This is a genomic window from Streptomyces sp. NPDC021224, assembly GCF_044332905.1.
Lineage (GTDB): Bacteria > Actinomycetota > Actinomycetes > Streptomycetales > Streptomycetaceae > Actinacidiphila.
Genome location: NZ_JBIRPW010000003.1, coordinates 288,358 through 402,789 on the forward strand (window position 1 = coordinate 288,358; position 114,432 = coordinate 402,789).

General features: G+C 74.6%; 94 protein-coding genes and 2 pseudogenes (2 of these 96 cut by a window edge). 36 read left to right on the forward strand and 60 right to left on the reverse strand.

Annotated features, from left to right (window positions below; all coding sequences use genetic code 11):
* Nucleotides 1-214, reverse strand: partial view of a peptidyl-tRNA hydrolase gene (locus ACH4PY_RS09745; RefSeq protein WP_398178202.1) — the beginning only. Its footprint begins 494 nt before the window's first position; the window shows 214 of its 708 coding nt (coding positions 1-214); its start codon is at nt 212-214; the stop codon falls past the left edge of the window.
* A gap of 57 nt (nt 215-271) precedes the next feature.
* Here ACH4PY_RS09745 and ACH4PY_RS09750 point away from each other — a divergent pair, with 57 nt between their 5' ends.
* The gene (locus ACH4PY_RS09750) at nt 272-2,044 is read left to right on the forward strand and encodes an ATP-binding cassette domain-containing protein (protein ID WP_398178205.1); all 1,773 of its coding nucleotides are present in this window, start codon (nt 272-274) and stop codon (nt 2,042-2,044) included.
* Between the two features lie 564 nt (nt 2,045-2,608).
* Nucleotides 2,609-3,691, forward strand: a complete 1,083-nt coding sequence (locus ACH4PY_RS09755) for a glycoside hydrolase family 11 protein (protein WP_398178208.1) — start codon at nt 2,609-2,611, stop codon at nt 3,689-3,691.
* Between the two features lie 58 nt (nt 3,692-3,749).
* Here the strand turns inward: ACH4PY_RS09755 and msrB are convergent, their stop codons facing one another.
* From msrB to ACH4PY_RS09775, 4 genes are all read right to left on the reverse strand, one after another.
* On the reverse strand, nt 3,750-4,157 hold the full coding sequence (msrB, locus tag ACH4PY_RS09760; RefSeq protein WP_398178211.1) for a peptide-methionine (R)-S-oxide reductase MsrB: 408 nt from the start codon (nt 4,155-4,157) through the stop codon (nt 3,750-3,752).
* A gap of 10 nt (nt 4,158-4,167) precedes the next feature.
* Nucleotides 4,168-5,565 (reverse strand): UDP-N-acetylmuramate--L-alanine ligase, encoded by a 1,398-nt coding sequence (gene murC / locus ACH4PY_RS09765; RefSeq protein WP_398178215.1) that lies wholly within the window; start codon nt 5,563-5,565, stop codon nt 4,168-4,170.
* A 174-nt stretch (nt 5,566-5,739) separates the two neighbouring features.
* Nucleotides 5,740-6,213 carry an indole-3-glycerol phosphate synthase gene (locus tag ACH4PY_RS09770; protein WP_398178218.1) on the reverse strand — a complete coding sequence of 158 codons (474 nt, stop codon included), beginning with the start codon at nt 6,211-6,213 and terminating at the stop codon, nt 5,740-5,742.
* Between the two features lie 266 nt (nt 6,214-6,479).
* Nucleotides 6,480-7,286: a pyrimidine reductase family protein gene (locus ACH4PY_RS09775; RefSeq protein WP_398178221.1), complete on the reverse strand. Its 807-nt coding sequence runs from the start codon at nt 7,284-7,286 to the stop codon at nt 6,480-6,482.
* A gap of 87 nt (nt 7,287-7,373) precedes the next feature.
* Between ACH4PY_RS09775 and zapE the strand changes: the two genes are divergently transcribed.
* Both zapE and ACH4PY_RS09785 read left to right on the forward strand, forming a co-directional pair.
* Nucleotides 7,374-8,456: a cell division protein ZapE gene (gene zapE / locus ACH4PY_RS09780; protein ID WP_398178224.1), complete on the forward strand. Its 1,083-nt coding sequence runs from the start codon at nt 7,374-7,376 to the stop codon at nt 8,454-8,456.
* Nucleotides 8,457-8,508: 52 nt separating this feature from the next.
* On the forward strand, nt 8,509-9,366 hold the full coding sequence (locus tag ACH4PY_RS09785) for a PPK2 family polyphosphate kinase (protein ID WP_398178227.1): 858 nt from the start codon (nt 8,509-8,511) through the stop codon (nt 9,364-9,366).
* A gap of 34 nt (nt 9,367-9,400) precedes the next feature.
* On the opposite strand, the gene ACH4PY_RS09790 is transcribed toward ACH4PY_RS09785, so the two are convergent.
* Entirely contained in the window at nt 9,401-9,853 is a 453-nt protein-coding gene (locus ACH4PY_RS09790; protein WP_398178231.1) for an iron chaperone, read from the reverse strand.
* Nucleotides 9,854-9,998: 145 nt separating this feature from the next.
* On the opposite strand from ACH4PY_RS09790, the gene ACH4PY_RS09795 reads away from it, so the two are divergent.
* Nucleotides 9,999-10,589, forward strand: a complete 591-nt coding sequence (locus ACH4PY_RS09795) for a TetR/AcrR family transcriptional regulator (protein ID WP_398178234.1) — start codon at nt 9,999-10,001, stop codon at nt 10,587-10,589.
* Nucleotides 10,590-10,652: 63 nt separating this feature from the next.
* Here ACH4PY_RS09795 and ACH4PY_RS09800 read toward each other — a convergent pair whose 3' ends face one another.
* The 3 genes from ACH4PY_RS09800 to ACH4PY_RS09810 form a co-directional block, all read right to left on the reverse strand.
* Nucleotides 10,653-10,820 carry a hypothetical protein gene (locus ACH4PY_RS09800; RefSeq protein ID WP_398178237.1) on the reverse strand — a complete coding sequence of 56 codons (168 nt, stop codon included), beginning with the start codon at nt 10,818-10,820 and terminating at the stop codon, nt 10,653-10,655.
* A complete protein-coding gene (treZ, locus tag ACH4PY_RS09805) occupies nt 10,817-12,556 on the reverse strand; it encodes a malto-oligosyltrehalose trehalohydrolase (RefSeq protein WP_398178240.1) in 1,740 nt (579 codons plus the stop codon). The genes ACH4PY_RS09800 and treZ overlap by 4 nt, the downstream gene beginning before the upstream one ends.
* A gap of 106 nt (nt 12,557-12,662) precedes the next feature.
* Nucleotides 12,663-14,096 (reverse strand): FAD-dependent oxidoreductase, encoded by a 1,434-nt coding sequence (locus tag ACH4PY_RS09810; RefSeq protein ID WP_398178244.1) that lies wholly within the window; start codon nt 14,094-14,096, stop codon nt 12,663-12,665.
* 86 nt (nt 14,097-14,182) lie between these two features.
* Here ACH4PY_RS09810 and ACH4PY_RS09815 point away from each other — a divergent pair, with 86 nt between their 5' ends.
* Nucleotides 14,183-15,061: a LysR family transcriptional regulator gene (locus ACH4PY_RS09815; protein ID WP_398178247.1), complete on the forward strand. Its 879-nt coding sequence runs from the start codon at nt 14,183-14,185 to the stop codon at nt 15,059-15,061.
* Between the two features lie 101 nt (nt 15,062-15,162).
* On the opposite strand, the gene ACH4PY_RS09820 is transcribed toward ACH4PY_RS09815, so the two are convergent.
* Complete coding sequence (locus ACH4PY_RS09820; protein ID WP_398178250.1) at nt 15,163-16,002, reverse strand: helix-turn-helix transcriptional regulator; 840 nt, start codon at nt 16,000-16,002, stop codon at nt 15,163-15,165.
* Nucleotides 16,003-16,156: 154 nt separating this feature from the next.
* Between ACH4PY_RS09820 and ACH4PY_RS09825 the strand changes: the two genes are divergently transcribed.
* Nucleotides 16,157-16,930, forward strand: coding sequence for an SDR family oxidoreductase (locus tag ACH4PY_RS09825; protein WP_398178253.1), 774 nt, complete (start codon nt 16,157-16,159; stop codon nt 16,928-16,930).
* 7 nt (nt 16,931-16,937) lie between these two features.
* Here ACH4PY_RS09825 and treY read toward each other — a convergent pair whose 3' ends face one another.
* Nucleotides 16,938-19,391, reverse strand: coding sequence for a malto-oligosyltrehalose synthase (gene treY, locus ACH4PY_RS09830; RefSeq protein ID WP_398178256.1), 2,454 nt, complete (start codon nt 19,389-19,391; stop codon nt 16,938-16,940).
* Between the two features lie 71 nt (nt 19,392-19,462).
* Nucleotides 19,463-21,601, reverse strand: coding sequence for a glycogen debranching protein GlgX (gene glgX, locus ACH4PY_RS09835; protein WP_398178258.1), 2,139 nt, complete (start codon nt 21,599-21,601; stop codon nt 19,463-19,465).
* A gap of 315 nt (nt 21,602-21,916) precedes the next feature.
* Here glgX and ACH4PY_RS09840 point away from each other — a divergent pair, with 315 nt between their 5' ends.
* Both ACH4PY_RS09840 and ACH4PY_RS09845 read left to right on the forward strand, forming a co-directional pair.
* Nucleotides 21,917-23,158 (forward strand): SAV2148 family HEPN domain-containing protein, encoded by a 1,242-nt coding sequence (locus ACH4PY_RS09840; protein WP_398178261.1) that lies wholly within the window; start codon nt 21,917-21,919, stop codon nt 23,156-23,158.
* 135 nt (nt 23,159-23,293) lie between these two features.
* Nucleotides 23,294-23,998 (forward strand): exonuclease domain-containing protein, encoded by a 705-nt coding sequence (locus ACH4PY_RS09845; RefSeq protein WP_398178264.1) that lies wholly within the window; start codon nt 23,294-23,296, stop codon nt 23,996-23,998.
* Between the two features lie 110 nt (nt 23,999-24,108).
* On the opposite strand, the gene ACH4PY_RS09850 is transcribed toward ACH4PY_RS09845, so the two are convergent.
* The 17 genes from ACH4PY_RS09850 to ACH4PY_RS09930 form a co-directional block, all read right to left on the reverse strand.
* The gene (locus ACH4PY_RS09850) at nt 24,109-25,614 is read right to left on the reverse strand and encodes an MFS transporter (RefSeq protein ID WP_398178267.1); all 1,506 of its coding nucleotides are present in this window, start codon (nt 25,612-25,614) and stop codon (nt 24,109-24,111) included.
* 294 nt (nt 25,615-25,908) lie between these two features.
* The gene (locus ACH4PY_RS09855; RefSeq protein ID WP_398178270.1) at nt 25,909-26,772 is read right to left on the reverse strand and encodes an aminoglycoside phosphotransferase family protein; all 864 of its coding nucleotides are present in this window, start codon (nt 26,770-26,772) and stop codon (nt 25,909-25,911) included.
* Nucleotides 26,773-26,959: 187 nt separating this feature from the next.
* Nucleotides 26,960-28,000 (reverse strand): sigma-70 family RNA polymerase sigma factor, encoded by a 1,041-nt coding sequence (locus tag ACH4PY_RS09860; protein WP_398178273.1) that lies wholly within the window; start codon nt 27,998-28,000, stop codon nt 26,960-26,962.
* A gap of 113 nt (nt 28,001-28,113) precedes the next feature.
* Nucleotides 28,114-30,369 (reverse strand): MMPL family transporter, encoded by a 2,256-nt coding sequence (locus tag ACH4PY_RS09865; protein ID WP_398179287.1) that lies wholly within the window; start codon nt 30,367-30,369, stop codon nt 28,114-28,116.
* Nucleotides 30,370-30,610: 241 nt separating this feature from the next.
* Entirely contained in the window at nt 30,611-31,390 is a 780-nt protein-coding gene (locus tag ACH4PY_RS09870) for a sirohydrochlorin chelatase (protein WP_398178276.1), read from the reverse strand.
* Nucleotides 31,387-32,346, reverse strand: coding sequence for an ABC transporter permease (locus ACH4PY_RS09875; protein WP_398178279.1), 960 nt, complete (start codon nt 32,344-32,346; stop codon nt 31,387-31,389). The genes ACH4PY_RS09870 and ACH4PY_RS09875 overlap by 4 nt, the downstream gene beginning before the upstream one ends.
* Nucleotides 32,333-33,127, reverse strand: coding sequence for an ABC transporter ATP-binding protein (locus ACH4PY_RS09880; RefSeq protein WP_398178282.1), 795 nt, complete (start codon nt 33,125-33,127; stop codon nt 32,333-32,335). The genes ACH4PY_RS09875 and ACH4PY_RS09880 overlap by 14 nt, the downstream gene beginning before the upstream one ends.
* A 49-nt stretch (nt 33,128-33,176) precedes the next feature.
* Entirely contained in the window at nt 33,177-34,331 is a 1,155-nt protein-coding gene (locus tag ACH4PY_RS09885) for an aliphatic sulfonate ABC transporter substrate-binding protein (protein ID WP_398178284.1), read from the reverse strand.
* A 256-nt stretch (nt 34,332-34,587) separates the two neighbouring features.
* A complete protein-coding gene (locus ACH4PY_RS09890; protein WP_398178287.1) occupies nt 34,588-35,937 on the reverse strand; it encodes a sulfate adenylyltransferase subunit 1 in 1,350 nt (449 codons plus the stop codon).
* Between the two features lie 2 nt (nt 35,938-35,939).
* Nucleotides 35,940-36,875 carry a sulfate adenylyltransferase subunit CysD gene (gene cysD / locus ACH4PY_RS09895; protein ID WP_398178290.1) on the reverse strand — a complete coding sequence of 312 codons (936 nt, stop codon included), beginning with the start codon at nt 36,873-36,875 and terminating at the stop codon, nt 35,940-35,942.
* Nucleotides 36,872-37,411 carry an adenylyl-sulfate kinase gene (gene cysC / locus ACH4PY_RS09900; protein ID WP_398178293.1) on the reverse strand — a complete coding sequence of 180 codons (540 nt, stop codon included), beginning with the start codon at nt 37,409-37,411 and terminating at the stop codon, nt 36,872-36,874. Before cysC ends, cysD begins: the two co-directional genes overlap by 4 nt.
* A 26-nt stretch (nt 37,412-37,437) precedes the next feature.
* Nucleotides 37,438-38,145 carry a phosphoadenylyl-sulfate reductase gene (locus ACH4PY_RS09905; protein ID WP_398178296.1) on the reverse strand — a complete coding sequence of 236 codons (708 nt, stop codon included), beginning with the start codon at nt 38,143-38,145 and terminating at the stop codon, nt 37,438-37,440.
* Nucleotides 38,142-38,324 (reverse strand): hypothetical protein, encoded by a 183-nt coding sequence (locus tag ACH4PY_RS09910; protein ID WP_398178299.1) that lies wholly within the window; start codon nt 38,322-38,324, stop codon nt 38,142-38,144. The genes ACH4PY_RS09905 and ACH4PY_RS09910 overlap by 4 nt, the downstream gene beginning before the upstream one ends.
* Nucleotides 38,321-40,045 (reverse strand): nitrite/sulfite reductase, encoded by a 1,725-nt coding sequence (locus tag ACH4PY_RS09915; RefSeq protein WP_398178301.1) that lies wholly within the window; start codon nt 40,043-40,045, stop codon nt 38,321-38,323. Before ACH4PY_RS09915 ends, ACH4PY_RS09910 begins: the two co-directional genes overlap by 4 nt.
* A 159-nt stretch (nt 40,046-40,204) precedes the next feature.
* Complete coding sequence (locus ACH4PY_RS09920; protein ID WP_322899662.1) at nt 40,205-40,288, reverse strand: putative leader peptide; 84 nt, start codon at nt 40,286-40,288, stop codon at nt 40,205-40,207.
* A 182-nt stretch (nt 40,289-40,470) separates the two neighbouring features.
* Entirely contained in the window at nt 40,471-41,754 is a 1,284-nt protein-coding gene (locus ACH4PY_RS09925; RefSeq protein WP_398178304.1) for a GAF domain-containing protein, read from the reverse strand.
* 266 nt (nt 41,755-42,020) lie between these two features.
* Nucleotides 42,021-42,938 carry an alpha/beta hydrolase gene (locus tag ACH4PY_RS09930; RefSeq protein WP_398178307.1) on the reverse strand — a complete coding sequence of 306 codons (918 nt, stop codon included), beginning with the start codon at nt 42,936-42,938 and terminating at the stop codon, nt 42,021-42,023.
* 112 nt (nt 42,939-43,050) lie between these two features.
* On the opposite strand from ACH4PY_RS09930, the gene ACH4PY_RS09935 reads away from it, so the two are divergent.
* Entirely contained in the window at nt 43,051-43,932 is an 882-nt protein-coding gene (locus ACH4PY_RS09935; RefSeq protein WP_398178310.1) for a helix-turn-helix transcriptional regulator, read from the forward strand.
* Nucleotides 43,933-44,152: 220 nt separating this feature from the next.
* Here the strand turns inward: ACH4PY_RS09935 and ACH4PY_RS09940 are convergent, their stop codons facing one another.
* Nucleotides 44,153-45,790 (reverse strand): acyl-CoA dehydrogenase family protein, encoded by a 1,638-nt coding sequence (locus ACH4PY_RS09940; protein WP_398178313.1) that lies wholly within the window; start codon nt 45,788-45,790, stop codon nt 44,153-44,155.
* Nucleotides 45,791-45,808: 18 nt separating this feature from the next.
* Here ACH4PY_RS09940 and ACH4PY_RS09945 point away from each other — a divergent pair, with 18 nt between their 5' ends.
* From ACH4PY_RS09945 to ACH4PY_RS09955, 3 genes are read left to right on the forward strand one after another with little or no spacing between them, the layout of a single operon-like run.
* Nucleotides 45,809-47,080 (forward strand): YihY/virulence factor BrkB family protein, encoded by a 1,272-nt coding sequence (locus ACH4PY_RS09945; protein ID WP_398178316.1) that lies wholly within the window; start codon nt 45,809-45,811, stop codon nt 47,078-47,080.
* A 36-nt stretch (nt 47,081-47,116) separates the two neighbouring features.
* Nucleotides 47,117-47,824, forward strand: coding sequence for a helix-turn-helix domain-containing protein (locus ACH4PY_RS09950; RefSeq protein ID WP_398178318.1), 708 nt, complete (start codon nt 47,117-47,119; stop codon nt 47,822-47,824).
* 9 nt (nt 47,825-47,833) lie between these two features.
* The gene (locus ACH4PY_RS09955; protein WP_398178321.1) at nt 47,834-48,373 is read left to right on the forward strand and encodes a GNAT family N-acetyltransferase; all 540 of its coding nucleotides are present in this window, start codon (nt 47,834-47,836) and stop codon (nt 48,371-48,373) included.
* A gap of 7 nt (nt 48,374-48,380) precedes the next feature.
* Here the strand turns inward: ACH4PY_RS09955 and ACH4PY_RS09960 are convergent, their stop codons facing one another.
* The 4 genes and pseudogenes from ACH4PY_RS09960 to ACH4PY_RS09975 all read right to left on the reverse strand — a co-directional run.
* Entirely contained in the window at nt 48,381-48,947 is a 567-nt protein-coding gene (locus ACH4PY_RS09960) for a class I SAM-dependent methyltransferase (RefSeq protein WP_398178325.1), read from the reverse strand.
* Between the two features lie 46 nt (nt 48,948-48,993).
* A complete protein-coding gene (locus tag ACH4PY_RS09965; protein WP_398178328.1) occupies nt 48,994-49,395 on the reverse strand; it encodes a VOC family protein in 402 nt (133 codons plus the stop codon).
* A gap of 123 nt (nt 49,396-49,518) precedes the next feature.
* Nucleotides 49,519-49,965: a ricin-type beta-trefoil lectin domain protein gene (locus tag ACH4PY_RS09970; protein ID WP_398179291.1), complete on the reverse strand. Its 447-nt coding sequence runs from the start codon at nt 49,963-49,965 to the stop codon at nt 49,519-49,521.
* Nucleotides 49,942-51,222: pseudogene (locus tag ACH4PY_RS09975) on the reverse strand (alginate lyase family protein); the annotation flags it as partial. The gene ACH4PY_RS09970 and the pseudogene ACH4PY_RS09975, both read right to left, overlap by 24 nt.
* Before the next feature lie 141 nt (nt 51,223-51,363).
* On the opposite strand from ACH4PY_RS09975, the gene ACH4PY_RS09980 reads away from it, so the two are divergent.
* Both ACH4PY_RS09980 and ACH4PY_RS09985 read left to right on the forward strand, forming a co-directional pair.
* On the forward strand, nt 51,364-52,611 hold the full coding sequence (locus tag ACH4PY_RS09980) for a ThuA domain-containing protein (protein ID WP_398178331.1): 1,248 nt from the start codon (nt 51,364-51,366) through the stop codon (nt 52,609-52,611).
* 315 nt (nt 52,612-52,926) lie between these two features.
* Nucleotides 52,927-53,192: pseudogene (locus ACH4PY_RS09985) on the forward strand (hypothetical protein); the annotation flags it as partial.
* Nucleotides 53,193-53,201: 9 nt separating this feature from the next.
* Here the strand turns inward: ACH4PY_RS09985 and ACH4PY_RS09990 are convergent.
* Entirely contained in the window at nt 53,202-53,948 is a 747-nt protein-coding gene (locus tag ACH4PY_RS09990) for a maleylpyruvate isomerase family mycothiol-dependent enzyme (protein ID WP_398178334.1), read from the reverse strand.
* A gap of 139 nt (nt 53,949-54,087) precedes the next feature.
* Here ACH4PY_RS09990 and ACH4PY_RS09995 point away from each other — a divergent pair, with 139 nt between their 5' ends.
* The gene (locus ACH4PY_RS09995; protein ID WP_398178337.1) at nt 54,088-54,585 is read left to right on the forward strand and encodes a GNAT family N-acetyltransferase; all 498 of its coding nucleotides are present in this window, start codon (nt 54,088-54,090) and stop codon (nt 54,583-54,585) included.
* A 144-nt stretch (nt 54,586-54,729) separates the two neighbouring features.
* Here the strand turns inward: ACH4PY_RS09995 and ACH4PY_RS10000 are convergent, their stop codons facing one another.
* Nucleotides 54,730-55,449, reverse strand: a complete 720-nt coding sequence (locus ACH4PY_RS10000; protein WP_398178340.1) for a dienelactone hydrolase family protein — start codon at nt 55,447-55,449, stop codon at nt 54,730-54,732.
* A 314-nt stretch (nt 55,450-55,763) separates the two neighbouring features.
* Here ACH4PY_RS10000 and ACH4PY_RS10005 point away from each other — a divergent pair, with 314 nt between their 5' ends.
* Nucleotides 55,764-56,288 (forward strand): hypothetical protein, encoded by a 525-nt coding sequence (locus ACH4PY_RS10005; protein ID WP_398178343.1) that lies wholly within the window; start codon nt 55,764-55,766, stop codon nt 56,286-56,288.
* Between the two features lie 9 nt (nt 56,289-56,297).
* Here the strand turns inward: ACH4PY_RS10005 and ACH4PY_RS10010 are convergent, their stop codons facing one another.
* From ACH4PY_RS10010 to ACH4PY_RS10065, 12 genes are all read right to left on the reverse strand, one after another.
* Nucleotides 56,298-57,392, reverse strand: coding sequence for an ABC transporter ATP-binding protein (locus ACH4PY_RS10010; protein WP_398178346.1), 1,095 nt, complete (start codon nt 57,390-57,392; stop codon nt 56,298-56,300).
* 28 nt (nt 57,393-57,420) lie between these two features.
* On the reverse strand, nt 57,421-58,278 hold the full coding sequence (locus ACH4PY_RS10015) for an ABC transporter permease (RefSeq protein WP_398179294.1): 858 nt from the start codon (nt 58,276-58,278) through the stop codon (nt 57,421-57,423).
* A 53-nt stretch (nt 58,279-58,331) separates the two neighbouring features.
* Entirely contained in the window at nt 58,332-59,168 is an 837-nt protein-coding gene (gene modA, locus ACH4PY_RS10020) for a molybdate ABC transporter substrate-binding protein (protein ID WP_398178349.1), read from the reverse strand.
* 261 nt (nt 59,169-59,429) lie between these two features.
* The gene (locus ACH4PY_RS10025; RefSeq protein WP_398178352.1) at nt 59,430-62,915 is read right to left on the reverse strand and encodes a discoidin domain-containing protein; all 3,486 of its coding nucleotides are present in this window, start codon (nt 62,913-62,915) and stop codon (nt 59,430-59,432) included.
* A 235-nt stretch (nt 62,916-63,150) separates the two neighbouring features.
* The gene (locus ACH4PY_RS10030) at nt 63,151-63,648 is read right to left on the reverse strand and encodes a hypothetical protein (protein WP_398178355.1); all 498 of its coding nucleotides are present in this window, start codon (nt 63,646-63,648) and stop codon (nt 63,151-63,153) included.
* Nucleotides 63,645-66,803: a hypothetical protein gene (locus ACH4PY_RS10035; RefSeq protein ID WP_398178358.1), complete on the reverse strand. Its 3,159-nt coding sequence runs from the start codon at nt 66,801-66,803 to the stop codon at nt 63,645-63,647. The genes ACH4PY_RS10030 and ACH4PY_RS10035 overlap by 4 nt, the downstream gene beginning before the upstream one ends.
* Nucleotides 66,793-68,832, reverse strand: a complete 2,040-nt coding sequence (locus tag ACH4PY_RS10040) for a hypothetical protein (RefSeq protein ID WP_398178361.1) — start codon at nt 68,830-68,832, stop codon at nt 66,793-66,795. Before ACH4PY_RS10040 ends, ACH4PY_RS10035 begins: the two co-directional genes overlap by 11 nt.
* A gap of 13 nt (nt 68,833-68,845) precedes the next feature.
* A complete protein-coding gene (locus ACH4PY_RS10045; RefSeq protein ID WP_398178364.1) occupies nt 68,846-70,744 on the reverse strand; it encodes a dynamin family protein in 1,899 nt (632 codons plus the stop codon).
* Between the two features lie 157 nt (nt 70,745-70,901).
* Nucleotides 70,902-72,116 (reverse strand): hypothetical protein, encoded by a 1,215-nt coding sequence (locus tag ACH4PY_RS10050; protein WP_398178367.1) that lies wholly within the window; start codon nt 72,114-72,116, stop codon nt 70,902-70,904.
* 302 nt (nt 72,117-72,418) lie between these two features.
* Nucleotides 72,419-72,898, reverse strand: coding sequence for a hypothetical protein (locus ACH4PY_RS10055; protein ID WP_398178370.1), 480 nt, complete (start codon nt 72,896-72,898; stop codon nt 72,419-72,421).
* Between the two features lie 79 nt (nt 72,899-72,977).
* The gene (locus ACH4PY_RS10060; protein ID WP_398178373.1) at nt 72,978-74,501 is read right to left on the reverse strand and encodes a DUF4157 domain-containing protein; all 1,524 of its coding nucleotides are present in this window, start codon (nt 74,499-74,501) and stop codon (nt 72,978-72,980) included.
* A gap of 192 nt (nt 74,502-74,693) precedes the next feature.
* Nucleotides 74,694-76,757, reverse strand: a complete 2,064-nt coding sequence (locus tag ACH4PY_RS10065) for a glycosyl hydrolase family 8 (protein ID WP_398178376.1) — start codon at nt 76,755-76,757, stop codon at nt 74,694-74,696.
* A 412-nt stretch (nt 76,758-77,169) separates the two neighbouring features.
* Between ACH4PY_RS10065 and rsgA the strand changes: the two genes are divergently transcribed.
* Nucleotides 77,170-78,279, forward strand: coding sequence for a ribosome small subunit-dependent GTPase A (gene rsgA, locus ACH4PY_RS10070; RefSeq protein ID WP_398178380.1), 1,110 nt, complete (start codon nt 77,170-77,172; stop codon nt 78,277-78,279).
* A gap of 82 nt (nt 78,280-78,361) precedes the next feature.
* On the opposite strand, the gene ACH4PY_RS10075 is transcribed toward rsgA, so the two are convergent.
* From ACH4PY_RS10075 to ACH4PY_RS10090, 4 genes are all read right to left on the reverse strand, one after another.
* Nucleotides 78,362-78,493, reverse strand: coding sequence for a hypothetical protein (locus ACH4PY_RS10075; protein ID WP_398178383.1), 132 nt, complete (start codon nt 78,491-78,493; stop codon nt 78,362-78,364).
* A gap of 232 nt (nt 78,494-78,725) precedes the next feature.
* Complete coding sequence (locus ACH4PY_RS10080) at nt 78,726-79,775, reverse strand: LacI family DNA-binding transcriptional regulator (RefSeq protein ID WP_398178386.1); 1,050 nt, start codon at nt 79,773-79,775, stop codon at nt 78,726-78,728.
* Nucleotides 79,776-79,960: 185 nt separating this feature from the next.
* Nucleotides 79,961-80,347: a PPOX class F420-dependent oxidoreductase gene (locus ACH4PY_RS10085; protein ID WP_398178389.1), complete on the reverse strand. Its 387-nt coding sequence runs from the start codon at nt 80,345-80,347 to the stop codon at nt 79,961-79,963.
* A 233-nt stretch (nt 80,348-80,580) separates the two neighbouring features.
* Complete coding sequence (locus tag ACH4PY_RS10090; protein ID WP_398178392.1) at nt 80,581-81,762, reverse strand: glutamate--cysteine ligase; 1,182 nt, start codon at nt 81,760-81,762, stop codon at nt 80,581-80,583.
* 124 nt (nt 81,763-81,886) lie between these two features.
* Here ACH4PY_RS10090 and ACH4PY_RS10095 point away from each other — a divergent pair, with 124 nt between their 5' ends.
* Complete coding sequence (locus ACH4PY_RS10095) at nt 81,887-82,234, forward strand: VOC family protein (RefSeq protein ID WP_398178395.1); 348 nt, start codon at nt 81,887-81,889, stop codon at nt 82,232-82,234.
* An 18-nt stretch (nt 82,235-82,252) separates the two neighbouring features.
* Here ACH4PY_RS10095 and ACH4PY_RS10100 read toward each other — a convergent pair whose 3' ends face one another.
* A complete protein-coding gene (locus ACH4PY_RS10100; RefSeq protein WP_398178398.1) occupies nt 82,253-82,738 on the reverse strand; it encodes a DUF456 domain-containing protein in 486 nt (161 codons plus the stop codon).
* Nucleotides 82,739-84,639: 1,901 nt separating this feature from the next.
* Here ACH4PY_RS10100 and ACH4PY_RS10105 point away from each other — a divergent pair.
* Nucleotides 84,640-85,740 (forward strand): protein phosphatase 2C domain-containing protein, encoded by a 1,101-nt coding sequence (locus ACH4PY_RS10105; RefSeq protein WP_398178401.1) that lies wholly within the window; start codon nt 84,640-84,642, stop codon nt 85,738-85,740.
* Between the two features lie 86 nt (nt 85,741-85,826).
* Complete coding sequence (locus ACH4PY_RS10110) at nt 85,827-87,569, forward strand: pyruvate dehydrogenase (RefSeq protein ID WP_398178404.1); 1,743 nt, start codon at nt 85,827-85,829, stop codon at nt 87,567-87,569.
* A 43-nt stretch (nt 87,570-87,612) separates the two neighbouring features.
* Here the strand turns inward: ACH4PY_RS10110 and ACH4PY_RS10115 are convergent, their stop codons facing one another.
* Entirely contained in the window at nt 87,613-90,444 is a 2,832-nt protein-coding gene (locus ACH4PY_RS10115; protein WP_398178407.1) for a fascin domain-containing protein, read from the reverse strand.
* A gap of 244 nt (nt 90,445-90,688) precedes the next feature.
* Here ACH4PY_RS10115 and ACH4PY_RS10120 point away from each other — a divergent pair, with 244 nt between their 5' ends.
* The gene (locus tag ACH4PY_RS10120; RefSeq protein WP_398178411.1) at nt 90,689-91,192 is read left to right on the forward strand and encodes an ATP-binding protein; all 504 of its coding nucleotides are present in this window, start codon (nt 90,689-90,691) and stop codon (nt 91,190-91,192) included.
* Between the two features lie 70 nt (nt 91,193-91,262).
* On the opposite strand, the gene ACH4PY_RS10125 is transcribed toward ACH4PY_RS10120, so the two are convergent.
* The 3 genes from ACH4PY_RS10125 to ACH4PY_RS10135 form a co-directional block, all read right to left on the reverse strand.
* The gene (locus tag ACH4PY_RS10125; protein ID WP_398178414.1) at nt 91,263-92,009 is read right to left on the reverse strand and encodes an SDR family oxidoreductase; all 747 of its coding nucleotides are present in this window, start codon (nt 92,007-92,009) and stop codon (nt 91,263-91,265) included.
* Nucleotides 92,010-92,182: 173 nt separating this feature from the next.
* On the reverse strand, nt 92,183-93,268 hold the full coding sequence (locus ACH4PY_RS10130; RefSeq protein ID WP_398178417.1) for a DUF2637 domain-containing protein: 1,086 nt from the start codon (nt 93,266-93,268) through the stop codon (nt 92,183-92,185).
* Nucleotides 93,269-93,458: 190 nt separating this feature from the next.
* The gene (locus ACH4PY_RS10135; RefSeq protein ID WP_398178420.1) at nt 93,459-94,274 is read right to left on the reverse strand and encodes an iron-sulfur protein; all 816 of its coding nucleotides are present in this window, start codon (nt 94,272-94,274) and stop codon (nt 93,459-93,461) included.
* A 169-nt stretch (nt 94,275-94,443) separates the two neighbouring features.
* On the opposite strand from ACH4PY_RS10135, the gene ACH4PY_RS10140 reads away from it, so the two are divergent.
* From ACH4PY_RS10140 to ACH4PY_RS10170, 7 genes are all read left to right on the forward strand, one after another.
* Nucleotides 94,444-95,112, forward strand: coding sequence for a GntR family transcriptional regulator (locus tag ACH4PY_RS10140; RefSeq protein WP_398178423.1), 669 nt, complete (start codon nt 94,444-94,446; stop codon nt 95,110-95,112).
* Between the two features lie 254 nt (nt 95,113-95,366).
* Nucleotides 95,367-97,088, forward strand: a complete 1,722-nt coding sequence (locus ACH4PY_RS10145; protein ID WP_398178426.1) for a protein kinase — start codon at nt 95,367-95,369, stop codon at nt 97,086-97,088.
* 127 nt (nt 97,089-97,215) lie between these two features.
* Nucleotides 97,216-98,265, forward strand: coding sequence for a 3-oxoacyl-ACP synthase III family protein (locus ACH4PY_RS10150; RefSeq protein ID WP_398178429.1), 1,050 nt, complete (start codon nt 97,216-97,218; stop codon nt 98,263-98,265).
* A complete protein-coding gene (locus ACH4PY_RS10155) occupies nt 98,262-99,002 on the forward strand; it encodes a glycosyltransferase family A protein (RefSeq protein ID WP_398178432.1) in 741 nt (246 codons plus the stop codon). The genes ACH4PY_RS10150 and ACH4PY_RS10155 overlap by 4 nt, the downstream gene beginning before the upstream one ends.
* A 320-nt stretch (nt 99,003-99,322) precedes the next feature.
* Nucleotides 99,323-100,792, forward strand: coding sequence for an AMP-binding protein (locus ACH4PY_RS10160; protein ID WP_398178435.1), 1,470 nt, complete (start codon nt 99,323-99,325; stop codon nt 100,790-100,792).
* Complete coding sequence (locus ACH4PY_RS10165) at nt 100,785-101,858, forward strand: cytochrome P450 (protein WP_398178438.1); 1,074 nt, start codon at nt 100,785-100,787, stop codon at nt 101,856-101,858. Before ACH4PY_RS10160 ends, ACH4PY_RS10165 begins: the two co-directional genes overlap by 8 nt.
* Entirely contained in the window at nt 101,855-102,754 is a 900-nt protein-coding gene (locus tag ACH4PY_RS10170) for an NAD-dependent epimerase/dehydratase family protein (protein WP_398178440.1), read from the forward strand. Before ACH4PY_RS10165 ends, ACH4PY_RS10170 begins: the two co-directional genes overlap by 4 nt.
* Before the next feature lie 235 nt (nt 102,755-102,989).
* On the opposite strand, the gene ACH4PY_RS10175 is transcribed toward ACH4PY_RS10170, so the two are convergent.
* Entirely contained in the window at nt 102,990-103,736 is a 747-nt protein-coding gene (locus ACH4PY_RS10175; protein WP_398178443.1) for a hypothetical protein, read from the reverse strand.
* A gap of 207 nt (nt 103,737-103,943) precedes the next feature.
* Entirely contained in the window at nt 103,944-105,596 is a 1,653-nt protein-coding gene (locus ACH4PY_RS10180) for a PucR family transcriptional regulator (RefSeq protein ID WP_398178446.1), read from the reverse strand.
* 276 nt (nt 105,597-105,872) lie between these two features.
* Here ACH4PY_RS10180 and ACH4PY_RS10185 point away from each other — a divergent pair, with 276 nt between their 5' ends.
* The 7 genes from ACH4PY_RS10185 to ACH4PY_RS10215 all read left to right on the forward strand — a co-directional run bounded on the left by ACH4PY_RS10185 (nt 105,873) and on the right by ACH4PY_RS10215 (nt 114,050).
* Entirely contained in the window at nt 105,873-106,760 is an 888-nt protein-coding gene (locus ACH4PY_RS10185; RefSeq protein ID WP_398178449.1) for an FAD binding domain-containing protein, read from the forward strand.
* A complete protein-coding gene (locus ACH4PY_RS10190; protein WP_398178452.1) occupies nt 106,751-107,227 on the forward strand; it encodes a (2Fe-2S)-binding protein in 477 nt (158 codons plus the stop codon). Before ACH4PY_RS10185 ends, ACH4PY_RS10190 begins: the two co-directional genes overlap by 10 nt.
* Before the next feature lie 5 nt (nt 107,228-107,232).
* Nucleotides 107,233-109,629 (forward strand): xanthine dehydrogenase family protein molybdopterin-binding subunit, encoded by a 2,397-nt coding sequence (locus tag ACH4PY_RS10195; protein ID WP_398178454.1) that lies wholly within the window; start codon nt 107,233-107,235, stop codon nt 109,627-109,629.
* An 83-nt stretch (nt 109,630-109,712) separates the two neighbouring features.
* Nucleotides 109,713-110,843, forward strand: coding sequence for an XdhC family protein (locus tag ACH4PY_RS10200; RefSeq protein WP_398178457.1), 1,131 nt, complete (start codon nt 109,713-109,715; stop codon nt 110,841-110,843).
* 103 nt (nt 110,844-110,946) lie between these two features.
* On the forward strand, nt 110,947-111,555 hold the full coding sequence (locus ACH4PY_RS10205; RefSeq protein ID WP_398178460.1) for an ArsR/SmtB family transcription factor: 609 nt from the start codon (nt 110,947-110,949) through the stop codon (nt 111,553-111,555).
* Nucleotides 111,552-112,850, forward strand: a complete 1,299-nt coding sequence (locus tag ACH4PY_RS10210) for an MFS transporter (protein WP_398178463.1) — start codon at nt 111,552-111,554, stop codon at nt 112,848-112,850. Before ACH4PY_RS10205 ends, ACH4PY_RS10210 begins: the two co-directional genes overlap by 4 nt.
* Before the next feature lie 102 nt (nt 112,851-112,952).
* Entirely contained in the window at nt 112,953-114,050 is a 1,098-nt protein-coding gene (locus ACH4PY_RS10215) for a winged helix DNA-binding domain-containing protein (protein WP_398178466.1), read from the forward strand.
* Nucleotides 114,051-114,073: 23 nt separating this feature from the next.
* Here the strand turns inward: ACH4PY_RS10215 and ACH4PY_RS10220 are convergent, their stop codons facing one another.
* Nucleotides 114,074-114,432 carry the 3' portion of a sigma-70 family RNA polymerase sigma factor gene (locus ACH4PY_RS10220; RefSeq protein WP_398178469.1) on the reverse strand. 1,627 nt of this gene lie beyond the right edge of the window, so the window shows 359 of its 1,986 coding nt (coding positions 1,628-1,986); its start codon lies off the right edge, out of view; its stop codon occupies nt 114,074-114,076.

Consider the following 114,432-nt stretch of genomic DNA (forward strand, 5'->3'; position numbering starts at 1 on the left):
GCGCGTCCTGCCAGTCGCGGACGGCCTGCGCCCACTCCCCGTCCTCGGCCGTGGCGCGCTCGTCGGACAGCAGGGTCAGGACGGCGCGGGCGGCGGTCTCCAGCGCGTCGGTGCGCTCCGGCGGGGCGTCCCGCTCGATGCGTACGACGAGCGGCAGGACGTACTGCGGCGCCGCGTCCCGCTCGGCGGCGCTGTGTTGGAAGGGGCTGGTCACGGGCCCAGTCTGCCACCGCCGCTTGGTGCTCCGCGGCGGGTGGTCCAGGATGGGCCCGTGCACGCGACGCTGCTGCGACTCGACGGTGTGGGGCGGCGCTACGGGCTGCGTGGTCCGTGGGTGCTGCGGGACGTCGCGCTGGAGCTGCCGCCCGGTGCGCTGGTGCGGGTCGAGGGCGTGAACGGCAGCGGCAAGTCGACGCTGCTGCGGCTGCTCGCCGGGGTGGATCGTCCGACCGCGGGCCGGATCACCGGCCGTCCCGCCGCCTGCACCGCGTACGTCCCGGAGCGTTTTCCGGCCGCGCTGCCCTTCCCCGCCCTGCGTTACCTGACGCATCTCGGGGCCGTCCGCGGGCTGCCCTCCGCGACCGCCCGGGAGCGGGCGGCGCACTGGCTGGAAAGCTTCGGTGTCGCCGGGTACGCGGGCACCCCGCTCGACGAGCTGTCCAAGGGCACCTGCCAGAAGGTCGCGGTCGTCCAGGCGCTGCTCGCCGACCCCGAACTGCTGGTGCTCGACGAGGCGTGGACGGGCCTGGACACCGCGGCCCGCGCCACGCTGGACGCGGCGGTGCGGGCGAGGACGGCCGCGGGCGGCACGGTGGTCTTCGTCGACCACGACCCGCGCCGGCTGGCCGGGGAACAGGACGTCACGGTGACGGTCGACGCGGCGGCGGGCCGGGTCGCCGCCCGGGTGCGTGTTCCGGCGGCCGCCGCACCGCGGGGCCGCGTGCTGATCGAGGCCGATGGCACCGGCGAACTCCCCGCGGGTGTGCGCCCGTACGCGCTTCCCGGTGCGCGCCCGCCCCGCCTCGTCCTTCCCGCGGCATCCTCCGACGCGGCCCTGCGCGTCCTGCTGTCCGCGGATCCGCCCTGGCACATCACCGCCGTCCGTCCCGCGCCGCCGACCGACGACACCCGCGCCCCGGCGCCGCCGGACGGCGCGGCGGCCGGTCCGGCCGAGCCGCCGCGCGTGGCGGCGGCCGTGCGGAACGCGCACCCGGGCGCGGCCGGGCCGGTCCCGGCGTCGCCGGAGGGCTCCGCCGTGCCGCGTGCCGCCGGGGTCGCGGGGGAGCAGGAGGCCGTTCCGGGCCCGCCCGTGGACGGGGCCGCGACCGTGCCGGTCGTGCCGCGCGCCGCCGTGGGCCGGTGGCGGCGCGCGGGGGCGCTGCTGCGCTACCAGGCCGCGCTGCTGGCGCGCTCGCACCGGTGGCTGCCGCCGTTGCTGGGGTACGGCGCGGTCATGGCGGTCGGGGTCGGCGGCGGGGAGCCGGTGCTCGGGTCGATGGGGTACGCGGCCGCGCTGCTGCTGCCGGTGACCGCGTGGCTGGTGCGGGTGTGCGTGCGCAACGAGCCCGCCGCCGCGCGGGCCTGCACCGCCTCCGCGGTCGGTCCCGGCCGGGCGCACGCGGCGGCGCTGGCGGTCGGGGCGGGCGCCGCCGCGCTGCTGGGCGTCGCGGGGACGGTGCTGGTCGCCGCCGTGAGCGGGGCGCACTCCGACGATCTGCGCACCGCCGTCGCGGTGGGCCCGGCCGCGCTCGCCGGGCTGCTGGCCGCGGCGGTGGCGGTGCTGCTCGGCGGCGCCGTGGGGGCGCTGACCAATCCGCCGCTGGTGCGCGGCGCGGGCTGGTCGCTGCTGGTGACGGCGCTGGGCGCGGGCGCGGTGCTGCTGGTGTCCGGCTCGCCCGCGCAGGCGGCGGTCACCGGCCTGGTGACCGGCTCGCGCACGGGCGCGGTGCACTACCCGGTGCTGCCGTTCGTGCTCGCCGCGGTGCTCGCGGCCGTCGCGGGCGCGCTGTCCTGCGCGGCCGTCTCCCGCCTCGGCGCGCAGTGACCGGCCCGGGGCCGTACCGCCCGCGCGGCGCGTAGCCAGGCACCGGGCGCCGCGTCCGTACGCGCCGTGCCGCGTCCCCCGGGCCGATCGTTTTCGGCCAAGATCGACAGCGCGGCCCTTCTTCGCCAAAAACGGCTCTCGAAACTTTCGAAGCGGTGCCCGCTGTTCCGATCGTCATGCGGCCTGCCCATTGCGGGAGTTGACTGTTCGAGCGCACCGGATCTCCGCAAGTGGCCGCCGACCAGCGGATATTGCCTGTCTATGACATCCCTGCGGACAGAAAGATTTCGAAATATCTACCGAAAGTGTTGACACCCGGAGGGTGCGGTCCAGACTGTTCCGCGTCACCGGTGACGATTTGCCGGCGATCCGGGCCGCATCCGGTCGGGCCCGGGACTCCGGCCGCGGCACGCTCGGCGGTCGGGGTGCGTGTCATGCCCCTGTCGTGTCGGTCCACCGGCCCGCGGCGGCCGGGGCGACGGCACGCAACCGCCCCCCACATCCGTGCTAGGAGGAACCCCAGTGAGTCTGCTGACCCGTGTGATGCACCCCAGACGCCCCGTCATGGCGGCCGTCCGAGGTCTCGTCGCCGTCGCGGCGTCGGTCGTGGTCGCCTTCGCGCTCCCCGGCGCGGCCCACGCCGACACGACCGTGAACACCAACAGCACCGGCACCAACAACGGGTACTTCTACTCGTTCTGGAGCCAGAACAGCGGCCAGGCCTCGATGACGATGGGCTCCGGCGGCCAGTACAGCACCACGTGGAACAACGTGACCAACTTCGTCGCCGGCAAGGGCTGGAACCCGGGCACCACCTCCCCGGTGACGTACTCGGGCACGTGGAACTGCAACGGCAACTGCTACCTGTCGCTGTACGGCTGGACGACCAACCCGCTCATCGAGTACTACATCGTCGACAACTACGGGAACTACAACCCGAGTTCGGGCGCCACCAAGCTGGGTTCGGTCACCAGTGACGGCAGCACGTACGACCTGTACCGCACGCAGCGGGTGAACCAGCCGTCCATCGAGGGCACCGCGACCTTCTACCAGTACTGGGCGATCCGCCAGGCCAAGCGCACCGGCGGCACCATCACGGTGGCGAACTTCTTCAACGCGTGGGCGACGGCGGGCCTGAACCTCGGCACCCCGAACTACGAGATCCTCGCCACCGAGGGCTACGGCTCCTCCGGCAGCTCCAACATCACCGTCAGCAGCGGCGGCGGCAGCACGGGCGGCACCACGGGCGGCACGACCGGTGGGACCACGGGCGGCACGACCGGGGGCACCACCGGCGGTACGACGGGCGGCACCACCGGCGGCTCGACCGGCGGCACGGGCGGCAGCGGCTGCTCGGCGGCCTTCACCAACTCCTCCGACTGGGGCGCGGGCTTCACCGGAGCGGTGAGCGTCAAGAACGACGGCTCCTCGGCCATCAACGGCTGGACGGTGAAGCTGACCTTCCCGGGCAACCAGACCGTCACCAACCTGTGGAGCGGCAGCTACACCCAGTCCGGCAACACGGTCACCGTGACCAACGCCAGTTACAACGGCAACCTGGGCGGCGGCGCGAGCACGTCCTTCGGCTTCAACGCCAACTACTCGGGCAGCAACGGCGCCCCGACCGTCTCCTGCAGCACGAGCTGATCACCGGCACGGACAAGGGGCGGGCACCGGACTCCTCCGGTGCCCGCCCCCTCGCCCGTCACTCCCCGGCGGGGGCCAGCCGCAGCGAGATCGAGTTGATGCAGTAGCGCTGGTCGGTCGGCGTGGGGTAGCCCTCGCCCGCGAAAACATGGCCCAGGTGCGATCCGCAGCGCGCACAGCGCACCTCGGTGCGCATCATGCCCATGGTGCGGTCCTCGATCAGCTCGACCGCGTCGCTGTCGGCCGGGTCGTAGAACGACGGCCATCCGCAGTGCGACTCGAACTTCGTGCCGGAGCGGAAGAGCTCGGCGCCGCACGCGCGGCACTCGTACACGCCCTCGGTCTTGGTGTCGGTGTACTCACCGGTGAAGGGACGCTCGGTGCCGGCCTGCCGCAGAACCGCGTACTCCTGCGGGGACAGCTCCTCGCGCCACTGCTCGTCGGACTTGTTCACTTCGTACGGCATGGAGGTCCTCTCAGCTGCCGAGGCGGGCCAGAATCCGCGGTCCGAGGTCGGTCACGTCGCCCGCCCCCATGGTGAGAACGAGATCGCCGGGCTTCGCCATTCCTGCCACCAGCTCCGCGACCGCCTCGCGGTCCGGTTCCGGGGTCACGTCGGCGCCCGCGGCGCGCGCGGCGTCGACGATGAGTGCGCTGGTCACACCGGGGATCGGGTCCTCGCGCGCCGGGTAGATGTCCAGCACCACCGAGGCGTCGGCGAGCGCGAGCGCACCGCCCATCTCCTTGCCCAGCTCACGGGTGCGGCTGAACAGGTGCGGCTGGAAGACCACGAGCACCCGGCCGTCGTCCGCGGCGGCGCGGATCGCCTCCAGGTCGGCGGTCATCTCGGTCGGGTGGTGCGCGTAGGAGTCGATGACCTGCACGCCCGCCGCCTCGCCCTTGAGCTGGAGGCGGCGCTTGACCCCGGTGTACGAGGCCAGCGCGGGCGCCAGCTCCTCGGCGGGCACCCCGAGGGCGGTGCCGGCGGCGAGCGCGGCGGCGGCGTTGAGCGCGTAGTGCCGGCCGGGCACCGAGACGGTGAAGGCCAGCTCCCGGCCGTCCGCGAGGACCACGGTGACCTCGCTGGTCAGGCCGCGCGGGGTGACGGACGTGACGCGCAGGTCCGCGGTCGGCGCCTCGCCGACGGTGAGGACGCGCAGCCCTTCGCGGCCGGCCACCCGCCGGGTCAGCTCCACGGCGCCCGCCTGGTCGGCGGAGACGACCAGGGTGCCACCGGGGCGGATCTTGCCGACGAAGGTCACGAAGGAGTCGTAGATCTCCTCCATCGACGCGTAGTTCGCGTGGTGGTCCAGCTCCACGTTGAGCACCACCGCGACCTCGGGGGCGTAGGCGTGGAAGCTGCGGTCGCTCTCGTCGGCCTCGGCCACGAAGAGGTCGCCGGTGCCGTGGTGGGCGTTGGAGCCGGGGGCGTCCAGGTCGCCGCCGATCGCGTAGGACGGGGCGAGGCCGAGGGTGCCGAGGGCGACGGCCAGCATCGAGGTGGTCGTCGTCTTGCCGTGCGTGCCGGCCACCGCGATCGGCCGGGTGCCGGTCATGAGCGCGGCGAGCGCGTCGCTGCGGTGCACGACCGGGATGCCGCGCTCGCGGGCGGCCGCCAGCTCCGGGTTCTCCGCGCGGATCGCGCTGGAGACGACCACCGCGCTGGTGTCCGGCGCGAGGTTGGCCGCGGTGTGCCCGATGTGCACGGTCGCGCCGAGCGCCCGCAGCGCGGCCGCCGTCTCCGACTCGCGCGCGTCGCTGCCCGCCACCGCCGCGCCGCGCTGCGCGAGGATCTTCGCGATGCCCGACATCCCTGCGCCGCCGATCCCGATGAAGTGCGGTCGGTCCAGGGTGGGCGGAACGGTCGGGCTCATACGCGCATCTCCAAGGGGTGGCCGGGTCGTCCACGGGACGGGTGAGCCGATTCTCGCACTGCCGGGCCCGCGGCTTCGCGCACCCGCGGGCGGCGCCGTCCGCGGCCCGCCCCGGGTCCGCCGCCCGAGGGCCCGGCGGCGGGCGCGGGGTGGGGGCGGTGCGTCACCCGGCCGTCATTCGTCGTCCTGCTGGGCGAAGAGCTTGAGCACCGGCACGCCCACCTTGTGGCGGGCCCTGGAGGTCCAGTCGCGGTGGAAGAACTCCTCGACGAAGTGCGGTGCGGTCAGCACGATCACCTCGTCGGCGTGCGTGCGCTCCACCACGGTCCTGAGAACGTCCAGCGGGTGCTTCTGGATGATCTCGCCGATCGCTTCGGCCCCGGCGGTGTGCAGCTGGTCGACGGAGGCGGCGAGTGCCAGTTCGGCGGGCCCGTTCGCCTGCTCGCCCTCCGGGACGTCGTTCTCCCGCGCGGCCTCCTCCAGGTGGCCGAGCGCCACGTCGTCCACCGCCCGCAGCAGCCGGTCCTGGTCGCCGCGGGGCTGCATCAGCACCACGAAGGAGACCGGCTCCTCGCCGTGCAGGGTGGTGACGAGCTCCACGTCGGCGGGGGCGAGCGCCTTCTCGATCATGAGTACGGTCGTGAACACGGACGCGTCCTTCTTTCTCAGGGGCCCCTCGGCCGCCCTGCAAACCATCCTGCCCCGATCTTCACAGGGCACCGCTATGAGTCTTCCCGAGCGACACCAAGCGGAACGTGCGAATCCGCTTTTTACGGCTCACCCTTGCCCCGGGGGGCGTACGACGCGGCGCGGGGTTTACGCGCTCCGCACGGCGGACCGCCCGGCGCGCGGCGCGCGGGACGGCGTCCGGGGCGGCGGGCGGACGGACGGAGCCGGGACGGGACGGACGCGTGCTACGCGCGGACGTACCGGGTGAAGAGGAAGCCGTCCTCCTCCAGGACCGACCGCGGCTCGTACCGGGCCGGGCCCGGGACGGCCGGGCCGTTCATGATGCGCGGCGCCCCGCCGCCCGTGAGCAGCGGCGCGACCGTCAGGCACAGCTCGTCGACCGTACCGGCCGCCGCGAACTGCGCCAGCAGCCGCGGCCCGCCCTCGTGCAGCAGCCGCGGGTAGCCGCGCGCGGCCAGCTCGGCGACCGCGCGGACCGGATCGACCCCGGCCCCGTCGCCGCCCTCCACCGCCGCGACCACCACCTCGGCGCCGGCCGCCCGCGCCGCCACCAGCCGCTCCCGGGGCGCCGCCGCCCCGGTCACGACCAGCGTCGGGACGACGGGCTCGCGGAAGAGCGGGCTGTCGAAGTCCAGGTCCAGGCCGCGGGTGACGACCGCGATCGCCGGCGCGGGCGCCTGGCCCGCGTCCGCCCGCCGCCCGGCGAACTCCTTGCGCGCCCGGCCCGGCCGGTAGCCCTCGCGGCGCGCGGTCTCGGCGCCCACCACAACCACGTCGGCGAGCGCCCGCAGCACCCCGAAGATCCGCATGTCGGCAGGGGAGGACAGCGGCGCGGACTTGCCGTCGGCGACCGCGGCGCCGTCCAGCGAGCCGACCATGTTCGCCCGCAGCCAGGGGCGCCCCCGCGCCACCCCGTCCGGGTACGCGTAAACCTCCGCGAGACCGCCGGGAGTGTCGAGATCCGGCTGCCCGAGCGCGTCCGGTGAGCCGGCGGGCCCCGCCGCCCCGGCGGGTGGGTACAGACGCCGCATACCCGCGATCCTCCCACGTCCCGAAGTGGCGCGCCCCACGGTGTCCCGGGACGTGGCGGCCCCCCGGAGGGACTACGCTGGACAGTCGTGACAGCTCTGCCGTCGTACGAATACGCCCTGCTCAGCCCGGTGGCCCTGAGCGGCCGCACGCCGCATGTCGAGACGGGGCGGCTGGTGGCCGAAATGGTGCCCCCGCCGCGCTTCGACGGTGTCCGCTTCGAGACGTACGTCTCGGATCCCGCCCAGCCGAGCCAGGCCGCCGCCGTCGCGAAGCTCCGCGCGTTCGCCGGGCAGGACGCCCCGCGGGCGCGCCGCCGCTGGTTCCGCTCCGCGCCGCCCGCACCCGCCGCGGGCGGGGTGTACCTCGACGGCGGCTACGGCGTCGGCAAGACCCATCTGCTCGCCTCGCTGTGGCACGCCGACCCGGCGCCCCGCGAGCGCAAGGCCTTCGGCACCTTCGTCGAGCTGACCAACCTGGTCGGCGCGCTCGGCTTCCAGCCCGCCGTGCGCGCCCTGGGGGAGCACCGGCTGCTGTGCATCGACGAGTTCGAGCTCGACGACCCCGGCGACACCGTGCTGGTCTCCACCCTGCTCGGCAAGCTCGCGGACGCCGGGGTACGGCTCGCCGCGACGTCCAACACGCTGCCGGGGCGGCTCGGCGAGGGGCGCTTCGCCGCGGCCGACTTCATGCGCGAGATACAGGGTCTGTCCGCGCGCTTCAGCAGCATCAGGATCGACGGCGAGGACTACCGGCACCGCGGTCTGCCGCAGGCGCCCGAGCCCTACGCCGACGAGCAGGTGACGCGCGCCGCCCTCGGCACCCCGGGTGCGGCCCTCGACGACTTCGCCGAACTGTCCGCGCACCTCGCGACCGTCCACCCGAGCCGCTACGGGGCGCTGTGCGACGGTGTGGACGCGGTCTTCCTGCGCGGGGTCACCGAGATCACCGACCAGGCGGCGGCGCTGCGTCTGGTGGTGCTCGCCGACCGGCTCTACGACCGCGAGATCCCGGTCATGGCCTCCGGCGTGCCCTTCGACCGGCTGTTCTCGGCGGAGCTGCTGTCCGGCGGCTACCGCAAGAAGTACTTCCGGGCCGTCTCCCGGCTCACCGCGCTGGCCCGCGACGCGGCCGCCCGCGCCGAGCGCGCGGCGGGCGGCCGCGCGGACTGAGCCCCCGGTCCCCCCACTGGCGGGACCGGGCGGCCGGGCGCACGATCGGTGCATGCCTGCGCACACAGCCGGTCCCGATCTGCGGTCACTGCTGCGGGTGCCGCCCGGCCCGGTCGATCTGGCCGGATACGGCACCCGGGACACTCCGGGCGCGCCCGCGGGCGGCAAGGCGGGCGCGCGGGCCGAGACCGAACGCGTCCGCACGCTCCTCGCGCGGTGGCAGGACCGGCTCTTCGCGCAGAGCACCGCGGGCGACCCGCGGTGCCTGCTGCTGGTCCTCCAGGGCATGGACACCTCCGGCAAGGGCGGCACCGTCAAGCACGTCGCCTCCGGGCTGAACCCCGCGGGCGTCCGCGTCACCGCCTTCAAGGCGCCGACCCCCGAGGAGAGCCGGCACCCGTTCCTGTGGCGCGTCCGCCGCGCGGTGCCGGGCCCCGGCGAGATCGGCGTCTTCGACCGCTCGCACTACGAGGACGTGCTCGTCGCCCGGGTCCGCGGCCTCGTCCCACGGGCCACCTGGGCCCGCCGCTACGGCGTCATCAACCGCTTCGAGCAGTCGCTCGCCGACGACGGCGTCACCGTGCTGAAGGTCTTTCTGCACATCGGCCGCCGTGAGCAGCGCGACCGGCTGCTCGCCCGCCTCGACGACCCGGCCAAGCACTGGAAGTTCGCCCCGGGCGACATCGCCGACCGGGCCCTGTGGCCCGCCTACCGGGAGGCGTACGAGGCGGCGCTGGAACGCTGCGGCACCGAGGCCGCGCCCTGGTACCTGGTGCCCGCCGACCGCAAGTGGTACCGCAACTGGGCCGTCGCCCAACTCCTGCTGGAGCACCTGGAGCTGATGGACCCGCGCTACCCGCCCGCCGCCTTCGACGTCACCGCGGCCCGCACGGCGCTGCTGGGGACATAGCCGCCGGGCCCGGCCGGTTCGGAGGGGGTGCGGCTCAGCCCACCGCCCGCTTCACCAGCTCCGCGATCCGTGCCTCCGTCTCCGGCGTCACCTCGGTGAGGGCGAACCCGGCCGCCCACATCGTGCCGTCGTCCAGCTTCGCCTGGTCGCTGAACCCGAGGGTCGCGTAGCGGGCCTTGAACTTCTCCGCGCTCTGGAAGAAGCAGACGATCTTCCCGTCGAGCGCGTAGGCGGGCATCCCGTACCAGAGCTTCGGGGCGAGGGCCGGGGCGGCGGCCGTGACCACGGCATGGACACGCTCGGCCATGATCCGGTCCGAGTCCCGCATCCCGGCGATCTTCGCGAGCACGTCCTGCCGCGCCTGCGCCGCCTTGTCCGCCGCCGAGCCGGAGCGCCCGGCCGCCTTCAGCTCCTGGGCGTGGTCCTTCATCGCGGCCCGTTCCTCGGCCGTGAATCCCTCGTGGGTGCTGTTCTTGCCGGTGGCCATGCGGATCTTCCCCCGTGCGGAGCTGGACGGTCCGGGTCGGATGTCGCCGACCCGGCAACGACACGACGCGTGCCGATCGACTCGCATACTGCGCGCTCACCCCGTCGGCTGTCAACGGCACGCCCTGTGCCGTTAGGGTGGTGCCATGACCGACACGCCCGCCACGCCGAGGCGCCGGGGCGCGGCTCGCACCGAGGAGCTGCTGCAGGCGACCCTCGACCTGGCCGCGGAAGCCGGCTACGCGGGGCTGAGCATCGAGGCGGTCGGCCGGCGGGCCGGAGTCGGGAAGCACACGATCTACCGGCGCTGGCCGTCCATGCCGGCGCTGCTGCTCGACGCGCTCAACCGCGCGTGGACCAGCGACCTGGACTACCGCGACACCGGCGACGTCCGCGCGGACCTGCGCGAGCAGTTCCTGCGCTCGGGCCGGGCGCTGTCCGCCCCGCCGATCGGCCCCGTCTACCGGGCGGTCATCGCCGAGGCGCAGGCCGACGCCGCGCTGCGGGCGACCCTGCACGAACGCTTCCTGGCCACCGTCGAGCAGAGCACCCTCGAACGGATCACCCGCGCCCAGCGCGACGGCGAACTGGTCGCGGACGCGGATCTGGAATTCGCCGCCGAAGTGCTGTCCGGCGCGCTCTACTACCGCGCCCTGCTGTCGAACCGGCCGGTCGACGAGGCCGCCGTCGACGGCCTGCTCGACATGTTCATGGCCGCCTACGGAACGGGCGGCTAGGGTCTGTCGTTCGGATCTCCGCGGAGATCCGAACGACAGACCCTAGCCGCCCGGGAGCGCCGGTCAGCCCGAGCAGGCGGTGCGCTGCGCCTCCTGCCACTCGCACACCGGGCAGTACGTGGCGCCGCGGGTGCTCGCGGGGTGCTCGGTCGGGTCGCCGCACAGCACGCAGTCCGCGCGCGGCTCGTCGGCCGTGTCGTCCTGGGGGCGGTCCTGCCGGTCGTGGGTCATACGTTCACGGTAGCGTCCACCGTCCGCAGCACCGCCGCCCCCCGGGCGGGCAGTTGCACGGCGGGCCCCGGCAGCAGCTTGCACGCCGGGCGGGACAGCACCACCTCGCAGGGCGCGTTCAGCGGGACCCGCGCGGGCGCGTCGGAGAAGTTGACGAGGACACGGAAGGGGCCGCGCGCGACCCGCAGCGTCCGGCCGCCCGCCGTCGCGGTGACGGTGTCCAGCTGCGGGTCGGTCAGGGCGGGTTCGGAGCGGCGCAGCGCGATCAGCGCCCGGTACCACTCCAGCAGTTCGCGGTGCCCCTCCTTCTCCGGCTCCGCCCAGTCCAGGCACGAGCGGTCGCGGGTGGCCGGGTCCTGCGGGTCGGGCACGTCCTGCTCGGCCCAGCCGTGCGCGGCGAACTCGCGCCGCCGCCCCGCGGTGATGGCCGCGCCCAGCTCCGCGTCGTGGTGGTCGGTGAAGAACTGCCACGGGGTGCTCGCGCCCCACTCCTCGCCCATGAAGAGCATCGGGGTGAAGGGCGAGGTCAGCACGAGCGCCGCGGCGACACCGAGCGCCTGCGGCGAAAGCCGGTCGCCGGTCGCGCGGTTGCCGATCTGGTCGTGCGTCTGCGCGTAGCCGAGCAGCCGGTGGCCCGGCAGGGTCGTCGGGTCGATCGGGCGGCCGTGGTGGCGGCCGCGGAAGGAGGACCAGGTGCCGTCGTGGAAGAAGCCGTGGGTCAGCGTCCTGGCCACGGCGGCGGGACCCGCGGCGGCGAAGTCGGCGTAGTAGCCCTGCGCCTCGCCCGTCACCGCGGTGTGCAGGGCGTGGTGGAAGTCGTCGTTCCACTGCGCGTGCAGGCCCTGGCCGCCCGCCTCGCGCGGGGCGGTGGTGCGCGGGTCGTTCAGGTCGGACTCGGCGATCAGGAAGAGCGGGCGGCCGAGCGCCGCCGACAGCCCGTCCACGGCGGTGGACAGCTCCTCCAGGAAGTGCAGCGCGCGGGTGTCGACGAGCGCGTGCACCGCGTCCAGCCGCAGCCCGTCCAGGCGGTAGTCGCGCAGCCAGGCCAGGGCGCTGCCGACGAGGAAGGCGCGCACCTCGTCCGAGCCGGGCGCGTCCAGGTTCACCGCGTCGCCCCACGGGGTGTGGTGGCGGTCGGTGAAGTACGGGCCGAAGGCGGGCAGGTAGTTGCCGGACGGGCCGAGGTGGTTGTGCACCACGTCCAGGACGACGCCGAGGCCGTGCCGGTGCGCCGCGTCGACAAAGCGCTTCATCGCCTCGGGTCCGCCGTAGGGCTCGTGCACCGACCACAGCGACACCCCCTCGTAGCCCCAGCCGTTGGTGCCGGGGAAGGAGCACACCGGCATCAGCTGGACGTGCGTGACGCCGAGCCGGGCCAGGTGCGGCAGCCGCTCCACCGCCGCGTCGAAGGTCCCGGCGGGGGTGAAGGTGCCGACGTGCAACTCGTAGAGCACCGCGCCGGGCAGGCCGCGTCCGGGCCAGGGCGCCGACCAGGCGAAGGCGTCGTGGTCGACGACCGCGCTCGGCCCGTCGGGCCCGTCCGGCTGCCGCCGCGACCGCGGGTCGGGCAGTGGAGGGCCGCCGTCCAGGACGTACGCGTAGCGGGTGCCCGCCGGGGCCGACAGCTCCGCCCGCCACCACCCCTCCCGCGCCGGGTCGGGCCCGAGCCGGTGCGTGCGTCCGCCGGCCACCACCTCCACCCGCTGGGCCTGGGGCGCCCACACTTCGAACAGCACGCACATCTCCCGTCCGCCGCCGGCCACTGCGTCCCGCGCAGGATGCATGCCCGCGGGCAGGACCCGCTAGACCCGATTCACCCCCGGGTCCGGCGGCGGGCGGGCCTCAGGCCGACTGGTGCAGGGCGCGCCCGGCCAGCGTCAGGAAGACCTCGCCGACCGCCTCGGAGAGCGTCGGGTGCGGGTGGACGTGCGCGGCGACGTCCGCGGGGTCGGCCTCCCAGCCCACGATCAGCTGGCTCTCGGCGATCATCTCCGAGACATGCGGTCCCACCAGGTGGACGCCGAGGACCGGCCCGCCCGCCGCGGCGACCACCTTCACACTGCCGCCCCGGCCGTGCACCATGCCCTTGGCCACCGCCGTCAGCGGCATCGTGTTCACCACCACCTCGTGGCCCGCGTCCCTGGCCTGCTGCTCCGTCAGGCCGACCGCGGCGGTCTGCGGGCTGGAGTACGTCACCCGCGGCACCGCCGCGTAGTCCACCAGCCGCGGGCTCCGCCCGGCCAGCACCTCCGCGACCAGCAGGCCCTCCGCGAAGGACGCGTGCGCCAGGCCGGGGGAGGGCGGCGGCAGCAGGTCGCCCACCACGTGGACGCCGGGCGCCGCGGTCTCCAGCCGCGCCCAGTCCGCGGGCGGCACGAAGCCGCGCGCGTCCGTGGCGAGCCCCGCCGCCGCGAGGCCGAGCCCGTCCGTGACCGGCTCACGGCCCACCGCCACCAGCAGCCTGTCCACGTCGTGGACGCGCGTCTCGCCGCGCGCGCCCAGCACGGTGACCCGCACCCCGTCCGGGTACGGCTCCGCGCCCGTCGTCCGCGCGCCGGTCAGGATCTCCACGCCGCGCCTGCGCAGGCCCCGTTCGAGCTGCCGGGACACCTCGGCGTCCTCCAGCGGCAGCAGTCGGCCGGCCGCCTCGACCAGCACCACCCGGGCGCCCATCGAGCGGTGCAGCGACGCGTACTCCACGCCGATCGCCCCGCCGCCCAGCACCAGCACGGAATCCGGCAGGCCCGGCGCGAACAGGGCGTCGTCGCTCGTCACGACCCGCCGCCCGTCCGTGACGAGACCCGGCAGCAGCCGCGGACGCGAGCCCGTCGCCAGGACGAGCCCGCGCCGCGCGGTGTACGTCCGCCCGCCCGCGGTCACCGAACGCGGCCCCGTCAGTCGCGCCTCGGCCCGCACCACCCGCACCCCCGCGTGCGCGAGGTGGCCCTCCACACCGCGGTGGTTGCGGGCCACGATGTCGTCGCGGGTCGCGGTCAGCGCGGGCCAGTCCACGCCGTCCAGCGTCGCCTTGACGCCCCACCGCTCGCGCGCCTCGGCGATGCCGTCGACCAGCTCGGCCGCGTGCAGCATCGCCTTGCTGGGGATACAGCCGCGGTGCAGGCAGGTGCCGCCGACCAGGTCCCGTTCGGCCAGTACCACGTCCAGGCCGAGGCCCGCGGCGCGCAGCGCCGTGCTGTAGCCGCCCGTGCCGCCGCCGACCACGATGACGTCCGCCGTTTCCGCGGGGGCGGCGTCCGGGGTGTTCTCGCTCGTCATGCGGCCAGTCTCCGGTCGCGCCCGGTCATGAGTCCAAGGCATAATCAGCGCATTGTCCATGCAGGACGTTCATGAGGAGGCCCGCGGTGAGCCTGCGGCAGATGGAGTACTTCGTGACTGTCGTCGAGGCCGACTCCTTCACCCGCGCGGCCGAACTGCTGCACGTCACCCAGCCCGCGCTGTCCCACCAGATCAAGGCGCTCGAACGGCACGTCGGCGGGCCGCTGCTGGAACGACTGCCGCGCGGGGTACGGCTCACCGCCATGGGCCGGGCCTTCCTGCCGCACGCCGAGCTGGCCGTGCGCAGCGCCGCGCAGGCCGAACGGGCCGCGCGCGCCGCCGCCGGGGCGGAGGGCGGCGAGATCCACGTCGCCGCCGTCCACTCCGTCGCCGCCGGGCTCCTGCCGCCCGCCTTCGCCCGCTGGCGGCGCGATCACCCGGGCGTGCAGCTCGTCCTGCACGAGTACGCGCGGGACGCGGACCTCGACGACGCGATGGCGCGGGGCGTCGCGGACCTCGCCGTCGGGCACGGCGGGGACGGCGCCGAAGCCGCGGCGCGGGCGGTGATCGGCGAGGAGGAGGTCGTCGTCGTGCTCCCGCCGGGCGACCCGCTCGCGGGCGGCGGGCCCGTACGGCTCACCGCGCTCGCCGGGCGGGACTGGGTGCGGTGCGCGATGGAGCCCGTGGTGGACGGGCGGCCCTTCATCGACCTGGCCTGCGAACGCGCGGGGTTCGCACCCCGGGGCGCGGTGCGGACGGAGCACACGACGACAGCGGTCGCGATGGCCGCAGCGGGGGCGGGGGTCGTGGCGGTCCCCTCCTACGCGGTCCCGCCCGGCACCCCCGCGGTGTCCCTCACCCCGCCCTGGCGCCGCCCCCTCCACGCGTGGGCCCGCGCCGCCTTCTCCCCGCCGGTGGCCGAGCTGATCTCCTACCTCGGCCCCGCGGTGGCTTCTGCCCGGTGACGCTCCGGGCTGCCTCATCCGGTGGGCGCCGCGACCTTCCCCCGGTGGGGGCCCAGCCCCCACCGGGGGAAGGCCGTGGGCACCACCGCACGTGGCAGGGCCTACGCGTTCGGCCCGCGCAGCGAGGGAGCCGACCAGCTGGCCAGGAGGGCGAGGCGGTCGGCCGTGGGGGAGCCCGGCGGGGCCGTGTACGCCACGAGCGTCTGGTCGCCCTCGCCCGGCAGCGCGAGCGTCTCGTAGGACAGGCGCAGTTCCCCGGCCACGGGGTGGTTGATCCGCTTGACGCCGTACGTCTTCTCCCGCACGAGGTGGTCGGCCCACAGCCGGCGGAAGGCCTCGCTCTTGAGCGACAGCTCGCACACCAGCGCGGCGAGCGCCTCGTCCCCGGGGCGGCGGCCGGCGCCGAGCCGCAGGTAGCAGACCGTCTCCGCGGCGACCGCGGGCCACTCCGGGAAGAGTTCGGGGGCCTGCGGGTCGAGGAAGACCAGCCGCGGCATGTTCCGCCGCAGCGGGTCCGCGGTGAAGCCGTGCAGCGCGTCGCCGAGGGCGTTCCACGCCAGGACGTCCATGCGGTGGTCGAGCACCATGGCGGGGCAGTCGGCCATCCGGTCCAGCAGCAGCTGCACCCCCGGACGCACCGCGTCGGACGCGGGGACGGGGGCCGGGCCCCGGCACGGCCGGGCGAGCGCCAGCAGGTGCGCGTGCTCCGTGGCGTCGAGCCGCAGCACGCGCGCGACCGCGTCGAGCACCGCGTCCGACACGTTCTTGCCGCGCCCCTGTTCGAGCCGTATGTAGTAGTCGACGCTCACCCCCGCGAGCTGCGCGACCTCTTCCCGGCGCAGCCCCGGCACACGGCGCCGCCCGTACGGCGGCAGACCGACGTCCTCCGGCTGGATCGCGGCCCGCCTGGACTGCAGGAAATCCCCGAGCGTGTTGTCCATGCCAGAACCCTAGACGCACCCCCGCGCCCGATCCTGGTACTGCCGGACCCAGGTTCAGCTCAGCCCTGGGTGGGTGTCGCGGGGCCGCGCACAGTGGATCCCGTCAGCAGGACGAGCACCCGGCACACGGGTCACTTTCGGGGAGTCACTTCTCATGAGCATCTTCGGTTTCGAACGCCTCACCGGTCGTACCGCCGTCGTCACCGGCGCCGCCAGCGGGATGGGGGAGGCGACCGCGCGGCGGCTGGCCGCTCACGGGGTGCGGGTCGCGCTGCTCGCCCGGCGCGCCGAGCGGCTGGACGCGCTCGCCGGGAAGATCGCCGCGGACGGCGGCCAGGCGCTCGCCGTCGCCGCGGACGTCACCGACCCGGCGTCGGTGCGGGCCGCGGCCGGGCGGGTACGGGACGCGTTCGGGGCGGCCGACCTGGTGGTGAACTCCGCCGGGGTCATGCTGCCGAACCCGGTCGACGCGGGCCGCACGGACGAGTGGGCGCGGATGATCGACACCAACCTGGGCGGCGCGCTGCACGTCATCGACGCCTTCCGCGACGACCTGCTGGCGGCCGCGGCCGAGGGCCGTCCCGCCGACCTGGTGAACGTCTCCTCGATCGGCGCCCACGTGGTCTTCCCGAACTACGCGGTCTACGGCGCCACGAAGGCCGCGCTGACGCAGCTCTCGGCGTCGCTGCGTACGGAGTTCGGCCCGCGCGGGGTGCGGGTGAGCAACATCGAGCCGGGACTGACCGACACCGAGCTGGGCAGCCACATCGACAACGCGGAGCTGTCGCAGGCGCTCGACGGCATGTTCGAGGCCTTCGGGCAGGCGCTGACGGCCGACGACGTCGCAGACCTGATCGCGTACACCACGAGCCGTCCGCGGCACGTCAACCTGCGGCAGCTCGTCGTCCTGCCGACCGTCCAGGCGTGACGGGCGCTCACTCGCGGGTCAGCAGCTCCACGGGGGAGTCCGCGAGCAGTTCGGCGAGCGGCACCCGGCCGGTGTACACGGCACCGGTCAGCCGGCTGCGCCAGCGGCCGGGCGGCAGCGGCAGCACGGTCCCGCGCCAGCCGTGCGCCTCCTCCAGGCGGCGCGACAGCCGGGTCACCGCGGTGAGCGCGCCGCCGCCGCGGACGAAGGCCACGCAGTGCGCGGCGGCCGGGCCGTCGGCGGCGAGCGGGTCGTACGCGGCCTGCGGGCCGTACCAGTGCGGGTTGTCGCGGCGCAGCCGCAGCGCCACCGCGGTCAGCAGCAGCTTGGCCTCGTCGCCGTTGCCCGGCGGGCGGCCGTCCAGCAGTTCGGCGAGGGCGCCGGAGGTGCCGGAGCGCCGGCCGTCGCCGGACGGCCCCGTCATCGGGGCGCGGTTGTCGGGGTCGACCAGCGTGTGCACGGGGAATTCGGTGCCCTGGTAGACGTCGGGCACGCCCGGCATCGTCAGGTGCAGCAGCGCCGCGCCCAGCGTGTTGGCCCGGGCGTACGGCTGGAGCCGCCCGGCGAACTCGCCGATGTCGTAGACCTGCGGCCCGCACGGGCCGTGTGCGACGAAGTCGGTGACGGCCTGCTCGTAGGCCGCGTCCTGCTCGGTCCACGTGGTGTGCAGCCCCGCCTCCCGGACGGCCTTCAGCAGCGCGGGCACCAGCCGGTCGGGGTGGCAGAAGCCGAGGCCCAGTCCCGTCTGGTAGGCGGTGTACTGCACCTGCCGGTCGGGTGCGGGCGGGCAGGACAGCTGCTCCTCGCGGGCGTCGCGCTCGGCCATCCACGAGGCCCACGCCTCCGGCATCTCGGAGAGCACCGCGAGCCGCAGCCGCAGGTCGGCGCTGCGCTTGGTGTCGTGCGTGGAGAGCACCGTGCCCGTCGCGGGCCGCTCGCGCAGCAGGCCCGCGCAGAAGGTGTGGAACTGCGCGGGTGCGGTCGCGGGGGCGGACGGGTCCCGGCCGACCTCGCACAGCGGGAGCAGCGGGGTGTAGCGGTAGAAGGCGGTGTCCTCCACCGACTTGGCGTGCAGCGCGGAGGCGACCTGCGCGAAGCGCGCCGCGAAGTCCGCGGCGTCCGCGCCCTCGCCGCCCGGCGCGGGGCGGGCCAGCGCGAGGTCCCGGACGAAGTCCACCGCGCCGCCCAGGCCCGGCGCCGCCTCGGCGGCCTCGCGCGCCGCGCGCTCCATCATCGCCTCGTCCCGCGCGGAGGCGGGCCCCGCGGGCGGCACGTACGGGCGGTAGACGGGCACCCGCACCAGCAGCTCGCGGATCGCGTCGTCCAGCACCTCGCGCCGGTAGGGCGGGGCGCCGGGGACGGCCGCGCGGGCGCGTTCCGCGGCGCGGCGCAGCCGGGCGACCTCGGCGGCGAGGTCGTGGGTGACGACCCGGTGGGCCGCCCGCCGCACGGTCGGCTCCCAGCGCCCGCCGCGGTCGTCGTCGGCGCCGGTGTAGGAGCGGTGGAAGTCGGCGAGGCGCTCGGCGCCGGCCGGATCGGTGAACAGGCCGTCGATCCGGTCCAGCGCGTCGTAGCCGGTGGTCCCGGCACAGGCCCAGTCGGCGGGCAGCGGCTCGTCGCGCTGGAGGATCTTCTCCACGACCGTCCAGCGCCCGCCGCTCGCCTCCGCGAGCCGCCGCAGGTACCCGGCGGGGTCGGCCAGGCCGTCCGGGTGGTCGACGCGCAGCCCGTCCACGACCCCGTCGCGCAGCAGCCGCAGCACGGTCGCGTGCGTGGCCGCGAAGACCTCCGGGCGCTCGACACGCACCGCGATCAGGTCGGAGACGGTGAAGAACCGGCGGTAGTTCAGCTGCGTGCGGGCGGTGCGCCAGTAGGCCAGGCGGTACCACTGGGCGTCCAGCAGCTCCGGCAGCGGCAGCTCCTGCGTGCCGGGGCGCAGCGGGAAGCGGTGGTCGTAGTAGGCCAGGACGGTGCCGCCCGCGGCCTTGTCCCGCACCACCGACAGCTTGTCCGCCGCGTCGGGCAGCGGCTCGCCCAGCACCGGCAGCAGCAGCCGCCCGCCGAGCGCGGCCCAGTCGATGTCGAACCAGTCCGCGTACGGCGACTGCGGGCCGTCGCGCAGCACCGCCCACAGCGGGCTGTTCAGATGCTCGGGGGCCGGGACGGCCATGTGGTTCGGGACGATGTCCAGGACCAGGCCGAGCCCGTGCTCGCGGGCCGTGCGGGACAGCTCCCGCAGGCCCTGCTCGCCGCCCAGCTCGGCCCGTACCCGGGTGTGGTCGACCACGTCGTAGCCGTGCCCGGACCCCGGCACCGCCTCCAGCACGGGCGAGAGGTGCAGGTGGCTGACGCCGAGGTCCTTCAGGTACGGGACGGCCCGCGCGGCCTGCGCGAAGGTGAAGCCGGGCTGTACCTGGAGCCGGTACGTTGCGCTCGGCGGCGCCGCCGCGGTGTGGGTCATGCCCTCCCTTCTACCCGGGATCCGCCCCTTCTGCCCCTTGAGCCGCCGCCCGGACCTTTCGGCCGCGCGGGTCAGTCCGCCGGGCGCTGGAGGACGACGAGGCTGCGGTCGGCCAGGAGCAGGCGGTCACCCGCGGCGACCCGCTCGCCCGTACCCGGCGCGACGCCGTCCGGGCGCTCCGTGTCGACGATGAGCTGCCACTCCTTGCCGTGGTGGGCGGGGACCAGGAATTCCTGGGGGCGGGGGGCCGCGTTGAACATCAGCAGGAAGGAGTCGTCCGTCACCCGTTCGCCGCGCGGACCCGGCTCGGAGATCGCGTTGCCGTTGAGGAAGACGACGAGCGAGCGGGCGTGCGCGGCCTGCCATTCGCGCTGGGTCATCTGGGTGCCCTCCGCGGTGAACCACGCGATGTCGGACAGCTCGTCGTGGGTGCCCTCCACGGGCCGCCCGTGGAAGAAGCGGCGGCGGCGGAAGACGGCGTGGTCGCGGCGCAGCCACACCATCCGGCGGACGAACTCGTGCATCCGGTGCGCGTCGTCCGCCTCGTCGTCGGTGCCCGCCTTGCCGGGCCAGGCGATCCAGGCCAGCTCGTTGTCCTGGCAGTACGCGTTGTTGTTGCCGCGCTGGGTGCGGCCGAACTCGTCGCCGTGCGAGAGCATCGGCACGCCTTGCGAGAGCATGAGCGTGGCGACGAAGTTGCGCATCTGCCGCTGCCGCAGCGCGTTGACGCGGCGGTCGTCGGTGGGGCCCTCGGCGCCGCAGTTCCAGGAGCGGTTGAAGCTCTCGCCGTCGCTGTTGTTCTCGCCGTTGGCCTCGTTGTGCTTCTCGTCGTACGAGACCAGGTCGCGCAGGGTGAAGCCGTCGTGGCAGGTGACGAAGTTGATGGAGGCGAGCGGGCGGCGGCCGTCGTCCTGGTAGAGGTCGGAGGAGCCGGTGAGGCGCGAGGCGAACTCGGCGAGCGTCGCGCTCTCGCCGCGCCACAGGTCCCGTACGGTGTCGCGGAATTTGCCGTTCCACTCGGTCCACAGCGGCGGGAAGTTGCCGACCTGGTAGCCGCCCTCGCCGACGTCCCAGGGCTCGGCGATCAGCTTGACCTGGGAGACCACCGGATCCTGCTGGACCAGGTCGAAGAACGACGACAGCCGGTCGACCTCGTGGAACTGCCGGGCGAGGGTCGCGGCGAGGTCGAAGCGGAAGCCGTCGACGTGCATCTCGGTGACCCAGTAGCGCAGCGAGTCCATGATCATCTGGAGCACGTGCGGGCTGCGCATCAGCAGCGAGTTCCCGGTGCCGGTGGTGTCCATGTAGTAACGGCGGTTGTCGGCGAGCCGGTAGTAGGAGGCGTTGTCCAGGCCGCGCAGCGACAGCGTGGGCCCGAGATGGCTGCCCTCGGCGGTGTGGTTGTAGACCACGTCGAGGATGACCTCGATGCCCGCCCGGTGCAGCGCGCGCACCGCCGTCTTGAACTCCAGCACCTGCTGCCCGCGGTCGCCCAGCGAGCAGTACGCGTGGTGCGGCGCGAAGAAGCCGATGGTGTTGTAGCCCCAGTAGTTCGCGAGGCCCGCGTCCACGAGCCGGTGGTCCTGGATGAACTGGTGCACGGGCATCAGCTCCAGGGTCGTCACACCGAGTTCCACCAGATGGCCGATCACGGCCGGGTGCGCGAGCGCCGCGTACGTGCCGCGGATCTCCTCCGGAAGACCGGGGTGGGTCATCGTCAGGCCCTTGACGTGCGCCTCGTAGATGACCGTGCGGTGGTAGTCGATGCGCGGTGCCCGGTCGTCGGCCCAGTCGAAGTACGGGTTCACCACGACCGAGGACATGGTGTGCGGGGCCGAGTCCAGGTCGTTGCGCGAGTCGGGCTGGCCGAAGCGGTAGCCGTACACCGCCTCGTCCCAGTCGATCTCGCCGCTCATCGCCTTGGCGTACGGGTCGAGCAGCAGCTTCGCGGAGTTGCAGCGGTCGCCGCCGGCTGGCTCGTACGGGCCGTGCACCCGGAAGCCGTACCGCTGGCCCGGCATCACCCCGGGGAGGTACGCGTGCCGGACGAAGGCGTCGGCCTCGCGCAGCTCCACGGCGGTCTCCGAGCCGTCGTCGTGCAGTAGGCACAGTTCGATACGGGAGGCCACCTCGGAGAAGACGGCGAAGTTGGTGCCCGCCCCGTCGAAGGTCGCTCCGAGGGGGTAGGACTGACCCGGCCAGACTTGCATGTCGAGACTCTTCCGTTCTGTCCGTTGTCCCGGCCGGGCGGGAGCGCCCGGCCACTGGTCCTCGTACCCCGCGGTCCTTCCCGGCTGCGGTGGCGGAGCCGATGCGCTTGACAGTGTGCGGTGCGGTGCGGTTGCGGTGACGAAGCGTCATCTTCGCATCCCGTCCACCCGAGGGTGACACAGCCACAACGGGCTGCGACCGTACGAGTGATGGGGTTGTCCGGTAGTAGTCAAGTAGGGTCGATACTGCTGCGACGGCCCCCGCACCGCAGTACCCTTCCTTGATCGTGGACGGGGGTGGGAGGCGGTGGAGTGGTGACGTCCGGAGGTCTGATGCTCCCGGGAGGCGGTGAGCAGGGTGACCGGCAGGACACCACCGTGGAGGGCGGACCGCCGGCCGCGGTCACCCTCACCCAGCCCATGGAGATCGGCGCGGAACTCGACTGGGGCGCCGACGCCTGGGCCGAGGTCCGCACCCGCGCCCGGCGCGCCGGCCGCGCCTATGTGTGGCTGAACCTGGTCGAGCAGCGGCTGCGGGCCGTCGTCAACGCGGTGCTGCGGCCCATCTACGAGCCCGTGCACGGCGAGGAGTGGGTCGTCGCCGCCGCGGGCCCGGCCGGGCACGAATGGGTGCAGCGCGCCGTGGCCGTCCACGAGGTGAGCCGCCGCAAGGGCTACCTGCTCGACCCCGCCGACGACAACGTCCTGAGCTTCCTGACGCTGCCCCAGCTGCGCGAACTGGTCGTCCAGCACTGGCCGTGCTTCGAGCCCTACTTCGACGACCGCCGCGACCTCGAACTCGCCCTCGACGAGCTGGAGGTGGCCCGGCACGTCGTCTCCCGCAACCGCGCCCTGTCCCGCACCGTCCTGGACCAGGCCGAGCGCGCCTGCGCCCGGCTGCTGGAGCTGCTGGGCGCCGGGGCCGGGCGTGCCGCCTCGCAGCGGCTGCCGGTGGACGCCGTGGAGGAGCTGGTCGCCGACCGCTTCTCGGACGTCGTCGGGGTCTACGCCGACCGGGTGCGCCTGCAGCGGCAGCTGCCCGTCGAGGATCTCTTCGCCGGGGCGCGGCGGCTGGACGCCGTCGGCATCGGGCTCAACCTGCTGGTGCAGAACTACTCCGGACGGCGGCTCATCCGGCTCGCCGAGGACGGCTGCCGGGTGCGGCTGCTCTTCCTCAACCCCGCCAGCAGCGCGGTCCGCCGCCGGGAGCGGGAACTCGGACTCGGACGCGGCGAGATGGCCCGCTCCGTCGAGATGAACATCATGCACATGCGCCGGGTGCGCTCCCGGCTGCGCGACCCGGGCGCCTTCGAGATCCAGGTCTTCGACGAGACCCCGCGCTTCACCGCCTACCTCGTCGACGGGGACAGCGGCGACGGCCTCGCCGTCGTCCAGTCCTACCTGCGGCGGGCCCGCGGCATGGAGGTGCCGGTGATGGTGCTGCGCGGCGGCTCGCGCCGGGTCGTCGCCGACGACCGCCCCTCCGAGGCCGGGCTCTTCGACGTCTACCGCGAGGAGTTCGAGGGCATCTGGACCGACGCCCGTCCCGTCTCCTGAACCCCGCCCGCCTCCCGCCCCGTTACCACGCCCGGTCGGCGCCGCCCCGTGCGGGCGGGCGGGGGAGTGTCAGTGGGGCAGGCGATGATGGCAGGGCACATCGGGGGACAACGGGGCGGGAAGGGGACTTTCGCCATGGTTTGGCATGAGGATCTGCTGGTGGGCTTCGACCTGGAGACCACGGGGACGGACCCGCGGCAGGCGCGTATCGTCACCGCGGCGCTCACCGAGGTGAAGGACGGCCAGCCGGTGCGGCACCGCGCCTGGCTCGCCGACCCGGGGGTGCCGATACCGCCGGAGACCACCGCCATCCACGGGGTGAGCACCGCCCGCGCCACCGCCGAGGGGCGGCCCGCGCCGGAGGTGGCCGCCGAGGTCGCCGACGCCGTCCGCGGGTACTGGGCCGCGCAGGTCCCGGTCGTCGTCTACAACGCGCCCTTCGACCTCACCCTGCTGGACGCCGAGTTGCGGCGGTACGCGCTGCCGCCGCTGGTCGCGCCGGGCGGGCGGCCCGGCCCGGTGGTGGATCCGCTCGTCATCGACCGCGCCCTGGACCGGTACCGCCGCGGCAAGCGCACCCTGGAGGCCGCCTGTGCGGTCTACGGGGTGACGCTGGACGACGCGCACGACGCGGGCGCCGACGCCCTCGCCGCCGTCCGTGTAGCCCGCGCGCTGGCCGTGCGCTTCCCCGAGGCCGCCCAGGCCGATCTGTGGGAGCTCCAGCACGCGCAGTCCGGCTGGTACGCCACCTGGGCCGAGGACTTCACCGCGTGGCTGCGCCGCCGGGATTCCGCGGCCGCCACCATCCCGGGGGAGTGGCCGCTGCACACGGCGGCCTGAGCGGGCCCCCGTTCGGGTGGTCCGGGAGTGCGCCACTGGCCGCGCGCCGGGTGGACGGCCAGCGACCGGCTCCGCCGCGGGGTGGCGCGCGAAGGATGCTCCCGGTGGGGTCAGTCGGCGGTGGGCGCCGCGCCGTCGGCCGGGTCGGCGGCGGGGGCCGCTCCGGGACGCCCGGCCGGTACGTCCTCGGTCTCGCCGCCGGCCGCCGCGTCCGGCTCCGGGCCGGGGCCGAGGACCAGCAGCGCCACCGGCACGCACAGCGCGGCCAGCCCCGCCGCGCCCAGGAAGGCGCTGTGGAAGCCCGCGTTGACCGCGTCCGCGGGGCTGCCGCCGTGGTGGTGGGAGGTGCGGGTGTTCGCGACCGCGGCCAGCACCGCCACGCCCAGGCCCGCGCCGAGCCGCTGCGCGGTGTTCACCACGCCCGACACCACACCGGTCTCGGCGGGGTCCGCCGCGCGCATCGCGGGCAGCGTGGAGCCCACGAAGCACGCGGGCAGCGCCACGGCGAAGACCAGCGCGGCGGGCAGGAAGTCCGTCATGTAGTCCGCGTGCGCGGGGATCCGGGAGAGCAGCAGCAGCGCCACCGCCAGCAGCCCCGCCCCGCCCGCGAGCACCACCCGCGGGCCCGCCGCCTTCAGGACCGGCGGCAGTGCCAGCCGGGCCACCGGGATCGCCACGAGCGCGAGCGGCAGCACCGCGAGGCCCGACGTGACGGCCGAGTAGCCGCGCACCTCCTGGAAGTACAGCGACAGGAAGACGAAGACCGGCACGTGTGCCGCGCCGACCAGGAAGTTCGCCAGCGCCGACCCGGTGATGCCGCGCACCCGGAAGATCCGGAAGGGCAGCACCGGCGTCCCCGCCCGCCGCTCCACGGCCACGAACGCGGCACCGAGCAGCACCGCGACCCCGGCCAGTATCCGGTGCAGGGTGTCCAACGAGCCCTCCGCGCCCTTGGTCACCACGTACACCAGCAGCAGCAGGCTCGCGGTGCCGGTGACCATGCCCGGCAGGTCCAGCTCGCGCCGCCGCACCGCCCGCAGGTGGATGTCGTCGCGCGGCAGCAGTCGGCCGCTCGCCAGCAGACCCAGCACCCCGATCGGCACGTTGACCAGGAAGACCCAGCGCCAGCCGAGCCCCGAGACGATCACCCCGCCGACCGCGACCCCCGCCGCCCCGCCGACCGCGCCCATCGCGCTCCACACCCCGAACGCCCGCCGGTACGCCTCCGGCTCGGTGAACACCGCGGTGAGCAGGGCGAGTTCGGCAGGGATCAGGATCGCGGCGCCGATCCCCTGCGCCGCACGCGCGGCGATCAGCGCGGTGCCGCTGCCGGTGAGACCCGCGAGCAGGGAGGCCCCGGTGAAGACGGCGAGCCCGGTGCGGAACATCAGCCGCCGCCCGAGCCGGTCGGTGGCGCGGCCCGCACCCAGCTGGAAGCCGCCGAAGGTGACCTGGTAGGCGCTGCTGACCCAGACGAGCGTGGCCACGCTCAGGGCCAGCGCCTTGCCGATGCTCGGCATCGCGAGGTTGGTGACGGACGAGTCCAGGAAGACGATCAGCTCGACGCCGGTCAGAAGTAAGAGCGTTCCGGTGCGCGCGGTGCGCTTTTCGGGCATGACGGATCCCCTTTCCCGGGTCCCCCGGTCGGCCCGGGGCGGGCCCCGCCCTAATCTTTACACCGCTGATAAGGTTAGGTCCATGAGGATGCGCATCCCGCGCTGCACAACCGTTTTCGGGGCGCGTGGGGGTACCTCCCGGGCGAAGCTCCGGGGGAGAACTGCGGCGAGCAGCCCACCACCGGCCGGTGGTCCGGAAGCGACAGCAGCTGCCCCCTCGGGGCCGGTTGACGACCCGCGCCGACCAAGAACGCGTGCCCGGTGCCGCAGCCGCAGCGCCCCGCAGGGGAAAGGTCAGAAGGAGAACCAGCGGACGGTGGGGTCGCCGGCGCGGAGCGAAGCGACGCGGCGGCGGAATTCCGTGCCGGCGGCCGGATTCGCCGCGGCGTGCTGCGCGACCCACGCGCACCCCGCGGTCTCCCGCGCCCCGCGCAGCGCCTCGCTGCCGTCCCACTCGGCGACGTCCCAGCCGTACGCGGCGGTGAAGGCGGCGTATGCGTCGGGGGTGACGCCGTAGCGGTCGCGGTCGAGGGTGTGGACGACGAGGTCGTGCTCGCGCAGGTCGGAGGAGAAGGTCTCCAGGTCGACCAGGACCGGGCCGTCGGGCCCGATGTGGACGTTGCGCGGCAGCGCGTCACCGTGGATCGGGCCGCGCGGCAGCATCGGCACCAGTTCGGCGATCTCGGCCGCGTGGCGGTCGCGCCGGGTGCGCAGGAAGGCCGCGTCGGCGGGGTCGATCGCGTCGCCCGCGAGCCGCAGCCAGCGTTCGACGCCGCCCAGCAGGTCGCGCGGCGGCAGCCCGAAGTCCGGTTCGGGCAGGGCGTGGACGCGCAGCAGCAGCGGGGCGACGTCCGCGGGTTCGGCGGGGCGCAGCGACTCGGGCAGCCGCTGCCAGTACGTGACGGGGTGGCCCTCGACGAGCCGTACCTCGGATTCGGCGGAGCGCACCGCGGGCACGTCGTGCTTGGCCAGCCAGTCGGCGGTGCGCACCTCGCGGCGGGCGCGGTCCAGCAGGTCGGCGCCGCGGCCGACCTTGATCACCAGCCGGCCGGCGGCGTAGACCGCGTTCTCACCGAAGGAGATCAGCTCGGCCTTCGGGTGCCCCGCGGCGTCCAGTACCGCACGTGCCCGCTCCTGCGAGAACACCGCTTCCGCCACGCCCCGACCCTCCGCGCTCCGCCCCGCGGGCAGCCTCCGCCGCCCCGCCCTGTGCATATGCCACCGGCATCACCGGTGTTACGGCTCAAGGCAAGTCTTGCACTCCGGCGCCCGCACTTCGCGCCCCTTTGCCGCCGAACTGCTCAGAATACGTACCCGGCAATGACCGGAATGCACTCCCGGCGGTTCAGCCGTCCGCCGCGGCGGGCAGTTCCAGCGGCAGGCCGAAGAGCGGGAAGAGCCGGTCGGCGTCGTGGTACGACGTCATCGTGCTGATCCGGTCGCCGGACATCTCGATGACCTGGAGCGCGAACGCCCGGAAGCCGCCCTCCGGCGTGGGGCGGTACTGCGCGAAGCCGGGCAGGCCGCTGGCCGCGACCGGCACGACGCGCGAGCCCGCGCACCCCGCGCCGACCGTGCCCATGAACTCCCGTATGTCGTCGTGGCCCTGCACCCACATCGGGAAGGGCGGCATGTTGAGGACCGCGTCCTCGTGCAGCAGTGTGGTGAGGGCCTGGAGGTCGTAGCGCTCGAAGGCGTCGACGTAGCGCGCCAGCAGGGCCTCGTGCTGCTCGTCGAGCTCGGTCCCGCGGGGGTCGGCCTCCGTGGAGGCACCGGCCTCGGCGAGGGTGGCGCGGGCGCGCTGGAGCGCGCTGTTGACCGACGGCACGCTCGTGCCGAGCAGTTCGGCGGTCTCGCTGGCCTTCCAGGCCAGCACCTCGCGCAGGATCAGCACCGCGCGCTGCCGCGGCGGCAGCAGCTGGAGCGCGGCGACGAACGCCAGCCGCACACTCTCCCGGCTGACCACCACGTCCGCCGGGTCGCCGCCCTCGGGGAGCACCCGGCCGTCGGGCGCGGGCTCGACCCACATCCCCTCGGACGTCGGGTCGGGCAGCACCGCGTCGGCGTGCGAGGCGGGGGACAGGTCCATCGGGCGGGCGCGGCGCTTGCCCGCGTTGAGGCTGTCCAGGCACACGTTGGTCGCGATGCGGTAGAGCCAGGAGCGCAGCGAGGACCGGCCCTCGAAGCGGTCGGCGCCGCGCCAGGCCCGTACCAGTGTCTCCTGCACCGCGTCCTCGGCCTCGAAGGCCGAGCCCAGCATCCGGTAGCAGTAGCCGGTCAGTTCCACCCGGTGCTGTTCGAGACCGCGCTCGACCTCGGCGGCGCCGGGCGCCGCCTCCGCCGTCGCCGCGGTCGTTCCGCTTGCGCTGCTCTCCCGTACGGTCATGTCTCCCACCGTAACCGCGACCACTGACAGCGCCCCCGTACCGGCTCGGTACGGGGGCGCGTCGGCGCTCGCGGCGGGGGCCGCGCACCGTGGTCGGGGTGCGCGGCCGCAGGTCAGCGGTGGCTGTCCGCCCCGGCGAGCTGGGGCACCGGCTGCGGCTCGGCGGCCGGCGGCTGGGGCAGCGCGGATTCGTCGTGGGTCATGTCGGGCAGCCGGTTCATCCAGCGCGGCAGGTACCAGTTGCGGTCGCCCAGCAGCGTCATGACGGCCGGCAGCAGCACCCCGCGGATCACGGTGGCGTCGATCAGCACCGCGAAGGCCAGGCCGACGCCCATCTGCTTCATGCTCTGCATCGACAGCGTCCCGAAGATCGCGAAGACCGCGACCATGATGACGGCGGCGCTGGTGACGACGCCCGCGGTGGTGGTGATGCCGTGCTCGATCGCGGCCTTGGTGGACAGGCCGCGGGTGCGGGCCTCGCGGATCCGGGAGACCACGAAGACGTGGTAGTCCATGCTCAGCCCGAAGAGGATCACGAAGAGGAAGAGCGGCAGCCAGGCCACGACCGCGCCGGTGCCGTGCGCGCCGACCAGCGAGGCGCCCCAGCCGTGCTGGAAGACCGCGGTGAGGATGCCGTAGGCGGCGCCCACCGACAGCAGGTTGAGCACGATCGAGGTGATCGCGATGGTCAGCGACCGGAAGGACAGCAGCATCAGCAGGAAGGCGAAGACGGTCACGAAGGCGAAGACCGGCGGCACACTGCTGGTGATCTTGTGGGTGAAGTCCATCGAGCCGGCCGTCTCACCGGTGATCGGCGCCTGGACCCCGGGGATCTTGCCGAGGGTGTCGGGCCGCACGTGGTCGCGCAGCGTCCTGACGTTGGCCTCGGCCTTGGCGCGGTCGCTGCCGCCGGCCAGCGGGACGTCGATCCGGGCGACGTTCTGCGCGCCGTGCACGGTGACCGTCACCGGGCCCTTGCTGGCGCCGGAGGAGACGGCCTCGGCCCGGAAGTCGGCGATGGCCTTCTTGACCTGGGGGGCGTTGATGTCCGCGGCCTTGACCACGACCTGGGCGGGTGCCGGGCCGCCGGGGAAGGCGGCGTCGATGTGCTCGTAGGTCTGGATGATCGGCAGCCCGTCGCCCAGCTCCTGCTGCATCGACAGGTTGGCGGTCTTCATGCCGAACGCGGGCAGTGCGACGACCAGCAGCGCGCCGCCGGCGATGACGGTGGCCGCCTTGGGGTGCCGCAGCACAGGGCGCAGCACGGTCCGCCACACCCGGCTGGTGCGGGGCGCGGACGGGCGTCCGGCGGCCTGCTTGCGGCCGCGGCCCAGGAACGGGATACGGCCCTTCTCGACGCGGTGGCCGAGCAGCGACAGCAGCGCGGGCAGCACGGTGACGGAGCCGGCCATCGCGAGGGCGACCACGATCATGGTGGCGACGCCCATCGCCTCGAAGTCGCCGATGCCGGTGAAGAGCATGCCCGCCATGGCCACGATCACGGTGATGCCGGAGATCAGCACCGCCCGGCCGGAGGTGGCCGCGGCGATCTTCAGCGCGGTCTCCGGGTCGTGCCCCGCGGCCCGCTCCTCGCGCTCCCGGCGCAGGTAGAACAGGCAGTAGTCGACGCCCACCGCGAGACCGACCAGCAGCATCACCGAGTTGGCGGTGTCGCTCATCGGCACCCAGTGGCTGACCAGCGCCACCACCCCGCCGGCCGCGACGAAGGCCGTCATGGCCAGCAGCACGGGCAGCAGCGCGGCGACGAGCGCGCCGAAGGCGATCAGCAGGATGCCCAGCGCGAGCGGCACCGCGGAGTATTCGGCGGTCTTGAAGTCGGTGCCGAAGGCGTCGTCCAGCACCTTGTTGGCGCTGGCGTCGCCGAACTCCTCGATGCGCAGGTCGGAGTGCTCGGCCTGCACCTTCTTCACCGCGTCCATGACCGGCTCGACCCGGTCGCCCGCGGTCTTCTCGTCGCCGAGCATGTCGAACCGCACGAGCGCCGAACGCCCGTCCGCGGAGATCGACTTGGTGTCGTACGGCGAGGTCACCGCGGTGACCTTGCCGGTGCCCCTGACCGCGGTGACGACATCGCCGACCGCCGCCCGGAAGGCCGGGTCGGTGGCCTTGACCGTGCCGCCCTCGGCCTGGACGATCACCATCTCGCCGGCCGGCGACTTCAGGCCCGCGTCGTCGTTGATGGTGGCGGCCTGGTTGACCTCGCCCGCCATCGACTTGTCCTGGTCCACGTCGACCCGGCCCGCCGCCTGGCCCGCGAAGACCGCGAGGACGACCAGGAGCAGCCAGCCGCCCACCGCCGCCCAGCGGTGCCGGGCGCTCCAGGCGCCCATGGCCGCCGCTATTCCCATCCTGCTGCCGTGTGCGCGTCCGCGACTCACGGTGTCCCCCTTGTCAGGTGTCAGGTTCGTAGGTCCGTGCCGGGTGGCGGCGGGTGCCGCTCCGTCCACGAATGACGCTACGGGCCTGCGAGGGGCCCACCCATCCGGCTGACCGGTGACTTCGGGGAGGGCGCTCTCCCCCTTGGGGGTGGGGCTAACCCCACCCCCGCCTGACGCGTGCCCCTTACACCTAGGAGGCCGGACGCCCTGCTCAGGCCGACAGCAGCTGCCCGGCGGCGGCCGGCCGCCGCGCCTGGTCGTAGCGGCGCAGCAGCAGCGCGGCCAGCTCGGGGGCGTCGCCCAGCACCGGCGCCAGCAGGTCGGCGCCCGCCTCGCGTGCCCCGCGGGCGATGCGGTCCGGCAGGAAGCCCGGCGCGACGACGTACGGCGCGACCGCGACCTGCCGCACTCCGGGGACGGCCCGCAGCTCCCGCACGGCGTCCTCGGCGCGGGGCAGGGCGGCGGAGGCGAACGCGGGCCGCACGGCGCACCATCCGGTGTGCCGCCACTCCCGCGCGACGGCTGCGATCACCGCGCCCGCCTCCGGATCGGTGGAGCCCGCCGACGCCAGCACCAGGCCGGTCGACGGGCGGTCGGCGGGCCGCAGGCCCGCCTCGGTGAGCCGCCGCTCCAGGGCGGCGGTCAGCAGCGGTGAGGGGCCCAGCACCTCGGCCGTGCGCAGCCGCAGCGAGGGCAGCGCGGCGGTGGAGTCGCGCAGCACCGCGGGGATGTCGGTCTTGGCGTGGAAAGCCCGGGTCAGCAGCAGCGGCAGCGCCACCGCGTCCCGTACCCCGTCGGCGGCGAGCCGGCCGACGGCCTGCGGGACGGACGGGGCGTTGAAGTCCAGGAAGGCGGTGTCCACCCGCAGCCCCGGCCGGGCCGCCGCCACCCGTCGCGTCAGGGCGTGCACGGTCGCGGCGTGCCGCGGGTCGCGCGAGCCGTGCGCGATGACGAGCAGCGGCGGCCGGCTCGGGCCGGGGCGCACGGTCACTGGCTCCGTGCGGTCAGCCCGCGCGAGCGGAGCACCCAGCGCTCCAGCGGGCTGAAGACGATCAGGTCGATCGCGATGCCGACGACCAGGATCATCAGGATGCCGAGGAAGACGCCCGCCATGTCGGAGGCCTCCCGCATGTTCTCCAGGTAGCGGCCGAGCCCGACCCCGAGGTCGGGGGAGGACGCGATCAGCTCGGCGGCCATGAGCGAGCGCCAGGAGAAGGCCCAGCCCTGCTTGAGACCGGCGACGTAGCCCGGCAGCGCGGCGGGCAGCAGGATGTACCACGCCCCGCGCAGCCCGGTCGCGCCGATGGTGCGTCCGGCCCGCAGGTACAGCGGCGGCACCTGGTCGATGCCGGCCACCAGGCCGTTGGCGATGGACGGCACCGCGCCGAGCAGGATCACCGCGTACATCGTGGAGTTGTTCAGACCCAGCCAGATCACCGCGGCCGGCACCCACGCCACCGACGGCAGCGACTGGAGTCCGGACAGGATCGGCCCGATCGCCGCCCGCACGAACGGCACCCGTGCGACCACCAGGCCCAGCGGGGTGCCGATGACCAGCGCGGCGGCGAAGCCGAGCAGGCCGTGCGACACGCTGGTCCAGATGATGTCGAAGAGGTCGCCCGCCTGCCACCGCGCCTTCAGCTCGTCGGCCACGGCGGAGGGACTCGGCAGCTTCGTCTGGTCGGCGACGTGCCCCCACACCGCGAGCTGCCACACCACCAGGACCAGCACGACCGCCAGGACCGGCGGCAGCGCCTTCTTGACCAGCACCTGGCGCAGGGTCGCGCGCTCGACGACGACCGCGTCCAGCGCGTCCAGGCCCGCCTCCAGGCCCGACAGGTCGCTCTCGCCGGACCGCTCCCGGGCCTTGTGCGGCGCCTTGTCGAGGGGGCCCGCGGTGTCCTGCGGGCCCGGACCGGGGGTCGGCTCTGTCTCAGTGCTGGCCATGGCGGCGGATCTCCCCACGCAGTTCCTCGGTGATCTCGACGGACAGGTCCGCCACGGCCGCGTCCTCGATCCGCCGCGGCTGCGGGATGCCGATCCGCCACTCGCGGTTGATCCGGCCCGGCCGGGAGGACAGCAGCACGACCCGCTCGGCCAGCCGCACCGCCTCGCGCACGTTGTGCGTCACGAACAGCACCGACAGACCGGTCTCGGACCAGATCCGGGTCAGCTCGTCGTGCAGCACGTCCCGCGTGATGGCGTCCAGCGCCGCGAACGGCTCGTCCATCAGCAGCAGCCGGCTGTCCTGGGCGAGCGCGCGGGCCAGCGCCACGCGTTGCCGCATGCCGCCGGACAGCTCGTGCACCCGCTTGCCGTACGCGCCGCCGAGCCGTACCAGCGACAGCAGCCGCTCGGCCTCCGGGCGCCGCTCCTCGCGCGGCAGACCGCGCAGCCGCAGCGCCAGCTCGATGTTCTTGCCCGCCGTCAGCCACGGGAAGAGCGCGTGCTCCTGGAACATCAGGGCCGGCCGGCCGCCGGGAGTCGTGATGCTCCCGGCGGACGGCTTGTCGAGTCCGGCGACCAGGTTCAGCAGCGTCGACTTGCCGCAGCCCGAGGCGCCCAGGAGGCAGACGAACTCGCCGGGGGCGACATCGAGCGTGATGTCGTCCAGCACGAGCTGCCGGCCGCCGGGCCCGCCGAAGGCCTTCGAGACGTGGTCGAGCCGGGCCGCGTGCGCGGCGCTCTCCACGGCCTGCTCCCCGGCACTGGTGAGGGTGTCGGCCATGTCACCTCCTGGGATTCTCGGTTCGGTTGTCACGCGGACCCGCGGCCCGTCACTCGCTGCCGAGGCCGGCGGCGCTCACGGCGGGCTGTCCCGCGGCCTTGAGCACCTTGTTGAGCAGCGTCAGGTCGTAGATGCCGTCCAGCTTCGGCTTGTCCAGCAGGCCCGCGGCCACCGCGTGGTCGGCCTCGGTCTTGGCGGTCGAGGCCAGCGGATCGTCGGTCACCTGCAGCGAGGCCCACGCCGGGTCCAGGATGTTCGCCGGCAGCGCCTTCTGCGTCAGCCGCTCCAGCTCGGCGTTGGCGTCCGCCTTGGCCTTGTCGGAGTTGGCCTTGACCCAGGCGTTGGTCTTCACCGAGCCGCGCAGCACCGCCTCCACCACGTCCGGGTGCGCGGTCAGGAACTTCTGCGACACGATCACGTTGGTGATCACGAACAGCTTGTTCGGCCACAGCGTGCTCTCGTCGAGCAGCACCTTGGCACCCTCGCTCACGAGCTTCGACGCGGTGGGTTCCGGCACCCACGCACCGTCGATGGAGCCGTTCTTGTACGCGTCCGGGGTGATCTTGTTGTCGGTGCGCACCACCGACACGTCGCCCTTGCCGGACTGCGCGTCGACCTTCCAGCCCTGGGTGGATATCCAGTTCAGCAGCGCCACGTCCTGGGTGTTGCCGAGCTGCGGGGTGGCGATCTTCTTGCCCTTGACGTCCGCGAGCGTCTTGATCTTCTGGGGGTTGACCACGAGCTTGACGCCGCCGGACGCCGACCCGGAGATGATCTTCAGGTTCTTGCCGTCGGACTTGGTGTAGCCGTTGATCGACGGGGAGGGGCCGATCCAGCCGATGTCGATGGACCCGGCGTTGAGCGCCTCGATCTCGGCGGGACCCGCGTTGAAGGTGGCTTCCTTGATCTTGGTGTCGCCCAGCTCCTGCTGGAAGAAGCCCTCCTTCAGCCCGACCAGCGCGGTGGCGTGCGTCAGGTTCGGGAAGTAGCCGATCTTCACCTGGTCGGCGGAGAGCTTGGCGGCGGGGGTGCCGCTGCCGGACGCCGCGGCGGCCGGCGAGGAGTTGTCGTCGTCCGACTTGTTGTCGGAGCCGTAGCCGCAGGCGGCCAGCGAGCCGAGGAACAGCGGGAGGGCGGCGGCCACGGCGATGAGTCTGTGGCGGCGGGCGGTGGGGCGGGACGCGGGTCGGAGGTGCGCAGACACGGGTGTGTCCTCTCGTCAGGCCCGGCGTGTCGCGCGCTAGGGCGCGGCCGGAAGCTCGTCAGGTCTTCGAAAGCGGTGCATCGGGGCGCGCGGAGCGCGCATGGGGCGTGCGCCGGCGGCCACGGTCTTGCCGTGGACCGCCGTCGTGCGGGTCAGCCCGCACATCGCGCGACCCCGCCCGTACCCGAGCCGAGCGAGCCGCTGCCGACGCGCCCGCCCTCCTTCGCGAATCCCGAAAAGGCTTCCTGAGCCATGGTCAGAAGTCCCAGCCCTCGTCGTCCGCGGCCGCCTGGGCCGCCGGGGGCTCCGCGAACGCCTCGCCCGCCATGCCGGCGGTCAGCGTGGTCCCGTCCGCGGGGTCGATCAGCAGGAAGGCGCCGGTGAGCCGGGCCTCCGCGTAGGCGTCGATCGGCAGCGGCTCGGCGGTGCGCAGCCGCACCGCGCCGATGTCGTTGACCTCCAGCGCCGCCGGGTCGTTGTCGTGGGCCAGGCCGTGCGACAGGTCGATCCGGTAGGGGATGGCCTTGACGATCGCCTTGACCGTGCGCGTCCCGTGCTTGAGCAGCACCCGCTCGCCGATCCGCAGCGGGCGCTCGTGCAGGTGGCACACCGTCGCCCGGACGTCCTGCGTGACGGCGGGCGCGGACGCGGTGGGCGCGATCATGTCGCCGCGCGAGACGTCGATGTCGTCGGTGAGCCGTACGGTCACCGACTGCGGCGCCCACGCGGTGTCCACGCTCACGCCCAGCGCGTCGATGCCGGAGACCGTCGTCGTACGCCCCGAGGGCAGCACCGTCACCGGGTCGCCGACGCGCAGCATGCCGGAGGCGATCTGGCCCGCGTAGCCGCGGTAGTCCGGGTGCTCGGCGGACTGGGGCCGGATCACGTACTGCACCGGGAAGCGCGCCGGGCAGTCCGTCAGGTCGTGGCTGACGGGGACGGTCTCCAGGTGCTCCAGCACCGTCGGGCCGCCGTACCAGTCCATGTTCGCGGACGGCTCCACGACGTTGTCGCCGGCCAGCGCGGAGATCGGGATCGCGGTGATCTCCGGCACCCCGAGGGAGGCGGCGTACGACGTGAACTCCTCGGCGATGGCGGCGAACACCGGCTCCGCGAAGTCCACCAGGTCCATCTTGTTGACCGCGAGCACCACGTGCGGCACCCGCAGCAGCGCGGCCACGGCGGCGTGCCTGCGGGTCTGCTCCACCACGCCGTTGCGGGCGTCGACGAGCACCACCGCCAGCTCCGCGGTCGAGGCACCGGTGACCATGTTGCGGGTGTACTGCACATGGCCAGGCGTGTCGGCCAGGATGAACCGGCGGCGCGCGGTGGCGAAGTAGCGGTAGGCCACGTCGATGGTGATGCCCTGCTCGCGCTCGGCCCGCAGGCCGTCGGTGAGCAGCGCCAGGTCGGGGGCCTCCTGGCCGCGGACCTGCGAGGCCCGCTCGACGGCTTCGAGCTGGTCGCTGAGCACCGACTTGGAGTCGTGCAGCAGCCGCCCGACCAGGGTGGACTTGCCGTCGTCGACGGAACCGGCGGTGGCGAACCGCAGCAGCGTGGTGGCCGACAGCTCCTCGGCCGTCAGCGGGCTGGTGGAGACGCTCATGTCTAGAAGTACCCCTCGCGCTTGCGGTCCTCCATCGCCGCCTCCGACATCTTGTCGTCGGCGCGGGTGGCCCCCCGTTCGGTCAGCCGGGAGGCGGCGATCTCGGTGATCACCGCGTCCAGCGTGGTCGCGGTCGAGTCGACCGCGCCGGTGCAGGACATGTCGCCGACCGTGCGGTAGCGGACCTGCCGGGTCTCGACCGGCTCGGCGGCCTTCGGGCCGCCCCACTCGCCGGCGGTCAGCCACATGCCGCTGCGCCGGAAGACCTCGCGCTCGTGCGCGAAGTAGATCGAGGGCAGCTCGATCTTCTCGCGCGCGATGTACTGCCACACGTCCAGCTCGGTCCAGTTGGACAGCGGGAAGACGCGGACGTGCTCGCCCGGCGCGTGCCGGCCGTTGTAGAGCTGCCACAGCTCGGGGCGCTGGCGGCGCGGGTCCCACTGGGAGAACTCGTCGCGCAGCGAGAACACCCGCTCCTTGGCGCGGGCCTTCTCCTCGTCGCGCCGCCCGCCGCCGAAGACCGCGTCGAAGCGGTGCCCGGCGATGGCCTCGGTCAGCGGCACGGTCTGCAGCGGGTTGCGCAGCCCGTCGGGGCGCTCGCGCAGCCGCCCGTCGTCGATGTAGTCCTGCACCTTGGCCACGTACAGCCGAAGGCCGTGCTCGGCGACCGTGCGGTCGCGCAGGTCCAGCACCTCGGGGAAGTTGTGCCCGGTGTCGACGTGCAGCAGCGAGAACGGCACCGGCGCGGGCGTGAACGCCTTCAGCGCCAGGCGCAGCATGACGATCGAGTCCTTGCCGCCGGAGAAGAGGATCACCGGCCGCTCGAACTCGCCCGCCACCTCGCGGATGATGTGGACCGCCTCGGACTCCAGCGCGTCCAGGTGGGTCAGCGCGTACGGGCTGTCCCGCTGCTCGGTGTGCGTCGCGATGGTGCTCATGTCGTCAGGCCCCTCTCGGCGAGCAGCGCGTGCACCGCTGCGGCGGACTCCTCGACGGTGCTGCCCTGGGTCTCGATCCGCAGGTCGGGGGTCTCCGGTACCTCGTAGGGGTCGTCCACCCCGGTCAGTCCGGTCAGTTCGCCCGCGGCCTGCCGCGCGTAGAGGCCCTTCACGTCCCGCACCGAGCACACGTCGACCGGCGTGGCCACGTGCACCTCCACATAGCCGGTGCCGCGTGCCTGGTGGCGCTTGCGGACCGCCTCGCGGCTGTCGGCGTACGGCGCGATGACCGGCACCAGCACCAGCACCCCGTGCGCGGCGAGCAGTTCGGCCACGAAGCCGATCCGCTGCACGTTGGTGTGCCGGTCCTCGCGGCTGAAGCCCAGACCCGCGGACAGGAACTCGCGGATCTCGTCGCCGTCCAGCACCTCGACCCGGCGGCCGTCCGCGCGCAGCCGGTCGGCGAGCGCGCGGGCGATCGTGGTCTTGCCGGCGCTCGGCAGGCCGGTGAGCCAGACGGTGGCGCCCGCTGTCATCGAAGCCTCCTGCGGCTGAGCCGCCGTCACTGGTGTATCCCGCACTCGGTCTTGCCGAACGCCGCCCAGCGCCCGGCCCGTACGTCCTCGCCCTCCAGCACCCGCCGGGTGCAGGGCGCGCAGCCGACGGAGGCGTAGCCGTCCGTCAGCAGCGGGTTGGTGAGCACCCCGTGCTCGGCCACGTAGGCCTCCACGTCGTCCTGCGTCCACCGGGCGATCGGGGCGATCTTGACCTTCTGCCGCTTGGCGTCCCAGCCGACGACCGGGGTGTTCGCCCGGGTCGGCGACTCGTCCCGGCGCAGGCCCGTCGCCCACGCGTCGTAGCCGGCCAGCGAGCGCTCCAGCGGGGCGATCTTGCGCAGCGCGCAGCACCGGTCGGGGTCGCGGTCGTGCAGCCTGGGGCCGTACTGCGCGTCCTGCTCGGCGACGGTCTGCTCGGGCGTGACGGTGATGACGTGGACGTCCATGACCGCCGCGACCGCGTCACGCGTCCCGATGGTCTCCTCGAAGTGGTAGCCGGTGTCGAGGAAGACCACGTCGATACCGGGCAGCGCGCGCGAGGCGAGGTGCGCCACGACGGCGTCCTCCATCGACGACGTCACGCACAGGCGCGGGCCGAAGGTGTCGGCGGCCCAGCGCAGCACGTCGAGCGCGGACGCGTCCTCCAGGTCGCGGCCGGCCTGCTCGGCGAGTTCCTGCAACTGGTCGGCGGTGTACGAAGAAGCGGTGGTCACGAAGCGCCTCCCTGCGGGGAATCGGCGGCCGGCCTCCTGGCCAGCAGCCCGAGGAACGACAGCTTGAAGGCGCGGGAGCACGCCCGGCATTCCCAGGCGCCGTGCCCGCCCTCCTCGGAGGGGCGCAGGTCCTCGTCGCCGCAGTAGGGGCAGTAGAAGGGGGCGGCACGCTCGCTCACGACAGCGCCTCCTCGGAGGCGCGCGCCGCCCACTGGGCGAACCGCTCGCCGTCGGTGCGCTCGGCCTGGAAGCGCGTGAGCACCCGCTCGACGTAGTCCGGCAGTTCGGCCGAGGTGACCTTCAGGCCGCGCACCTTGCGGCCGAAGCCGGCGGTCAGGCCGAGGCTGCCGCCCAGGTGGACCTGGAAGCCCTCGGTCTGCTCGCCGTCGGGGCCGGTGACCAGCTGGCCCTTCAGACCGATGTCGGCGGTCTGGATGCGGGCGCAGGAGTTGGGGCAGCCGTTGATGTTGATGTTGACCGGCTCGTCGAAGTCCGGCAGGCGGCGCTCCAGTTCGTCGATGAGCGAGGCGCCGCGCGCCTTGGTCTCGACGATGGCCAGCTTGCAGAACTCGATGCCGGTGCACGCCAGGGTGCCGCGCCGGAAGGGCGACGGGCGCACCTGGAGGTCCAGCGACTCCAGGCCCGCGACGAGCGAGTCGACCTGGTCCTCGGCGACGTCCAGGACGATCATCTTCTGGTCGGTCGTGGTGCGCACCCGGTCCGAGCCGTGGCCCTGGGCCAGTTCGGCGATCTTGGTGAGCGTGGCGCCGTCCACGCGGCCGACGCGCGGGGCGAAGCCCACGTAGAAGCGGCCGTCCTTCTGCCGGTGCACCCCGATGTGGTCGCGCCACACCTGCTGCGGCAGCTCCGGCGCCGGGCCGTCGAGCAGCGGGCGTCCCAGGTACTCGTCCTCCAGCACCTGGCGGAACTTCTCCGGGCCCCAGTCGGCCAGCAGGAACTTCAGCCGGGCGCGCGAGCGCAGCCGGCGGTAGCCGTAGTCGCGGAAGATGCCGACGACGCCCGCCCACACGTCGGGCACCTCGTCCAGCGGCACCCACGCGCCGAGCCGCTCGCCCAGCCGCGGGTTGGTGGACAGCGCGCCGCCGACCCACAGGTCGAAGCCCGGACCGTGCTCGGGGTGCTCGACGCCGACGAAGGACACGTCGTTGATCTCGTGCACCACGTCGAGCTGCGGCGAGCCGGAGATCGCGGTCTTGAACTTGCGCGGCAGGTTGGAGAACTCCTTGCTGCCGATGTAACGGGACTTGATCGCGTCGATCGCCGGGGTGCCGTCGATGATCTCGTCCTCGGCGATGCCCGCGACCGGGGAGCCCAGGATGGTGCGCGGGGTGTCGCCGCACGCCTCGGTCGTCGACAGGCCCACCGCTTCCAGCCGGCGCCAGATCTCCGGCACGTCCTCGATGCGGATCCAGTGGTACTGCACGTTCTGCCGGTCGGTGATGTCGGCGGTGCCGCGGGCGAACTCCTGCGAGATCTCGCCGACGACGCGCAGCTGGGCCACCGTCAGCCGGCCGCCGTCGATGCGGACCCGCATCATGAAGTAGCGGTCGTCCAGCTCCTCGGGCTCCAGGATCGCGGTGCGCCCGCCGTCGATCCCGGGGCGGCGCTGCGTGTACAGGCCGTACCAGCGCATGCGTCCGCGCAGGTCGGCACCGTCGATCGCGTCGAAACCCGCCTTGGCGTAGATCGTCTCAATGCGTGTCCGCACGTTGAGACCGTCGTCGTCCTTCTTCGTCTGCTCGTTGCCGTTGAGCGGAGTGAAGTGGCCCTTGGCCCACTGGCCTTCGCCGCGGTGCCGCGTCGACTTACGGCGGGCCGCGGCGGGTGTCCTGGGCGTCCCGGCAGACGGCTGCGGGGTGTCGGCGGGGCTGGATGCCATGGCGATGCGTCCTTCTGGCAGGCTCGAATACGGTCGTTGACGGCGCGGAAGTACCCTGTGGCCTGGGGAAACGCAGAGCGGTGGTACGACGGCCGCGGACACAGGGGAACTCCCGTGCATCCACGACGGCGGGGATGGCGGAGCAGTGCAGCTGTGCGGTCAGCCCGCCGGACAGATGGCGCTGGAAACGCGGCAGAAGTCGACGTGCGGCCGACCCACCAAGGCGATTCCAGTGCGAGACATGACGGAAGCGTGGCATGCACGTCTCGGGAGAGTCCACCGTTATCCATCATGTGGACGTCCGCATCTCACTATGTGGCAAACTATGGCGCACGTCACGTTCCCGCCGCGGACACGGAGGAGCAGGTGGGAGGCGGCAGCCGCCGTCGGACGGGGTACGCGGCAGCGCCGGGCGCGACCGCGGCTCAGCCGCGCGGGGCGCGCCCGGCCAGCACCGCGGGCGCCACCGAGTGCGGCAGCAGGTCGGCCGCCCGGCGCGGGCGCACCAGTTCGACCTCCACCTCCTCGGCGAAGCGGTACGGGCGGTGTGCCAGCACCCCCGCGAGCGTGCGCCGCAACCGCGACATCTCGGCCCGCACCGTCACCGTACGGGTCGGGTCGCCGAACAGGTCGCCCGCCAGCTCCGCCGCCGTCCGGCCCGCCCGGTGCACCGCCAGGACGTACAGCAGCTCCGCATGCCGGGGCGTGAGCGGCAGCGCCCAGCGGCCCGCCGGACCGGCCATGGTCACCGTCCAGCACGCCGGGCCGCTCACGTCCACCACCACCCGGCCGGCCGCGGCGGACGGCTCGCCGTCGCCGACGCGCACCAGCCAGCCGCCGGGCAGCGGTTCGATCCGGCACATCCCCAGCGCCGGCAGCCACACCTGCCCCGCGGTCACCGCGGCGGGCAGCGCGATCCGCTCGGCCGGGGCGATCCCGGTCGCGGCCGCCGTCCATCCGTTGCGGTCCACCACCAGCGCGCGGCCGCCGATCCCCGCGAGCAGCGGCGCCGCGACCGACCGCAGCCGTTCCACCGCCGCCCAGTGCCGCCTGCGCAGCTCGCCCTCGGCGACCCGGGCGACCGCCGACACCAGCGACAGCGTCGCCGGGTGCACGGCCGAGGCGGGTCCGCTCACGTCCACCACGCCCAGCAGCCGCCCGTCGCGCGGGTCGTGCAGCGGCGCCGCGGCGCACGTCCAGCCGTGGTGGGTGCGCACGAAGTGCTCGGCGGAGTGCACCTGGAGCGGCCTGCGGGTGACGAGCGCGGTGCCGATCGCGTTGGTGCCGACGGCCTCCTCCGACCAGGAGGCGCCCTCGGCGAATCCCAGCCGGTCGGCGCTGCGGCGCACCGCGACGCTGCCGTCGCGCCACAGCACCCGGCCCTCCGCGTCGGTGACGACCATGATGTGCCAGGCCGCGTCCGCGACCGAGACCAGGCCGTCGGCCAGCACCGGCAGCACCTCGCCGAGCGGGCTGCCGTGCCGCCGGTGCTCGATCTCCTCGGCGGCCAGCAGTCCGCTGTGCCGTCCCACGTCCGGATCGACCCCGTGGTCCAGCGTCCGCGCCCAGGACGCCCCGATGACCGCGCGCGGCGCCTGGGGCGGGATGTCCCCGGCGAGCGTGGCCGCCCGCACCGAGGCGAGCAGGTGCGGCGACCTCGTCAGGTCCGACCCGTCGAGCCGTCCGTAGCCGATCGGCCGGTCTGCCACGCCGCCTCCGTCCCGGTGCCCCCGCAGCTCCCGCTGCCCATGGTGCCCGGTACGGCCCCGGGCCGCCGGGCTTTGGTGCAACGGTGTGCAACGGTTGCGCCGAGAGCGCTTACCGACGGACAGTGACGCCGCGTCACCTTCGGGGGTGGTGCCGAGTCGGCGCGGCGCCACCCCCGGCCGGGGACCGCCCCTTCCGGTCCGGAGGGCGCCCCGCGCGGCCCCGGTCCGGCGCCCACCGCGTACCCCCTTCGTATACGACGCCCCGCTCACACCGCCGCGGCCAGGACCGGGGTCAGGGCGCGGCGCAGGAAGGCGCCCGCGGAGTCCAGCGCCGCGTCGGCCTCGTCGAGCAGCCCCGAACCGGCGAACCGCTGGAAGACGTGCGTGGCCCCGGCGGTGATCTCCAGCTCGACCGGCACGTCGTCGGCGGCCGCGCGGGAGGCCAGCGCCACCGCGTCGTCCAGCACGATCTCGTGCGAGCCCGCCTGCACCAGCAGCGGCGGCAGCCCCCGCAGGTCGTCCAGCACCGGCAGGGCGCCGGTCGCCGGGCCCCGGTAGGCGGCGGCGTACCGGCCCAGCATGTGCGCGGTCAGGATCGGGTCGTCGGCGGCCCGCGTGGTGATCGACGCCCCGGACATCGTCAGGTCGTACCAGGGGGACAGGACCACGGCGGCCGCGGGCAGCGGCAGCCCGGCGTCCCGGGCGGCGACCAGCGCCTGGAGCGCGAGCCCGCCGCCCGCCGAGTCGCCCGCGAAGGCGATCCGGGAGGGCGCCGTACCGTCGTCCAGCAGCGCGCGGTAGACGGCGAGGGTGTCCTCCACCGCGGCGGGGAAGGGGTGCTCGGGCGCCAGCCGGTAGCCCACCGAGACACCGCGGCCGTGCGCCCGGGAGGCCAGCCCCGCGGTGAGCGAGGTGCCCGAGCGGGCCGAGCCGACGACGAACCCGCCGCCGTGCAGGTAGAGCACGACCGGCGCGTCCGGGCCGCCCTTTGCCTGCGGGTGCGCGGTGTGCACGACCGGGACCCCGCCGAGCCGGCCCTCGGTGGTGACGGTGCCTTCCGGGAGCACCGCCGTGGAGGTGATCTCCTCGAAGAAGGCCCGCTGGTCGGCCACCGGCATGTCCGGGTCCAGGGCGGGGCGGCTGCGCAGCGTGTCCTGGAGGTTCTTGATCTGTGTCTGTGTCATGCCCCCACCGTGCCGCCGCCGCCCGGCGGTGAAAATCGGAGCGCTTCGCCTAGGACGGGCCGTCCTAGGCACCCCCGGCCGCACCCGCCGCCCGGCGCTGCATGATGGGTACATGCAGATGGACCGCGAGCAACTCGCCGACTTCCTGCGCCGGTCGCGCAACCGGCTGCGGCCCGAGGAGGCCGATCTGCCGGTCGGGCGGCACCGCCGCACCCCCGGGCTGCGCCGCGAGGAGGTCGCCCACCTCGCGGGCATGTCCGCGGACTACGTGATGCGGCTCGAACAGGCCCGCGGCCCGCAGCCCTCGACGCAGATCCTCGCCGCGCTGGCCCGCGCGCTGCGCCTGACCACCGACGAGCGCGACCACCTGTACCTGCTCGCGGGCCACCCCCCGCCGCTGCCGCCGGGCGCGGGCCTGCACGTCCGCCCCAGCCTGCGCTACCTGCTGGACCACATGACGCAGACCCCGGCGCAGCTCATCGGCGACCTCGGCGACCTGCTGGCGATGAACGCGCTCGCCGAGGCGCTGTTCGGCTGCGTGTGCACGGTGGCCGAGGAGGACCGCAACGTGCCCTGGCGCTGGTTCACCGACCCGGTGCTGCGCGAGGCGTACCCGGTCGAGGAGCACGCCGAGCGCAGCCGCGAGATGGTCGCCGACCTGCGGGCCGCTGTCGCCCGCCGGGGGAACGACCCCGTTGCGGCGGCGCTGGTCGCCCGGCTGCGCGCGGCGAGCGACGAGTTCTGCGAGCTGTGGGAGGCGCACGAGGTCGCGGTGAAGCAGCGCAGCAGCATGCGGGTGCTGCACCCCGAGGTCGGGCTGATCGTCTTCGACTACGAGGTGCTGCTCACGCCGTCGCAGGACCAGCGGCTGCTGGTCTTCACACCGCAGCCCGGCTCGCCCGGCGTGGACGCGCTCGCCCTGCTCGGCGTCCTCGGCCCGGCCACCGCGCACCGCAGCCACCGCGGCGGACCGGCGGCCGTGACGGCACCGTAGGGCCCGGGGCCCGCCCCCCCCGGGCCCGCCGGATCCGCGACGGCCCCGGTGTACGGACGCCGGCCCGTACCGAGCCCCGCCCGTACCGAGCCCCGCCCGTACGGACGCCGGCCCCTACCGAGCCCCGCCCGTACGGAAGCCCCGCCCGTACGGACGCCCCGCCCGTACGGACGCCCCGCCCGTACGGACGCCCCGCCCGTACGGAAGCCGCCGGGGCCGCTCACCCCGCGACCGGTGCCGCCCGCTCCAGCACCGGCGCCAGGTCCAGGCCCGACGGGAGGGTGCCGAAGGTCGAGCCCCACTCGCCGCCCAGCCGGGAGGCGCAGAAGGCGTCGGCCACCGCGGACGGCGCGTACCGCACCAGCAGCGAGCCCTGGAGGACCAGCGCCATCCGCTCCACGACCCGGCGGGCGCGCGCCTCCACGCCCTCCAGGTCGCCGAGGTCCGACAGCAGGTCCTTGACCGCCGCGTCCAGCCGGTGGTCGGCGCCCCGTGCGCGTCCCACCTCGGTCAGGAACGCCTCGACGGCGAGCGGCTCGCGCCCCAGCACCCGCAGCACGTCCAGCGCCTGGACGTTGCCCGAGCCCTCCCACACCGAGTTCAGCGGGGACTCCCGGAAGATCCGCGGCATCCCGGACTCCTCCACGTAGCCGTTGCCGCCCAGGCACTCCAGCGCCTCGGCCGCGACCGCCGGGCAGCGCTTGGTCACCCAGAACTTCGTCACCGCCACCCCGAGCCGCCGCAGGTGCCGCTCCTGCTCGGTGTCCGCGTCGTACGACGCCGCGAGCCGCATGACGGCGGCCGTCGCGGCCTCCGACTCCAGCGCCATGTCGGCGAGCACGTTGCGCATCAGCGGCTTGTCGATGAGCGGGCCGCCGAAGGCCTCCCGGTGGGTGGCGTGGTGCACGGCCTGCGCGACGGCCTGCCGCATGAGCGCCGCGGAGCCGAGCGCGCAGTCCAGCCGGGTCGCGGCGACCATCTCGATGATCGTGGCGACCCCGCGGCCCTCCTCGCCGACCCGGCGCGCCCACGTGCCGTCGAACTCGACCTCGGCGGAGGCGTTGGAGCGGTTGCCCAGCTTGTCCTTGAGCCGCTGGATCGCGAAGACGTTCCGCGTCCCGTCCGGCAGCACGCGCGGCAGCAGGAAGCACGTCAGCCCGCCCGGCGCCTGGGCCAGCACCAGGAAGCCGTCCGACATCGGGGCCGAGCAGAACCACTTGTGCCCGGTCAGCGCGTACGTCCCGGGTTCGGCGAGCGGCACCGCCCGGGTGGTGTTGGCGCGCACGTCCGAGCCGCCCTGCTTCTCGGTCATGCCCATCCCGAACAGCGCCCCTGGCTTCTCGCCGGGGGCCACCAGCCGCGGGTCGTAGGACTGCGAGGCGAGCCGCGGCTCCCACTCGGCGGCCAGTTCCGGGTCGGCGCGCAGCGCGGGCACGGCGGCGTGCGTCATCGACACCGGGCAGCCGTGTCCGGCCTCGACCTGCGACCACACCAGGAACCCGGCCGCCCGCCGCAGATGCCCGTCGGGCCGCGACCAGGCGTCGGTCAGGCCCGCGGTGATCGCGTGCCCGAGCAGCCGGTGCCAGGACGGATGGAAGTCGACCTCGTCGATGCGGTGACCGTAGCGGTCGTGGGTGCGCAGCACGGGGGAGCAGGTGTTGGCCTCCTCGCCCCAGCGCTGCGCCTGGGCGGAACCGGCGGCCTCGCCGAGCCGGACGAGTTCCTCGGTGACCTCCGCGAGCCCGGCCGGGTCCGCATGGCGGGCGACGGCCTCGGTCAGCGCGGTGTCGGTGCTGTATACGTCATGGCCGACCAGGGGCGGGGCCTGGTTCGCGACCGTGTGGGTGACGGCAGTCATGCCAGCTAACGTAAGGGGGTGCAAGCAGCAGAAGAAAGAAGCCACCGGCGTCCGAGCCGCTGGCGGCGGGCCCGGGTGCTCTACCGCAACGTCTCCAAGCGGAAGGTGGGCTGGCTGCTGCTCAAGGACACGGTCGACTCCTGCCTGGAGTACCGCGTCACCGGCCTGGCCGCCGAGGCGGCGTTCTTCGTGCTGCTGTCGCTGCCGCCGCTGCTGCTCGGCCTGGTCGGCGCGCTCGGCTACGTCGACACCGTCGTCGGTCTCGACACCATCGACCACATACGCCACAACATCCTCAGCGCGTCCGGGACCGTGCTCTCCGACAAGGGCGTCAACGACCTGGTCAAACCGCTCGTCGACGACGTCTTCCACGGCCGCCGCCCGGACCTGATCTCCATCGGCTTCGTCATCGCCCTGTGGTCCGGCTCCCGCGCGGTCAACGTCTTCGTCGACACCATCACCATCATGTACGGACTGGAGGGCCGCCGCGGCATCGTCAAGACCCGGCTGATGTCGCTCGTCCTGTACGTCGTCGCGCTCGTGCTCGGCGCGGCCGTGCTGCCGCTGGTCGTCGTCGGCCCCGGCGCCGTGGACGACCTGATCCCCGGCGTCACCGGCACCGTCCACATCCTCTACTGGCCCGCCGTGCTGCTCGCCTCGGTCGCCTTCCTCACCACCCTCTACCACGTGTCCGTGCCCGTCCGGTCGCCCTGGTACGAGGACGTGCCCGGCGCGCTCGTCGCCCTGCTCATGTGGATGCTGGGCAGCTTCGTGCTGCGGATCTACCTCGGGCACGCCGTCGAGGGCCACACCATCTACGGCTCCCTCGCCGCGCCCATCGCCGTCCTGCTGTGGATCGGCGTGAGCGCCTTCGCCGTCCTGGTCGGCGCCGCCGTCAACGCCGCCGTCGACCGTGTGTGGCCGTCGCTGGCCACCGCCGCCGCCCGCGAGGAGAACAACCGCCGCAAGGAAGCCGTCGCCGCCGAGGTCGTCGCCCGCGCCGCCGCCCGCCGCGCCCGGCAGGCCGCCGCGGCCGGCAGCCTGGAGGACGACGCCGACGACGCCGACCCGCCCGCCGAATACCCCGAGCGCTGGGTGGACGTCCTCCCGCACGCCGACATCCGCTCCCGGCTGCGCGCCCGCCGCCCCCGCCCGGAGCGCCCCGAGCCGCTCGACCCGCCGCGCCGCCCCCGCCCGCTCGTGCCGCCCCGCCCCTCCGCGCCGCCCCCGCTGCCACCCTTCCCGCCGCCGCCCCCGCAGACGCGGTGGGACGAGCACCGGCAGCGCTGAGGCCGCGCTGTCGGCGGTCCACGGCATCATGGGGAGGTGGGCGGATACCGTGAGCGGCCGGGAGCCGTCCCCGGCGTCACCGTGTGGAGCCGCACGGACAGCGGGGACGCGCCCTACCGTGTGCTGCCCGACGGCTGCATGGACCTGATCTGGTACGACGGCACACTGCTCGTCGCCGGGCCCGACACCGCCGCCCACGTCGCCACCGCCCGCCCCGGCAGCGCCTTCGCCGGACTGCGCTTCGCCCCCGGCACCGCGCCCGCCCTGCTCGGCGCCCCCGCCGCCGAGGTGCGCGACCGCCGGGTGCCGCTCGCCGACCTCTGGCCCACCGCCCGCGCCCGGCGGCTCGCCGCACGCGCCGACGCCGACCCCGTCGCCGCCCTCGAAGCCTGGGCCGTCGCCCGGACGTGCGAGGCCGGCCCCGCCGATCCGCTGCCCGCCGCGGTGACCGCCGCCCTCGCCGCCGGGCGGTCCGTCCGGGACGTCGCCGCCGTGTGCGGCCTCGGGGAGCGCCAGCTGCGCCGCCGCTGCGAGGCCGCCTTCGGCTACGGGCCGCGCACCCTCGGCCGCGTCCTGCGCCTCCAGCGCGCCCTGGCCCTCGCCCGCGCGGGCGTCCCCTTCGCCCGCGTCGCCGCCGACACCGGCTACGCCGACCAGCCCCACCTGGCCCGTGAGGTCCGCGCACTGGCGGGCGTCCCGCTCGGCGAACTGACCGGGTTGCCGCCCGCCGCCCCCGCCGGGTAGGAAGGCGGCATGCTACGAGGCCGTACGGTCGGGCTGCGGGCCCGGCACGAGGAGGACATCCCGATCCTGCGGGCCGAGCTCTTCGACGACGTGGCCACGGCCTCGCGCTCCGAGGCCGAGGCCTGGCGCCCGGCCGCGCCCGGCACGAAGGACCCCCGGTTCGTGGTCGACGACCTGGACCCGAAGAACGTCCCCTTCTCCGTGGTGGAACTGTCCGGCGGCGCGCTCGTCGGCCACGCCACCTTGTGGGGCATCGACACCCACAGCCGCTACGCCCACCTCGGCCTGAGCCTGCTGCCGTCCGCCAGAGGCAAGGGCTACGGCTCCGACGCGGTCGCGGTGCTGTGTCACTACGGCTTCGTCGTCCGCGGCCTCAACCGCCTCCAGATCGAGACCCTCGCCGACAACCAGGCGATGCTGCGCGCCGCCGAGGCCAACGGCTTCGTCCGCGAGGGCGTCCTGCGCTCCGCCGCCTGGGTCCTCGGCGCGTTCGTGGACGAGGTGGTCCTCGGCCTGCTCGCCCACGAGTGGCGGGCCCCGGCGTCCTGAGCCCCCGTCACGAGCGGGAGAACACGGCCACGTCGTGGCGCTCGGCCACCGGGCCCGCCCCGGCGCCGCGCGCCGCCGCCTCCAGGGACACGAGCCCGGCCCGGAACTGCCAGTGGTCGTACACCACCGAATCCAGGCGTTCGCGGAAGGTGGTCCGGACGACGACCCGTCCGCCGGTCCGCACGATCCGGGCCGGCTCGGTCACCGCCCGCGGCCGGTCCGGGAGATGGTGGATCACCCGCGAGAGGAGGGCCAGGCCGAAGGCCCCCGCCGGGGCGGGCACGGCTTCCGCGGACCCGGCCGCGTACCGCACGGCGGGATGCGTACGGTGCTGGCGCGCCTGCGCCGGCATCGCGTCCGAGGGGTCCCCGGCCAGCACGGTGGAGCCCTCGATCCAGCGGGCCATCGCCGCGGAGAAGACGCCCGTCCCGGCGCCGACCTCGACGATCGCGGGCGCGGGGCGCGGCGCCAAGGAGGCGATCAGCTCCACCCAGGCCCGCGGGGAGCGCTCCGGCATGCCGTTGCCCCGGTCGTAGGCGGCGGCGAGCCGCTCGTCGTCGTAGGGACGGCTCATGCGGCCCGATCCTGGCGCGGTGGGCGGGCCGGCACAAGGGCGTCGTTCAGGCCGCGGCGAAGAGGTCGACCGGGTTGCCGTCCGGGTCGTGGACGACGGCGTAGCGCTGGCCCCAGAAGGCGTCCCACGGCTTGAGGTGCCCCTCGTGGCCCGCGGACGTCAGCTCGTCCCACAGCGCGTCCACGCCTGCGGGGGTGCCGCAGTCGAAGGCGAGCGCGACGCGGTTGCCGCGGGCCGGCTGCCACGTCGGGTCGAAGGACCTGACGGTCGCGACGGTGTCCCACGCGAGACGCAGGCCGCCCGGGAGGGTGACCTCGACGTGCGGCTCCCCGTCGGCCGCCGCGGGCAGGTCGATGCCCAGCAGCCGGTAGAAGCGCAGCGAGGCCGCCATGTCGGAGGCGACGATCCCGATCATGTCCAGCCGAGGTGTCACACGAGGTGCGTTCATGCCCCCGACGCTAGCCCGCGGGCCCGGGCCCGTCTTGAACGAAACGGACCTGCCGGGGGAGGCGCCGCCGCGAATGCGCACCCATGCTCCGCGGCGGCGCGGTCTCGGTTCCCCGTGCCGGGGTCAGGCGGTGGGGAGGGTCCAGGTCTGGTTGGTGGCGGCGGTGCAGGTCCAGATCTGGAGGCGGGTGCCGTTCGCGGAGCTCTTGCCCGTGGCGTCCAGGCACTTGCCGGACTGGGGGTTCACCAGGGAGCCGGACGCGCCGGGCTGCCAGACCTGCGAGCCGGTCCCGTTGCAGTCGTAGAGCTGGACCTGCGTGCCGTTCGCCGTGCCCGCGGACACCACGTCCATGCACTTGCCCAGCGCCTGGAGGCTGCCGTCCGACGCGACGGTCCAGGTCTGCGCGGCGGTGCCGTTGCAGTCGTAGAGCTGGACGGCCGAACCGTTGGTGCTGCTCGCGCCCGCGACGTCCACGCACTTGCCGCCCAGGCCCGTGATCGCGCCGGAGGTGGCGGGCGGGGGCGGGGTGGCGCCGCCCGGGGCGACGTCGGGGTTGTCGGCGTTCGTCAGGGTCTCCCACGCCACGAAGAGGTTGTTCGTGCCCGCGGGGCGCCGTGACTCGGTGAGCGTCTGGGTGTTGGTCATCGCGATGCCCATACGGTTGTGCAGCGCGTTGAAGCCGACCTCGGTGACCGGGCCGAGGCCCAGGTTGAGGCTGCCGCCGCACAGCCAGGACGGCGGGGTCGCGCCCAGTTCGTACTTCGCCTGGAAGCCGAGCGCCTGCTGGAGCCGCGGGCCGACCTGCGGGTAGAGGTCCTGGCCCTGGATGTACGCGGTCTCGGCGACGTCCGAGATGGACGCGATGCCGTAGCCGGTGTGCGTGAAGTCGCGGCAGGTCTCCTGCGTGAGGCCGTCGACGAAGGTGGACTGGCCCTGCCAGTAGCCGATGATCTGCGACGCCGTGGTGAGCCCGCTGCCCGGCACGGTCTTCGGCAGCGCGCCGTCCGAACTGAGGTAGACGTACGCCGGGACGCGGTTGAGGTAGCGCGCGATCGCCCGGTCGTAGGAGGAGGCGTCGTCGAGGAAGACGGAGATGCCGACCGCGGCCTCCATCATCGTCAGCTCCCAGTTGCCGTTGCTGTTGGAGCCGTTGATGACCTCGGGCAGGTAGACGGTGCGCAGCATCGTCGCGAAGCGCCCGGCGTTGGGCCAGCCGCCGGTGTAGGTGTACTTGACGATCTCCGCGGCGCGCGGCCACACCGACCCGGCCCAGCCGGTCTGCAGCGGGGCGTTGCTGTTGGTGTGCGTCGTGATGGTCGCCGACCACGCGTCCATCAGCGCGATGGCCTTCTGCGCGTAGGCGGAGTTGCCGCTGATGTACCAGGCGAGCGCGTCGGTGTACGCGGCGATGGCGTCCTCGCGCTCGTCCGTACAGCCGTTGTTGGGGTTGGAGTACGGGCCGCAGTCGACGCTCGCGCGCGGCTTGGGCGTACGCGAGAGGGAGGCGTACGAGCTGGAGATCATCTGGTTGTACGCGGCCGTCCAGGGCGCGGCCCCCGCCTGCACCTTGCCGCGCACGAAGTCCAGTTGGGACCGGCTGACCATGACTCCGGGATGAACGAACGACGTCGGCGCGGCCGCGACCGCGGGTGCGGCAGCCGCGGCCGGGCGGGCGGCCGCGGGGGCCGCCTTCGCCGCGGCCGGGGTGGCGGCGGTCGCGGCGCCGGTACCGGTCACCAACGCGGCGACCGTTGTGATTGCTGCTCCGAAGGCGATGAGAGCGGGGATTCTACGAAACCGGTTACTCCGCTGCGTGGCGCGTCTCATGAGGGCTCCTCGAACGCGAGGGAAGTTGGGGGGATGTCGTCGGTGGTATGGACCATAGGTCATTGACATGAACACCGTCTAGACCTTTGAATCCCCCTACAGGCGCACGTCCCCCCACCGTCGCGCACAGGAAGGCCACCGATGGTCCCCATCCGCACCGCCGGACCCCGTACGGCGATACGCCTGCTGGCACTCGTCGCCCTGCTGCTCGCCGCACTGATGGCGCCGTTCCACCGCGCCCACGCGGCAGCACCGTTCAAGATCCTCGCGTTCTACGACGGCACGTACGACGCGGCGCACATCAGCTTCGTCCACGAGGCGAACACCTGGTTCCCGCAGCAGGCCGCCGCCAACGGCTTCACCTACACCGCCACCAACGACTGGAACCAGCTCAACACCGCGAACCTGGCGAACTACCAGGTCGTCATGTTCCTCGACAACTACCCGCACACCGCGGCCCAGCAGAGCGCCTTCCGCACGTACATGGAAGGCGGCGGCGGCTGGATGGGCTTCCACGTCGCGGCCTACAACGACCAGACGCCCAGCGACTGGTCCTGGTACCACGAGACGTTCCTCGGCACCGGCACCTTCCGCTCCAACAGCTGGGGCCCGACGTCCGAGACGCTGCGCATCGAGGACCCGAACCACGCGGCGACCGCGGGTCTGCCGTCCACGATCACCTCGTCGGTGAGCGAGTGGTACAGCTGGCAGAACGACCTGCGGCAGAACCCGGCCATCGACATCCTCGCGTCGATGGACCAGTCCACCTTCCCGATCGGGACCGACCCCAACCAGACCTGGTACAGCGGCTATTACCCGATCGTGTGGAGCAACCGCAACTACAAGATGATCTACAACAACTTCGGTCACAACGCGATGGACTACGCGACGAACACCACCCTGTCGTCGACCTTCGCGAGCCCCCAGCAGAACCAGCTCCTCCTCCAGGGCCTGCGCTGGCTCGGCGGCGCCACCGGCCCCGTCACCCCGCCCCCCGGCGGCGGCACCGGCGCGATCACGGGCCTGGGCGGCAAGTGCGTGGACGTCGCGGGCGCGAGCAGCACCAACGGTGCGGCCGTCCAGCTCTACGACTGCAACGGCACGAACGCCCAGAAGTGGACGGTCGGTTCCGACGGCACGCTGCGCGCGCTGGGCAAGTGCATGGACGTGGCCTCGGCCGGTACGGCGAACGGCACGCAGGTCCAGCTGTACGACTGCAACGGGACCGGCTCGCAGGTCTGGCAGCCCGGCGCGTCCGGCTCCCTGGTCAACCCGCAGTCCGGCAAGTGCCTGGACGCCACGGGCAAGAGCTCCGCGAACGGCACCCGTCTCCAGATCTGGACCTGCACCGCCGCCACCAACCAGACCTGGACCCTCCCCACCGCCTGACCCCGGCAGCCTGAGCCGGGTGGTGCTCCGCAGCCGCGGGGCACCATCCGGCGCGGTCGACAGCGTCGCGACGCACCCCACCGCCGGTCAGGCCGCGGCCGGTTCGGGGGCCGGTTCGGGGGTCGGGGAGCGTGGGGTGGTCCGTGCAGCCGGAGGTGCCGCCGGCGTACATCAGACCGTGGTCCTTCACCTGGGTGCTCGGGGCGCCGGTGCGGAGGCGTTCGAGCAGGTCGGGGTGGCCCACCCGCCCGCCGTGCTGGAGTTGCAGGAACATCCGGCCGCCCGCCGCCGTCACGGCGTCGGTGACGCGCCGCCGACTGGGCGGTCGACCGCGTCATCCGCGTCCAGACCCTCTACGCGGCGGGGCTGTCCAGCAAGAAGATCGCCCGACTGCTTCCCTGCATGCGCGACGACGGCGGCCCGAGCGAGATCGCCACCCCCGATCTCGTCGACGGACTCGTGGAGGAACGCGAGAGCATCGACCGACGATGGCCGACTTCGTCCGCTCGCGCGACGTCCTCGACGAAGTGATCCACATGGCGGAGGAGCGCTGGGGCACCGCGGCGCGAGGGTTGTCGTGAGCGGCGGCGTCAGGTGACGGCCGAGGTCCTCCGCCACAGCGCGGCGAGGGCGGTGTCGCCGGTGACGGTCGCGGCGTCGGGCGGCAGCCGGTTCCACAGCACGAGGTAGAGGTCCTGCGCCGGGCCGGTCAGCTCGCAGTCGGCCGGGCCGTCGCCCGCGGACCGCTCCGTGCGCGGCGGCGCGTCGGCGCAGAGCCGTACCGTCCACGCCCCGGCGGCGTCCGTCGGCCGTACCCGCAGCACACGGGGCCGTCCGGTGCGTACCCGGCTGCGCGCGCGGGCGTGGAATCCGGTCAGCAACTCGTCGATGCCGTCCGCGGCGAACTCCGGGTCCAGCGGCGAGAGCCGGCCGCCGCGCGCCGATTCGGCGTCCACCCGGTGCACCGCCGTCTCGTGCGCCTGGCGCCGGGCCCAGAACGCCCGCGGTGAGGGCGCGGGCAGGAAGGCCCAGCACGCGGTGTCCTCACCGGCCGCCCGCAGCGTACGGACCAGGGCGCCGTGCCCCTCCAGGAACCACGGCGGCAGCGCCTCGCCCACCGGCTCCGCGGGCATCGGATCCTCCGGCACGGGACCCGGCAGCCGCCCGGCCACGATGCGCGCCGCCCAGCGGTGGAAGGTGCTGGTGTGCCGGACCAGGTCGCCGGTCGTCCAGCCGGGACAGGTCGGCACGGGTGCGTTCTCGCCCGCCTCCGCGGCGGCGTCCGCGAGCAGTTCGCCCTCCCGCTCCAGGTGGGCGATGTGGTCGATCGTCCGCATGTCCCGGATTCTGCCCCGCTTGCGGCCGGACGTCACCCGCGTACGGCGGCCGGGGCGGAACGGCGCAACCGGGCGGGAGGACCGCCCCGCACCCGAGGCCCCGTGCCGCGGGTACCCGGGGATGCCTATAGTGCCGCCCATGCCCGAGATCCAGCTGCTCCGCCCCGGTCACGAATCCGCGCTGCTCGCCTTCGAGGCCGAGAACCGGGCCTACTTCGCGGCCTCCGTTCCGGACCGGGGGGACGAGTTCTTCACGCACTTCGGCGTGATGCTGGCGTCGCGGCTGGCGGAGCAGGAGGCCGGGGAGTGCTGGTTCCACGTCGTGGTGGGGGACGGCGGGGAGGTGCTGGGCCGGGTCAATCTCGTGGATGTGGCGGACGGCGGGGCCGAGCTGGGCTACCGGATCGCCGAGCGCGCGGCCGGGCGGGGGCTGGCGACGTGGGCGGTGCGGGAGGTGTGCGGGCTGGCCGCCGGGCGGTACGGGCTGAGCTTCCTGCGGGCCGGGACCACGCTCGGCAACGCGGCATCGCGGGCGGTGCTGGCGCGGGCGGGGTTCGAGGCCGTCGGCGAGCGGGAGTTCTCCGGGGAGCCGGGACTGACGTACGTACGCAGCCTCACGGACCCCGGCGGGCGGTGACAACCCCTGGCGTCCGGCACCGCTACCGACGGATCCCGGCGTACTGCGCGGGCCCGTACGCCGGGATCTGCTACGGCAAGGACCGCGTCCCGGCCGCCGCCCGACCGGGCCGGCGTTCACGCGCCGGCCCGGCGGGCGCGCGGGCTACTTCAGGTGACGGGCGAAGAAGCGGTCGCCGTCCTCCCGTTCGAAGGCCGGGGTGCCGAGGTGGCCGCCCAGGTTGGCGTGCAGGGTCTTCTCCTTGCTGCCGAAGGCGTCGAAGAGGTCGAGGGCGCGCTGCCGGGGATTGCCCTCGTCGTCCCACTGGAGCAGGAGCAGTAGCGGGACGGTGACCTGCGGGGCCTGTTCACGCTGGGCGCGGGGCACGTACCCCCCGGCGAAGAGCCCCGCGGCCTCGATCCGCGGATCGGCCACCGCGAGGGCGACACCGAGCGCGGTCCAGCCCGAGTAGCCGACGCGGCCGTTGGCCTCGGGGAGGTCGAGGAGCGCGTCGAGGGTGGTCCGCCATTCCGGGACGGCGTTCGCGACCAGCGGTGCCACAAGGGATTCGAAGATCTCGTCCACCGGCTCGCCGGCCCGCATCGCCCGCCGCAGCTCGGCGCGGGCCTGCTCGGCGGCGGCCGACCGCGGCCGCTCGCCGCACCCGGGGGTGTCGATACTGGCCACCGCGTAGCCGTACGCGGCCGTCAGCCGGGCCCGGCCCACGAGGCGCGGCTCCGTCCTCGGCAGGCCGTTGTTGTGGGCCATCAGGATCAGCGGCGCGGGTGCGGACCCGGTGGTCCAGAGGGTGCCGGGAATCTCGCCGAGGGTGAACTGGCGCTCGGCGACCCCGTCGTCGAGAAGCCGCTCTGAAGTGAAGTGCACGGTCGTGCCTTTCGGGAGTACGCGTGACGGCGCTCCCGGACGACCTACCGCCCGACCGTGACCCCGGAGGGGAGCACCCATGTCGAAACTGCGTTCACGGGTACCACCTCCTCGTTCTCCTGCACGGCCACCGGGAGGTTAGCAGGGGCACCTGCCGCCCGCCAAAGGGTTATCGCCCGGGACCTGGTAACCCGCCCGCGAGGCGAATCCTCCACGCGTACGCCGCAGGTGCCGGGAGCACGGTCCGCACCGGAGCGTCATACCTGTGTGCCACCATCGGCGAGTAGTCGAACATCAGGGCGAAAAGAGAAGTGATGTCCACACGAGATGAGCTTCTGCGGCTGCTGGAGCCACCCGCCCAGAAATGGGTCCCCCCTGCCCCGGACGAGATCGTGCGCGGGTACGGAACGGCGTTGCCCGCGGACTTTCTCTGGCTAATGGAGACGTACGGACCGGGGCTGATTTCGGATTACTTCGGAATCCTGCCCCCGGTCCGGGCCTCCGAGGTCGGAGAGGCCTTTGGGGTCCTTTCGACCGCGGCTGTTGAGCAAGAAGGTCTGGAAGGCATCGAGCCGGAGTATCTGGTGCAGGGCGGTCTGGTCCTGTGGGGTTACACGCCCGATGGCGACAACGCCTTCTGGAGCACCGTCGGTGAGCCCGACGAGTGGCGCGTCGTCACTTTCCGCAGGCAGCACGGTCCCTACGAGCCGGCGGTGACCCGCTTCGACTGCGGCATCGTCGAATTCCTGGTGCGCACCTTCCAGGGGAGCCTGCCGCACAACCCCCTCAGCGGTACGGACCTCTGGGGGAACACGTCCCCCACCTTCCGCCGGGACTGAGCGGCTTCCTCACACGTACGCCTCCCCCTCCGGCAGCGCCGCCCACACCGGTGCGTCGGGCTCCAGGGGGAGGGCCGTGAGGGAGTGGGCGGGGAGGTCGGCGGTCAGGGGGAGGGCGGCCTCAGCCGTGGTGAGGTGGACGCGGACGGCGTCGGCGTGGGATTCGAGCGTGCGGACGGTCGCGGGCCACACCGCCGCACCGGCCTGCGCGGCGGCGGCCCTCGTGGCGTGGAGGGTCACCGCGGACGGCGGGAAGGCCACAAAGGCGGGGCCCTCCAGTTCCGCGGTGAGGGGCAGGGTGAGGCCCGGCGCGAGGCGGATCGTGCGGGCCGAGGCGTCGCCGCGGAAGAGGTTGAGGCCGACGAGGCGGGCCACGTAGTCCGTACGGGGGCGGCGGGCGACCTCCGCGGGGGTGCCCTCCTGGACGCGCCGCCCGTCCTCGATCACCAGCACCCGGTCGGCGAGCACCATCGCGTCCACCGGGTCGTGCGTGACCAGCACCGCGACCGCCTCGAACGCCGCGAGCCGGCGGCGCAGTTCGGCCCGTACGTCGAGCCGGGCGCCCGCGTCCAGGGCGGCGAGCGGCTCGTCCAGGAGCAGCAGCCGCGGGTTCGTCGCCAGCGCGCGGGCCAGCGCGACCCGCTGGGCCTGGCCGCCGGACAGGCGGCGCGGCTTCTTCCCGGCGTGGTCGGCGAGGCCCATCCGGCCGAGGAGTTCGGCGGCCAGCGCGCGGGCGGCGGCTCGCGGCACGCCGTGGCAGCGCGGGCCGAAGGCGACGTTCTCCAGCGCGGTCAGGTGCGGGAAGAGCAGGTAGTCCTGGAAGATCACGCCGACCGGGCGGTCCTCGGGCGCGGCCCGGCGGCGCAGCGCGGGCTCCTCCAGCGTCTTCCCGTCGAGCCGCAGCCGTCCCCCGGTGAGCGGGGCGAGCCCCGCGAGGGCGCGCAGCGCGGTGGTCTTGCCCGCCCCGTTGGGCCCGAGCAGCGCCAGCACCTCGCCGGGGCGCACCGCCAGTTCGACGTCGAGGGTGAAGTCCGGGCGGGCGAGGACCAGATGGGCGTCGAGGCCCTCCCCGGTCAGCAGGGCCGGGGCAGTGGTGGCCGTCATGTCGTCTCCCGTCGCCGCGCGCACGCCCTCACAGCGCACCGCCCGTCCAGCGCTCCCGCAGGCCCGCCAGGACCGCGAGGGAGACCGCGAGGAGCACCAGGCTCAGGGCGATCGCGGCTGCCGGGTCGTCCTGGAGGGCGAGGTAGACGGCCAGCGGCATGGTCTGGGTGCGGCCGGGGAAGCTGCCCGCGAAGGTGATGGTCGCCCCGAACTCGCCGAGCGCCCGCGCCCATGCCAGGACCGCGCCCGCCGCGACACCCGGCGCGATCATCGGGAGCGTCACCCGGCGGAAGGCGGTCAGCCGGGAGGCGCCGAGCGTCGCCGCGGCCTCCTCGTAGCGGACGTCCGCGGCGCGCAGCGTGCCCTCGACGGTGATGACGAGGAAGGGCATCGCGACGAAGGCCTCCGCCACGACGACGCCCGACGTGGTGAACGGCAGCGTGACCCCGAACCACGCGTCCAGCCAGCGGCCGACCACGCCGTTGCGGCCGAGCGCCAGCAGCAGCGCCACACCGCCGACGACCGGTGGCAGCACCAGCGGCAGTGTCACCAGCGCGCGCACCAGGCGGCGGCCGGGGAAGGACGTGCGGGCCAGCAGCCAGGCGAGGGGCACGCCGAAGACCAGGGACACGGCGGTGGCCAGCGTCGCCGTCTGGAGCGAGAGCCGCAGCGCCTGCCAGACGGCCGCGCTGGTGAGCTGGTCCGGCATGCTCCGCCAGGGCGCTCTGATCAGCAGCGCGACGAGCGGCAGCAGGAGGAACGCGAGCGCGAGCACGGCGGGCACCGCGAGCGCGACGGGCGCGCGCCCGCCCCGGGAGCGCCTGCGCCGGGCGGCCTCCGGAGCGCCGGGGCCGCCCCCGTACGGCAGCTCCGGCGCCCCCGGCAGGGCGGTCCCGGGGCCGGGCTCGGGCCCGGTCCCGGGACCGGCGGAGAAGACGCTCACGGGTTCAGGAAGCCCGCCTCGGTCAGGACCTTCTGGCCCTCCGCGGACTTCACCAGCGCGATGAAGGCCTGCGCGCCCGCTGTGTTGGGGGCGTGCGCGAGCTCCACGATCGGGTAGTCGTTGATCGCGCCCGCCGACTCGGGGAACCGCACGCCGTCCACCTTGCCGCCCGCCGCCTTGACGTCGGTCTGGTAGACCACCGAGGCGTCGACCTCCTTCAGCTCCACCTTCGTGAGCGCGGACTTCACGTCCTGCTCGTACGACACCGGGGTGAGCTTCAGGCTGCTCGCGGTGAGCGCCCTCTGCGCGGCCGAGCCGCACGGCACGGTCTTGGCGCACAGCGCGACCTTGAGGCCGGACTTGGTGAGGTCCTTGAGGGTGGCGATGTGCTGCGGGTTGCCCGGCAGCGTGGCGATCTCCAGCTGGTTGCGCACGAAGGTGGAGGGAGTGCCCTTGCCGTCGCCCGCGTCCGTGACCGTCTGCATGGTCGTGGGGCTCGCGGCGGCGAAGACGTCGGCGGGGGCACCGGCGGTGATGGAGGCGGCGAGGGTGTCGCTGCCGCCGAAGTTGAAGGTCACCTTCGTGTCCGGGTACGCGGCCTCGAACTGCTTGCCCAGCTCGGTGAAGGTCTCCTTGAGCGAGGCCGCGGCGAAGACCGTGACCGTACCGCTGACCTTCGGGGACGCGGTGGAGGTCGCGGCGGAGCCCGACGAGCTCGGGGAGTCCGACGCGTCGGACGAGTCGGAGGAGGAGCAGGCGGTGAGCGCCAGCAGCAGCGCGGCGCCGCCCACGGCGAGGGGCAGCGTACGGCGTCGTGCGGAACGGGATGTCACAGGATGTCGTCCTCTCTGCCGCACGCGGGGCGCGGACACGGGGACGATCATAAGTCCGCAGGTGCGAGGCGGAAGGAGCCGCCCGCATTGCAGATTCCAAACGATCCGCTCACTGTGCCTCGCGCATGCGGTGAGGGCGCCGCGCCGGTCGGTACGGAAACCGGCCGCGCCACCGGGACGGGACGACCCGGGACGCGGCCGGCGGTCAGGACCGGGCCGGGGCCCGGAGCCGGTTCACGTCCGGCTCCGGGCACCGTTCGGTCAGCCTGTCGCCCAGCTCGTCAGCCCGGCGCCGTACTGGTAGAGCGGATTGCCGTACGTCGGCGGCACGGTCTGGCCCGCGTCGATCTTCGCCCGGATGTCCGCCCGCTCGGCGGCGGTCGCGCCGAGGTCGTACGGCAGGTCCCACGCCTCGTTCGCGTCGGCCTGCACGTCGCCGCCGCCCGGCTTGAGGATCTGGTCCAGGCTGCGCGGCAGCTGCCAGGGCAGGTGGCCGTGCGGGGTGTAGTCGCCGAAGAGCAGGCTCGCCGTCGCGGGCCCGACCTCCTCGCCGCCGCGGTAGGTCACCACGATGGCGTCGGCCAGGTTGTTCCAGTCGCTGATCACGATGGGCCGCGGCAGCGTCAGCACGACGACCACCTTGAGCCCCTGGTTCTTGTACTGCTGGATCAGCGCCAGCTGGTCGGCCGGCAGGTACGGCTGGGTGTCCGGCCAGGCCGTGGCGTGGGTGTACGACGGCTCGCCGACGTACAGCACCGCGACCTTCGGATTGGTCGCCGTGCCCTGGGAGACGTTCACCCCGGCCTGCCCGGCTCTCGCCTTGAGGGCGTCGAGCTGGTCCAGGGAGCCGTAGTCCGGGTGGAAGTAGCTGGACCAGATGCAGCAGGCCGCACCGTCGGTCGCCCGGTCGCCGGCCACCACGATGTTGTCGCCCGAGTTGAGCTTGAGCGGCAGCACACCGTCGTTCTTCAGCACGGTGTTGGACTCGCGGGAGGCCTGGTTGGCCAGCTGCGTGTAGGAGGGCTGGTGGAAGCGGTACGGGCCGTTGACCGGGTCGCCGTACGGGTGCTCGAAGACGCCCAGCTCGAACTTGAGCGTGAGGATCCGCTTGACCGCGTCGTCGATCCGGGACTGCGGCACGTTCTGCTCGAAGGACGCCATGGTGAAGCCGACGGCGCCGGGGTCGGCGCCGCCCATGACGTCGGAACCGGCGTTCGCCGCGTTGACCCACGCGCCCGACGGCAGCCAGTCCGTGGTGATCAGACCGGTGTAGCCCATGTTCTGCCGCAGGTAGGTGAGGATCTTCGCGCTGTCGCCCGCGCCCGGACCGCCCGGGTCGAGGTACGAGCTGCCCGCGTAGCCCGGCATGATGTTGACCGCGCCGGCCTCCATCGCCGCCCGGAACGGGATCATGTGGTACTTGATCGTGGTGGCGTCGTAGACGATGCCCGCCTCGCCGCCCGCGCCCTCGCCCGGCCAGTGCTTGACCGTGGCCAGCACCGAGGACGGGTTCAGCTCGGGACCGCCCTGCAGACCCGCGACCAGCGCCTTGAGCTGCGCGGCCGCGACGTCGGCGTTCTCGCCGCCGCCTTCCTGGATGCGCGGGTAGAGCACCTTGGTGCCGACCTCGGCGAGCGGCGACAGGGTGCCGCGCGCGCCGACCTCCAGCTCCTCCTTGCGCTGCATGTCGCCGAGCTTGTAGTCGAGCGGGTAGTCCTTGCCCGCCGACAGGGTGCTCTGCAGCGGGTAGGTGGTCTGGTAGCCCGCGGTCGTGTCACCGGCGGAGACCGGCGGGATGCCGAGCCGGGTCGCGGCCGTGGACTTCAGCACGGTGTCCAGATCCCCCGGCTGCGCCGGCCCGAAGTGCCAGCCGGACATCGGGTAGGTCTGGACGTTGTAGAACATCTGGTAGGCCTTCTCCTCCAGCGTCATACGGCTGAGAAGGTCGTTGACCCGTACGTCGACCGGCTGCCGCCAGTCCTCGTACGGCTCGATCTGCCCGTCCTTGTTGAGGTCGCGGGCGCCGTTGATGACGTTGACGCCGTCCGCGACCTGCTCGACGTCCGGCAGGTAGACGCTGAACTGCCGGATGTCGGACGTGGTCTTGGCACCCGAGCCGGTCACGGCCACCACGAACCACTTGTACGTCCAGCGGTCGGTGATGTCCCAGCTCGGGGTGTACGTCGTGCCGGTGGGCTCGGCCACCTTGGTGTAGAGGTCCAGCAGGTTGCCGGACGCCGTCCAGTCGTAGTCGGTGCGGCTGATGTTGAGCCACACCTCGTAGTGGGCGGCGCCGGAGACCGCGTTCCAGCTCAGCTGGGGGCGGCGGGTGGTGGTGACCATCGCCTTGTTCGCGGGCGCCGCGAGCTGGAACTGACCCGTGGTGGCCGGGGCCTTGGTCGGGCCGGACAGCAGCGGCGGGGTCGCGGTGGAGGTGTCGACCGTGCCGTAGACCTGGAACTCCCACAGGGAGTAGCCGTAGCCGGTGGCGCGGGCGGTGCCGGTGAAGCGCACGTAGCGGCCCTTGCCGGTGACGGGCAGCTTCTCGATGCCGCCCTTGCCGGTCGTGGTCGCGTACGCTTGCGTCCACGAGGTGCCGTTGTCGGAGACCTCGATGCGGTAGCCGGTGCCGTACGCGGACTCCCAGTTGAGCACGAGGCCGCTGATGGTGCCGGTGCCGCCCAGGTCGACCTGGAGCCACTGGTTGTCGGTGGCCAGGCTCGACCAGCGGGTGGTCGTCCGGCCGTCGAGGGCGGCGGCCGGGGCGTTGCCGCCCTCGTAGGAGGAGGCCGTGACCTGCTTGAAGGCGGAGATCACGGTGCCGGAGAAGTCACCGCCGCCGGGGTCGGTGGGGGGCGGTGTGGTGGTGCCGCCGCCGGAGGTGGTGTGGACCTGGAACTCCCACAGGGAGTAGCCGTATCCGTTCGCCCGCACGGTGCCGTACATCCGCACGTAGCGGCCGGTGCCCGAGACGTCGAGGGTCTGGACGCCGCCCGGTCCGGTGGTCGTCGAGTAGACGTCGGTCCAGGTCTGCGCGTTGTCCGAGACCTGGATCTTGAAGGAGGTGCCGTACGCCGCCTCCCAGTTGAGCACCACCTGGCAGACGGTCTGCGACGAGCCGAGGTCCACCTGGAGCCACTGCGGGTCGCTCGCCGCGGAGGACCAGCGGGTGCCGGGGTCGCCGTCGACGGCCGCGGACGCGGGTGTGCCCGCGCCCTCGATGGAGGAGGCCGTCGCGGTCTTGCCCTGCGCCGCGTTGGCGGTGCCGCACGCGCCGGGGTTGGTGCCGCCGCCGGTGCTGCCGTAGACCTGGAACTCCCACAGGGAGTAGCCGTATCCGGTGGCGCGGGCCGTCCCGTACATCCGTACATAGCGTCCGGAAGCGTTTACGGGGATCGACTGCTGGCCGCCGGTGGCGGTCGTGGTGGAGTAGGCGTCGGTCCACGTCTGGCCGTTGTCGGAGACCTGGATCTTGAACGCCGTGGCGTACGCCGTCTCCCAGTTGAGCGAGACGGAGCTGAGGGTGTCGGTGGCGCCCAGGTCGACCTGGAGCCACTGCGGGTCACTGGCCGCCGACGACCAGCGGGTGCCGGTGTTGCCGTCGACGGCGGCGGAGGCCGGGGTACCGGCGTTCTCGGTGGAGGAGGCCGTCGCGGTCTTGCCCTGCGACAGCAGTGTGGGGGCGGCGTGCGCGGTGCCGGACGCGGCGGTGAGCGCCCCGGCCACGGCGACCACGGCTGCCACCATCGCGGTCAGTAAAGGTCTTCTGCGCCGGACGCCCCGCCGGAAGGGGGACAGGAGGCTCATATGCATCTCCATGGGGGGTTGGGCCTCGTAGGAAGCTTGGAGAGCGCTCTCCCGGGGGAGTTTCACGGAGCCGCGAAGCGGTGTCAATGCCTGTGCACAGGAAGCCCGTTGCGGTCGTGGCGCGCCACCGGGCCCGGCGGCACGCCACGGCCGCGCGGCCGGAGCGGGTGGCCGGTCAGGTGCGGGCGGCCGCGACCGAGGCCACCAGGGCGGCCAGGGAGACGAGCAGGGTCACGGACAGGACGATCAGCACCTCGCGTCTGAGCGTGGACAGCCGGGTGGTCTGGACGTCCTGGGCACGGCCGGTGTCCTCCGCGGCGGCCGCGGCAGCGGATTCCAGGGAGGACAGCCGGCGCTCCAGGGCCGCGGCGCGCTCGGCGACCAGGCCCAGCCGGTCGTCGAGCGCCCGCAGCAACTGCTCGTGCGTGCCCAGCTCCTCGCGGATACGGGCGGCCTCGTCGCCCACGCCGACCGCGACCACGGCCGGGACGCCGTCCACCGCCGTACGGACCCGGGCCACGGCCGCCGGGAGGCCGCCGACTTCCTCGCCGAGCTGGTCCAACCGGTCCAGCACCGGCTTGAGCTGGGGCTTCACCGCGAGGTGCACGGTCTCCGCGACCGCCGCCGCCAGCAACTGGGCCGTCTCCCGCTCATGGTCACCGATCGCCGTCATGACGTCCTCCGTTCTCCGCCGTCCACGGTCCGCTCGTACGCGGCCAGCCGCTCCCGCCACCGCTCCAGGTCCGCACGGATCGCGCCGATCTCGTCCAGCCGGGCGCGGGACATCGGCTGGGACAGGGCGGGACGCTGTGCCAGCAGGGAATCGATCAGCCGGGCGATCTCGCCGTCGAGATGCCGCCAGCCGGTGCGCGCGCGGCCGGTCAGCGCGGCCAGCCCCGTCCTGTCGCTCTCCTCCCACGCGGCCACCACCCGCGCCCGGTTGCGTTCGGTGTCGCTGCCGCCGACCGATCCGGAGAAGAAGTCCTTCGTGCGCTGCCACCGGGTGCGCCAGACGGCGGCATCGACGGCTGCGACCACCGGGGCGCTCGGGAAGAGGGCGCCCGCCGGCTGGGCCGGCACCTCGCTGATCGGTGAGGTCACGCCCGCCGCCTCGGCCCGCTCACGGACGTTGTCGGCCAGCAGGTCGAGCAGCTCCGTGACGGCCCGGCGCGCCGTGCCGTCGAGCCGGTCCAGGGCGCCCTGCACGTCCGTCTCGGCGTCGTCGTAGGTGGCGGCGCCCCCCAGCCCGTTGACCAGTCCGGCCGTCTGCCTGCGGTCGAGGGCGACGGCCCGCTTCACGCGGTCGAGCACCCAGGGCAGGCCCCACTCGGCGGAGGCCGCTGCTTCCTTCCGCAGTCTCACCAGGGCGGACAGCCGCGCGTCCACCTCGGCCAGCGTCGCGGCCCTGGCCGCCGCGCCCGCGTGCGCGAGGCGTACGTCGGCGGCGAGCCTGCGGTCGGTCTCGGCCAGCAGCGCGCTCACCTGCCGGGCGCGCAGTACCAGATGCGGGCGGCGGTCGGCGGCGGCGAAGTCGCCCAGGTCGCGCACCAGGTCGCGGAAGCCGCCGTTGCGGTTGCGCACGTCGGTCAGATACACCTTGGGCGCGGCGACCCCCAGCGCGCGCAGCTGGTCCAGGACCTTGCGGCGGATCTCCGGCAGGTCCGACGGCTGCTCCAGATCGACGGCCGTGACCGCCACGAACAGCCGCGCCAGACCCTCCCGGCCGCGCAGATGGCGCAGCACCCTGCGCAGGTTCTCGGTGTCCTCCCGCGCACCCGGGCTGCCGGCGGCGATGCAGTAGAGCACCGTGCACTTGCGGTCGGTGATCAGCCCGCCCGCGATCTCCGCGTGGTGCGGCTTGGGCGAGTCCGTCCCCGGGGTGTCGATGAAGGTGACGTACTTGAGCAGCTCCAGCGGAAAACCGAGGCGAAGGGTGCCGATGCGCAGGGCGACGCCCAGATCCTCCTGGACCCGCCGGAAGGTCTCGGCGACCGTGCCCGGCTTCGTGGCCTTCGTCCACGGCTCCCCGGCGAAGGCGTGCACCTCGACCCGGGCCGCCACCGGTTCGTCGGGCAGGACCCGCCCGTCCGGGTCGGCCGTGCCGTGCGGGTAGACGAAATGGGGGAGCGTGCCGTGCGCGCCGAGGGAACGCAGCAGCCGCACGGTGCCGTCGAAGATCCCGGCCGTCCGCCGGTCGCCGCGCTGCGCGGCGGACCGCTCGGCCCGGCCCCGGACCAGCTCGAACGTGCAGTCCTCGGGGGCCACCTGACGGCTGCGCAGCCAGGCGTCGAAGGCCGCGATCTCGTCGGGACGGACCCGGAAGCGCGGCGGCCGGCCCGGCTCGGCGGCCAGGAAGACCAGATCGGCCCGGGTGCGCCAGTCCACCCCCAGTACCCGCTGGTTGCCGGCCCACGAGACCTCGTTGACGGTCGCGGTCTCCGGCCGGACGCTCGTCGGCAGCAGCGTGCGGCTGCGGTCGCCGAAGGGCTGCCCGAGGACCGCGTTGACCAGCGCCGACTTGCCGGACGTGAAGCGCCCGAGCATCGCGATCTCGATCGAGTCGGACGCCAGGTCCTGGCGGATGCCCAGGAGGGCCTCCGTCTCCTTCTCGATGAGTTCCAGGGCCGCCGCGTGCGCGGCCAGGTTGGCGACGAGTTCGTGCAGATCGACCCGGGCCCGCAGATAGCCGCGGGCGAAGTCGGTCTGCGGGGCCTGCTCCGGGCGGTCGGGGCCCGTGCGCCGCCGCCCCGCCCGTACGTTGCACCGGTCGGCCAGCTCCGGCGCCGCGCGTGCGACCCGGGCCCGCAGCGCGTCCGCGCCGACCGCCCGGGTCAGCCCGGCGTCCCGGCGCAGGGCTTCCAGCAGGCCGTCGAGCGGGGCGAGCGTACGGGTGTCGCGCAGCAGCCGGGCCAGGGCGCCCCACGCCGCGACCCGCCGCTCCGCCGTGTCGGCCCGCGCGTCGCCGCGGGCCGCCGCCGCCCGCTCGGCGACCACCGCCGGCAGCCGGGCGGCGACCTCCCCCGTCCAGGCGAGGAGCGCCGAGGCGGTGCCCGGCGGCAGTGACCCGGCCCGCAGCACCGCAAGGCACTCCAGCAGCACTTCGCGCGACCGGGCGTCGGGGGCGGCGCCGGAACCGGACGGCCCGGAGACGATCAGCGGGAGGGCGTGCGGCCAGTCGGGCACCGGCACCTCCACGGGCTGCACGAGCGACCGGCTCGGCGTCAACTGCTCGTCCCGCATGCCCTGGACGATCACCGGCCGCCTGCCGCGCAGCGCTTCGAAGGCCTGCACGTCGACCTCGGACAGACCGCGTTCGGGCAGCACGTACAGCACGCCGACGCCCGGCTCGGCGAGTTCCGCGGCGTATCCGGCGAGATCGCCGAGCACTCCGTCGAATCCCGGCACGTCGACCACCCGGTGGCCGCCCTTCAGCACCTCGGACGCGACCCGTACCCGCACCGCCCGCACCTCCGCGGCCCGCTTCCCGGTCTTTCCCGGCGTCCCGAACGCCGGGCGCCAGTGGGCGCCGTCCCAGCCGAGCACCTCGACGCCGGGGCCGGGACCGTGGACGTACGCGACCGGGCCCGCCCATTGCGCGTCCAGCGCCGCCAGGGCGGCGGCGTCCCCGGGACCGCAGCCCAGCAGCGATCTGACCAGCGTCGTCTTCCCGCAGTCCCGCGGGCCGACCACGGCCACCGTCCCCGCCGCACCGGGCGGCCGCGGCAGCGCGTCCTCCGCCCCCTCCCCGCCCAGCGCCGCCGCGGCCAGCCGGGAGACCTCCGCGGCCTGCCCGGCGAGCCGCAGCACGGCCGTCCGCTCACGGGACACGGAGCTCCTCCGTACGGCACCAGGTGTTCAGCTCCTCCAGCCGTGCGAGCCCCGCCGTCCACGCGTGCCGCTCGCCGAGCGCTTCCTGCACGGCGTCCAGCCATCCGGAACGGGTCCGCTCCACGCGTTCGGCGTCGCTGCGCGCGGCCTCGGCCACGGCTGTCCCCACGGTCCGGAAGAGCTCCTTGACCTGAGGGACGACGACGGTCTCCAGCCCGCGCTGGAGCAGTTCGGCCATCTCGGGGCCGCCCTCCGCGGGCGCGGCCGACTCCGCCGCGCGGGCCAGGGCCTGCCCCAGCGCCCGCAGCGCCGGACGGACGGTGGAGGCCGAGGGTCTGTCCGGGCGCGGGCCGCCCTCCCGGGGCTTGTCCTGGCGGGCGCCGTCGTCGCCGGGAGCGGCGCCTTGCTCACCGGTGCCGGTGCCGGTGCCGGTGCCGGTGCCGGTGCCGGTCTTCGGGTCCTCGGAAGGGCTTTGCCCCTCGCCCGTGCCGCCGGTGCCGCCCGTGCCGGAGCCGGTTGCGCCGCCCGTATCTCCGGTGCCGTCGGGCCCGTCTTCCGGCCGGTCGGTGCCGGGTTCCGCGTGCTGCCCGGGGGGAGTTGACCCTGTGCCGCCGGAAGAGGGCGCACCGGTCGTGCCCCACGGGTCCGCGTCCCGGCGGGAGCCGTGGCCGGGTGGGGGCGCGGAGTCGCCGCCCACGGCGAAGTCGGGGATGTCCCCCGTGGTGGACGCCCCGCCGCCCGGCCAGGTACCGCCGTCGCCCCTGGCGGAGCGGCCCCCCCACGTGGCGCCCGTGCCGCCCGTTCCCCACGGGTCGGCGCGGCGGTCGGCGCCCGGGTCCGCCCAGGGGTCACCGGAGCGCCCGTGGCGGAGCCGGTCGCGGCCGGCAGGCCACGGCGCCGCGTCCTCCGCGCGCAGGCGCAGCCGGTCCAGCATGCCGTCCAGGCCGGACCGTTCGAGCGCGGCCAGCGCCGCCACCAGGTCGCCAACGGCCCGCGGGTCCTCCCACAGCGGAGCGTCCGGTGCGGCGACGGACAGCTCGGCGGCGGCCCGGCGGTCGTCGTCGAGCAGCCGCCCGCACTCCGCGCGGAAGCCCGCGCACGCGTCCGGGAACGCCCGCCGGGCCTGCCGCCGGACGTCCTGCCACGCCTCCCGCAGCGGCTCGACGACCGCCTCCCACGGGCTGACGTCCCGTCTGCCGGCCTCGGCCCACTGCTGGGCGCGCTGCCCGACGTCCAGGGAGACGGCCGAGAGGCGCCGGTCGGCGGCGCGGATCGTGTCGAGGGCGCGAAGCCGGGCGAGTTCACCCTCACGGGCCAGCAGACCGGTGACCGTCCCCTGCCGGGCGCGCAGTTCGCGGAGCCGCTCCAGATCCCGGCGGCGGCCCGCGGCACGTCCGCCGATCTCCCCGACGGCCTCGGCGGCCAGCACGGTCAGCGCCCGCAGCGCCGCCCGCCGGTGCCGCCGCCCCGCCTCCTCGGCGAGGATCTGCCGCACCAGCGCGGGCAGCGCGTCTGCGTCCCCGTCCATGCCTTCGAAGAGCCAGCGCGCACGGAGCGGGACGAGCGCGGGGCCCAGCCGGTACGTCTCGATCTCGCTGCGGGCGGCGGCCTGTTCGCCGGGCCCGCCGAGCAGCGCGGCATCGGTGACCAGCACGAGGACGGCGCAGCCGGCCGCCGCTGCCCGCCGCGCGGCTTCCTCCTCCGCGCCGGACAGCGCCTGGTCGGCGGGTGTGACGAGCACCACGGCGTCGCACAACGGCCGCTCCCCGGTGAGCTCCCGCCGTAGTACGCGCACCTCCGGTCCGGCCTCCGCGAGCTCCGCCGCGACCCGCTCGGCGGCCGGGAAGCCGCCGGGCCGCCCGATCACGCAGCAGGTCGGCGGCTCGCCGAGGAAGTCCGTGAGGGCCTCCGCCCGCGGCCCGAGGTCCAGGCCGTACGCGGTGGCGGTGGCACGCAGCGTCTCCCACACCTGCGGCACGGACGCGTCCGGGCCGGGTCCGTCGTCCTGAGGTGCTTGCCCGGAGGTCATCGGCGGTCCCCTCTCATCCGGCCGTGCCCGCCGCGGAGGGTGCGCCCCCGCCGGCGAGTCCGTCGCACCGGTCGGCGAGTTCGCCGCACTGCCGGGCGGCGTCCTCCCAGCGGCCTGCGAGCGTCCGCAGCCGGCCGCTCTCCTGCTCGCTCACCCCGGCCTTGCGCAGGGTCTCCTCCTTGAGGCGTTCGAAGACCTTCAGGTTCGCGTCCAGGTAGTACGTCCGCTGGTCGAAGGCGAGCCCGGCCCGGGTGGAGTGGACGCCCACGGCGGCGCGGCGCTTGGCCAGGCTCAGCCGGTCCCGGCGCCGCTGGGCCGCGGCGCCGATGCCCAGGTCGCTGAGCAGCATGCTGAAGGAGCTGTAGATGACACCGGCCTCGCTGAACATGCGGGTCACGGACGCGGTGAGCTGGTCGCCGGCCTCGTCGACGATGCCCTTGGCCCCGGTGGTCACCTGGCCGATGAGCGGGACCAGGGTCGCGGTGAGGTCCTCTCCGGACTCCGGGAGGGTCAGTTCGCCCTGCTTCCAGCCGTAGGACAGCTCGTCGAGCGCCGCGCGGTGCAGGGTCGCGCTGAAGACCCTGAGGCGGGTCGGCCCGAGCGCGTCCAGGATCGCGTCGTGCATCTGCTGCTGGAGGGTGGGGCCCTCCTTGCCGGTGAAGAAGGTGGTGACGCCCTGCCACATGCCGCGCACCGCCAACCGCCGGGCCCGGCCGTCGACCTCCTCGATCGCCAGCTCCGCCGCCTCCGCGACGTGGTCGAGCAGCTCGGCGACGTGCAGGTCCACCACATCCGACAGCTTGCGGTCGAGCCGCCGCCGCCGGTCCGTCAGGGTCGTCTCGACGAAGGTCTCGTGCTCGGTCCGCTCGCCCTCCGCCTCCGCCGCCGCGGCCGTCAGCCGCTTGGCCTCGCGCTGCGCCCGCGCCCCGAGCCGCCGCAGCGTGTCGGAGACGTCGGACAGCGCCCGCCGGCCGCGGTCGGAACCGGCGGGTCCGGCGAAGAAGGAGGCCGACAGCCGCTCGTGCAGGGCAGGGTAGCCGGTGTCGGCCAGGTGCTCCTGCGCGGCCAGGACCGCTTCGGGCTGCCCGCCCTCCAGGGCCGCCCGCAGCTCTTTGAGGGCGGCCAGGGCGTCCACGGAGTCCAGCGGGACCGGCTCGCCGTCGGCGGCGAAGCCGAAGCCGTCCATGACCGCGGTCAGCGCCTCGGCCATGTCGGTGATGCGATTCTTCTTGGTCACCGCGACGACGAACCGCCGCCCCGTGCGGCGCAGTCGCTCGGCGAGCCGGACGGCCCGGTCGTCGCCCGGCTTCAGGCCGCTCACCACCAGCACGGCCGCGTCCACCAGGTGCAGGGCCTCCTCGGTGGTGGTGTCGTCGGTCTCGGTGGCGCTCAGCCCGGGGGTGTCCAGGACGACCAGGTTCCGCAGCCGGTCCGCGGGCAGCCGCAGGATCACCCGCACCCGCCGGCCGTGCACCGACCGTCCCTCCTCGGTGCGCTGGTCGGTGTAGCGCCGGGCCTCCTCCAGGGAGCCCTGGAAGAGGGGCGCGCCCTGCTCGTCCAGCACCTCGCCGGACGCGGACTCGCCCCACCACAGCTCGGTCAGGACGCCCGTGGTGGCGACCACGCCCTCCATGACCGTGCCGGGCCGGCCCAGCAGCATGTTGATCAGCGTGCTCTTGCCGGCGTTGAACTCCCCGACGACGCCGAGCCGGTAGGGCTCCGCGTACCGCCGGCCGATCTCCGCGATCCGGGCGGAGGCGGCGGCGAACCCGTCCGGCGGCGGCGGCTCCGCCCCGGGGTCGAGCTGCGCGGCCTTCGCCATCCGGGCCGCGATGCCGGCGAACAGGTCCTGGAGTTCCTGGGAGGCCCCGTCGGGGCTGAATGAGGGTCCGTAGGCGTCCGGAGGTGCCATCCGGCGTCCTTCCTTGGTCGTTCGCTGTCGTGCGCTGACTTCCGCTGACGTGCGCTGACTTCCGCCGACCCGGGGTCGGCCTGCGGTGGGTCCGAAGGGCTTGCACGGCCTTGCGTCGACCCGCCCCGAACGGTGCGGCCTTCGCCCCGTCCGTGTGTCAGAACCCGGGTGTTCCGGCCTGGCCGCGTTCCGCCCGGATCTCGGCGGCGAGTCCGTGCTCCGCCCACACCTCGGGGCGGACGGTGGCGTGGTGGTCGAACCAGACGCCGGGCAGGGTGATGTCCCGCACGGGCGGCCCGAAGCGCTGGCGGCCCCGCGCGGCGATCACCACCAGGTCGCAGTGCACCCGCACGCCCACCAGACGGTTGACCTGCCGCAGCACCGCCGACCAGACCCCGGGGTCGGGGGGCCGTGCCGGGACGCTCATCAGGACGGCGAGCCGCGCCCTGATCCCGCCGCGGGCCGCCGCGTCCAGCACCACGTTGCCGCCGTGGCTGTGCGCGAAGACGACGTCCAGGTCCGGCGAACCGTGCAGCGCCGACCAGCGGATCAGGTCCTCCGCCCCCAGGCTGCGGGACGCGGGGCTGTTGAGCCCCTCCCAGCGGAAGTAGTCGGGGTCCGCGTACAGGTTCGGCACGACCGTACGGTCCAGGTAGTCGAACAGCTCGCCGCCGGGCCGCCACCACGAGCCCGCCATGCGCGACCACGTGCCGTGCACGACGAGCGAGGTGCCGCCGCGCCGCGGGCCGAACCCGCCCGGAGCGTCCGGCGGGCGGCCCGCCGAGCCGTCCGGCGGCGGCCCGGACGTCCGGACCAGGGCGTCGAGCGCGATGGCGCGCAGCAGCGGATCGCCGCCACGGCCCTCCGCCAGGGCGTCCACCAGCCGGCGGTCCGGCCGGCCGCCGCCCAGCCGGGTCGCCTCCGCCGCCGCCGGGACCCGCAGGACCTCCTCGCGGGACTCGGCGGCGACGTACAGCAGCGCCGCGGCGGCCTCGGACGCCACGGCCGTGCTTCCGGCCCGGCGGACGGTCAGCCACAGCCGGCGGCGCAGCTCCGCGGTGCCCGCGACCGACGCCGACGCCACCGCGGCGAGAGCCCCGTCACCCGCGTACTCCAGCGCCGGTGCGCCCAGGGACTGGGCGTTGCGCCGCAGCAGCCGGTCGGCGTCCGTACGGTCGAAGGGCGCGCGCAGCGGCCGTATCCGCGGCACCTCCAGCAGCCGTGCCTCGTCACCGTCCAGCACATCGGTGTCACCCGTCAGCTGGGCCCCGAGCATGACCAGTTGAGCGGCCTGCGACCAGAGCGCGGCGCCCGAGGCGGCCCCGAAGGCCCGCTCGCCCGGTAACGGCGAGCCCGACCCGGCCCCGCTCATCTTCCCCGCCCTCTGCCGGGCGGGGCCGCCGCCCGGGGGCACGGCGCGGCACACACGAGCGCGACGGACATCCCCATCCCTCCCCCCACCCCCGGGCGCGCCTCCCCTGCGGCCCGACGGTACGCGTCACCCAGTGAACACGAGTGCTGACAAGACGTCATGTCGGCGAGAGAAATATAACGCCTTCGGGGGATTCCGGCTGCGGGTTCGCAGCACCTGCTCCGACCCTTTCGTCGGCCCCGTTCACCTGCTGCTCCGCGCGGGACGAGTGGGGTGTGCGGGGCCGGAGTTCCGCCCTCCGCTCACCCGAAGGCGGCCGACTCCCAGCTGTCGCCCGAACGCAGCCCCGCCACCGCCCCGGCATCGTGCAGCCCGACGGTCAGCAGCGCCCCGGGGGTGCGGGACGGGTCGTCCCACAGCGCCGTCCACTCCGCCGCGAACGCGGCCTCCCCGGCGGAGCCGTCCGCGGGGTCCAGGCCGCGGGCGCGCACGGCGTCCGCGACGGCGGCCTGAGCGGCCTGCTCCGAGAAGGGGTGGTTGCGCCGCTCGGTCACCGCCACCTCGCCGACGACCTGTCGGGCCCGCTCCTGCACGCCGGGGGTTTCGAGGCGGCGCGCCGCCTCGGACGCGCCGGCCGCACGCTCCAGGCCGTCGGCGAGCAGCCGCAGCGCGAACTCCGGGCTGTCCGGCACATCACCGGCGTCCGGGTGCACCGCGTGGACGCGGAGCGCGACACAGGTCCCGTCCACCGCCTCGACCGTCGCCTTCCACAGACTCGCCATCTGCCACTCCTCACCGTCCGGTCCCGGACGAAACGCTACGCCGCGCGGCGCGGAACCCGCCGGACGGCGGTCGGGCGGGTCAGAGGACGAGCAGGCCGGACGCGATGGTGTGGCACAACGTGTCCAGGGCGTCGAATCCGCCGTTCTTCTCCGTGATGCGGTCGGCGAACTTCGTGGCGTTGGTCGCGGCGGCCGCCGCCTGCCGGGCGTTCGCCCGGGGCGCGGAGAAGGGGATCGCCCAGAAGGCGGCATCGAGGGAGGCCGGGTCGGCGGGGTTGGCCACGTGGCCCAGGAACTCCGTGTTCCGGCTGCCGTTCGTCGCGATGCTGTGCAGGAAGCCGAGGTCGTTCTGGTCCCACATCCTGGAGCCCGAGGGGAGCCCGGTGTAGGCCTTCAGCTGGTCGAGGGTGACGTTCCTGAGCTGCACGGGCACCCGGGTGTCCGGCGGCTGCCCGTCCCTGAACGCGAAATTCTCCGCGTCGTGGCTGCCCGGCCCCCAGCCGACGGCCGGATCGAACAGCTTGTGGACGATGTCGATGTCGGTGACGAAGGTGTCGGCGGTGTTGAGCTGTGCGGGGCTCGCGGTGGTGGGGACGGCCGAGTTGTAGTGCACGGTGGCGGAGAAGTAGACGTACGCGCCGGGCGTGTTCTGCACCGCGGTGACGTCGTTCTTGAGGTCCTTCTCTATGGTGCGCTCGTACCTGCCGTTGTCGGAGCCCGAAGCGGGCACCAGGTTGCCCCGGAGGCCGACCCCGCCCGCCTTCTGGTTGACCAGGTGGAAGCGGATCCACTGGCTGGTCCTGTTCAGCGAGCGGATGTAGTCGTAGCCGGGCGGGTCCTGGGAGACCGGAGTGCCTCTCAGGCTCCCGTCGGTGAGGATCTCCGAGCGCACGGCCCGTCCGCGGGTGTCCACCGGGATGGCGAAGTCGGGAGTCGTCGGCGCCGTGGTGTGGTTCAGCACGCGTTGCACGAAGCCCTTGGCCGGTGCGGTCTGCACCGCCTCCGCGGCGCCCGCTGCCGTCTGCGCCTCTTCCTCCGCGGCGGCGACCGTGCGGACCGGTGCCCGCATCACGCGGGTGGCGTTGGCCTCGGCCTCGCGCTCGAAGCGGTCGGAGGGGTCGGAGACCTTGAGCCCGGAGCCGTCGTCCTTCCCGGCCACCGGCCCGGACCGCTGCTGGACGACGTGGGTGAGCTCGTGGGCGAGTGTGTGCGCGTCGGCCCCGCCCTCGCCGATGACGACATGGCTGCCGGACGTGTAGGCGCGGGCGCCGACTTCGGCCGCCGAGGCCTTCGCGGCGGCGTCGTCGTGGACGCGGACGTCGGAGAAGTCCGCGCCGAGCCGGGCCTCCATGTCGGTGCGGGTGGCGGTGTCGAGCGGCCGTCCGGCGCGGCGCAGGACGTCGTGCACGGCGGAGCGCTGCACCCCGCCGCCGGGCGGGGCGAGCCGCCCGGCGCCGCGCAGCATCCTGACGGCGGCGGCGTTCCCGGCCGAGCCCTGTACGGCGAGCAGCCCGCCGGCCGGAGCCCCGCCGCCCGCTGTGGCCCTGCGGGCCGGCCTGCGGCCCGCGGGCTCCTGCTCTCTGGTCTTGTCCTGCTCGCGCAAGGGGACCTCTTCCCACACGGATGCTCACTCAGCTGAAGCGGTCCTTCTTCCTTACGCCACGGGCGCCCGCGGAACCAGGCCCCCCGGGGCCGAACGGCCGTCCCGAAAGGGCACTTCGCGCGGACCCCCGGGGTCGTGCCCGTGCGGGGGACCGGCGGGCGCGGGTCCGGGGACGCGCCCGCCGGTGCCGGGTCAGCGGGTGGTGAGGGCGGTGTCGTCGAGGACGAAGGACGTCGTGCCGCCGTTGGCGTCGGTCTCGGTGCCGGTGAAGCGCAGGGTCACCGTGCGGCCGGCGTAGGCGGACACGTCGGCGGTGTGCTGGGTGTAGCCGTTCGCGTGGTCGAGGTTGGAGTAGGTGGCGAGGGTGGTCAGGACGGTGCCCGCCGGGTCGAGGAGCTGGACGGTGAAGGTGTCGGGGCGGGCCGTCGTGGTGTTCTCGGTCGTGTCGACGTGCAGCCAGTAGCTGAGGGTGGCGGCGCAGCCCGCCGGGATGGTCACCTGCTGGGCGACGGTGTCGGTGTCCGGTGACTCGTCGCCGTTGGTCCAGGCGTCCCAACTGCCGCTGTGCGCGGGCTCGTCGGCGGTGTCGTCGTTGACCGGCGCGAAGCCCAGGGTGGAGCTCTGCGTCCACGGGGCGGGAGCGGCGCCGTTCTCGAAGCCGGGGTTGCCGAGGAGCTGGGCGGCCGTGCAGCCGCCCCCGGCCGGGGTGACGGTCAGGGTGTAGACGGCGGTGCGGCTGCCGGAGGCGGCGGTGGCGTGGACGGTGACCGGGTACGTGCCCGCGGCCGCGCCGGAGCCGGCGGAGACGGTCATGGCCGCGGTGCCGCCCGCGGTGACGGTGGCCGGGCTGAAGGAGACGGTGACACCGGCGGGCGCGCCGGTGGCCGTGAGGGCGACGGACTGGGCGGCGCCGGAGGTGACCTGGGTGCCGACGGTGGAGCTCTGCGTACCGCCGGGGGCCGTGCTGCCGGAGGCGGGGGACAGGCTCACCGAGAAGTCGTCGGCGGGCGCGGAGGCCGCGGCGGGGCTCCAGTAGTCGCCGGCCATGACGAGGTAGACGAGGGTCTTGATCGTCTCGCCGAAGTACCCGTCCCCGAACGGGTTGCCGGCCAGCTGGTTCCAGATCGCGTCGGTCCACGCCTGGTCGCCGGCCGCCATGGCCGCCGGGCCGACCGAGTCACCTGCCTCCTCGGCCTGGTCGGAGGTCGACTGCACCGCGCAGTTGAGCTTCAGATGCGGGTAGACCTTCTGCGGGTTGCCGCCGGAGACGGACTTGGCGCACGCCGACCACTTCTTCGCGTCGGCGTAGGAGGTCGCGGCGGTGGTGGCGCCGTACAGCAGGGCGTCGGTGCCCATGTGCCAGGGCACGCGGATGGAGTTGTAGCCGACGATGTTGTCGGGCTGGTCCTCCTGGTAGTCGGCGGGGGCGGGCTTGGGGCTGGTGGTCTGGGCGTTGACCACGAAGTCCGACAGCAGACCGTCGGCCGCGGAGTACGCGCCGGTGAACTCGGTGACGATCGCCTCGGTGCGGGTGACGACCTTGTTCCAGTCGTGCGCGGTGTCGTACGCGGCGAACGCGCGCAGGTGGTCCAGCATCATGTCGGACGGCCGGGTGTCGGTGGACGGGCCGTCGTCCTCGCACTTCAGATGCCCGTCGGACGTCACGTCGTGGGCGTAGACGGCGGCCAGCCAGGCTTTGGCGTCGGCGGTGTAGCCGCCCCACTGCCGGTCGGCGAGGACGAGCCCGTAGCCGATGTCGAGGTCGCCGTCGGTGGCGGCGTCGGGGGTGCCGCTGTCGGCGTACTTGCAGGTGGAGCCGTCCAGTTGCCACTGCATCAGCCCGTACTGGTCCTTGTGGTCCTTGACGAGCTGCCACAGGCCGTCGAACTCGGCCTTGGCGTCGGGGTCGTACCCGGCCATCAGCGGCACGATGTTCATGCCGTAGCCCTGGCCCTCGGACACCGGCCCGTTGTGGGGCGCGTCGCCGTCGCCCTTCGTGGACACGTAGTACTCGTTCGACGCGCAGCCGTGCACCAGGTACGTGCTCTTCCACGCGTCGTACTGCTTCTCGACCGCGGCGTCGCGGGCCGACCGGCTCGCGGACGGGCTGACGCCGACCTTGTAGGTGACATGGGTGGGGAACGGGTTGGCCGGCGCGGTCGCGGCCCGTGCGTCGCTGCTGCCGGCGACCGCGAGGCCCAGGACCGTACAGGCGGTGGCGACCGCGGTGGCGAGGGTTCGTCTCAGGAAGTGCATCACAACTCCCGTGGGGTGGAGGAGAATGAGCGTTAGGAAACTTTCCTAACTAATCGAGTTCATGTCAATCCCCTCGGCGGGGCGTCCCCTCGTCCGGCACCTCCGGCGGCGTCGCGGGCCCGACCGGCGTCGCGGCGACGCCCGGGCCCGGGAGCGTGCCGGAATCAATTCTGTGGCGCGCGACCGCGGGGGGCGCTACCGTCACTGGTGTTCGTACGGGATCTGCCACGGGTTCCGTACCGGCCGTTCGAGCGAGCGAGGAGGTGTGGACCGATGGCTGTCGTTGCGCTGGGCGCTGCCCGAATTCAGCAGATCGTGCCATGCACTCCCGTGGTCTCCGGCTGACCTTCCTTCCTTCTTCCTGCGCGCTGGGCGCGCGGACGCCGGGGCCACCCTTGTGAAGGGTTTCCCGTTGACTTTCGCTTTTCGTGACGCCTCCTCGCACGCCCTCACGCCCTACGGCTGGGACGACGTGTGGGAGGCGGAGTTCGCCCCGTACGCCGCGCAGGGGCTGCTGCCCGGACGGGTGGTGCGGGTGGACCGGGACCAGTGCGACCTGGTCACCCCCGGCGGACAGGTGCGGGCGGACACCGCACTGGTGATGCCGCCCGACCCGATGAAGGTGGTGTGCACGGGGGACTGGGCCGCCGTCGACGCCGCGGGCGACCCGCTGTTCGTCCGGGCGCTGCTGCCGCGGCGTACCGCCTTCGTCCGCTCCACCTCCTCCAAGCGCTCCGAGGGGCAGGTGCTCGCGGCGAACACCGACTACGCGGTGGTGTGCGTCTCGCTCGCCGCCGATCTCGACCTCGGGCGGCTGGAGCGCTTCGTGTCGCTGGCCTGGGAGAGCGGTTCCCGGCCGGTCGTGGTGCTCACCAAGGCCGACACCGTCGCCGACACCTCCTTCCTGCGGGCCGACGCCGAGGCCGCCGCGCCCGGCGTCGACGTGCTGGTCGTCAGCTCCGCCACCGGCGAGGGGCTCGACGCGCTCACCGCGGTGATCGGCGACGGCACCTCCGTCCTGCTCGGGCAGTCCGGCGCGGGGAAGTCCACCCTGACCAACGCGCTGGTCGGCCACGACGTCCAGGAGGTGCAGGCCACCCGGGACGCCGACGGCAAGGGCCGGCACACCACGACCACCCGCGACCTGCGGGTGCTGCCCGGCGGCGGGGCCGTCGTCGACACTCCCGGACTGCGCGGTGTCGGACTGTGGGACGCGCAGGACGGCGTCGGCCAGGTCTTCGCCGAGATCGAGGAGATGGCCGCCGACTGCCGTTTCCAGGACTGCGCGCACGACACCGAGCCGGGCTGCGCCGTCCGGGCCGCCCTCGACGACGGCCGCCTCACCCACCGGCGCCTGGACAGCTACCGCAAACTGCTGCGCGAGAACGCCTGGATCGCCTCACGCACCGACCAGCGGCTGCGCGCCGAGATGCGCCGCGAGTGGAAGATGCGCTCGGCGGCCGGACGGGAGATGTACGAGCGCAAGCGCAGCGGAGGGGGTGGCCACCGCCGTACGGTCTGAGAGCCGGGACGCCAGACGTACCCCGGCTCCCACAACTCCCCTGCGGGCGCGGGCCCATGAGCCCCCGCCCGCAGGGCCCTTCTCACCCCGCGCCGCCGCCCCGTCCCTGGCGGCGGCGCGACCCGAGCGGGCTGCCCGCGCTCCAGAACGAGCCGATGACGACGGCCACCACGAGCGCGATTATCACGACTCCGAGAATCACGGAGTAGGCCATGGCAGTCCTCCTCGTCCTCTGGGGCGGCCTTCACCGCTCCCTCACGTTCGCTGCCTGACCGTGACCTTCCCGTTGCCCGTCGTTCCCAACCCACACCGCTCGCAACCGGTTTCACCCGCCGCCCACCCGAACGGGACGGCCCCGCGCAAACCGTGACGGCCCGCCGGTCCGGAGTCGTCGCGAGCCGTCAGAGCCGTCGGGGTCGTCGGGGTCGGTCGGAGGAGCCCGGCCGTCACGCCGAGGCGCGCACCACCAGTTGGGTGGGGGTGACGATCGGCGCGAGCGGGATCGGGGCGACGCCGTCGCCGGACGGCGACTCCAGGGCGCGCAGCAGCAGCCGCGCCATCATGCGGCCCATCTCCTCGATGTCCTGCCGGATGGTGGTGAGTGGCGGGTCGGTCCACTCCGCCACCGACACGATGTCGTCGAAGCCGATGACCGCGACGTCCTCCGGCACCCGCAGCCCGCGCCGCCGCAGCACCCGCAGCGCACCGGACGCCATGACGTCGGAGGCGGCGAACACCGCGTCCAGGTCGGGAGCGCGCTCCAGCAACTGCTCCATCGCGCGGGCGCCGCCCTCGGGGGTGAAGTCGCCCTCGGCGATCAGCGCCGGGTCGGTGTTCGGCAGCACGTCGCGGAAACCGTCGAGGCGGTCGATGGACGCGGTCTGGTCCAGCGGGCCCGCGATGTGCGCGACACGGCGGCGGCCCAGACCCAGCAGATGGCGTACGGCGTCGCGCGCGCCGCCGCGGTTGTCGCAGTCGACGTACAGCGTCGTCGGCCCGGCCACCGCGTCCGACCAGCCCGGCCGTCCGCCTATCACGGTGGCCACGCCCGCCCGGCGGGCCATCTCCGGCAGCGAGTTGTCGTCGTGCAGCGAGAAGATGAGCGCCCCGTCCACATGGCCGCCGGCCAGATAGCGGCCCACCCGCTGGTAGTCGGCGGCGCCCTCGGTGAGCAGCAGCACCAACTGGTTGTCGTGGACGGTCAGTTCCTTGCTGATGCCGCGCACCTGCTGGGCGAAGAAGGGGTCGGCGAAGAAGCGCGTCTCCGGCTCGGCGACGACGACGGCGACCGCGCCGTTGCGCCGGGTCACCAGCGTGCGGGCGGCCTGGTTGGGCACGTAGCCCAGCTCGTCGACAGCCGCGCGCACCCGCTCGGCCAGCGGCGCCCGTACGCCCTCGCTGCCGTTGACCACCCGCGAGACCGTCGCCCGCGAGACCCCGGCGCGGGCGGCCACTTCCTCAAGCGTCGGGCGGGCCGCGAACGTCGGGTCGGACACGAGGAGGGCTCCTTCGCACGCGGATAACAGAAAATCCCGGGATCGGTACGGACACCGACAGCGTAACGGGTCACCGGGCGTGCGTGAGAGCGCTCTCTTATTTCACAGCGTGAGCTTTGTCCTGGCCGGAGCCGGGGGGAGGGACCCCGGGCGGACTCCCCCGGGGGGGCCGGGGGACCGCGGGTTCAGTTCTCCACGCCCCAGCTGATGATCGCGTACGGGGTGATCCGGATCAGCTCGGGGCTCATGTGCGCCCCGAGGTCGTGCGGGCCGACGACCTGCTCGGCGGTGCCGCGGACCTCCACGCCGCGCACCCGCCACGGCGTCACGCTCGCGATGTCGTCGACGACGAGCGAGACATGCGCGTTCGCGGCGACGTTCCGCCACTTCTTCGTGGTGCCCATCGAATAGCCGCCGATGTCGATCGTGCCGTCCGGGCGGAGGAAGTAGCCCACCGGGTTGTTCTGCGGGCGGCCCTTCGCGTCCACCGTCGCGAGCCGCCCGAGGCGCTGCCCCCGGAGATAGGCCAGCTCGGCGTCGTCCAGTTCGGTGCGCGTGCTCGGTTTCGTCATGCGGCCCACCCTGCCACCGCCCCACCGGGCCCGCATCGGGCGCACGGCGTAGGGCGTGTCGGGCGCCCCGCCCAGGTCGCAGGGCGGAGGCCGCCGGTCGCCCGGCCTCGGGCGGGGGTGGTAGGGCGGGGCGTTCGGTCGGGTGGGCGGGCCTCGCAACGGGGGCGTGCCGTCGGTGACGGGGTGGTGCGGCGGCCGGAGGCCATCCCGTGCCGGCGGCCGTCTTCCCGCCGTCATCCCGTGCCGGCGGCCGAGGTCGTGCGCAGGAGACCGTCGAGGCCCGACGCGGCCGCGGCGGCACGCTGGCGGGTGGCGCCGCCGCCCTGTGCGCGGAGCCGGTCCACGCCCGCGGTGACCCGTGCGAGGTCGCCCGTGCTCCGCAGCGCCGGGGCCAGCCGGGCGGTGAACGCGTCCACGACCTCGTCCGCGCGGGCGAGCGTCCCGCGCACCGGGTGGACCAGCGTCCCCGTCACGCCGTGCCGGGCGGCGTGCCACGCGGCGGCGCGCAGGACGGCGTCGCCGGAGGCGATCGGCTCGGTGCCCTCCGCCGCCTCCCGCAGCGCGGTCGCGACCAGGGCGCGGGCCAGGCCCGCCAGGGTGACGGCGGCGTCCGCGTCCAGCTGTACGTCGCACACCCGCACCTCCAGCGTGGGGTAGCTCTCCGACAGCCGGGCATGCCAGTAGACCTGCCCCAGGTCGGCGATCACCCCGGAGGCGAGAAGCGCGGACGTCTCCCGCGCGTAGTCCGCGCCGTCCGCGGTGTACGGCGGCGGCCCGGTGACCGGCCAGCGGTCGCTGACGATCGTGCGCCAGCCCGCGAAGCCGGTGTCGCGGCCGTCCCAGAACGGCGAGTTCGCCCCCAGCGCCAGCAGCACCGGCAGCCACGGCCGGATCCGGCCCAGCGCGGCGGCCCCGCGCTCCCGGTCCGGGACGGCGACGTGCACATGCATGCCGCAGATCAGCTGCTCGTCCACCAGCCGCCCCGCCTGGGCGCGCATGTCGCGGTACCGCTGCTCCGGGCTCACCGGCACGGCGCCCTCGGGGGCGAAGGGGGCCGCGCCCGTCGCGGCGAGCCGGCAGCCCGCGCGGTCCGCCGCGCTCACCACCGTCTCGCGCAGCCGGGTCAGCCGGCCCGCCACCTCCGCGAGATCGCCGCACACCGGTGTGGCGATCTCGATCTGCGCCTGGAGCAGTTCGTTGCCTACCTCGGAGCGGTGCAGGAAGGGGATGTCCCGGGCTGCGGACCGCACCTCGTCCACCCGGGGGCAGGGCCGCCCCGACTCCCGGTTCAGGAGCAGGTACTCCTCCTCCACGCCGAGGGTCGGGCCCGCGCCGCCCGCCGGGTGCGCCGGGTCCACCGGGTGCGCCAGGCCCGCCGCGCCGTCCGCGCCGTCCGCGTCGTCCACGCCGCTCATGCACCGCGCCTACCCGCGCAGCGCCGGGTCAACGGTCGATCTGCGGGGAGCGGCGGCGGGCGTGGTGGAATGGACGGGGGTCCGCTTGTCCACGGGCCCGGCCGTCAGCGGAGGGAAGCAGACCGTGTCCGTACGCCGTGTGGTGCCTGTCGTCCACTCCCCGGCCGCCGAGCAGAGCCGGGAGTTCTACGGGCTCATCGGCCTGGAGCCGGTCATGGACCACGGCTGGATCATGACGTTCGCCTCGCCCGTCGAACCGTCCGCGCAGCTCAGCGTGATGTCCGCCGACGCGACCGCGCCCGTCAGCCCGGACATCAGCATCGAGGTGGACGACGTGGACGCCGTCTATGCCCGCGTACTGCGCAGCGGGGCGGAGATCGTCCACCCGTTGCAGGACGAGGAGTGGGGCGTGCGGCGCTTCTTCGCCCGGGACCCGAGTGGGCAGGTGGTCAACGTCCTCGGCCACCGCTGAGACCTCCCCGGCGGGGGCTCAGGACGCGATCACCGCGCCCAGCCAGGTGCCCGCGACCAGCAGGCACGCCAGCAGTTCCACCAGCACGGACGTGCCCACCGCGCGCATCGCCGTACGGGTCGCACCCCACGCCGCACGGTGGCCGCCGCCCAGCCGGACGCGCTGGGACACGTAGAGACAGCCCACGAAGCCCAGGACGGCGCCGAGCACCGGCACGAGGAAGAAGCCCGCGATGGCGACCGCCCCCGCGTCGATCACCGTGCGCCAGGTGAGACCGGACGCGCGGATACGGCGGTTCGGCAGCAGCCACAGCGCCACCTGGGCGACCGCCAGCACCCCCGTGGCCCCGGCGAGCACGCCCCACGTCAGGCTCGTGTGCTCGGACGTCGCCCACCACAGCACCGCCGCCCAGCACAGCAGGGTGCCCGGGACACCGGGCACCGGTACGCACACCAGGCCGAGCAGCATCACGACGCCGATCAGCCCCGTCTGTGCGGTCCCCATGGCCCCACCCTGCCGGATCCGCGCGTTTCCCGCCGCCGCGGGTGGAGGTTGGCACCTCCGTACGGGTACGGGCCGCCGTGTCCGCGGGAAGCCGGGCGATGGTGCTGGTGGGGCGGGTGCGGTGGGGGAGTGGACGGCGCGGGGTGGCGCGCGGTGCGGCGATTCCACGTTTCCCGGCGGGCCCGGCGGTGGACAATAAGGGCATGAGGCAGCAGGGGGACTCACCGAAGCGTCAAGAGGACGACTGGTGGCGGCAGTTGTACGACGAGGAGGCCGGCGGCGCGGCCGGTGCGGGGGGCGCGGGAGGTCCCGCGCCGGACTCGGTCGACGAGCACTTCGACACCGCGCTGACGGCGATGTCCCCGCCGCCCCCGGCGTCACCCCCTGCTGAAACGCTCCGGCTGCGCCGCCCGGTGCCGCCGCCCCCGCCCCCGTCCTGGCCCCGCCCGACCCGCACGCCCGCGCAGGTTCCGCCGGAGGCGGTGGATGAGCCGGTGCCGCCGGAGGAGGGCGCGCCTGCCGGGCCCGGGGCGGAGGGAGGTGGCGCGGGGGACGCGCCGTTCCCGCCGGAGGCGGGGGGTGGAGCTGCGGGGGCCGCACCGAGCGCGTCCGCGGGGCCGGGGGCGGCGGGGGATGCGCCGCGGGTGCCGGTGGTGCGGTTGCCGGGGCGGGCCGTTGCGGTGACTCCACCGCAGGGCGCGGTGGCGGGCGAGCGAGGACCGGTGCCGCCGGGGGCGCCCGCGGGTGAAGAGCGCGTGCCGATGGTCCCGGGGGTGCCTTCGCCCGAGTCCGCCGGGCGCGGGGCCGTTCCGCCGGAAGGCCGGGGAGACGTCGCGCCGTCGTCGGCCGGGTCCGCGAGTGCGGACGAGGGCGGCCGGGCGCCGGACGAGGTCGCGCAGGAACGGGGCGCCGAGGCGCCGCCGTGGGACGCGTGGGCGGCCCGCCCGATGTTCCCCTCGCCGGGCGAGGACCACGTGGGCGGGACCGACGCCCAGGCTTCCGGGCCCCCGGCAGAAGCAGAGGCGGAGGCAGGGGCCGAGGAGCCGCGCCGCTGGCCCGTGTGGTCGCCGCGGCCCGGAACGGCGGAGGGCCGCCCCGTGCAGCCCCGACCCGAGCCGGAGCCGCGGGCCGGGCAGCCGGAGGAGGCCCCCGCGGCCCCGGAGTGGGGCGCCGCGCCGCCCGCCCCGGCGGAACCCTGGGCGTCGGCCCCGCCCGCGGGGTGGCCGGTGCCGCGCTTCCCCGAGCAGCAGGAGCGCCCGCCCGCGCCGGGCCCTGACGCCACGTTCAGCCCGGCGGAGCCCTGGTCGACCCCCGCCCCCGCCGAACGCGGCCCGTACGCCCCGCCCCGCCCACCCCGTGTCGCCCCCGAGGAGAACCCTTACCGCACCCCACCCGCGAGCGAGCCCCCGCCCGCGAGCGAGCCCGAGACGGCGCCTCCCACTGCCGGGCCGGAGCCGAGCCCGCCGCCTGCCGGGTCTGCGGTGCCGCCGGTCGCGCCTGCTGCTGGGTCCGGGCCGGTCGTGTCGTCCGCTGGGGCGGCTGTCCCTGAGGCGCCTGCCGTGCCGCGTGGTTCCGGGCCGTACTCGCCGTCGATGGAGCCTTCCGCTACCGGGCGCGAGCCGTTCGCACCGCCTGCCGCTGCCGCTGCCGGGGCCGAACCGGTCGTGTCCGACGGGGCGGCTGCGGGGCCTGACGGGGGCACCGGCGGGCCGGGTGCTGCGGCTTCCCGGGAGGAGGAGAACCCTTACCGTGCGCCGGGCGGGGCGTACTCACCCCAGGGTGGAGCCGAGGTGCCGACCGGGCGGGTGCGGGTCGGGGTGCCGCGGCCGGGGGTGGGGCGCGGGGGTGAGTCCGATGCGTACCGCTCGCTCGCTGACGCGTTCGCGTCGCCGGGACGTGCCGTGCCGGAGACGGAGGCGGAGCCCGCGCCCGTGGCCCCGGCGGAGGGGGCCGATCCCGCGGGGGCGCCCGCGCTGCGGCCGGCCGCGGCCGGTGGGGTCGCCCCCGGCGCGGGTCCCGCCGCGATCGAGCCGCCCGCCGTGCGGGCCGAGTTGCCGCCCGCCGGGGACGGGGCGTGGGGGGACACGGCGTTCACGGAGGGCACCGTGCGCTGGGCTCCCGAGCTGCCGCCCGGGTGGGTGGCGGCGGGGGAGGAGGAGCCGGCCGCGACCGTGGTGGGCGGCGGGCCGCCGACGTACGCGGCCGAGCCGACCGCGTGGCCCGAGGCCGATCCCGACGGGCTGGACGGCCTGGTGCCGGACACCGTGCTGGACGGCGCGCAGTACGCGGGCATGACGCTGCGTACGGTCAGCCTGCGCGGGGATTCCGCGCGCTACCGCGGCCAGCCGCGTCGCGACGCGCTGCTCACCGCCCGTTTCGGCTCGGGCGAGGACGCCCTGCTGCTGGTCGCGATGGCCAGCGGCGCGCGGGCCGCGGACGACGCGCACCGTGCCGCGCAGGACGCCGTGCGGTGGATCGCCGCGGCGGTCGGCCGCAGCCGGGAGCGGCTGGCGGGAGACCTGCGGGCGGCCCGGCGCGGCGCGCTGAAGTCGGGTCTGCACCGGCTCACCGACCGCTGCTACGGACGGCTGCGGGCGCGTGGCGAGGATCTCGGCCTGGAGGAGGGCGCGTACACCGCGGCGCTGCGCTGCCTGCTGCTGCCGGTGGATCCGCGCTGCCCGATCCGGCTCTTCTTCGGGGTCGGCGACGGCGGGCTCTTCCGGGTGCGGGACGGCGCCTGGCAGGACCTGGACATCGCCCCGGAGGACGACGGCTCGCCCTTCCGCTTCCGGGCGACGTCCGCCCAGCCGGGTGACGCCCTGGTGATGTGCAGTGCCGGGCTGGCCGAGCCGCTGCGGGGCGAGCCGGAGCTGGCGGCGCTGCTCGCCGAGCGCTGGGGCGGCGGACGCGCCCCGGGCCTCGCGGGCTACCTCGCCGACGTCCAGACCCGCGTCAAGGGCTACGCCGACGACCGCACGGCGGTGACCGTCTGGGACGCCTGACCCGCACGGCCCCGTGACGCCCACCTCGCCCCCCGGGGAGCCGCACCGCGGATGCGGCGCCGCCGGACTCGTGCGGAGATGGGTACATGGCGAAGCAGACCGTGGCCGAGCAGTTCGTCGACATCCTCGTGCGCGCGGGTGTGCAGCGGCTGTACGGGGTCGTGGGCGACAGCCTCAACCCCGTCGTGGACGCCGTGCGGCGCACCCGGTCGCTCGAATGGGTGCATGTGCGGCACGAGGAGACCGCCGCGTTCGCCGCGGGCGCGGAGGCGCAGCTGACCGGGCGGCTCGCGGCGTGCGCCGGGTCGTGCGGGCCGGGCAACCTGCACCTCATCAACGGGCTCTTCGACGCGCACCGCTCGATGGCCCCGGTGCTCGCGCTCGCCTCGCACATCCCCAGCAGCGAGATCGGCACGAGCTACTTCCAGGAGACGCACCCGGACCGGCTGTTCGCGGAGTGCAGCCACTACAGCGAGCTGATCTCCAGCGCGTCCCAGATGCCGCGGGTGCTGCAGACGGCGATCCAGCACGCGGTGGGCCGTGGCGGCGTGGCGGTCATCAGCCTGCCCGGCGACATCGCGGCGCACCCCGCGCCGCAGCGCAGCATCGAGCACGCGCTCGTCACCCGCCGCCCCACGGTGCGCCCGGGGGACGCCGAACTCGACGCGCTGGCCCGCATGGTGGACGGCGCCCGGCGGATCACCCTGTTCTGCGGCAGCGGCACCGCGGGCGCGCACGACGAGGTCATGGCCTTCGCCGAGCGGGTGAAGTCGCCGGTGGGGCACGCGCTTCGGGGCAAGGAATGGATCCAGTTCGACAATCCCTACGACGTCGGCATGAGCGGGCTGCTCGGCTACGGGGCCGCGTACGAGGCGATGCACGAGTGCGATCTGCTGATCCTGCTGGGTACGGACTTCCCCTACAACGCCTTCCTGCCCGACGACGTGGCGATCGTCCAGGTGGACATGCGGCCCGAACACCTGGGCCGCCGCTCGAAGCTGGATCTCGCGGTGTGGGGGGACGTCGGCGAGACGCTGCGCTGCCTCACCCCGAAGGTGCGGGAGAAGTCCGACCGGCGGTTCCTGGACCGGATGCTGAAGAAGCACAGCGACGCGCTGGAGGGCGTCGTCAAGGCCTACACCCGCAAGGTCGACAAGCACCGGCCGATCCACCCCGAGTACGTGGCCTCGGTGCTGGACGAGGAGGCCGACGACGACGCGGTCTTCACCGTCGACACCGGGATGTGCAACGTGTGGGCGGCCCGCTACCTCACGCCCAACGGCCGCCGCCGGGTGATCGGTTCGTTCACGCACGGCTCGATGGCCAACGCGCTGCCGCAGGCGATCGGCGCGCAGTTCCTGGACCGCGGGCGGCAGGTCGTGTCGATGTCCGGCGACGGCGGGTTCAGCATGCTGATGGGCGACTTCCTCACCCTGGTGCAGTACGACCTGCCGGTGAAGGTCGTGCTGTTCGACAACTCCTCGCTCGGCATGGTCGAGCTGGAGATGATGGTCGAGGGCCTGCCCGCGTACGGGACCACCAACCACAACCCGGACTTCGCGGCGGTGGCGCGCGCGGCGGGCGCGTACGGGGTGCGGGTGGAGAAGCCCAAGGAGCTGCGTGCGGCGCTGCGGGACGCCTTCCGGCACAAGGGCCCGGCACTGGTGGACGTGGTGACCGACCCGCATGCGCTGTCCATCCCGCCGAAGATCACCGGCGAGCAGATCGGCGGTTTCGCGCTGTCGGTCGGCAAGGTGGTGCTGGACGGCGGAGTCGGCAAGATGGTGCAGCTGGCCCGCTCGAACCTGCGCAACGTGCCGCGCCCGTAGAACCGCTGCGGGACGCGGCACGCTGCCTGCCGTGCGGGTGCGGTCAGCCGGTGATCAGGTCGAACTCCTCCCAGGGGCCGATCGCGGTGCGGTTGGCGATGAGCGCCGCGGCGCCCCCGTTCTCCGCGGTCACGTAGTCGCCGTTGACGCGCGCCTTGAGGCTGACGCTGCCGTCACCGTTGTGGATCAGCTGGAACTGCTCCCAGGTGCCGACCGCGTCGACCTTCGCCAGCAGCGGCGCGGCTCCGGCGTTGTCGGCGGTGACGTACTTGTTGTTGGCGTGCGCGCGCAGCGCGATGTAGCCGCCGCCCGCGTCGATCTCGTCGAACTGCTCCCACGGCCCGATCGCCGTGCGGTTGGCGATCAGCGGTGACGCCCCGGCGTCCTCGGCCGTGACGTAGTCGCCGTTGGCGTGCGCCCGCAGGCTGATGACGCTGCCGTTGCCGGGGTTGGTGCCGCCCCCGCCGTCCAGGCCGATCTGGACGTTGCCCAGGTGCTTGGCGGCGGTCGCGGGCGAACCGCCGACCTGCGCGTACGGCAGCGAACTCGTGGGCGTGCCGGTGCGCTCGACCAGGTAGGACTGGCCGGAGGAGACGGGCACGCTGATGGTGCCCGCGGTGGTGGAGGAGACCACGACCGCGCCCGACGACCCGTTGACGACCCGGATCGCCTGGCCCGGCCAGGGGTTGCGCACACGCATGGTCTGCGACGACCCGGCCTGGATGGCGACCGTGACCGGGGTGCCGCCCTGCACCTGCACATCGACCTTGGTGTTGCCCTGCACCGCGACCGTGCCGCTGACGTCCCAGCCGGACGGCCACGCGGGCGCGATTCGCAGCAGCCCGTCGTAGTCCTGCACCAGCGCCTCGTTCAGCGCGGTGGCGACCCCCGAGATCTGCTCGATGTAGCCTTCCGTGCCCACGCTGTTGCCGAGGTCGGCCAGGCCGTTGATGTAGACCTGGTGGCCCTGCGTGATGGACACCAGCTTGGCCGCGACCTCGCTCGCCAGCCCCAGCCGGGCGGCGTCGATGGCGTCCATGCTCCAGTCGTTGCCGCCGGTCACCGGCCGGTGGTTGTAGGTGCGCACGCCCAGGTCGTGCAGCGCGCCCGGCTCGTCGGTGATGAGGTTGTACGGCCACACCGGCTCCAGGCCGATGTTCTCGCTGTTCCTGATCTGCGCGGTCGGCTGGTAGGAGTCCGCGATCATGTCGTTGCCCTGCGCGTCGGCGGACGGCGGCAGCACCTGCGTGCGGCCGTAGTCCGTACGCGCCCAGTCCGGTATCTGGCCCTGCGCGGTGGTGAGCTGGTTGATCAGGGTGGTGTCACCGGTGTTCAGCAGTTGCGCCGCCTTGATCACCGCCGGGAAGAGGGCGGCGTCCGCCGCGAGGTCGGTGGTCGGGTCCTGCACCGCCCACTGGGTCTCGTGCGCGTTGGCGACCGCGTGCAGCTTCCCGTCGGAGCCGACCTTCTGGTAGGCGAGCAGGAAGACCGCGGAGTCCTTCATCAGCGGGTAGTAGGTCCGCAGGAAGTTCAGGTCGCCGGTGTCCTGGTACTGCTGCCACACGTAGAGGCTGATCTCCGCGCCCGAAGTGACGTTCAGCGCGTTCCAGTTGGGGCTGCCGGGCTGGCTGCACGCCGCGTTGGCCCCGGCGCCCGGGTCGCCGCCGTTGCCGTTGAAGCGCATGACCTCGGGCACGCAGGCGCCGGGGAGGCCGCCCATCTGCTGCTTGGTCCATGCCTCGATACCGGCGAGGCTGTTCTGGTAGAGGTTGAAGATCGGGATGTTGAGGGCGAAGTTGCCCGAGGACATGTTCGCGGAGATCTGGGTGCGCAGATTCCACAGCCAGGTCGCCGAGGGCGTCCAGTTCTGGTGGTCCTGGCCGAAGTTGAACATGTCGGCCACGCCCGCCTGGCTGCCCGGGATGGTCCCGCGCATCGAGGCGGCCTCCATGAAGAGGTAGATCGTGCGCAGCGACTCCATGTACTGGGCCTGGCCGTCCGAGGAGTTGGCCTCCAGGATGCCGGTGTTCGCCCAGTAGTTGGCCCACCACGACTGCTGCGAGCCGAGCAGCGACGACTCGGCGGCGGTCGCGTCCGAGCCCAGCAGGCCCGACGCGGTGCTGCCGGCGTTGCCGCCCGTCCAGGTGGGGGAGCCGACGATCACGCGGTACGAACCGTCGGTGTTCGGCGTGAAGTCGACCTTCACCTGGGTGCTGTTGACGACCTGGGCCGACACGTTGCGGCCGCCCGCCGACAGCGCGGCGAGCGAGCCGAACGTCTTCCCGGAGTAACCGGCCTCCTGGTTGTCCACCCACGTCTCGGCGAGGGTGCCGATCGCACCGGACGCGGCGGCCTGCGGGCTGCGGCCCGACCACAGGCTGACGGTCGCGGACTGCGCGGTGTTCGGGTCGGCGCCGGTCACGTCGACGATCAGTTCGTCCTTGGTGGCCGACACCCATGCCTTGAGCGTCATGCCGCCGCCGGTCTCGGTGAGCACCCCGGTGTAGAGGTCGAGGGTGCCCTTGAAGTCCAGGGCGCCGGTGAGCTTGGACAGGCCCGGGATCTGCACCTGGCCCGGCGACTTGCGGCCGGGCAGCGTGTCGGCCCGGTTGAGCTGTGCGGTGAAGCCGCCGGCCGCCCACGCGGCGACGCCGAGCGAGCCGTTGCCGAGCGGCAGCGACTGCGCGGCCTGGGAGTTGGGCGAGCCCAGCACGATGTCGGAGCGGCGCACCACGTTGGGTGTGTCCACGTGGTAGCTGCCGTTCTGCCACGCGGTGGTCGCCGTCGCCGCCGAAGCGGACGTGGGGGAGACGGCGGGGACCAGCACACCGGCCGCGAGCAGCGCCGCAACGGCCAGGGCTGGTGGTCGGATCATTCGGCGTCGGCCGAAAGTGTGGGGCTTTCGGTTCACGAGCGGTTCCTCCTGAGGCGAGAAGACCTGTGGTACAGGCGCATTCACCCATGGATGGCGAGGGGTGAATGGGCCACACAGTGGCGGGAGGGTGGGGTCGTGTCAAGACATCGGCACGTTATACATCCGACCTATCAAGGTCCCCTGGCGGAAAGCCCGTTGCTGCTCCGCCGCCCCGGCAGGCCCCGCCGTCCCGCGTCCGCCCCGCGTGCCGCGCCGTCGCGCGCGTCACAGGACTGGACGGGGTGCACGCGGGGCATGCCTCTGTCAGGGGAATCGGTCCGGACCAGAACGGGGGAGGCTCACGGACAGCACGGGGAATCGTCTACGGTACGCGGTCCGTCGCGCGGATCTGCGGGCCGTCGCGGAATCGCGCAGACGCCTGCGGGACCACCTGCGCCAGTGGGGTGTACCGGCACTCGCCGACACCGCCGAACTGCTCACCACCGAGATCGTCACCAACGCGCTCCAGCACACCGGCGGCGGCGCCGTGCTGACGGCCACACTCTCCGCGGGCCCCGCGCGCAAACTGCGGGTGGAGGTGCACGACTCGCTCGGCCGCCGCCCGCCCGGTGGCGGACGCCCCGCCGACGACGCGACATCCGGCCGCGGGCTGCTCCTCGTCGAGGCGCTCGCCGACACGTGGGGCGTCCAGGCGCGCGGAGCGGGCAAGGTCGTGTGGTTCGAGATCGACGCGGCCGCCGCCGCCTGAGGCGCGCCGGGTCAGGGCACCCCAGGTCGTGCGAGGCGCCCTCCGCCGGGCGGCGCCTAGCGGACGGACCCTAGGCCAGGCCGCCCGTCGCGCGCAGGTTCTGGCCGGTGATCCAGCGGCCGTCGGGGCCGGTGAGGAAGGCGACGACGGCGGCGATGTCGGACGGCAGCCCGAGCCGGCCGAGCGGGGTGATCCCGGCGACGGCTTCCAGCGCCTCCGCCGGGTTGACCGACCGCAGCAGGTCGGTGTCCGTGGCGCCGGGCGACACCGTGTTCGCAGTGATGCCACGCGGTCCCAGCTCCTGCGCGGCCACCGCCGTGAGCTGCTCGATCGCGCCCTTGCTCGCCGCGTACGCCCCGATGCCGCGCGCGGCCCGCGCGGTGTTGACCGACGAGACGGTGACGATCCGCCCGCCGTCGCGCATCCGGCGGGCCGCGTACCGTAGCGTCAGGAAGACCGCGCGGGTGTTCACCGCGAGCACCGCGTCGAAGAGGTCGGTGCCGGTCTCGGCGAGCGTCGTCGCCTTGTGCGAGAACGCCGCGTTGTTGACCAGGATGTCGAGGCCGCCGAGCTGCTCCTCGGCGGTGCGCATCAGCTCCTCCGGCCCGTCCGGGTCGGCCAGGTCGACGCGGACGGCGTGCGCCCGGCCGCCCGCCGCGCGGACCGCGGCCGTGACGTCGGCCGCCGCGCGCTCGTCGCTGCGGTAGCCGAAGACGACCTCGGCCCCGTCCGCGCACAGCCGTTCCACGACAGCCCGTCCGATCCCCCGCGAGCCGCCCGTGACGACCGCCGCCCTGCCCCGTACGCCCTCGTCCACTGCCGCCGCCTCCCGGTTGCCGAGTCAGGCGACCGACGCTAGCGGCAACCGGCGCTGGAGAGGCGGCAGTTCGCGGTGAGCGATCCGCGGGGTCCGCCCGCAGAAGCAGCGGGACCGCGTACGGGCGGCCAGTGCCCGTACGCGGTCCCGCGCGGTCCTCGGTGCTGCGGCGGTCAGCCGAACTGCCGCTCCATCTCGGCCAGTTTGCGCTCCAGCGAGTCCAGCCGCGGCAGCGTCATGGTGTCGTCCTCGGCCGTCAGGTCGATCGGAAAGGACCCGGCGGCCGCCGCCTTTCCGGCGCCCTCCGCGGCCTCGTCGCGCACCGGCTGGAGCGCGGGCAGCGCCCGGACGGGGAGGTCGGACGAGGCCGAGCCGGAACCGGTTATGGCGGGCTCCGAGGAGGCCTCGGCCGCACCGGCCAGGCTCGTCGCGGGCAGCTCCATCGGCACCTGGCGGCCGCCACCGCCGCGCGGCCAGGAACGGCCCTGCCGGCTCAGCGCCTTGATCTTGGCCCGCTCCAGCCGGTCGTGCTCGCGGCGGCGCAGCTGGTTGTTCTCGCGCTGCCGCTTGTCCTCGCGGACCTCCTCGACCGCCTCGTCGAGCGAGCGGACGCCCTCCAGCAGCATCAGCGACCACGCGGCGAAGGTCTCGCGCGGGGCGCGCAGCCAGCGCACCATGCGGATCTGCGGCAGCGGGCGCGGCACGAGGCCCTGCTCGCGCAGCGCCGCCCGGCGGGTCTGCTTCAGGGCGCGGTCGAAGAGAACCGCGGCCGACAGCGACATGCCGGCGAAGAACTGCGGCGCGCCGGCGTGGCCCATGCCGCGCGGCGCGTGCACCCAGTTGAACCAGGCCGCGGCGCCCGCGAACAGCCACACCAGCATGCGCGAGCCCAGTGCCGCGTCACCGTGGCTGGCCTCCCGCACCGCCAGCACGGAGCAGAACATCGCCGCCCCGTCCAGGCCGAACGGCACCAGGTACTCCCACCCGCCGGTCAGGTTCAGGTTCTCCCGGCCGAAGCCCACCAGGCCGTGGAAGGAGAGCGCGGCCGCGACCGCGGCGCAGCAGAACAGCAGTACGTACGACGCGCTGCCGTAGACCGCCTCCTTGCGGCGGCGGCGCTCCTCGCTGCGCTCCCAGGAGTCCGCGGGCTTGTTCTCCGCGTTCTGCGTGCGGCGGGTGCGGAACACGACCGCGCACGCCGCGAGCACGACCAGGCCTACGATGCCCGAGAGCACCCAGTCCAGCGATATGTCTCTCATATGCGTTTCCTAGAGTCGCTTCCCGTCGCGCTCGGGCCGCGGGACGGCGTACGACCGACATCTTTGCGAAGAGCGCGGGTGAGTGCAGACGTTATGGCACAAGAGTCCCGGCGAAATCCCGTGAAGAGGGACGTTTGCTCGAACTCGCGTGCCAGAGCAGTCTAGTTGAGCGAGATCGTAGCGCGGCCCGTCAGGCCGCCGCCGCGCGGCGCCCGATCCGGTCGGAAGCGGTCGCGCGCGGGCACGAAACGCAACTCTGCTCGGGGCTGACGGTGTAGAAGAGGCAGCAGGTGAGCCGGTCGCGCGCGCAACCGTCCGCGGGCGCGCCCCCGTTGCCCGCGAGGGACGCGGTACGGAAGCCCGCGCCGCCCGCGAACGGGGCGGTGCCGCCCGGCAGCAGCCCGGTCAGCTCCGCGGCGGCACGCTCCTGCTCGCCCAGCAACCCCGCGATGTAGTACAGGCCTTCGGTGATCTCGTCGGTCGCCATCGCCCACAGTGCGCGCGGCCCGCGCCGCATACGCGGCCCGAACGCGTCCAGCAGCGGCGCCAGATGCTCGGCCACCGCCACCCGCAGCTCGTCGCGCAGCGCCGCCTCGTCCGGCACCGTACGCGCCCCCGGCAGGTCCGCCGCCGGGTCGTCCGGCAGGCAGGCGAAGGCGCCGGTGCGTACGGTCATGGCGCCCGTCGCGCGGTGGAAGGACACCTCCGCGACCGGCAGCCGCGGCACCCGGCGGTGCAGGAACCACGGCACCGTGAAGAGCAGGCACGCGGGCCAGGCGTAGCGGTGCAGGGCGAGCGCGGCCGCGACGTGCGGGCGCGGCGGGCGGCCGTACTCGCGCGTCAGCTCCTCGGTGTCCTGCCCGGTGAAGGCGTCCAGGGCCGCGCCGCCCGCCGCCAGCTCCGCCGCCCCGACCCAGCCGCCGCCGGAGCGCGGCGCACCCTCGGCGACCCGCAGGCCGGGGAAGGCCGCGGCGAGCCGGGCGTAAGCGGTGCTGGTCACGGACATGCGGGGGCCCTCCGGGGAGCCGAAGATCAGCAAAGGTGAGCCTTACCTTACCCTGCGGGAACGGCGATTATGCTCACCGCAGTACGCCATAGGGGTGACCCAGGGGGCGCGCGGTATCCCAGCCGGGCGGTCCGGCCACAACGACGGGACGGGAGAGGTGGAGCGGCTGATGGAGGCTTCAGCGTCCCTGCGGGACGGCGCCCACGGCCGGGCGCCGCTGCCCGAGCCGCGGCGGATGCCCGAGCGGCACTCCGTACGCGGGCAGGTGCTCGCCGAGCTGCGGGCCGCGCTGCTCACCGCCGAGCTGCCGCCGGGCTCGGTGCACTCCGCGCCCGCGCTCGCCGCGCGCTACGGCGTTTCGGCCACGCCCGTCCGGGAGGCCATGCAGCTGCTCGCCCAGGAGGGCGCCCTGGAGGTGCTGCCCAACCGCGGCTTCCGGGTGACCCGCAGCACACCCGCCGACCTCGCGGAGATCGCGCAGGTGCGGATGCTGGTCGAGATACCCGTCGTGCAGTCGCTGGCCCGCAGCGTCCCGGCCGCCCGCTGGGCCGAGCTGCGGCCGCTCGCCGACGCCGCGCAGGCCGCCGCCGCGTCCGGCGACCGCGCCGGGTACGCCGAGGCCGACCGGGCCTTCCACCGCGCGCTGCTGCGGCACATGGGCAACACCCACCTGCTCGACGTCGCCGACGGCCTGCACCGCCGCGCCCAGTGGCCCACCGAGGGCCCGCGCCCCGACCTGCGCGCCCACGCCGCGCACCACCACGCCCTGCTCGACGCGCTCGCCACCGGCGCCCCGACCGAGCCGCTGCTGCGCACCCACCTCGCCGCCTGCCCCTGAGCCCGCCGCCTGAGCCGCTGTCTGAGCCCGCCGCCCGAGCCCGTCGCCCCGGTGGGCGAGCCCGGCGCGGCCCCCCTGACCTGCGGCGCAAGGGTGCACCGGGGGAATTCCGTCCTCCGGGTGGCAGTGCGGCCATTGGCCGGGGAACGGCCACCGGCGGCCCTTCCGCCGCACTACAGTCGTCCCGTCGGCGACGGATGCGTTCCGTGGGCCGATCTGTCGGGTTCATGAGGTTCGTCGGGGTGGGGGGCGTCGTGACCGGTGCGGACACGTCTCAGCGGATCGGTCCGGAGACGGAACCGGACCGCTACCGGCTGGTCCGCTCGCTCGGCAGGGGCGGCGAGGCGCTGCTCTTCCTCGCCGAACTCGAACTCGCCGGGCAGACCGAGCCGGTCGTCCTCAAGGTCTTCGACACCGCCGCCACCGTGAACCAGGAGGAGTTCGAGCGGATCGGCCGCCGCTGGAAGGAGCAGGCGGAACTGCTGCGCTTCGTGCACCGCCCCGGCGTCGTCGGCGTGCGCGAGTACTTCGAGGCCCAGCCCGTCCACCGCCCCGGCGAGGCCGCCACGGTGAGCGGCCGCGCCCTCGTCCTGGTGCTTAACTACGTGGACGGGCTCGACCTGCGCGACTGGCGCGCCGCGCGCGACCCCGCGGACGGCGCGGATCGGCAGGAGGTCGCCCACGTCCTCGCCCAGCTCGCCGAGACGCTCGACTTCCTGCACTCCGGACTCGCCACCCCCTCGCGCCGGCTCGTCGTGCACGGCGACCTCTCGCCCGGCAACGTCATGGTCGACGAGCGCGGCCGGACCACCCTCGTCGACTTCGGGCTCAGCAAGCTCACCGCCGAAGGCAGCACCGCCCAGGTGTGGTTCACCCCCGGATACGCCGCGCCCGAGGTCTTCGAGGGCAAGCGGACCCCCGCCACCGACCGCTACGCCTTCGGCGGCCTCGCCTACTTCCTGCTCAGCGGCCAGCCGCCGCCGGTCGTCCCCGACCAGCTGGCGCACGCCCTCGGCGCCCTCCCGCAGCTCGCGGCGCTGCCCACGGACACCCGCGAACAGCTGTGCGCCATCGCCGCGGCCGACCCGGAGCGGCGGCCCCGGGAGCTGACGGCGTGGGTCGCGGAGCTGCGCCGGTCCGTCGGGAGCACGCCCTCGCCCGAGGCGCAGACGCTGCGCGCGGTTCCGCCCGCCGCCGGGTCCGCTTCCGCGGGGCCCGCCGCCTCGCCGTACGCGCCGCCGCCCTCCGCGTACCCGGCCGCGCCCGCGGCGCCGCCCCGGCCGACCGAGCCCTACCGGCCGGGCACACTGCTCCAGCCCGGCCCGCCCCCGGCCCGGTCCCGGGGGCCGCGCGGGGCGCTGGTCGCGTTCGCCGTCCTCGCCGCGGTCATCGCGGTCTCCCTCGTCGCCTACCTCGTCACCGACCACGGGTCCGGCGGCGGGTCCGCCAAGGACCGGGACACCCCGCAGCCCGGTTCCACGGGCACCACGAGCCCGGCGCCGTCCTCCGCCCCCGCGGCGGCCCCGGGCACCGAACCCACCACCGAGCCGCCCACGACGACGCCGTCCACCCTGTCCCTGACGGATCTCCAGCCCGTCGCCCGCGACCCGGACGGCTCCCTGGAGAACGGCAGCGGAACCGTCGACACCACCCCCTACCCCGAGGCGCTCGTCGTCGACAACGGGCGGACGGCCCGCTGCGGGGGATCGGTCTCCTACAACCTGGGACGCGACTGGAACCGCCTCACCATGGTCGCCGGGATCGACGACGACTCCTCCGACATCGCCGCGAAAGTCACGCTCTACGTCGACGACCAGCAGGTGTACACCGAAGAGGTCGACGTCGGCCGTCCCGCCTCGATCGACGTCCCCGTGACCGGCGGCCTGCGGCTGACCATCGTCTTCTCCGACACCGAGCCCAACCCCCACTGCCTGATGGGCGATCTCGTCCTCGGCGCCCCGACCCTCAGGCGGTGAGAGCGCCCAGGGGCCCCCACGCCGGGTGCGTACGCGGCTCGGCGTTGTCCGCAAGGAGGCCGTGGCGTAAGGCGATTGAGTACGCGTACTCAGGCAAGATGTTCGAATCGGCTCATAGCATCGCGGCATGGCAACGGACCTCCAGACCACCGCGCCCCGCGCGGGCGTCGCACCCCGCGCGATACGGGCGGGCATCACCGCGGCAGCCGCATGGCTGCCCGAACGGAGCGTCAGCTCAGCCGAGTTGCAGGAGCGGATCAGCGCGGCGGCCGGACTGCGGCTGCCGCCCCGGATGGTCGAGCGGGCCACCGGGATCGCCACCCGCCGCGCCGCCGGGGAGGGCGAGTACGCCTCGACCCTCGCCGTCCGCGCGGCCCGCACCGCACTCGCCCGCGCGGACCTGGCACCCGGCGACCTCGACCTCCTGGTCTTCGCCTCCGCCACCCGCGACGTCGTCGAACCCGCCACCGCCCACATCGTCCAGGCCGAACTCGGCTCCAGCGCCCACGCGCTGGACGTCACCAACGCCTGCAACAGCTTCGTCAACGGCATCGACACCGCCCGTGCGATGATCCTCGCCGGACGCGCCCGCCGCGCCCTCGTCGTCACCGGCGAGACCCCCAGCCGCGCCGTACGGCACTCCCCGTCCGGCCCCGACCAGCTCAAGGACGGCTTCGCGGGCTACACCTTCGGTGACGCCGGAGCCGCCGTCGTCGTCGAACCCGTCGCACGCGGCGGCATCCTCGACGTCGACACCGAGACCCGCTCCGAACACTGGCCGCTCGGCGGCATCTTCGGCGGCGGCTCGCGCCACCCGCGCGGCGACGAGCACACCTACTTCCACGGCGACGGCCGCCAACTGCGCACCGTCTTCGAACGGTTCGGCATGCGCGTGCTCGACCGCATGCGCGAGCGCACCGGACTGGAATGGGACGACTTCCGGTACGTCCTCGTCCACCAGGTCACCCTGCCCTACCTCGACCGCTTCGTGGAACTCACCGGGGTGCCGCGCGACCGGCTCGTCGTCACCGTCCCCGAACTCGGCAACATGGCCAGCGCCACCCTCGGCGTCCAGCTCGACCGCGTCCACGCCGGGCTCGCCCCCGGCGACCGGGTGCTCTTCGTCGGACTCGGCGGCGGCGCCAGCGTCATGTCGATGGTCTGGGAGAAGGCATGAGCGCGCTGTGGGTCGTCGTCCCCGCCCACCAGGAGGCCGCGCGCATCAGCGGCACACTCGAAGCGCTCGCCGCGCAACGCGACCGCGACTTCACCCTCGTCGTCGTCGACAACGCCTCCACGGACGGCACATCCGCGCTCGCCTGCGACTTCGCCCGCTGGGCGCCCTTCCCCGTGCACGTCATCGACGAGCCCGACAAGGGCGTCGGCTGCGCCGTCGACACCGGATTCCGCTACGCGATACGCAGCGGGGCCACGCTACTCGCCCGCACCGACGCGGACTGCCTGCCCCGGCCCGACTGGACCGCCGCGGCACGCGACGCGCTCGCGCACGGCGCGGGGCTCGTCTGCGGCCGCATCGACGCGCGCCGCGACGAGCACGGGGCGCTCGGGCGCGCGGCCTTCCGCGGGCTCGTGCGCGCCGCCGCGCTCTTCGGCCGGCTCCGCCCCGCGCACCGCCGCAGCCACGGCTACCTCGCGCCCTACCGCATGCACGCCGGCAACAACATGGCCGTCACCGCGGCGCTGTACGAGGCGGTGGGGGGCATGCCGAGGCGTCCGTCGCCGACGGATCGCCTCTTCCTCAACCGGGTGCGGCGGCACACCGCGTCGATCGTGCACGCCCGGGGCATGGTCGTGGAGAACTCCACGCGGCGGCTGCGGGCGTACGGGGTGGTGGGGACGGCGCGCTGGTACCTGGACCGCGGGGCGGGGGTGCGGGGGGAGGATCCGCGGTGAGGTGCGGTTGCGCTTGGGGGTGGGTGGTGCGGTTTGTCGTGCGACCCTCTGCCGGTGGGGGCTGAGCGCGCAGTTCTCCCCCAGGCTCCGCCTGGGAGGTGCCCCCACGCGCCCCTGTCGCGGCGCGCCGCGGGTGGGGCGGGGGCCGCCACGGGGCACCTCCTCGGAATGCGCGTTCGGCCTCTTGCCGTGTTGGTGAGGGACTGACAAGCGCATTCCTGCGGGGGCACCCCGCACCGTCCCCCTCCGGGGCGGATGGGCGGCTGCCTGTCGGTGGGGGTGTTGTTCGAACTCGGCTTCGTCATAGGGGGAATCGGATCGTGCTGGACGAACTCGCGCGGGGGCTGCGCAAGGCGCCGGAGAGGCCTGCCGTGTTGCGGGGTGTGCGGACTGCCGTCACCCGGGGGGAGCTGGGTGATCTCGCCGACCGGTACGCGCGGGCGCTGCACGCGCGGGGGGTCGGGGTGGGCGGGACGGTCGGGGTCGCCGTGCGGCCGGGGCCGCGGGCGCTCGCGGTGCTGCTGGCCGTGCACCGGCTCGGGGCGCGCGGGGCGGTGCTGGATCCGGGGGCCGGGCCCGATGTGCTGCGGGCCCGGCTGGCGCTCGCGCGGCCCGATGTCGTGCTCGCGGACGCGACGGCGCAGGCGGTGGCCGGGTGGGCGCGTCCGCTCGCCCGGCGGGCGCAGCTCGCGCTGCCGGACCTGGCGGAGCTGGGGCCCGTCGCCACCGTCGGGCCGCGGCTGCCGGGCTGTGCGGCCGCGCTGGACGCGGGGGTGCGGTCGGGCGTCCTGCCGCGGGCCGTGGACGGGGACGGTGACGCCGCGATCGTCTTCACCTCCGGGACGACGTCGCGGCCACGGGCCGTCGTCCACACCCGGGCCTCGCTGGCCGCCGGGATGCGGACCGTCGCCGATCTCGTCCGGCCCGCGCCGGACCGGCCCGTGCTCGGCGGGACCTTCTTCGTCCTCGTCCCCTCCCTCGCCTCCGGCGCACCCGTCGCCCTGCCCGCACGCTCACCGCGTGCGCTGGCCCGCCAGTTGCGGCGACTCAAGCCACAGGCGACGTATCTGACGCCGCCTCAGCTGCGGCGGGTGCTCGCGGAGGGCGCCGCCTTCACCGGCCGGGTGTGGACGGGCTCCGCCCCCGCGAGCGCCGAACTCCTCACCCGCGTCCGGCGGGCGGGCGCCGACGAGGCGTGGGGTGTCTACGCGCTCACCGAACTCTTCCCGGCCGCCGCGGTCGAGCAGGCGGAGAAAGCCGCGTACGGGGGCCCCGGGGACCTCGTCGGCGCCCCGCTGCCCGGCGTACGCGCCCGTACGGACGACGGCGGCCAGTTGCTGCTGGCCGGTCCGGCGGCGCGGGACCGCTACCTGGGCGAGGCGGCGGAGGAGTGGGTCGCGACCGGCGACCGGGGCGGTGCGGACGGGGGCGGCCGGATCGTCCTGGAGGGGCGGGTGAAGGACATGGTGCTGCGCGACGCGGAGAACATCTACCCGGGGCTGTACGAGCCCGCGCTGCACGTGGCCGGGGTGGAACTGGCCCTGCTGGTGGGCGTGCCCGCGGAGGACGGGGACGAGCGGCTGGTCGCCGTCGTCCAGCCCGTCGCGGGTGTGGATGCGCGGGAGGTGCGGGCGGCGCTGGCGGCTCCGCTCGCCCGGATGGGCGCCGCGCGGCCGGACGCGGTGGTCCTGGCGGACGTCCCGCTGGGGGGCCGCTCGCGCAAACCGGACCGCGCGGCGGCGGCCCGGCTGGCGGCGGACCGCCTCCGAGGAGGGGGATCGCGTGGGTGAAGGGGCCGCACGGCGGTTCGACCGGCGGGTGTACGGCAGGGCTCATCCCGTGCTGTTCGCCCTGCTCGCGGGGGTGCGGAGGAGGGAGGTCGTCCGGCTGGGGAGCACCGTGGTGGTGAACGCGGCCGGGCCGTACCGGGAAGCCCTCACCCGGATCCCGCTCGATCGCGCCGCGGCCGGTACCACGGGCGGTGCGGTGCGGGAACTCGGCTCCGGCGGGGGCCTGTTCGACGAGGAGGGCGGCGAACACCGGGGCAGCCGCCGCGCCGTCGCGGAGGGGCTCGGGGCCGCGGGAGTGGAGCGGCTGCGGCCCGTGTGGCGTGCGGTCCTGGACCGCCGGATCGCCCCGCTCGCCGCGGGCCGGGACGTGGATCTCGTGCCGCTGGCCCGCGAGTTGGCGGGCGCCACGGTGTGCGCGCTGCTCGGGGTGACGGCGCCGCCGGAGGCCGTCGCGGAGGCGGCGGGCGCGGCGGCCGCGGCTGCGGTACGGGCCGAACTGCCCGGCCCGCGGCGCCCGTTCGCGGCGCGGCGGGCCGCGGAGGCCGCGAAGGAGCTGGCGTCGCTGGTGGGGCCCGGAGGGCTGCCGGGGGTGCTCGCCGTGGCCGGGGTGAACACGACGGTCGCGGCGGTGCCGCGGGCCGCGGCATGGTGCGCGCGGGCGGGATGGTGGGGGTACGCGGCGGACGCGGACAGCCGGGCCGCGCTCGTGGGCGAACTGCTGCGGGTGACCGCCCCGTCGCCGGTGCTGCCGCGGGTGGCCGCCGCGGACGCGGAGCTGGGCGGGTGCCCGGTGCGCCGCGGGGACCGCCTCGTCCTGGTCGCCCGGCACGCCGTACGGGCCCACCGGACGCCGCCGGACGTGCGCCACCCGGCGCCGCCCGCGCTCGCGCACCTGGTCTTCGGGGCCGGGAGCCACGCGTGCCCGGGGGCGCGGCTGGCACGGGAGCAGCTCGACGACGTGCTCGCCGCGCTCGCGCCGTACCGTCCCGTCGTCGTACGGGCCCGGGTGGACCGGCGGGCCGCGCTGCCCGGCTGGCGGACCCTCGTCGTACGGGCGGGCCGGTGACCACCGTCGCCGTGACGGGCGCGAGCGGCTTCTGCGGCGGATACGTCGCGGCGCGGGCGGCGGCGCGGGGCGCCCGCGTGTTGTGCGTCGGACGCCGTCCGGGGCCGGTCGGGCGGCACGTCCCGTGGGACGCGGCGCGGGAGGTGCCGGACCTGGGCGGCGCGGACGTCGTCGTCCACTGCGCGGCGGCCGTCGGCGACCCCGTACCGGGCTCGGCCGCGGAGGCCGCCATGCACGCGGTCAACGTCGCGGGCACCGCCCGGCTGCTGCGGGCCGCCGCCGGGCGGCCCCTGGTGTGGGTGAGCAGCGCCAGCGTCTACGCGCCCGTCGCACGGTCGGGCGTCCCGGTCGCGGAGGACCATCCGGTGCGCGACCAGCTCAACGCGTACGGCCGCACGAAAGCGGCGGGCGAGGCGCTGGCCCTCGCGGCGGGCGCGGTCGTGCTGCGGCCCCGCGCGGTGTACGGCGCGGGGGATCCGCACCTCGTGCCACGGCTGCTGGCCCGCGTCCGCGGGGGAGTGCTGCTGCTGCCCGGCTCCGACGTGCGGCTCAGCCTCACGGCGGTGGAGAACCTGGCGGAGGCCTGCCTTGCCGCTGCCGCGTGGGCGCCCGGGGCGTACAACATCGCCGACGCGGGCGCGTACGGGCGGGACGCGGCGGTGGGGTTCGTGCTCGGTGTCCACGGTGTACGGGCGAGGGTGCGGCACGTGCCCGTGCCTCTCGCCGGGCTGGCGGCGCGGGCGACCGAAGCGGTGGGCCGTGTCCGGCCCGGGCGGGAGCCCTCGCTGACCCGCTACGCGGTGGACCAGCTCGCCCGCGGGGTCGTCCTCGACATCTCCCGCGCCCGGTCCCAGGGCTGGACCCCCACCCGCACACTGGCCTCCTACACGGGATGAGCCCCAGCCCTCCGGGCTGCCTCGTGCGGTCCGTGCCGGGATCTCCCGCCGTGGGTGGCTGGCCGCGCAGTTCCCCGCGCCCCTGGTTTGTCAGCCTGCGCGGCATGCGCAGGCCGTTACCGTTTCGGGCACCCGTTTTTCAGGGCGCGTGGGGCACCTCCCGGGCGGAGCCGGGGGGAGAACCGCGCGACAAGCCCACCGTTAGGGGCAGCCCGGGGCGTCCCCCGGCGCAAGCTCAGCGCAGGGACGGGGCCAGCCAGGTGGGGATCGCGCCCAGGAGGGTGAAGAGGCGGGTTGCTTCGGCACGGAGGGGGGCGGCCTCGTCGTCGGGGGAGACCTCGGCGAGGGAGAGGAGTGCGGGGGCGGTGCCGACGAGGTGGCCGAGGGTCACCCGGAGGCGGAGGGATTCGGCGAATCCGTGCCGGGCCTCGGCGATGTCGCCGTCCGCCGCGGCGAGTCCGGCGAGGTGGCGCCAGGTGAAGGACGTCAGGAAGGTGTTGCCGTGCGCGACCGCCCCGGCGTGGGCGCGGCGGTAGGCGGCGCGCGCGGCGGCGGGGTTGGCGGCGATGTGTTCGGCGACGAGGCCGCGGCGGAAGTCGAGCAGCGGGCGGCCCGGCGAGCTGGGCGACAGCAGCGCGGCGCTGCGGCCGAACGCGGAGCGGGCCTCGTCGGCGCGGTCGCGGACGTGGTGGAGGGTGGCGCCGTAGGCGAGGTAGCCGCGTTCGGAGGCGGCGGCGCCGCGTTCCTCGTCGGTGCCGGCCATCGCTTCGGCGACGCGCAGTGCGTCCTCGGCCTCGGCCCAGCCGTCGAGGTGGTAGAAGCAGCCTTCGATGAGGATCTCCGCGCGCTGCCGTGCGGCTCCCGGGTCGTTGGCGCAGTGCGGTGCGAGCAGCGCCGCGGCTTCCGCCCAGCAGCCGCGGGCGCGCAGCCGCCAGACGTCCGGTGTTCCGACCACAGATTCCGACAGGGCGGTTTCCGCCACTTCTCCCCCAAGCGCGTCGTCGAGCCAGTGCGAGTTGTGCGTGCCGTGCAGCAGTGCAGGAACGTGGACGTCCGCGCCGACCCCCCGTGGTGCGGTATCGGGTTCATGTGTCCGGCAGTTGTCCGCGTGCCTGCCGGTGGCCGAAGTTCAGCACGCGGCGGGGGCTTCCGCCAAGGGGTCGGAGATCACATCTTGTGAACGGGATCACTAGCTCATCCGGAGTGCCAGGAAGAAATCCAGCTTGTCCTCGAGACGGGACAGGTCACGGCCCGTCAGCTGCTCGATGCGGGTGATGCGGTACCGCAGCGTGTTGACGTGCAGGTGCAGCCGGGTGGCGCAGCGGGTCCAGGAGCCGTCGCAGTCGAGGAAGGCCTCCAGGGTGGTGATGAGGTCGGAGCGGTGCCGCCGGTCGTAGGCGCGCAGCGGGTCGAGGAGGCGGGCGGTGAAGGCGCGGCGGACGTCGTCGGGGACGAAGGGCAGCAGCAGGACGTGCGAGGCGAGTTCCTCGTGCCCGGCGACGGAGACGGTGCCGGGGCGGGCGGCGGCGACCCGGCGGGCGTGCCGGGCCTCCTCCAGGGCGCCGCGCAGGCCTTCGGGGGAGGAGACGGCGGCGCTGACGCCCGCGGTGAGCCGGCCCCCGTCGCCGAGGCCGCGGGCGAGCGGGCCGCGCAGCAGGGCGTGCAGGGAGTCGGCGGTGAGCGGGTCGTGGGGGCCGCCGGGTTCGCCGGGGGCGTGCGCGGCTCCGGTGAGCGGGACGAGCGCCATGGCCTGGCCCTCGGCGTGGGCGACGGCGACGCGTCCGGGTCCGCCGTCGGCGGGGCCGGCCAGTACCTCTTCGAGCAGCGCCTGCGCGGCGGGCCCGGCGGCGGGGCCACCGCCGGGCCAGTCGACGGCGGCGACGACGATCTGCCAGTAGGTCGGGCCCTCGGCGCCGGGGGCGAGGACGGGGGCGGCGGCGCGCAGCCGGGCGCCGGTCTCGGCGGGGGCGCCGCCGCCCGCGACGAGGTCGAAGATCTCCCCGGCCAGCCGCCGTCCGACGGCCCGGGCGCCGTCGCGCCGGTCGCGTTCGACGGCGATCAGCTGGGTGACGCCGCGCAGCAGGTCGAGCCGTTCGTCGGGCCAGTCGCCCGCGTCGGCCTCGACGGCGAGGAACCAGTCGGTGAGCACCCGGGCGCGGGGGTCGGTGTCGGCGGCTCCGCCGCGTACCGGGAAGAGGGAGTACGTCCGGCCCTGCACCGCGATGCGGTAGGGCCCGCGGCGGCCGGTGCGGGCGGCGGCCTGCTGGGCTCCGGCGAGTTCGGCGCCCAGGTGCGGGGGCAGCGGGCGGCCGGGCCCGGCGATCTCCCGCCCGGTGGCGGACAGCACCCACGCCCGCAGGTCGAGGTCGCTGCCGAGCAGGTCGAGGACGGCGTCCGGGCCGCCGCCCGCGGGGCCGGAGGACATCAGCCGCCGGTGGCGTTCGACGACGGCCGCGAGGTCTCCGGCGCGCTCGCCGGAGACCTGCCGGGCGACGTACTCGGTGATGGTGGCGAACGCGACCCGCTCGTCGACGGCGAGCAGCGGCAGCCGGTGCCGGGCGCACGCCTCGACGAGGTCGTCGGGGACCCCGCGCAGCTCGGCCTCGCCGACGGCGAGCGCGGCGACCCCGGCGGCCGCCAGCAGCCGGACGAACGCCTCGCTGTCGGCGGGGGTGTGCCGCCAGGTCAGCCCGGTGAGCACCAGTTCGCTGCCGCTGAGGTAGCGGCTGGGGTCGCGCAGGTCCGTGGTCATCACGCCGCGGACGGTGCGGTCCAGTTCGGCCTCGCCGCCCAGCAGCCGCAGGCCGAGGGTTCCGGTGTCGAGGAGCGCGCGCAGCCGCATCGTGGTCGCCCTGTCCTGTCGTGCTCGGTCCGGTGCCGTGCCGCCGCGGGGCCCGCGGGTGGCCGGCCGGCGTCCGGTGTGGCCGGTGGGAAACCGTGAGGTTTCCGCACGGTCTCTTTCAGAGGAATCTACAAGACGGGGGGTGTGGCCAGCCAAGCGCTTCATGGTTTCGGTGACTGCACCCGGACGGCCCAGCCGCCGTGTACTGGGCGTACGCAGCGTGTAACAGGACAGGAAGAGCCGCCGCCCGCGCCGAGACGAAGAGTGAGGCACCGCATGGACTTCCTGCGCCCTGCCAGCTGGCAGGAGGCGCTCGCCGCCAAGGCCGCGCACCCCGAGGCCGTGCCGCTCGCGGGCGGCACCGACGTGATGGTCGAGATCACCTACGACCACCGCAGGCCGCGGCAGCTGCTGGATCTCGGCCGGATCGCCGAGCTGGCCCGCTGGGAGAGCGCCGGGCCGGACGTACGGCTCGGCGCCACCGTCCCGTACGCCCAGGTCATCGACCACCTGGCGGGCGAGCTGCCGGGCCTGGCGCTCGCCAGCCGTACGGTCGCCTCGCCGCAGATCCGCAACCGCGGCGGGGTCGGCGGCAACCTGGGCACCGCCTCGCCCGCGGGCGACGCCCACCCGGCGCTGCTCGCGGCGGGCGCGCGGGTCGAGGCGGAGTCGGTGCGGGGGCGGCGGATGATCCCCATCGACGACTTCTACACCGGCGTCAAGCGCAACGCGCTCGCGCCCGACGAGCTGATCCGCGCCGTGCACGTGACCAGGGCGACCGGCCCGCAGCAGTTCTCCAAGGTCGGCACGCGCAACGCGATGGTGATCGCGGTGTGCGCCTTCGGCATCGCCCTGCACCCGGACACCCGCACCGTCCGCACCGGCATCGGCTCGGCCGCGCCGACCCCGGTCCGCGCCCGTACCGCCGAGGAGTTCCTGGCCGCGGTGCTCGACGAGGAGGGGCTGTGGGACAGCGGCCGGCCCGTACCGCCTTCCGCGGCCGGGGAGTTCGCCGCCCTGGTGGCCGCAGCCGCGAGCCCGATCGACGACGTGCGCGGCACCGCCACGTACCGCAGGCACGCGCTGGGCGTGCTCGCCCGGCGCACCCTGGAATGGACCTGGCGGCAGTACCGCGACGAGAGGGGGAGCAGGACATGCGCGTGACGTTCACCGTCAACGGCCGCCGCCGGCAGGCCGACGACGTCTGGGAGGGCGAGAGCCTGCTGTACGTGCTGCGTGAGCGGCTCGGCCTGCCGGGCGCCAAGAACGCCTGCGAGCAGGGCGAGTGCGGCTCGTGCACGGTGCGCCTGGACGGCGTCCTGGTGTGCTCCTGCCTGGTCGCGGCGGGGCAGGCCGAGGGCCGCCGGGTCGACACCGTCGAGGGGCTGGCCGGACCGGACGGCGAACTCGCTCCCGTGCAGCAGGCGTTCGTGGACGCGGGCGCCGTGCAGTGCGGCTTCTGCACGCCGGGCCTGCTGGTCGCCGCCGACGAGCTGCTGGAGCGCAACCCCTCGCCGTCGGACGCCGACATCCGCGAGGCGCTGTCGGGCAACCTGTGCCGCTGCACGGGCTACGAGAAGATCCTCGACGCGGTCCGCCTCGCGGCCGCCCGTACCGGACAGGCCGGGTGAACGCGATGGACTCCGCCCGGGGCACCCGCCTCGCCCCCACCGGCCTCACCCAGTCCAGTTCCGGCCGCGCGGGCGGTGTGGGGGAGTCCACCCTGCGCCCGGACGGCACGCTCAAGGTCACCGGCGAGTTCGCGTACGCCTCCGACCTGTGGCACGAGGACATGCTGTGGGGCCACACGCTGCGCAGCACCGTCGCGCACGCGACGATCACCGCGATCGACACCTCCGAGGCGCTCGCGACCCCCGGCGTGTACGCCGTGCTCACCCACGACGACCTGCCCACCGACGTGCGCCACTACGGGCTGGAGTTCCGCGACACGCCCGTCCTCGCGTACGGCAAGGTCCGCCACCACGGCGAGCCGGTCGCGCTGGTCGCCGCCGACCACCCGGAGACCGCGCGCCGCGCCGCCGCGAAGATCCGGGTGGACTACGCGCCGCTGCCCGTCGTGACGGACGAGGCGAGCGCGACCGGTCCCGGCGCCGTCCTGGTCCACGAGGCGCGCGACGACCACCACGCGGCGCACGTCCCGCACCCCAATGTCGTCCACCGGCAGCCGGTCGTGCGCGGCGACGCCGCCGCGGCCGCCGCGCGGGCCGACGTCGTGGTACGCGGCGAGTACGTCTTCGGCATGCAGGACCAGGCCTTCCTCGGCCCCGAGTCGGGCCTCGCGGTGCCCGCCGAGGACGGCGGCGTGGACCTCTACGTCGCCACCCAGTGGCTGCACTCCGACCTGCGGCAGATCGCCCCCGTCCTGGGCCTGCCCGAGCGCAAGGTGCGGATGACGCTGTCCGGCGTCGGCGGCGCCTTCGGCGGCCGCGAGGACCTGTCGATGCAGATCCACGGCTGCCTGCTGGCGCTGCGCACCGGCAAGCCGGTGAAGATGGTCTACAACCGCTTCGAGTCCTTCTTCGGCCACGTCCACCGCCACCCCGCCAGGCTCGCCTACGAGCACGGCGCGACGCGCGACGGCAAACTCACCCACGTACGCTGCCGCATCGTCCTGGACGGCGGCGCGTACGCCTCCTCCTCGCCCGCCGTCGTCGGCAACGCGGCCTCGCTCGCGGTCGGCCCCTACGTCGTGGACGACGTCGACATCGAGGCGCTCGCCCTTTACACCAACAACCCGCCCTGCGGGGCGATGCGCGGCTTCGGCGCCGTCCAGGCGTGCTTCGCCTACGAGGCCCAGATGGACAAGCTCGCCGCCGAACTCGGCCTGGACCCGGTCGACTTCCGGCGCCGCAACGCCATGAGCCAGGGCTCGGTCATGCCCACCGGGCAGGTCGTCGACGCCCCCGCGCCCGTCGCCGAACTGCTGCGCCGCGTCAAGGCCCGCCCGATGCCGCCGGAACGCCAGTGGGAGACCACCGAGGGCCCCGACCTGCGCGCCCTGCCCGGCGGGCTGTCCAACACCACGCACGGCGAGGGCGTCGTGCGCGGGGTCGGCTACGCCGTCGGCATCAAGAACGTCGGCTTCTCCGAGGGCTTCGACGACTACTCCACGGCGCGCGTCCGCATCGAGGCCGTCGCCGGGGAGCCCGTCGTCACCGTGCACACCGCGATGGCCGAGGTCGGCCAGGGCGGGGTGACCGTCCAGGCGCAGATCGCCCGCAGCGAACTGGGCGTCGCCCAGGTCACCCTGGCGCCCGCCGACACCACCGTGGGCTCGGCCGGCTCCACGTCCGCCTCCCGCCAGACGTACATGACCGGCGGCGCCGTCAAGCACACCTGCGAGGCCGTGCGGGAGCGGGTGTTCGACCTCGGCCGCCGCAGGTTCGGCAGCCACCACCCGGCGTGGGCCACCGCCGAACTCGTCCTGGAGGACGGCAAGGTGGCCACCGAAGGCGGCGAGGTACTCGCCGGCCTCGCCGACGTGCTCGGCGACCAGGCCATCGACCTGGAGCTGGAATTCCGCCACCGCCCCACCCAGCCCTTCGACCTGCGCACCGGGCAGGGCAACGGGCACGTCCAGTACAGCTTCGCCGCGCACCGCGCCGTCGTCGAGGTCGACACCGAACTGGGCCTGGTCAAGGTCGTCGAGCTGGCGTGCGCGCAGGACGTCGGCAAGGCCGTCAACCCGCTGTCGGTGACCGGCCAGATCCAGGGCGGCAGCACCCAGGGCCTCGGGGTGGCGGTGATGGAGGAGATCGTCATCGACCCCACCACCGCGCTGGTCCGCAACCCGTCCTTCACCGACTACCTGATCCCGACCATCCTCGACACCCCGCCCATGCCCGTCGACATCCTCGAACTCGCCGACACCCACGCCCCGTACGGCCTGCGCGGGGTGGGTGAGGCGCCCACGCTGTCCTCGACCCCGGCGATCCTGGCCGCCATCCGGCAGGCCACCGGCCGCGCCCTGACCCGCACCCCGGTCCGCCCGGAACACCTGACCGGACCCTAGGACGCGTCCGTCCGCGTCCGTCCCCACCCGGCGGGACCGCCCCGCACCCACACGTCCCACCGGCCCCCGAGGAGGTGAAGGCGATGCTCGACATCGCAGCCGACCTGCACCGGTGGTGCGCCGCGGGCCGCCCCTTCGCCGTGGCGACGGTCGTGGCCGTCAGCGGCAGCGCGCCCCGGCAGCCCGGAGCCGCGCTCGCCGTCGACGCGGACGGCACCGCCGTCGGCAGCGTGTCCGGCGGGTGCGTGGAGGCCGACGTCTACCTGCTGTGCCAGGAGGCCCTGGCCGCGGGGGAGTCGGCGCGGCCGCTGCTGCGCCGCTACGGCTGGTCCGACGACGACGCCTTCGCCGTCGGCCTGACCTGCGGCGGCGCGATCGACGTCCTGGTCCAGCGCGTCGACCCCGCTGCCCGGCCCGAACTCGCCGCCGCGCTGGCCGCGTTCGCCTCCGGTGAGATGGCGGCGCTGGCCCGGGTGGTGGCGGGCCCGGCCGAACTCCTGGGCCGCGCCCTCCTCGTACGCCCGGACCTGCCCTACGAGGGCGGCCTCGGCGACGAGCGGCGCGACGCCACCGCCGCCGACGGGGCCCGCGCGCTGCTTGCCGCCGGGCGCACCGGCACCTTCGTGATCGGCGCGGACGGCAGCCGGTGCGGCGAGCCGCTGACGCTGCTGGCCGAGTGCGCCGCCGCGCCGCCGCGGATGCTCGTCCTCGGCGCGACGGACGTCGCCGCGGCGCTCGCCCGCGCCGGATCCTTCCTCGGCTACCGGGTCACGGTGTGCGACGCGCGGCCCGTCTTCACCACCCCGCGGCGCTTTCCGGACGCGGCCGAGGTCGTCGTCGACCACCCGGACCGCTACCTGGACGCCGAAGCCGCGGCCGGCCGCCTCGACGCCCGTACCGTGGTGTGCGTCCTCACCCACGACGCGCGGTTCGACGTGCCCGTCCTGGCGCGGGCGCTTCGGCTGCCGCTCGGCTACGTCGGGGCGATGGGCTCGCGCCGCACCCACGCCGACCGGACGGCCCGGCTGCGCGCGGCCGGTGTCCCTGCCGCGGCACTGGCCCGGCTGCACTCCCCGATCGGGCTGGACCTCGGCGCCCGCACGCCGGAGGAGACGGCGCTGTCGGTCACCGCGGAGATCCTGGCGTGCCGCACGGGCGCCACGGGGATGCCGCTGACCGGCGCGTCCATGCCCATCCACGCCCTGCCCGCCTGACCGCGCCCGTACGGCTCCGGTGGGGGCGCGGTCCGCCCATCATGCAGAGGAATCTCTGCAGACGACTCTATGCAGAGGATCCTCTGCAATCTATGCTGCTCCCATGACCGACCCGACCCCGCCCGGGGAACCCGCGCCCCCGCCGCCCACCCGCCGGATCGACGCCCGCAGCCTGCGCGGGCTCGCCCACCCCCTGCGCATGAAGATCTTCGAGATCCTCAGCCTGGACGGCCCGGCCACCGCCACCACGCTCGCCGAACGCCTCGGCGAGAACACCGGAACCGTCAGCTGGCACCTGCGGCACCTGGCCGAGCACGACTTCATCGAGGAGGAGGTCGGCCGCGGCACCAAGCGGGAGCGCTGGTGGCGCCGGGTGGACACCAGGAACGAGCTGAACAGCGCCGACTTCCGCGACGACCCCGACACCCGCGGCGCCTTCGGTGTCTACCTGCACGAACTGCTGCACCAGTACTTCAGCCGCGTCACGGCCTACGTCAACGAGGACTGGGACACCGCCTGGCGCGCCGCAGGCACCGTCGCGGACTGGCGCGACCTGCGGCTGACGCCCGACCAGCTCAAGGCGCTCAACGCGGAACTCGCCGACGTCGTCGCACGCCACACCCCGGCCCCCGGTACCGAGCCCGCACCCGGCGCGCTCCCCGTCGTCGTCCAGTTGCAGTCCTTCCCGCGCAGACCGCGGGGCACCGGATGAGCGGCGGCGCACGCGGCGGGCTGCTGCGCCGCCACCGGGACTTCCGCCTGCTGTGGTGCGGCGAGACCGCGGGCAAGTTCGGCGCGTCCGTCACCGGGGTGTCGATGCCGCTCATCGCCGTCTCCGTGCTGCACGCCGGGACGTTCGAGGTCGGGCTGCTGAGCGCGAGCGCCTGGGCGCCCTGGCTGCTCATCGGCCTGCCCGTCGGCGCGTGGGTGGACCGGCTGCCGCGCCGCCCGGTCATGATGTCCTCGGCCGCCGCCTCCCTCGCGCTGTTCACCGCGGCGCCGCTCGCCGCGCGGTGCGGGCTGCTGAGCATGGGGCTGCTTCTCACGGTGGCCCTGCTGACGGGCACCGCGGCGGTCTTCTTCCAGACCGCCTGGACCGCCTACCTCCCCACCCTCCTGGAACCCGCCGACCAGCCCGAGGGCAACGCCAAGCTGCACGGCAGCGCGTCCGCCGCGCAGTTCGCCGGGCTCGGTTCGGGCGGTGTCATCGCGCAGGCCGCCGGGGCGGTCAACGGGCTGTTCGCCAACGCCGCGACCTTCCTTGTCTCGCTGCTGTGCCTGGCCGGTATCCGCCACCGCGAGCCCCGCCCCGCCCGCACCGGACGCCGCGTCCGCGGAGCGCTCGGCGCCGAGGTCCGCGCGGGCCTGCGGCTCATCGTCGGCGACCCGTGGTTCCGCACCTTCGCCCTCTTCGGGGCCGCCTCCAACCTGGCCCTCATGGGCTACCAGTCCCTCCAGGTCGTCTTCCTCGTCCGCACCGTCGGCCTGCCTCCCGGCCTCGTCGGCACGCTCATCGCCGCCACCAGCACCGGCGGCGTCGCCGGGGCCTTCACCGCCCGCCGGGTCGCCCGCCGCATCGGCACCGCCCGCGCCACGCTGCTGTTCGAACTGGCCGTCCCCGTCCTCGCCCTGCTCATGCCGCTCACCACCCGAGGCGCCGGGGTACTGCTCTTCGTGACCGGCGGCTTCTGCGTCACCGCGGGCGTCGTCGGCGGCAACGTCGTCAAGGCGGGCTTCCAGCAGCGCTACTGCCCGCCCGAACTCCTCGGCCGCCTCACCGCGAGCGCCGCCTTCCTCGGCTACGGCACGATCCCGCTCGGCGCGCTCCTCGGCGGCGCCCTCGGCACCGCCCTGGGCCCCCGCGCCGCGATGACCGTCATGACGGCGGGCATCCCGCTCGCCGCCCTGATCCTCGTCCTCTCCCCGATCCGCCGCGTACGGGATCTCCCCGACCACCGGCGGACGCCCGCCGCCGCGCCCCCGCGCACGGCGGAGCAGGCGGCCTGAGCACCGGCTCCCTCCCGCCGCCGGCGCGCGGTACGCCCCCCAGCCGGGCAAAGGGGCAGTCGCGGACCGCACCTGTCCGCATCGGGACCTACCGTAAGGTCCATGCCCCTCAGTCTGCGCACGCTCAACCGGACACTGCTCAGCCGTCAGCTCCTCCTGCACCGGGCGGGGCCTGCGACCGGCGCCGAGGATGTCGTCGGGCATCTGCTCGGGATGCAGTCGCAGGTGCCCTCCTCCCCGTATCCGGGGCTGTGGAGCCGGCTCGACGGCTTCGACGTGGCCGAGCTGGGGCGGCTGCTCACCGAACGGCGGGTCGTCCGGCTGGCGATGATGCGCAGCACCGTGCATCTGGTGACGGCGCGGGACGCGTCGCGGTTGCGGCCGTGGGTGGATCCGATGCTGCGGCGGTCGTTCGCGAGTTCGCAGTGGGCGAGGGGGCTGGCGGGGGCGGACGAGGCCGCGCTGACCGCCGAGGGGCGGGCGCTGCTGCGCGAGAAGCCGCGCACCCCCGCGGAGTTGCGCGCGGCGCTCGCCCCGCGCTTCCCCGCCGCGGACCCGGCAGCGCTGGTGAACGCGCTGCGGTCGTGGCTGCCGCTCGTGCAGCTGCCGCCGCGCGGGGTGTGGGGCGCGGGCGGGGAGACGACGTACGCCCTGCTGGAGGAGTGGCTCGGGGAGGAGGCCGCCGACACGGCGCCGGACAGCGCGGACATCGTCCGCCGCTACCTCGCGGCCTTCGGCCCCGCCACCCCCGCGGACCTCCAGAAGTGGTCGGGCCTGACGGGGCTGAGGTCCGCCTTCGCGCCGCTGGACCTGCGCACGTACACGACCGACGACGGCCGGGAGCTGTACGACCTGCCGGAGGCGGAACTCGCCGACCCGGACGTGCCGGTGACGGCGCGGCTCGTCGCGGACTTCGACAACGTCCTGCTGTCGCACGTGGACCGGACACGTATCGTGCCGGAGGCGTACCGCTCGCGCGTGATGACGGTCAACGGCATCGTGCGCGGCACGATCCTGGTCGACGGCTTCGTGGCGGGCACCTGGCGTTTCGCGCGGGCACGGGGGACGGCGGCGGTGGAGGTCACGCACTTTGCCCCGCTGGCGGCGGCGGACCGCGCGTCGCTGACGTCGGAGGGCCTGCGCCTGCTGGCCACGACGGACGCGGGGGCTGCGCCCGAGGTGACCTTCACGGCGGCCTGAGCCCCGGGCGGGCCGCGCCGCCCCTACCGCGCCGCCTCGAACGCCCGCCCCGCGGCCGTCTCGGCGGCCCCGCTGCGGAAGAGCCCGCTGCTGGGCTTCGTGTCGTCGGCCCCGAGGCCGAACCACGCGTACCGCTGCAGGTAGGGCAGGCCGTCCAGCATCTTCGTCGCGGACGTCACGAACGCGGCCTGCTGGGCGTCGGTCGGGAAGCGCGTGCCGTGGGAGAAGTCGATGAGCGCGAACTCGGTGAGCCAGATCGGCTTGTGGTAGCGGTTGTACACCGCCTGGAGGTAGGACTTGAGCTGGGCGACCGCCTCGGGGGTGCGGAAGTCGCCGCCGTACCAGTGCAGGGCGATGAAGTCGACGCGGTAGCCCTTGGCCT

What these genes read in the sequence shown, in the direction of transcription:
- ACH4PY_RS09755 (WP_398178208.1), top strand. Translation starts at nt 2,609, where the DNA reads ATGGCGGCCGTCCGAGGTCTCGTCGCCGTCGCGGCGTCGGTCGTGGTC.
- msrB (WP_398178211.1), bottom strand. Translation starts at nt 4,157, where the DNA reads ATGCCGTACGAAGTGAACAAGTCCGACGAGCAGTGGCGCGAGGAGCTG.
- murC (WP_398178215.1), bottom strand. Translation starts at nt 5,565, where the DNA reads ATGAGCCCGACCGTTCCGCCCACCCTGGACCGACCGCACTTCATCGGG.
- ACH4PY_RS09775 (WP_398178221.1), bottom strand. Translation starts at nt 7,286, where the DNA reads ATGCGGCGTCTGTACCCACCCGCCGGGGCGGCGGGGCCCGCCGGCTCA.
- ACH4PY_RS09785 (WP_398178227.1), top strand. Translation starts at nt 8,509, where the DNA reads ATGCCTGCGCACACAGCCGGTCCCGATCTGCGGTCACTGCTGCGGGTG.
- ACH4PY_RS09790 (WP_398178231.1), bottom strand. Translation starts at nt 9,853, where the DNA reads ATGGCCACCGGCAAGAACAGCACCCACGAGGGATTCACGGCCGAGGAA.
- ACH4PY_RS09795 (WP_398178234.1), top strand. Translation starts at nt 9,999, where the DNA reads ATGACCGACACGCCCGCCACGCCGAGGCGCCGGGGCGCGGCTCGCACC.
- ACH4PY_RS09800 (WP_398178237.1), bottom strand. Translation starts at nt 10,820, where the DNA reads ATGACCCACGACCGGCAGGACCGCCCCCAGGACGACACGGCCGACGAG.
- ACH4PY_RS09810 (WP_398178244.1), bottom strand. Translation starts at nt 14,096, where the DNA reads ATGACGAGCGAGAACACCCCGGACGCCGCCCCCGCGGAAACGGCGGAC.
- ACH4PY_RS09820 (WP_398178250.1), bottom strand. Translation starts at nt 16,002, where the DNA reads ATGGACAACACGCTCGGGGATTTCCTGCAGTCCAGGCGGGCCGCGATC.
- ACH4PY_RS09825 (WP_398178253.1), top strand. Translation starts at nt 16,157, where the DNA reads ATGAGCATCTTCGGTTTCGAACGCCTCACCGGTCGTACCGCCGTCGTC.
- treY (WP_398178256.1), bottom strand. Translation starts at nt 19,391, where the DNA reads ATGACCCACACCGCGGCGGCGCCGCCGAGCGCAACGTACCGGCTCCAG.
- glgX (WP_398178258.1), bottom strand. Translation starts at nt 21,601, where the DNA reads ATGCAAGTCTGGCCGGGTCAGTCCTACCCCCTCGGAGCGACCTTCGAC.
- ACH4PY_RS09845 (WP_398178264.1), top strand. Translation starts at nt 23,294, where the DNA reads ATGGTTTGGCATGAGGATCTGCTGGTGGGCTTCGACCTGGAGACCACG.
- ACH4PY_RS09850 (WP_398178267.1), bottom strand. Translation starts at nt 25,614, where the DNA reads ATGCCCGAAAAGCGCACCGCGCGCACCGGAACGCTCTTACTTCTGACC.
- ACH4PY_RS09860 (WP_398178273.1), bottom strand. Translation starts at nt 28,000, where the DNA reads ATGACCGTACGGGAGAGCAGCGCAAGCGGAACGACCGCGGCGACGGCG.
- ACH4PY_RS09865 (WP_398179287.1), bottom strand. Translation starts at nt 30,369, where the DNA reads ATGGGAATAGCGGCGGCCATGGGCGCCTGGAGCGCCCGGCACCGCTGG.
- ACH4PY_RS09875 (WP_398178279.1), bottom strand. Translation starts at nt 32,346, where the DNA reads ATGGCCAGCACTGAGACAGAGCCGACCCCCGGTCCGGGCCCGCAGGAC.
- ACH4PY_RS09880 (WP_398178282.1), bottom strand. Translation starts at nt 33,127, where the DNA reads ATGGCCGACACCCTCACCAGTGCCGGGGAGCAGGCCGTGGAGAGCGCC.
- ACH4PY_RS09890 (WP_398178287.1), bottom strand. Translation starts at nt 35,937, where the DNA reads ATGAGCGTCTCCACCAGCCCGCTGACGGCCGAGGAGCTGTCGGCCACC.
- cysD (WP_398178290.1), bottom strand. Translation starts at nt 36,875, where the DNA reads ATGAGCACCATCGCGACGCACACCGAGCAGCGGGACAGCCCGTACGCG.
- cysC (WP_398178293.1), bottom strand. Translation starts at nt 37,411, where the DNA reads ATGACAGCGGGCGCCACCGTCTGGCTCACCGGCCTGCCGAGCGCCGGC.
- ACH4PY_RS09915 (WP_398178301.1), bottom strand. Translation starts at nt 40,045, where the DNA reads ATGGCATCCAGCCCCGCCGACACCCCGCAGCCGTCTGCCGGGACGCCC.
- ACH4PY_RS09920 (WP_322899662.1), bottom strand. Translation starts at nt 40,288, where the DNA reads ATGTCTCGCACTGGAATCGCCTTGGTGGGTCGGCCGCACGTCGACTTC.
- ACH4PY_RS09930 (WP_398178307.1), bottom strand. Translation starts at nt 42,938, where the DNA reads ATGACACAGACACAGATCAAGAACCTCCAGGACACGCTGCGCAGCCGC.
- ACH4PY_RS09935 (WP_398178310.1), top strand. Translation starts at nt 43,051, where the DNA reads ATGCAGATGGACCGCGAGCAACTCGCCGACTTCCTGCGCCGGTCGCGC.
- ACH4PY_RS09940 (WP_398178313.1), bottom strand. Translation starts at nt 45,790, where the DNA reads ATGACTGCCGTCACCCACACGGTCGCGAACCAGGCCCCGCCCCTGGTC.
- ACH4PY_RS09955 (WP_398178321.1), top strand. Translation starts at nt 47,834, where the DNA reads ATGCTACGAGGCCGTACGGTCGGGCTGCGGGCCCGGCACGAGGAGGAC.
- ACH4PY_RS09960 (WP_398178325.1), bottom strand. Translation starts at nt 48,947, where the DNA reads ATGAGCCGTCCCTACGACGACGAGCGGCTCGCCGCCGCCTACGACCGG.
- ACH4PY_RS09965 (WP_398178328.1), bottom strand. Translation starts at nt 49,395, where the DNA reads ATGAACGCACCTCGTGTGACACCTCGGCTGGACATGATCGGGATCGTC.
- ACH4PY_RS09980 (WP_398178331.1), top strand. Translation starts at nt 51,364, where the DNA reads ATGGTCCCCATCCGCACCGCCGGACCCCGTACGGCGATACGCCTGCTG.
- ACH4PY_RS09990 (WP_398178334.1), bottom strand. Translation starts at nt 53,948, where the DNA reads ATGCGGACGATCGACCACATCGCCCACCTGGAGCGGGAGGGCGAACTG.
- ACH4PY_RS09995 (WP_398178337.1), top strand. Translation starts at nt 54,088, where the DNA reads ATGCCCGAGATCCAGCTGCTCCGCCCCGGTCACGAATCCGCGCTGCTC.
- ACH4PY_RS10005 (WP_398178343.1), top strand. Translation starts at nt 55,764, where the DNA reads ATGTCCACACGAGATGAGCTTCTGCGGCTGCTGGAGCCACCCGCCCAG.
- ACH4PY_RS10010 (WP_398178346.1), bottom strand. Translation starts at nt 57,392, where the DNA reads ATGACGGCCACCACTGCCCCGGCCCTGCTGACCGGGGAGGGCCTCGAC.
- ACH4PY_RS10025 (WP_398178352.1), bottom strand. Translation starts at nt 62,915, where the DNA reads ATGGTGGCAGCCGTGGTCGCCGTGGCCGGGGCGCTCACCGCCGCGTCC.
- ACH4PY_RS10030 (WP_398178355.1), bottom strand. Translation starts at nt 63,648, where the DNA reads ATGACGGCGATCGGTGACCATGAGCGGGAGACGGCCCAGTTGCTGGCG.
- ACH4PY_RS10040 (WP_398178361.1), bottom strand. Translation starts at nt 68,832, where the DNA reads ATGACCTCCGGGCAAGCACCTCAGGACGACGGACCCGGCCCGGACGCG.
- ACH4PY_RS10045 (WP_398178364.1), bottom strand. Translation starts at nt 70,744, where the DNA reads ATGGCACCTCCGGACGCCTACGGACCCTCATTCAGCCCCGACGGGGCC.
- ACH4PY_RS10050 (WP_398178367.1), bottom strand. Translation starts at nt 72,116, where the DNA reads ATGAGCGGGGCCGGGTCGGGCTCGCCGTTACCGGGCGAGCGGGCCTTC.
- ACH4PY_RS10055 (WP_398178370.1), bottom strand. Translation starts at nt 72,898, where the DNA reads ATGGCGAGTCTGTGGAAGGCGACGGTCGAGGCGGTGGACGGGACCTGT.
- ACH4PY_RS10065 (WP_398178376.1), bottom strand. Translation starts at nt 76,757, where the DNA reads ATGCACTTCCTGAGACGAACCCTCGCCACCGCGGTCGCCACCGCCTGT.
- ACH4PY_RS10075 (WP_398178383.1), bottom strand. Translation starts at nt 78,493, where the DNA reads ATGGCCTACTCCGTGATTCTCGGAGTCGTGATAATCGCGCTCGTGGTG.
- ACH4PY_RS10085 (WP_398178389.1), bottom strand. Translation starts at nt 80,347, where the DNA reads ATGACGAAACCGAGCACGCGCACCGAACTGGACGACGCCGAGCTGGCC.
- ACH4PY_RS10090 (WP_398178392.1), bottom strand. Translation starts at nt 81,762, where the DNA reads ATGAGCGGCGTGGACGACGCGGACGGCGCGGACGGCGCGGCGGGCCTG.
- ACH4PY_RS10100 (WP_398178398.1), bottom strand. Translation starts at nt 82,738, where the DNA reads ATGGGGACCGCACAGACGGGGCTGATCGGCGTCGTGATGCTGCTCGGC.
- ACH4PY_RS10110 (WP_398178404.1), top strand. Translation starts at nt 85,827, where the DNA reads ATGGCGAAGCAGACCGTGGCCGAGCAGTTCGTCGACATCCTCGTGCGC.
- ACH4PY_RS10115 (WP_398178407.1), bottom strand. Translation starts at nt 90,444, where the DNA reads ATGATCCGACCACCAGCCCTGGCCGTTGCGGCGCTGCTCGCGGCCGGT.
- ACH4PY_RS10130 (WP_398178417.1), bottom strand. Translation starts at nt 93,268, where the DNA reads ATGAGAGACATATCGCTGGACTGGGTGCTCTCGGGCATCGTAGGCCTG.
- ACH4PY_RS10135 (WP_398178420.1), bottom strand. Translation starts at nt 94,274, where the DNA reads ATGTCCGTGACCAGCACCGCTTACGCCCGGCTCGCCGCGGCCTTCCCC.
- ACH4PY_RS10140 (WP_398178423.1), top strand. Translation starts at nt 94,444, where the DNA reads ATGGAGGCTTCAGCGTCCCTGCGGGACGGCGCCCACGGCCGGGCGCCG.
- ACH4PY_RS10150 (WP_398178429.1), top strand. Translation starts at nt 97,216, where the DNA reads ATGGCAACGGACCTCCAGACCACCGCGCCCCGCGCGGGCGTCGCACCC.
- ACH4PY_RS10155 (WP_398178432.1), top strand. Translation starts at nt 98,262, where the DNA reads ATGAGCGCGCTGTGGGTCGTCGTCCCCGCCCACCAGGAGGCCGCGCGC.
- ACH4PY_RS10180 (WP_398178446.1), bottom strand. Translation starts at nt 105,596, where the DNA reads ATGCGGCTGCGCGCGCTCCTCGACACCGGAACCCTCGGCCTGCGGCTG.
- ACH4PY_RS10185 (WP_398178449.1), top strand. Translation starts at nt 105,873, where the DNA reads ATGGACTTCCTGCGCCCTGCCAGCTGGCAGGAGGCGCTCGCCGCCAAG.
- ACH4PY_RS10190 (WP_398178452.1), top strand. Translation starts at nt 106,751, where the DNA reads ATGCGCGTGACGTTCACCGTCAACGGCCGCCGCCGGCAGGCCGACGAC.
- ACH4PY_RS10195 (WP_398178454.1), top strand. Translation starts at nt 107,233, where the DNA reads ATGGACTCCGCCCGGGGCACCCGCCTCGCCCCCACCGGCCTCACCCAG.
- ACH4PY_RS10200 (WP_398178457.1), top strand. Translation starts at nt 109,713, where the DNA reads ATGCTCGACATCGCAGCCGACCTGCACCGGTGGTGCGCCGCGGGCCGC.
- ACH4PY_RS10205 (WP_398178460.1), top strand. Translation starts at nt 110,947, where the DNA reads ATGACCGACCCGACCCCGCCCGGGGAACCCGCGCCCCCGCCGCCCACC.
- ACH4PY_RS10210 (WP_398178463.1), top strand. Translation starts at nt 111,552, where the DNA reads ATGAGCGGCGGCGCACGCGGCGGGCTGCTGCGCCGCCACCGGGACTTC.
- ACH4PY_RS10215 (WP_398178466.1), top strand. Translation starts at nt 112,953, where the DNA reads ATGCCCCTCAGTCTGCGCACGCTCAACCGGACACTGCTCAGCCGTCAG.